This is a genomic window from Chryseobacterium sp. TQ-BC-N36 (assembly GCF_058382295.1).
Genome location: NZ_CM178175.1, coordinates 3,400,318 through 3,485,000, shown reverse-complemented (window position 1 = coordinate 3,485,000; position 84,683 = coordinate 3,400,318). Strand labels below are relative to the sequence as shown.

Sequence of the window (84,683 nt, the reverse complement as noted above, 5' to 3'; positions counted from 1 at the left end):
AGGGAATCCTGGTGGAGGTGGTGATTCCTATACCTGTATCTGTCCATGGGGAACCTTTACGCAACCCACTCCATGTCCGGAATTTTACTGTATAACAGGTTAGAAAAAGTAATGAATGTAACTGATAAAATAAGAACGGCTGCCTTTTTGAAGCAGCCGTTTTTCTTTTATTTCTTAATCAATCCCAATTCGATCAATCTCTCATGCAGGAATTCTCCGGCAGTAGTGTCTTCGTATAATTTTGGATTGTTTTCATCTACACAGTTTTCAAGTGCATTTAAAGACATGGCACTGATTGGATGCATAAAGAAGGGAATTGAATATCTCGATGTACTCCACAATTCTCTTGGCGGGTTTACCACTCGGTGGATGGTAGATTTCAATTTGTTATTGGTATGTCTTGAAAGCATATCTCCAACATTGATCATCAGCTCATCGGGTTCTGCAATAGCGTCAATCCACTCTCCTTTATGATTCTGAACCTGAAGACCTTTACCCTGTGCACCCATTAAAAGAGTAATAAGGTTGATATCTCCATGAGCAGCTGCTCTTACCGCATCATCCGGTTCCTCTGTAATTGGAGGATAATGAATGGGTCTTAAAATAGAGTTTCCTTCAGCAATTTTATCATCAAAATAAAATTCATCTAATCCAAGGTGTAGTGCTAAAGCTCTTAGAACATACTGCCCTGTTTTTTCAAGCATCTGGAAGGCTTCTTTACCTACTTCGTTGAACTTAGGAAGTTCTTCAACGATTACATTGTCGGGATACTCGGCTCTGTACTTTGAGTCATCAGACAGATACTGTCCGAAGTGCCAGAATTCTTTTAAGTCTCCTTTTTTGAAACCTTTTGCGGTTTCTTTACCGAATCCTACATACCCTCTCTGGCCGCCGATCCCAGGAATCTCATACTTTTGTTTGGTTTCCACTGGCTGGTCAAAAAAGTTTTTTACCTCTCCATACAAATCTTCTACTAGGTTGTCATCAAGAAAATGGCCTTTTAAGGCTACAAAACCAATTTCTTCATAAGCTTTTCCGATTTCATTTACAAATTTCTGTTTGCGTTCCGGGTTGTCCGAAAGGAAATCACGCAGGTCTACACTAGGTATTTTATCCATTTTTAGAAATTTACGAACAGCAAAATTACATTTTTTTTAAATTAAATGATTTTAAAATCATTATTTATAAGTTAAATTTGCTGTATGAAAAAATATTCTTCTAAGAGAAGTATCCAAATACTTGCACATCTTCTTCAGCAGTACGGAATTGCAGATATTGTGATTTCTCCGGGGTCAAGAAATGCTCCTTTGGCCATTCATTTTTCAGAGGTGGATAGTTTTAACTGTTACAGCATTGTAGACGAAAGAAGTGCTGCTTTTGTTGCAATGGGAATGGCAAAAAGTGAAAAAAAGCCGGTTGCGATTACCTGTACCAGCGGATCCGCTGTTGTTAATTATTATCCGGCGGTTACTGAAGCTTTTTATCAGAATATTCCACTGCTGATACTGACGGCAGACCGACCGACTGATTTCGTGGATATATTTGATGGGCAGACAATAAGGCAGAAGGATGTTTTTCATCAGCATTCCTATGGTGATTTCCAGCTTTTGGAAGACAGCAGGGAACATGCAGAGGATATTAATTTCGATACGATAAAAAAAGCCATCGAGCTTTGTTTTGAAAAGCAAGGTCCTGTACATATTAATATTCCATTGGAAGAACCTCTGTACGAACTTGTTTCAGAGCTTCCCACATTTCCCACTGTGGAAAAAACAATAAAACATAAAGACTATGAAATCCCATCCAATCTGATAGCAGAATGGCATACTTCCCAAAGAATCATGCTGCTGGTGGGAACGAGAGATTATAGCCCTGAGCTGGAAAATCAACTGACACAATTGGTAAAAAACCATTCTGTTGTGGTATTGAGTGAAGCCAACTCAAACCTGTATCATGAGAAGTTTTTCAGACACATAGACCGTTATATTTTCAATTTTACGGAAGAAGACTATAAAACATATGCTCCGGATCTGCTGATTACGGTAGGACAGAATGTGGTTTCCAAAAAAGTAAAGCAGTTTCTGAGAAGTGCCCGCCCGAAGCAGCACTGGCACCTGGATGAAGTATGGCAGCCGGATACTTATTTTTCGCTGACAGAAAAAATTGAAGTCAGACCTGAGGTTTTCTTTTCAAAACTGCTGAAATTTATCAATCTGGAGCCTAGACCCTATTTTAATCTTTGGGATGTTTTAAGGGATAAAAAAGATGCCAGACATGAACAGTTTTTAAATACGGTTGAGTTCTCTGATTTTTATTTTTTCAATAGAGCTTCACAGACCATTCCGGAGAATTATAATATTCATTTCAGTAACTCTTCAGGGATCAGATATGCACAGCTGTTTGATTTCGGAAAGAGAAAGATGTACTGTAACAGAGGAACCAGCGGAATTGATGGGTCAACCTCTACAGCGATGGGCTTTGCCATCAAAAATGAACATCCGACCTTACTGATAACGGGAGACCTGAGTTTCTTTTATGATATTAACGGACTTTGGAACCAATACATACCTCCATTTGTGAGAATCATGATCTTCAATAACGGAGAAGGAAATATCTTTAAAATCATTCCGGGGCCTGGAAATGCCAATCCCAATACACTGGATGAGTTTATTGCGACCAAGCACCGTAAAAATGCAGAATCACTGGCTAAGCATTTCGGATTCTCCTACATCAGGGTGGAAGATGAGCTTACGCTGGACAGAGTTTTAGAGAATTTCTTCAAACCTGATGCACAGCCCAAGATCCTTGAGGTAAATACTCACGGAAAAAACAGTGCGGATGTACTGAAGTCGTATTTTGAATTTATGAAATGATTTAAAGGTCAAGATATTCTTCGTTCCCTGGCAGATTGATTATTCTGTCGATGGGATATACAAACATATCATCAAAGTCATTCAATGCATTAATGATCTGGAAATGGGTAAATTGCTTTATATTCTGTAAAGTGATTTCCGTTTCTTTGATCTTTTTGTGTTTTAAAAGGTGTTGTCTCTGTACGCCGTTCAGGAGATAGGTAGAAGGCGTGAACCAGTCTTTTCCTTTTAAGAATAAAAGGTTGGAGAAAGAAGTATCAGTAATATGATTGTTTTTGACAATAATAATTTCTTCTGCCTTAGCTTTCATTTTCATTTTATCAAGTTCTTTACGGTCTTCGAACTTGAAAGAATAATCGAAGCTGTTGTTCTCTACCAGCTGGAAATCCTGAATTTCAGGGATCGCATAAGGAATCATCTGTGTTCTGATCTTTTTGTCAAGATCATAAGCAATTCTTAATTTGAAGAGGCCATCTTCATCATGCTGCAGATTTTTATAGATCTTGGCCAGATCAATAGAGTCTTCCTTCCCGAAATGAGAAAAAGTTTGGTTGACACGTTTCTGATGTAGATCCAATAGAAAAATCTCCTGATCTTCTACTTTAATGCTTTCAATGAATTGGGACATAGATTTTATTTTTCATTTCCTGATATTCGTCTTCTAATTTACTCATATGCGTTATACCGCCTCCGCTTTTGAAATAAAGTTGATCTCCCTCTTTTTCAATAAAGCGTATCATTACACAACTGTCAACATTCTGGCCGTCAAACCAGCCGCAAACTCCAGTGTAATATCCTCTTTCATATCCTTCTGCCTCCAGAATTATTTCCAGTGTTTTAGGCTTCGGAGCGCCTAAAATAGAGCCCGCAGGAAGCAGCTTTTGCATTATACTTCCTATCTTTCCGTTATACTCAGCCTTGATCATTCCTGAAATTTCGGAGCTCATTGCATACAGATCCTTTTGCTGGGTTTTGATAAAGTCAATTTGCTGGAAATGATCTACCTTTACATCATCTGCCACCATGCTCAGGTCATTCCGCAGCAGATCTACTACAGTGTAATGTTCTGCTTTTTCCTTTTTATCATTCTTAAGGATTTCTGCTGCATTTTCAATAGAAGCATCAATAGTACCTTTCATGGGATACGTCAAAATTTTACCCTCAATGATCTTTACAAAAGTTTCCGGAGAAAAAAATACAAAAAAATCTTTATAAAATACTTTATACTTCGCATTTGAGTGATAAAAAATTTCTTCTAGGCTTAAATTAGTCTCTATTTTGGTTTTTCGGGTATAATTTACCAAATAAGAGTTTCCTAAACGAATATTTTCCTGAACTTTATCAAATCCGACCTTAAAGCTTTCCTGTGTCTCCGGAAATGATTTCCAGACTACTTTTTTATTTAAATCGTGTGATGTTTTTAAATTTGAAAATGATTGAAAATCAACCAATAAGCCTGATTTTTCAATTTCATATTCCGGATAAATTTCAACGTTCTCTGAAAGAAAGTCTATCACGAAGAAATAGGGAACTTTCTGAAGGGAAAGCTCGTCCATTTCCATAAATTTTTGATGATTCACTGAAAACATTCTGCAAAAATACTTATTGATGTTTACTTTTGTATAAATTTTTTATGATGCAGAACAAATATCCTCAGAAACCGGGAATAGATTTTATATTGAAGCAGGCTTTTTTTTATTGGAATAAAACTCTGGTTTTTCAGTTGATGTTTTCAATTTTTTATTTTGGAATTTTCCTTACGGTAGTTTTTGCGGCCGATCTGAAATATAATATTATACAGCAATACATGGAGACCGGCAAATATATTAAAGATGGAATGGAAGCTTATGCATTGCAGTATACCAAAATGGCTTCAACACCTGATTTTCAAAAATTTTCTCTGATGATTGTGGGAACTATGATCTTTCTGTACCCTCTGAATATTGGGTTTTACCAGATTTTCAGAAAGATTGATCTTAAGGAAAAGCTGGAATTAGGAGATTTACTGGTTGGATACAATGGGCTTAATTTTTTTAAATACATCGGGTATTATATTTTTTGGTTCTTTGTGTATGTGAATACAGCTCAGACTATTATTCTTGGAATTCTTTGGGTGCTTGCCACTTTATTTGTCGCCCCTTTAATGTTTTTTGCCAATAAAAGGATTTTTGAAGCTATTTCACTTACTTTTAAAGCCCTCAGAATGTATTTCCTGGAAATACTGGTTTGTGCAATTGTTGCTCTGCTGTTTAAATATCTGGGGTTCATGCTGTTTTTCATTGGTGGACTTTTCACATTTCCTTTCTGGAACGCGATGATTTATTCACTTTATAAAACCGTTTTTTCTGAGAAAAACTAAAATTCATTTAGGTTTAATGTGTTTTTTTACTAAAAAAAACTAATTTTGGTAAAATCATTAAATATTTAAACTATGTCTGAATTTAACGAATTTGATCAGCAGGGCTCTGTTCCTAACAGAGATACGGGATCGATTATTTCTCATGCTTTTGAAATGTATAAAGGCGTTTTTGGTTACGGGATCGTGGCGATGATCATTTATCTGCTCGGCGGATCTCTTATTCAAATGCTTACCGGATTTGATTCTGCTGCGGTGGTTGAAGATATAAAATCTTCAGGAAATTTCAATTTATGGAGTACGCCGGGACTTCCTGTTTATATGGGAGCTTCCAGCCTTTTTAATATTTTATTGTCTCCTTTGTATGTAGGACTGATTTATATGGTGAACAAATACAACACCAAGAACCCGATAGAGTTTTCCGATCTTTTCATCGGTTACCGCCAGAATTTTGTCAATATATTGATTTACAGCCTTCTTTCATGGCTTATAACCTCTTTTTCTCTTGCACTTTGTATCCTTCCCATCATTTTTGTATACCCTTTTCTTTTAATAGGATATCCAATCCTTTTATTTGAAAATGCGTCGGCTACGGATGCTTTGTCAAAGTCTTTCAATATTGCAAAAGAGAATTATGGAACTTTCCTGTTAACAGGATTTTTAGGATTTCTGATTTCTATTGCCGGAGTTATTCTTTGTGGAATAGGTGTGATCCTTACAGCCCCATTTATTATGATTGTAATGTACTCAACGTATTGCGCTTTCCTGGGAAAACCAAGACAGATTATGTACAGTAAGTAAAAATATTAAATTCATGATGAATAAGGACAAACAAATAAGCAGTATTGCGATAAAGCAGGTATCGTTACTGGCCATCATTCTGGTATTGGCAGGACTGATCTGTTTTAACCTGGCATTGTTTATTCCCTCGGTTCTTGGTGCGATTACCATTTATGTAGTCTGCAGAAAGTATAATTTTTACCTGCAGGAAGAAAAAAAATGGAAACCGTCACTGGCTGCCTTCGCATTAATGTTTGCGAGTCTTATTGTCCTCATTCTTCCCATCTATTTTATTGCTGATCTGATTATCGATAAACTTGGGAATGCGCAGGCTTATATGGCTAAATTCAATGTTTTTCTGGATAAAATACATTCTTATATTTTTTCTAAAACAGGATTTGATATTCTGAGTAAAGAAAATATGACCAAACTGAAGGACTCCGTAGGAAAGGTTTCTACTTCCGCACTCAGTGGGACGTTTAATACTCTTACTGTAATAATGTCCATGTATTTTATTCTCTACTTTATGTTGGAAAAACCCCGGTTATTCGAAAGGATTTTAAGTAATTCAGCCCCCTTGAAAAGGGCGAACATTTCTTTGATCGGCGACAAAATGAGGAAGCTGATCATGGCCAATGCTATAGGAATTCCTGTAGTAGCAGTAGGACAGGGCATTGTTTCCCTGATAGGATATATAATCTTTGGCGCTCCGGGGCCGGTATTACTCTTTGCCCTGACAGCCGCATCTTCAGTAATCCCTGTTGTAGGAACGGCCATTGTCTATGTTCCGGTATGCATCTTTATGATTGCCGAAGGAAATACAGGCCCGGGACTTGGATTAGCAGCATACTGTGTGGTGGTGGTAGGTCTGACGGATAATCTTCTTCGTTTTACACTTTTAAACAAGCTGGAAAATATTCATCCGCTGAATACCGTTTTCGGGATTATTATGGGGATGAATCTATTTGGCTTTATGGGGCTTATTTTCGGGCCTATTCTGATCTCGTTGACCCTTCTTCTCATTCAGGTGTACAGAAATGAGTTTTCGGATGAGGATATGCCTCCGGACCTTGAATTACCCAATCAGAATGATCTTGGAGAAAAATTAATTTAATTATATAAAGGTGGAAGGAATAAATCCCGAAATATTAAAAGAAATATGTGTTGTCAAAATGCCTTTCGGTAAGTACGAAGGAACAGTTCTTGTAGATCTTCCGATCAGCTATCTGGAATGGTTCAACAGAAGCGGAATGCCCAAAGGAAAACTGGGAATGCAACTTTCAACAGTTTATGAGATCAAATTAAATGGTCTGATGGATCTTTTGACTCCTATAAGGGCTGCTGTGAGAAATGGATTATAAAATTTAAAGTATATCAGATTGGTATACAGATTCGGCGGCATCGAAGATGCCGCCGAATCTATTATCTGTGTTAAGCTTTCAAAGCCTCAATTTCATCTCTCAGTTTAGCCGCTTTAATAAAATCGAGATTTTTTGCCGCTGCTTCCATTTCTTTTTGCTTCTGGGCAATCATTTTCTCTATATCCTCACTGGCATAGCTGGCTTTTGTTTCGGCAACCTTTTGAAGGATTTCTTTTTGGGTATATTTCTCATCAGGGAAATCTTTACTTCTTCCGACAAGATTTTCAGATATTTTTTTATTCAAAGCTTTTGGCTGAAGGCCATTGTCTTCGTTGTATTTCATTTGTTTTGCCCTGCGGTATTCTGTTTCATCAAGAGTAGCCTGCATAGATTTAGTGATTTTATCTGCATACATGATGGCCTTTCCATTTACATTCCTTGCAGCACGCCCAACAGTTTGAATCATTGATCTTCTGCTTCTCAGCATTCCTTCTTTATCAGCATCCAGAATAGCAACCAAAGAAACTTCAGGTAAATCTAACCCCTCTCTTAAGAGGTTGACCCCGATAAGTACATCAAAAAGTCCTAAACGGAGGTCCTGCATGATCTGTATCCGTTCGAGGGTTTCAACGTCAGAGTGAATATACCTTGTCCGGATTCCAAATTTGGTGAAGTATTTGGTAAGCTCTTCTGCCATTTTCTTTGTTAATGTAGTTACCAGTACTCTTTCATCAGCATCAGCTCTTTTCTGAATCTCTTCCATCAGGTCATCAATCTGATTTAGAGTAGGTCTTACTTCAATAATAGGGTCAAGAAGCCCTGTCGGACGGATGATCTGTTCTATATAAGCGCCTCCGGTTTTTTCCAGTTCATAATCTGCAGGGGTTGCAGAAACGTAGATTACCTGGTTTTGCATGGCTTCGAATTCTTCAAACTTTAAAGGTCTGTTATCCATCGCAGCCGGAAGTCTGAATCCAAATTCCACCAGTGATTCTTTGCGGCTTCGGTCACCACCATACATAGCATGAACCTGTGGAACGGTTACGTGGCTTTCATCAATCACCATCAGGAAATCTTTAGGAAAATAATCTATTAGGCAGAAAGGTCTTGTTCCTGGCAGACGTCCATCCAGGTATCTCGAATAGTTTTCAATTCCGGAACAGTAGCCAAGCTCTTTAATCATCTCGAGATCCAGTTCAGTTCTTTCCTGAAGCCTTTTGGCTTCCAAAGGTTTTTCGATAGAATTAAAGAAGTCAACCTGCTTTACCATATCATCCTGAATCTCTCTGATAGCACCGTTCAAGGTTTCTTTGGAGGTCACGAAAAGATTGGCCGGGTAAATCTGGATCTGGTCAAAATTAGACTCCACATTTCCGGTAACGGGATCAAAGCTTTGAATCTTTTCAATTTCATCTCCAAAAAACTGAATTCTGATTGCATTGTCTGCATAGGCAGGAAAGACATCAATTACATCTCCTTTTACACGGAAGGTTCCTCTTTGGAATTCATTTAATGTTCGGGCATATAAGGCATTAACCAGTGAATGAAGAAGTGCTGTTCTCGTTACTTTCTCACCAATAGCTATTGAAATTAATGACTTATGAAACTCTGTAGGGTTTCCGATACCATAAATACAGGAAACAGATGCCACGATCAAAACATCCCTTCTTCCGGAAAGAAGACTCGCCGTAGCAGAAAGACGCAATTTTTCAACCTCTTCATTAATGCTCAGATCTTTTTCAATATACGTTCCGGTGGTAGCAATATATGCTTCAGGCTGGTAATAATCATAATAACTCACAAAGTATTCTACCGCATTTTCCGGAAAGAATTCTTTAAACTCCATGAAGAGCTGTGCTGCCAGTGTTTTGTTATGTGCCAGAACTAATGTCGGACGTTGTACATTTTGTATAACATTCGCAACAGTAAAGGTTTTTCCGGAACCTGTTACTCCCAGAAGCGTCTGATATTTCTCACCGATCTCTATTCCTTCAGTAAGTTTTTCAATAGCCTGAGGCTGGTCTCCGGTAGGTTTATATTCTGATTGAAGTTTAAAATCCATACAACAAAAATACAAAAGAAATCATAAGGCTGTATAATGTTTTGAAGGTGAATATTTTGACAATAAAATTTTAACAGATTACCCTTGTAGTTTTGATTTTTTAAGCTAAACAAAACAATTGAAAAAATAAAAGTGCTAATTATTAGCACTTTGTTGTTATGGACGTGTAAAGGTCATTGTTGCTGGAACCTTTAATACTGAAGCAATGGCTTTTCCATCCTTCATTGCAGGCTTCCAGTTGGTTTCATTACTTATTTCAGTGACTGCTTTTAGAAGTTCCCTGTTAAGGATTTCGTTTTCTCCCGAAGTCGTTACCTCTGTTGTTTTTCCCATTTCATTGATATGAATATAGGCGGTAGATGTTATAGGTCCGTTATAGCTTCCTAAATTACTTACATCCACATTTCTGCTTATTTTGATTTTTAAGTCTTTATCCCCACCAGGATATTGCGCAGGAGTTTCATTAGAAATCTGTTGAGTATTGAGAGCTGTATTTGTGTTTTTACCTTCATCTGTTCTTGGAACTACTGTATCCGAAACTTTTTTTAACTCCTCTTTTTTGAAATCCGGTATAGTGGATGCATGCCCTTCTTTTTTTGTTTTTTCATGATATGAAGGAGTAATTAAACTGGTTTGATATGGTCTTTGATCTCCAATTTGGGTTGGCATTTCTGTTGTTTTTTCAGAAAAAAGAAAATGATTGGGATTCTCAGCATATGTTCTTTCAGAGAATAAGGCTACTGCAGAAATTAAAGCAGTGATACCTGCTGTTTTTTTTAACAAACTAAATTTTGTTTTTTTTGTTTTCATCATAATAAATCTTTTTTTGGTGTTATTAAAATTAAATGAATGAGTCAAAGGTGGGTTTTGATGATTAAGAATTTCTTCAAGAATAAGATTCTGATATTCTCTGATGTCGTAATTGCTTTTCATAACAGCTTCATCTGCCAGAAATTCATGATTTGTGATTATAGCTTTGTTGTAGAGTAAAAGAATGGGGTTGAACCAACTGAAAATTCTTAAAATATTCAAAACCAGCATGTCTAAACTGTGTTTTTGTTCAATATGGGTCTTTTCGTGGATGAAAATTCTTGGATCTATAACGTTATTATTCATATAGCTTTCCCCCATATAAATTGTTTTCCAAAAACTGAAGGGTGAAAGATTTTCTTTTGTCAATAATATAGTATGGTTGTGGTAAACATGTTTCTTTCCGGATATTTTTTTGATTTTAAGAAAGGAAATAAGGCTTCTCAGCAACAGAAAAGATGCGATCAATATATAAATTCCCCACATCACATTCGTCAAGTTAAAACTTTCCTGCTCCTGCGGGGTGACAGCGAGTTGTTGTGCAGTTTTTTCAATAATCAATTGAGTTGTTTTCCCGCTGTGATGGGTTGGCAGCGTAATGGTAACAAACGGAATTGCATATGAAAGCAATAATGAGCTTAGCAAATACATCCGGTTAAATCTGAGTATTCTTTCTTTTTCCAAAAACAGATAATAAACAGTGATGAAAATAGAAGAGCACAGGATTATTTTTAAAACAATAGCAGTCATCTTTATTCTTTTATCTGTTCGTCAATAATGTCACGAAGCTCTTTCAGTTCCTTCTGGCTAAGTTTTGCATTGGAAGTAAAAAACGAGGCAAACTGTGTTACAGAACTGTTGAAAAAACGGTCAATCATGGAAGTCATTTCTTCCTTGAAATATTCCCCCTTCTCTACTTTTGGATAGTATTCGCGGGAATTTCCATACAGTTTATAGCCAACCAGTTCTTTATTCTGCATTCTTTTAAGCAATGTAGCAATAGTTGATGGTGCAGGTTTTGGTTCTGGTGAAGCTTCCAGAATATCCTTCATGAAAACGGTTTTCTTTTCCCAAAGAATTTCCATAAGGACTTTTTCAGAATCTGTCAGTTTAATTTCTTTCATTCTACAATTTTATAATTTGTTCTACAAATGTAGAATAAAAATTGATATACACAAACTTTATGGCATTATTTTTCCATTCATTTTTCTAACACCTAACCATAATGCTATGAAAATCAATCAATTTTATGTCCCGGCAATAAGCCTTTTTCTTATTTTATCTTCATGTAAGGAAAATCATGCAAATGCCCAGAAAACCGGAAATGATGGCAGTGTAGAGACAGAAAATCCTAATTCTGACTATAAGCCGGCATTTCAGGGACAGACAAGAATTAAGGCTGTAAAGACAACAACAGCATATAACGTAGAAGTCTTGAATAAAGATCTGGGAAGACCCTGGGGAATTATCAATTTACCTGACGGAAGGTTTCTCATTACTGACAAGAATGGGCATATGAATGTTGTGTCAACAGATGGAAAGCAGGTTTCAAAAATAGAAGGATTTCCAAAAGTAGATTCAAAAGGACAGGGAGGAATGCTGGACGTTGCCCTGGATCCGGATTTTAAAACCAATAATATAATTTACTTCAGTTTTTCAGAACCATTTGGAAAAGGAAACTTAACTTCTGTAGCAAAAGGAAAGCTGTCTGCGGATCTTAAAAATATTGCAGAGGTAAAAGTTATTTTCCGGGCGGAACCTTCATATGACGGAGATAAACATTACGGAAGCCGTCTTGCTTTTAATAAAGAAGGATATTTGTTTGTCAGTACAGGAGAAAGATCAGATAAAGTGACCCGTGTATACGCTCAGAAAACGGATAATTATCTTGGAAAAATTTTAAAGATCACTACAGAAGGCAAACCTGCACCAGGAAATCCTTTTATTGGAAAGCAGGGGTACAAACCGGAAATCTACGCATATGGGCTCAGAAATCCTCAGGGTATGGCTATAGATCCCAATGGAAACCTTTGGGATGTGGAAATGGGGCCAAGAGGAGGGGATGAGATCAATCTGATCCAGCCTGGGAAAAATTACGGTTGGGGAGATGTGACGTATGGAATAGAATATTCCGGAGATAAAGTAGGGCAGGGAATTACACAGAGAGAAGGAACTGAACAGCCTGTCTATTATTGGGATCCTGTAATTTCACCAAGTGGAATTACTTTTTATAGCGGAAATATTGATGAATGGAAAGGAAATCTGATTATTGGATGCTTAAGCGGAGAACATATCGACAGAATTGTGATGAAAGATAACAAGGTAGTAGGAGAAGAGCGTCTGCTTGAGGATCAGAAGGAACGTTTCCGTGATGTACTGAACGGGATGGATGGAAATTTGTATGCGGTAACGGACAGTGGTAAGCTTTACAAAATTTCAAAAAAATAAAATAAAAACTCCTGAAAATTCTCAGGAGTTTTTATTTTTTATTAAAATTTAAAGTTAAGTCTGGCAAAAACCTGTCTTCCGGCAAATCCCATCTGTACAGGATCAAAAATACCTCCGGATTCCGTATTTCCGTTAGTCACCTGTGCAGATGACTGTAAAGTTGGGTACCTGTTGAATAGATTTTTGCTTCCCAAAGTCAGATTAATATTTTTAGAAAATTCACACCCGAAAGACAGATCTGTTGTTACCTTTGGGTTATATACCTGCTCTGTGCCGTCATACCCAATTAGGGTTACTTTATCAAATCTGACCATTTGCAGATTCATATTGAATTTGTTGATCTTATAGTTAAGATTTAAATTAACTTTTGTTTTCGGAGCAGAAGCAAGAATAAATGCTTTTTCTCTTGCACTCAGGTAAGTATCTTCTTTCCCTGCCAGCTGTTCTGAGGTATTGACTTTTGTGATTTGCATATCATTATAGTTTCCGGCTAATGTAGCAGTCAGTTTTCCGGATCCTATATTTTCATTATAGCTTAAAATAAGATCGACTCCTTTTGTTTTGGTATCGATTGCATTGGAAAAGAATTGTACCTGGTCAATAAATGGATTCTCTTCTTGAACTTTTTCTGGTAAGTCTGCTTGTGCAAAATATCCGGTCAAAACGATTCTGTCTTTCACACGGATGTAATAACCATCTACGGTGGCTGTAAATTTTCCAGTATTGAAGGTAAACCCGGCACTACCGTTCACTGAGGTTTCCTGCTTCAGTTGAGGAATTCCCAGGCTGCTTGCGATGTTACTGTCATTAGAAGCGAGCTGAATAGTGACCAGTTTACCGCCCTGGAAGTTGGTAAATTGCTGACTGTAATATTTCTGTGCCAGAGAAGGTGCTCTGAATCCGGTAGATATGGAACCACGGAAAGCGAACTGTGGCGTGATCGCATATCTTGTCGCGAATTTTCCATTTAAGGTACTTCCAAAATCATTATAATTTTCAAATCTTCCGGCAACACTTATCATCCAGTTTTTAGTCACATCCAGTTCCGTATCTATGTAGGCTGCAAAATTATTTCTGCTTTTGCCAATATCGGTAGAGTATCCCGGGAAACCCTGAGAGCCACCTGGTCTTACATTGCCGCTTAAAGGATTGGTAACAAGTAAGCTTTCAGGAGTATCTGGTGTGGCAGGATTGCCGTTTTTATCGTATATGGTGTAAGACGCCTCTTCTCCCTTGATAATATCAAATTTTTCATATCTGAATTCTGATCCGAAAGCAATATTGAGTCCTTCCAGTACTTTGAACTGTTTTACAGCATTGAAACCTGTGGTATTCTGCAGTAATGAATGTCCTCCGGCATTAAAGCTTGTCGGTGATTTGACTCCCAGGGTTGCATTGATCGTATTATCAATCTGATAAGTAAATCTGTTGTTGCCAAAAGCATTATAGAAATCTAAATCCCACCCGGCAATCTTGAATTTTAAACCATTATCAAAGGTGAAATCTGAAATACTGGTATTTTCAACCGGGTTAAATCCTGTAGGGTAAACTTCAGGAATATTACCGTCTGCATCCGCTGTTCTGGTCCACGCATAGGCTTTGGTATTTCTGTGTGAAAAGCCCTGGCGGGAATAAAATTTTAGGCCATCAGATAATGGAAGCTCAATATTTCCGAAAAAGTATATGTTTTGGGCTTTCGCGTCTCCAAAACGCTGTCTTGGTGCTGGTGACGGATCATTGTAAATAGCAGGATTGGCATTTCGTATGGCGTAATCTTTGTTGATAAATTCTACCGTAAAGTTTCCAAATCCGCCTTTTGATCCTATTTTAGTTCCCAAATTTCCATTGAAATCAAAGGTGGTTCCGTCTATTTTGTGATCTGATACAACGTCATTATTACCTGGACTTTTGAAAAGATTCATACCTGTGAAAAGATTTCCTTCAAAACCATTATTTCTGTCATTCAAAATAACATTAATTACTCCTGCAATAGCATCAGAACCATATTGGGCGGACGCTCCGTCCCGAAGGACCTCTACTCTTTTTATCGCACCAATGGGTATGGTATTCATATCATATCCGGTATTTCCTCTTCCTTTGGTTCCGAAAAGGTTAATCAGTGAAGACTGATGATATCTTTTTCCATTAAGCAAAAGTAAGGTTTGATCTGGCCCTAGGCCTCTTAAAGTAGCCGGATCTACGGCATCAGCACCATCAGATCCTGACTGTTTATTGGAATTGAAAGAGGGTGCTGAAAACTGTAACAGCTGGTTGACTTCTACCTGCCCTGTAGACTGACTTACCTGTTTGATATCGATAATATCAATAGGTACCGGGGTGTTGACAACTGTTCTTTTTTTGTTCCGGCTACCGGTGATGGCGACTTCGTCTATCTTTGATTCTTTTAAGGTATCCTTTATTTGCTGGGCATACGAGAAAGCAGAGACTCCAAGGAAAATAATGCTGATGTATTTTATTTTCATATTGATGATTTTGAGTGATGATTCGATCAAAATTATCAATATTTATTCTTAAATCAATATTAAAATTTGATATTTAGTATAAAAATCTCATTATTGTAATGGTTTGTGTTAATTTCGGAAAAATAATAACATTTTTCTTTCATTTAATGAAAAATTTTAATGTTAAAAGCTTGTGATGATTCTCTTAATTCCTTCTTCTACAATTTCCTTTGAAGTTGAAAAGCAGATTCTGATATGTCCTTCCGCTCCCTTTCCGAACCATCTTTCTGATCCGGGAACAACAGCAACTTTTCCTTCTTTCAGTACGTGCTGGGCAAATTCATCGCTGGTCATTCCATTGTTAATTTTGGGAAATGCTACAAAAGTAGCTTCAGGCAGATTGGGGGTCAGAACTTCTGAACGGCTCAGTAGTTGATAAACAAGATCCCTGTTGCTCTGTAAATGTGCTAAAAACTCTCTGTACCAAGGCTTTGCTTTTTGTAATGCTACACTTGCAGCAATCTGGGATAAAGTAGAAACACCTTCTATTGTTGAATTGAAATGGGATCTTTCAGTAAAATCTTCGAGAATATCCTGATCATGACATAGTACAGCCCCAATTCTCAGGCCGGCAATTCCGAATGATTTCGAGAATCCATAGACTGTAAAACTTTTTTTCTTTGCCTTTTCTGAAACGGAAGAGTAAGTATGAAAACCTCTATGATCATAAATAATATCGCTCCAGATTTCATCACTCATGACCCAAAGATCATGATCAGAAGCAATCTCAGCTATTTTTATCAGTATTTCTTTAGCATAAACCTTTCCGAGAGGATTGTGCGGATTGCATATGCTGATAAGTCTGGTTTTGGAATTGATTAAAGAAACCATTTTTTCAAAATCAATGTCTCCTGTCTCTGTATCAACAGGGCAAAGCTTTACTTTTCCGCCGGCTGTTTCAACTGATTTTTTGAAGAGAAAATCTACAGGATCCAGAATAATAGCTTCATCTCCGGGATGAAGAACGTAGGAGGCTATCAGGAACATTCCCTGGGCCGCACTGTTTACAGCCAGTACATTTTCAGGAGAAAAGCTTCCCTGTTTTTCCTTATTAAAGTGGTCTGAAACACTTTTCTTAAATTCCGGAAGTCCGGAAAATGGTCCGTAGCTCAGGTAACCGTCTTTCAGGTAATCAATTATTCCCTGTTCTATTTCGGGGGCTGTCCTGAAGTCCGGATCAGCGGCGGTAAGAGGAATGATTCCATCTTCCAGGGTGGCCCATCTTCCATTGTAGGCCTTTCTTTTCAGAGCTTCAAAGTTGATATCGTTATTGGTAAACATATTTATTTATAGGATATAGGTAAAATATTCTGTGTTTGTAGGTTAATCGGGAGCAGGAACTGTTCCAATAGTGTTCTTCCGTTATTGATGTGAACCTCAATTTCAGGCTTTCTCTCTGCTTCATATTTTTTGAAGGCATGTTCCATATTGTTTTCTTCAACTAAATATTTAGTTAGTGTAAATGAATCTTTCAATGCTGAGGTGACTCCCTGGCTTGTAAATGGAATCAGTGGGTGTGCTGCATCACCGATGAATACAATGTTGTTTTTATAAAAACGATTCAGTTTTTCCAATTCATATACACGCCATAAATGTACATTTTTATAATCGGATTTCTGTATAATTGATGAAACCAACGGATGCCAGTTTTCAAAGACCTCGAGCATGTATTTCCTTAGGTTTTCTGCTGAACATTCATTGATCATGTACTTTTCGTTATCGAACTGGGAATACCAAAGAACGGTATCATCAGAGAGTTTTAGGATTCCGAAAGTCAGACCGCCTTCCTCATGGTGAAACTTTATAAAATCATTTTCTATAGAGTCTGCAATTTTTTTGTTCCGGATAATATTAACCACTTCACTTTCTCTTACAGCTTTCATGGTTTCATCTTTGAAAAGATTGTTTCTGATTCTGCTTCTGGACCCATCGGAAATAACGATAATATCAGCATCAATATCAGCTCCGTCAGAAAATTTCAGTTTTCCATCATGCTCTTCAAGACCTATAGTTTCTTCATATATGATCTTTTCCGGTGAAATATTTTGGGTCAGCAGGTCAATTAATGAATGTCTTGAAATAGCGAAAACATTCTCCAGATTCTTTTCTGCGAGGATTCTTCCCGTGTGGGAATATTGTATATATTTTTTAAGAAAATTTCCATGTTTAAGAAGAAGCTCAGGTTCAATGATCTGATTAAGATAATCCATTCCTTCCTGCGGAATGAGAAAGCCATGCCCTGCAAGATCTCTCTTTTTTCTTCTTTCATAAATATGGTAATCAATCTTATGTTTTTCTAAGTAATTCGCCATGCTTAAGCCGGAGATACCAGCGCCCACGACAGCAATTTTGTTCATTTTCGGAATAACGGATTTTTTCAGGTTGGTTTTTAAGTATTTTTATATCTGTTTCAGACACAAAATTAAAATTAAAAACATTCACTATTTCAAAAAAAACATCAATTTGATTTTGTTTTCTTGAAAATAAAATGAAAAACATAATATTATGATTTAATATAATAAAATATGATTGATTTATGTGTATTTTTTTTAATGGGTATTTTTAATATCTTATTGAAAATAAGCTAGTTAATCATGGTGTTTTTTGAAAAATAAACATGCTTTTTTTACCAGACAATATGTTGGGATTTCAATATAAAAAAACCGGAAAAATTCCGGTTTTATAATTAAGCTTTTTCAAGCTGAACGGTAAAATGTCTTAAGATTTCAGGTTCCCAGGTGATTTTATATCCTTTGGCTATTTCTTCACGTCTTTCATATACATTCTTTATAGCCGCAGCAATATAATCCATGTGGTTGTTGGTGTAGGTTCTTCTAGGAATTGCCAGACGTACCAGTTCTAACTTCGGATAGCGGTTTTCTCTTGTTTCAGGATCTCTGTCTGCCAATAATGTCCCAATTTCTACGGTTCTGATACCTGCTTCTTTATAAATTTCTAGGCCTAATGTCTGTGCCGGATATTCTTCACGGGAAACCTTTGGAAGAAAATTTAAAGAATCAATGAATACAGCGTGTCCTCCGATTGGTTTCTGAACAGGGATTCCGTATTCGATCAGCTTATTCCCGAGATATTCAACCTGGGAGATTCTGCTTTCAAGATAAGCAAACTCAGTCGCTTCGTCAAGCCCCACTGCTAATGCTGCCATATCTCTTCCTGCCATCCCTCCATAGGTAATAAATCCTTCATAAATAATAGTGAAGTTGGATGCCTTTCTGAACACTTCTTCATTGTTCAGAGCGATGAATCCTCCGATATTTACCAGGCCGTCTTTTTTGGAACTCATCGTCATTCCATCTCCATAAGAAAAGATTTCTTTGCAAATCTCTTTGATGCTTCTGTTTTCCTGCCCGGCTTCTCTTTTTTTGATAAAGTAAGCGTTCTCTGCAAATCTTGCAGAATCAAAGAATACAGGGATCCCGTATTGGTCAGAAAGTGCTCTTACTGCCTTCATGTTTTCCAGAGAAACCGGCTGTCCGCCCGAAGAGTTGCAGGTAATCGTAATCAGACAGAACGGAATGCTTTCCTTAGGATGACTTTTATAAACTTCTTCCAGTTTTTCAAGGTTGATATTTCCTTTGAAAGGGTGAAGGTCATTGATATCAAAAGCTTCATCAATCGTACAGTCAATGGCATGCGCCTTTCTGAATTCGATATGCCCCTTTGTGGTGTCAAAGTGTGAATTTCCGGGAATAACATCACCTTCTTTTACCAATACTGAGAAAAGGACATTTTCAGCTGCTCTTCCCTGGTGCGTTGGCAATAAATATTTGAATCCTGTAATTCTTTCAACAGTTTTCTGTAATTGTTCGAAAGAACGTGATCCTGCGTAGCTTTCATCTCCGGTCATTAAAGCTGCCCACTGCTTATCAGACATTGCTCCTGTTCCGGAATCGGTAAGCAGGTCAATATAAACCTGCGAAGATTTTAAATTGAATAAGTTATAATTAGCTTCTTTAAGCCACTGTTCTCTTTCTTCTCTTGTGGATTGGTAGATTTCCTCCACCATTTTAATGCGGAAAGGTTCCGCGTACGGTAATTTCATGAGTTAAAATATGTTTTAAATTGTTTGTAAAGAAAATGGGTTTGAAAATAATTTTTCAAATTCATCAATGTATAAGTAAGAAAGGGAAGATTATTCCGGAGCCTTAAATATATTTTCATCAGAATGGAATCCGGCTACACCACCGCTCACGGCAAACTTCATGGCAGAAGCTGCTGTCATTCCCACTACAGGCTTGATGTTTTTTTCTTCAGTAACAATTACCCAGCCCGAGATGGCGTACGAGTGGGGAAGATATACCGCAACGTAATTATGCTTGTCAACGTCCGACATTTCTTTCTGAGTTAAGAATCCGATTCTCCAGATTTCCGGATTTTCATTGGTTTTTACCCATACAGGATCGTTGAATTTTTTCTTGTCGCCTACAAATGAGGACATTACGTCTTTTGTAGGAGTATAAATATGCTTTACTCCAGGAGTTTTCTCCAGTAAGCTGTCCATCGTGTCGAAAAAAAATCTCCCGACTACGAATTTATTTCCTAAATACCCTAAAATAGCAGTAAACAGTATGATTGATACGAAAACAAGCCCCGGCACCTGCTTGGCAAGAGAAGGAATAAGATTGTCAATAGCGCTTACCACGTACCAGATGACAAAGATGGTAAGCCCGATAGGACCAATAATAACCAGTCCCTGAAAAAAATTCTTCAGAAAAAGGTTGGCGATATTTTCAAAGCTTGGCTTCTTCAATGGATATACTCTTTACTGTTTGTGTTAACCGTGGATGGTTTCTTTATTTCCGTAGGACTTAATAATATTAGCTTCATATTCCAGCCACTCTTCCCATCGCTGGTTCACTTTTTCCGGATTTCCAAGCTGTCTTGCAAACCCGATGAAGGTAGTATAGTGATTGGCTTCAGAAATCATAAGTTCTCTGTAGAAAACTTTAAGCTCTTCATCTTTGATATTTTCAGTAAGAACTTTGAATCTTTCACAGCTTCTGGCTTCAATCATTGCAGCAAACAGCATTTTGTCTACGATGAGGTCTTCTCTGCTTCCCTGAACAATGAATTTGGCAAGTTCATTCACATAATCATCTTTTCTGGCTCTTCCAAAAGTAAAACCTCTCTTTTTAATGATCTCATGAACCTGATTGAAATGATCAAGCTCTTCCTGTGCAATGGCAAGAAGTTCGGTGACAATCTCAGGATATTCAGGAAGCATCGTGATCAGCCCGATAGCATTAGTTGCTGCTTTCTGCTCGCACCAGGCATGATCTGTTAAAATTTCTCCAATGTTTCCTTCTGCAATATTTGCCCACCTTGGATCGGTAGGTAGTTTCAACTTAAACATGTTGTAAAATTTTTGTAAATTTAAACAAATTGGACATATGTAGTGCTTCTGATGTGACAGAATTTGTTTTCTATTGAATTTTGCACAATCAGAGCTATGTTTTTTGTAGCATTGTAAATATGAATTAATCATTTCCCTGCTATTTTACGGTAATAACAAAACTAATGACTCAATCACAATGATTAGACAATATTATTTGCTAATGCTCTTTTCATTACTTTTTATGGTGAAAGAACTGCCTGTGTATGGACAAAATGTAAAAGATTCTGTTGAAATATCTCTAAGGCCTTATGCGAGTCTTCGTGGTCATATGGCGGTATATGACCATAAAATGGAGCTTCAGGAAAATGCATCAAGAATTGGAATGGAACTGAATATCAAAAAGGGGACATTGGGATTTATTGCAGGAGGTGAAGTGCAGTTAAATATGTTTCGTGGAAGGACCTCATTTAATGTGGATGGTAGCCTTTCCAGTGGATTTGTTACGATGGAATCTTCACAATCGAGACAGGTTTTTGGTAATAGGCTTGGCTATCTGGGAATTGAGCTGGGGAAATATGGGACTCTTACCATTGGGAAGCAATGGAGTGTTTATCGGGATATCACTTCTTACACTGACCGGTTTAATGTTTTTGGTGCAAGAGCATCTGCTACGTTTGTTGGAGGTACTGATGGAGGAGAAACAGGAACGGGGCGTGCGGATCAGGCTCTTATTTACCGTAACCGCTTTGGAAATCTGTATATCGGAGGTCAAATCCAGGCCAGAGGGGGAAATAATGATCATTTTATTGATGGATTTGGGGCCTCTGTTCAATATGAGGTTGCAGATGATTTTTTTGCCGGAGCAGCCTATAACAGAGCTTTTCTGAGTGACCGCCTTATAGAGAATGGAAGAGCAATAGGTATTACCGGCCAGCCTACTTATTTTTCTTTGGGAACAAAGTATACTGGAAAAGTTTTTGATTGGAGTGTTCTTTTTGTTCTGCATAAAAACGGAGATTTTTCCCAGAGTTTTTATCAGAATCCAGGAATGGAAATATCCCAATCAATTATGGTATTCAATGCTAAAGGGCTGGAGGTTTTTGGAAAATATAAACTTGAAAAATTTTCTATTCTTGCAGGATATAATTTATATGTTCCTGATATAAAAAATACAGGAATAATTCCTGGGCAGTATCATCTGGATCCGGATTTTAAAAGGAATGATTGTATTGTTGGAGTTTCTTATCATCCCTTTAATTTTGTTCAGATTTATTCAGAACAAAGATTTTCCATGGGTAAAACATCATTGGGTGAAAGAGAAAAAAGTGTTTTTACTCTTGGGTTGAGAATTGATCTCTCCAAAACTTTCAGCAAAAAAATTGATCTTTAAAAGGTGCTGTTATTATCATTTATTATTCATTGGCTGTGTTTTTCCTGAAGTATTCTAAAAGACCCCATCCTGCTTCATCCACTTTTTTCAGTCCTGCTGAAATGATGAATGCTAAAATGATATTAATACCATAAACAATGATCATTAAAATCCACCAAGGTATGTTTTCTTTTAACGGGACTACCAGGAAATAAACCAATGAAGAACTTATCCCCTGTGCAAAATAAAAGAAAATGGCATTCTTCCCGATATAGGTAATGATATTTTCTTTTGTGATCTTCAGCCGGTTATACAGAACAAATAATGTCACCAGAGAGAATAATGTCCAGATGATATAAGGGATTTTTGGCGGGAATTTATTTTTATTGATTTTATAGAAAACGTCTTCTCCATAATACCAGAACATCCATGCAAGGGCAGCTCCAACAACTGTATACAATACCGGGATTACCCTGACCGGAATCTTTTTTCCGCGCATTCTGTTTCCTGTTAAAAATACGGCAAGATAAAATGCAACGTATCCCACCTGTCCCGTTGGATAATATTCCGGGAATATATTGAATAATAAGGTTAACGCAATGCAAAGTCCGATGAACCAATTGATGTGTTTTGGAAAAAATCTTAAGATTAATACTCCGAAAACAGTTAGAATAAAGTAAACTTTAAGGTACCAGAAGCTTCCCATTACTACCGGAAAAGTATCAGCATTGGTGTATTGATGAAGATACCAGTTTCCCAGATTTTCCCATTGAGGATATGCCGAAATGCTTGTGGTGGAATATTTGGAGCCAAATGTAGAGTAAAAATCCTGGAGCCATTCCATAGAAAAGAAACTCAATCCGAAAACTTTAAAGAAGTAATCTAAAAAGAACAGAAAAGTTACAAATATCATATAGGTAATCTGTAGCTTCAGGAGACGGTACAGTGTTTTTTCGATATTGGCTCCGGAAGTAATGCCGCTGAGTGCATAGAAAAGAGCTACATCGAAAACAAGGGAATAAACCCTTATGTCTGCAGGAATATAAAACTGTCCGGACCAGAAAGCGGTATGGATAAATATGATGGAGAGTGTAGCCAGTCCTTTGGCGAAATCAATATAGAGATCTCTGTTCATTATAGATTGCTTGGAAGTTCAAAAATACAAACAAATTGAATGTTTAAAACATAAAAGATTTTTTTGAAACAAAAAGGGGCGGAACATACTGTCCGCCTCCTTTCTTAAATATGCTAAAAATGAATGTTCTCGTTTATTGAAGATGTTTAAATTCTTCTGCAGAAATTTCTCCGGATTGAATTTTTCTCAGCTCATCAATGTATTGACTCATGTAAGCATCAATTTCAGGGTTTACTGTGTTTTTAGCCATCTTATATGTACCGTTTAAAACTCCCTGATAATAATAGAAGAAGTTGTAATCAAAATTGGATGCATTAAGATCGTACTGTCCTAAAAGAAATCCTAAACGTACGGCTGATCTCCTTTGTGCAGGAGTTCCATGGTGTCCGGGGCTGGTGGTTTGGTAATCGCCAATGCTCTGTGCAAATTCGTATGCAGCAGCAATTTCAGAGAAATTGGTTTTGTTGTATCCATTGGGTCTTCTCAGGTAGTAACCAGCAAAACCATCAGCTTCAAGCTCATTAGGTCTGGCAGTATTTTCGCTTACTGAAGGAAGACCAAAGATGTATTGCAGTTGATGTCCATACTCATGAGCAAGAATCATGGCGTTTACGATATCGCCTCCTTTTGATTTTGCGTCATAATAGATGGCGTATCCGTAGTAGATTTTTCCTGTAGAATAGGAAATAGCATTGTACGTTGAATTGAAATTGGACGGGTCGTTCACAAAACGCAGAGTGGGATTGCTTCTTCCCCATAAACTCGCAATTTTAGTCATCTGAGCGTTCATAAAATTGGTGTCAGTTGAGTTTTGCAGGCCTGTCACTAAAACAGAACTGGAGCTCCAGTTATTATCTACATAATAGCAGATTTTTTCCAGATCTCCGGGTTGGTCAATTTTTGCACTGAGTGCTTCCTGCTGAGGTTGAACATTGTTGCCCATTTGGTCATCACTACATGCTGTCAATGAAGTTACAGCGATGGCGCCTGCTAGTAAGCAGAGATTAAAGTTTCTTTTCATATATAAATTCAATTTGGTAAAACGAAGGTATGAAATTATCTCTTAATTGTGAGTACTTTATTGTAAAAAATTATTCAAAACATAGTGAATAGGATTTTAATTAAAAAAACATTGCTTTGATTGTAAGCTATTTAGAAATTTATATGTATATTTGCACCTCGAAATAACTAAAAATTTATAAACAATGTTTGCAATTGTAGAAATAGCAGGGCTTCAATACAAAGTTGAGCAAGACCAGAAGTTGTTTGTAAACCGTTTAAAAGGAGATAAAGGAGGAAAAGTTTCTTTCGATAAAGTTCTTCTTACTGTAAACGGTGCAATCACTGTAGGCGCCCCAGCTGTAAACGGAATCACTGTTGAAGCAGAGATCCTTGACCACGTTAAAGCTGATAAAGTAATCATTTTCAAAAAGAAAAGAAGAAAAGGTTACAAAGTGAAAAACGGTCACAGACAATCTTTAACTCAAATCGTAATCACTGGTATTACAGGTTTTGAAGGAGGAGCTAAAAAAGCTGCTGCTAAAAAAGAAACTGTGAAAGGTGAAGTTCTTTCTGACAACGCAACTGTTAACTTTAGTGAAGATCACGAGCTGAACTATCACTTAAAGAAAAACAACTTGTCTCAGTCTAAAGAGAACAGAGAAACTTTAATTACTCTAGGTAAAGCAGTTAAAGTTGAATTAGAAAAGAATGTTCTTACTCATGAAGAAGTAGATGCTGCTATCATTAAGAACATCGATCAATTTAAAGCACTTAATAAATAATCCAGTAATAAAATGGCACACAAGAAAGGAGTCGGTAGTTCCAAGAACGGTAGAGAGTCTCACTCTAAAAGATTAGGTGTGAAGATTTTCGGAGGACAAGAAGCTATTGCCGGAAATATTATTGTTAGACAAAGAGGTACTCAACACCACCCAGGTGATAACGTGGGAATCGGTAAAGATCACACTTTGTTTGCACTAGTAGATGGTAAAGTAGTTTTCAGAAAGAAAGCAAATAACAGATCTTTCGTATCTGTAGAGCCAAACGCATAATTGTTAAGCGTTTTATAAAATTAAAACCTCAGTAAAGAACTTACTGAGGTTTTTTTATGCACATAAATTAAAAGTGGCTATTTTTATGTATTCAGTTATTAGTGAAATATTTTTATATTTGTTAGCGGTCCATTTTGTATGTCAGTTACAATGACTCAGAGTGGACAGAATGAACCAACAATTAAAAACAAAATATCTATGAAAAATGTAAGAAAATTAACAAAGAAGAAATTAAAAGGAATTACAGGTGGAGTTGCTGCATATTGTCCTTCAATGTTTCAGTCGTGTGAAGAATGGTGCAGCTGGTCGCCATGGCAAAAATCACACTGTATATTGTCGCAGCCATGTACAGAATGTTTTGACTAGGATTTTATGGATAGTCTGCTTCATTAAGATAACAGTAGAGCTGAACCTGTAAATAGTGTTCAGCTTTTTTAAATATTAAAAAAAGTTAAATAATATCTCTTAGTTGTGAAATATTGATATATTTATCCGGCTTCAGATAAAAACAATTATGCGGAAGCCGAAAAGCAAAGAGAGTAGGCGGCAAATAAAACTAAATAATCATGAAAAATTTAAAAAAATTAACAAAAAAAGATCTGAAAAGTATTAACGGAGGTGAAGTATGGTGCCCAGCAAAACCTATTACATCATGTAGTGTATGGTGTGGACTTACAAAGGAGCAGAAAATGCGTTGTTTGCTTGACGTAGAGGGTTGTGAGTGCTTTTAATCCCGGCTTATAATAAAGTTAAATAAAGTTTCGGCGGCTTCAAAGAAGCCGCCGAAACTTTATTTATAATATATTTATTTTAGAATCCTACCTGGAAACCTGCTTTAACACCGAATTTTGAAATATCCGGTCTGTCAAGATAGTTTCCTCTCCAGTTGAAATCCACTCTGAAAATTCTAAGGTTTCCGATCCCTATATTTTCAATTCCGAATCCGTATTCATAATAAATATGCTCGCTAGGTGCAGAATATTTAAACCCTTCTACATTGATAGCTTTGGAATCATCACTTAAAGTTCCATAAGCTCCCCGGATAAAAGCAACTTCTCTAAGCTTCAGTTTTTTAATCAAAGGAATATAAGAAAGGATTTTACCATTAAAGTGGTGCTCCAGTTGAAGTGTTGTATAAGCATCCGTAACAAACTCATAATAATTAAGCTGAGAGAATGTATTCGGTACCAAACCATAAGAAAGATTGGCTGGAATGATATTCTGTAATGCCAAAGGAACAGTACTGAAGTTCTTTCCGGCTTCAAAATTAACAACTAATTTTCCCATACTTCCAATCAAAAAAGGCTTATAAAGCATGAATTGAAGTTTGTCGTAATTAAAGTCAGCATTGAATAATCCTTCAATACCTCTGGTGTATCTTAAAACAATGGTTGGTGCAAGGTTTCTGGCCTGATAGCGGTCAATTCCGGTCTGTGAAAACTTTGCACCGGGTTTTGCAATCAAACTGATGGTAACATGTGAATCGTTAACTGTTTTTCTTAGCTGGCCATCTTTATAATACATCAGATTGAATTTCTCCGGAATGGCAGACTTAATGCTCTGCATCACTCCATCTACTCTTATCTGAAAATTTTTCCAGGGCTCAATAGCTGCAAACACACTTGTTTTGTTTACAGAGCTTAAAGAAATGTTTTCTCCTCTCGCAAAAAAGGTACTGGTAGATGAAGATTGCGGGGTAACACCATCTCCGGATGTAAGCTGTCCTCCAAGCTGAACAATATCTCTGCTGGTTCCTGCCCCAATCATAAAACGGTTGAGCTTATTAAACATATATCGTGCCTCTACCCCATATTTAAACTGTTGGTCTTTGAAACCGTAGGCTGTATAAAACTGGGCTCTCCAGGTATCATTCAATCCGAAATAGGTTCTGGCTCCCAGCCTTATTCTGTCACCTTCTACCTCATTTCTTCCGTAAATTGAAAAAATAGGGCCAATGTCAATCCCTTTGAAGGCATTATAATAACGTGAACCAAGTGTTTCAAACAGTTTTACCATTCGGTTGAATTTCGGGGTCTGCTGAAGCTTATCCAACATGTTATAGACTCCCTGTTCTGCTTTAGATAAAGTGTCAGGTCTGGCTTTGGTCCAGTAAGCTTCATCTTTATTGGTGAAATTGTCTTCGTATTCTTCTTCGGTACGCTTGAATACTTTAGGATCAAGAGGTTTATTGAATTGATAATCAGAATAGTCTACAGATCTTTTGGCTATAATGCTCTTAGCTCCTTTCTTTTTTGAAAAAGGGCTCATTTCAAATTCCGTAACCAGTTTTTTAGGAAGGAATGTTGTTTCATCAGGGTTATCATATTCCAGCTGGGTATAGACGCTGTTGACGAAATTCACATTGATTTTCTGTGTAGACTTTAATGTTGCTCCTAAAACGGCATAAGTATCCGTGTCTATGTAAAGATTTCCCTGAAAAGCAAGAATGTCTTTTCTTTTAGGCTGATACCTTATCTGGAATGCCTTTTCTCCCAGGATCGTAATAGTATCCATAAGACTGTAGTCATAGGTATTGAAGCCATCTGTTCCAACAGGACTCTGGAATCCTATATCGAAATAATTCAGAGTATTGTCATAAATATTAATATCACGGTAGAGGTTCTTAGCGGAGACTGTAATCACCTGATTGTCCTGAAAACCTGAAGTTTTCTGAGCAACTAAAGTTCTTTTACTGTCTTTGTCGGGTCTGTTTTTCCCATAATTTTCATAAACGGCCTCATTCAGGAAAATAGGAAGTCCCAATCTTCCGCTTGCAGTAGAATCAGCGTAGTCGAAAATGAAATCCAATTTATTGAAAATCTTTTTCTTCATGAATGCACTGTCCAGATTGTTAAGATCAAACTGTGTTTTCTCGTATTCTTTGTAAGAATAGGTGTCGAATTTTTCCAGTCCGTTATTTCTTTTATGTGCCCAGACTTTCTGCATAATGGCATAAGCCGGATTTTCTTTTTTATTTTTGTATTTGGGTTTGCCACTTTGGAGTACAATCTCCTGAATATCACTTACTTTAGCCTGAGAAAGCTGCACGAAAATATTTTCAGCATTTTCAGGAGTAATATCAAGTGTTTCTGTGGTGTAATTTTTTCTGGAAAATTTTAACTGATGAATAATGCTGTCTGACTGAATAATGAAACTACCTGAAGTTGTCGTCAGGGTAGGAGTTTTGCTGTTGTTGACAAAAATATCAACTTTATTGAGTTCTTTGTTGTTTTTTTCATCAACCACCTTACCGCTGGCTTTGTTCTGAGCACATAAGGAACCGGTGAGAATCAGCAAAAAAAATAAAAGATAGTGTTTTTGGGAGTTATTGTTTAACATCATTCGTTTCTTCAGGCAATTAGCATAAACAAAAAGCATGCAGTTTATTAAAAAAATAAGTAAAAAAATAAAATATTTTTATTCTACCATATAAAACGACAAATGTAGCGAAAATTATATATGTGTTGACTAAAAATTGATGGAGAAATTTTAATGCTTAACTCATAATAATCAGGGAATTAATAACAACAAAAAGACTTGGCGTTTTGTATATTAAGTATCATTTTGCAGAAAACCCTTATAAATAAAAAAGACTTACATTTCTGTAAGCCTTTTTGCTCCTCCTGCTGGGCTCGAACCAGCGACCCTCTGATTAACAGTCAGATGCTCTAACCAACTGAGCTAAGGAGGAATGTCCTTTGTTTTAAGTGGTGCAAATATAGAAGGAATATTAATATCAGTCAAGTTTTTCTCCCTATTCATAAAGAATTTTAACTAAATGTATTGAATTTCAATAAGAAATATTTTGATTGTTTTTTGTTGCTTCTAAATATCTTTAAAGAAATATCGGAAAATGGATGATGATCTTTACAATAAAAGCTTTGTCAGTAGATGATTCCAGCTTAAATATTTTTAATACTTTCAAGTTTTTGAGCTGTTTGTGTTATATTTTTAAAAAGAGATTTTATATGTGATAGATTTCTGCTTTCTAAACATTCTAATAAAAGCTGGTTGTCTAGCGAGCCTCTCTTTAACCATGGATAATGATCATAATATGGCTGGAACTTTGATATACTGGCAGTTATTGGATTATTAGCAAGCAGATGAATGCAGGATGGTTAAAACTTAAAATCATGGAAATATTCATGCGAAATAATAAACAAAAATTCAAAAAAAGACCTGCGTTTCTGCAAGTCTTTCAGTTTAATATAATTTTAAAAATTTATTTCTTCAGATCTTTAAGGATTTCCTGGACAGCTCTTTCCAACTGAGGGTCATTATTCTGAAGTCGGTCCATAAAGGTGTTTTTGACATAAATATCAGGTTTTACGCCTGTTTTTTCCAGATTCTGGCCATCGAGTGTATAGGTCCCCCATGAAGGAAGTCTGTAAGAAGACCCATCTACCAGACTTTTGGCAGACGTGAAAATTATCCAGCGATAGGTATCCTGTCCAATAATTTTCCCTAATTTCAACGCTTTGAAACCGGCTGCTGTCATTTCAGCATCACTTAATGAGGCTTCATTGATCAACAGGACAATAGGTTTTCCAGAAGGAGCGAAGTTGGGTTGGGTTGTCATTTTCCCTTCACGGTATTTCCATTGTAAATAAGGTCTTTGAGAAAGAAAATTGAGTACTTTGTCATGAACATTTCCTCCGGTGTTATACCTCAGGTCAAGAATAACTGCATCTTTTCTGTTCTCCTGTTCTACCATATCCAGGAGGAAGCGGTCAAGCTCATCTGTAGACATATTTTTCATACAGGAGTAGGCAATGCGGTTGTTGCTGAGTCTGTCAACACGCTGGTGGTTATTAAAGATCCACTCATCGTAAAGCAGGCCTTTCAGTTCTGCATTTGAAATCGGATGTACTTTTGCTGTTATATTTTTACCATCCCGGTTGAAAGTAAGGATAAGCTCCTCCTGTTTTTTAGGACTTGCAAAATAGGATTCACGATTTTCATTAGGGTCAACTTTTTTTCCGTTGACTGCAATCAATTGGTCACCTGGCTTGATGTCAACACCAGTACGGTAAGCAGGAGACTTTCTTACAATACTTTCAACCACATAAGGCTGGTCTTTGTTGAAAATAATTCCTGTTTCATTCGTAAAGTAGCTCAGAAATACAGTCTCTTCTTTTCCGGTGGAAGAAAATCCTGTATGTGAAGAGTTGAGCTCCCCTAAAAGATCATTGAGTAAGATTCGCAGATCATTTCTGTTGTGTACATAAGGAAGATACTTGGCATATTGTTCTTTTTTAGCTTTCCAGTCGATGCCATGGAATTTTTCATCATAGAAGTTTTCCTCAACACCCGTCCATGCTTCTGCATACATCTGGGTAAATTCAGAAGAGAGATCTTTGTCAAAACTGTATTGGATATTGATTTTTTCTGGCTTTAATGTGGCTACGGTTGTTTTATAAATATTGCCTTCTATCAGGGCAAATAAGTTTTTCTCATTTTTAGTTAAATAATATGCCGCTTTATCAAAAACTTTTTCGGATTTGGCAGGTTCAAAATCAGTGAATACTTTTTTGAACAGCTGCCTTTTTCCATTATCCTGATTGGAATTAAATAAAAGAATCTCTTTTTTATCATCAGTAAAAACCGCCGGATCGTCCTGATATCCATATCGGTCGGTAACAAGCTCAATTCTGTCCAGGGTGTCTTCAGGGTTGACTTTCAGCTCCTTTATAACCGGTTCCTTTTCTTTTTCTTCCTTTTTCTCCTTCTCAGATTCTTTCTTCTCCTTTTTGTCCTTGCTGTCTTTGGCCGTATCGTCTGTTTTTGTTTCCTTCTTTTCTTCGGTAAAAAGGCTGTCGAATTTTTCAGATTTGAATGGTTCATCAAACCAGTCCAGAGCCATTCTGTAAATGTTGGACTTCTGCATCCCTAAAGGATAGGACGGATTGGTCCTGTCGCTGGCAAAATAAATATACTTGCCGTTTGGAGACCATACAGGATCCTCTTCTGAAACACCAGTATTGGTAAGGTTGAGAGTCTTTTCTTTTTTGATGTTATAGATGAAAATATCAAGTTCAAAGTTTCTTTTTGCTGAGAACAGGACATATTCATTGTTTGGCGAAAAAGAAGGTTTTGAGTTTTGGAAAGCCCAGATTTCATCTTTTACAATGGTTTTGGAAGTAAAATTTTTCAAATCCAGCAGTCTTACTTCATCCCGACCACTTAAATAAACCGCTTGTGAAAGGTCACTATTGAATGTGATACTGCGGTTGTTGCGCAGGTCCTGGGTTAATTGTCTGGACTGTCCTTTTCCATCCGCAGAAACTGTAAACCAATTCTGATATCCATTATAGGTTTGGCTGTAAAGCAGCGTCCGGTTATCTTTCAGCCATTTTACTTCCATAGCGCGTTCTTTTCCGTCGGTAACCTGCTGGGCGAATTTTCCTTCAATATCAGAAACGAATACAACACCACGGCTTATAAAAGCCATTTTTTTTCCATCAGGAGAAACGTCATAATACGAAATGTTGTTTTCTACATTGAAATTCTGTTCCTTTTCCAATGTTTTATTAGTGTTCAGGCTGATGTTCAGAAGCTTTATGTTTTTTGAAGCTACATCATAAGTGTACAGCTGATAGTCTTTTTCAAAAATAACTTTAGATCCGTTAGCTGCTACAAAAGGTTTTTTAATAGATGTATCGAATTGGGTTAAGGCTGTTTTCTTACCGTTTTCAATTTTATAAAGATTGTATTCTCCGTTATTTTCATCAGAAATAAAGTAAATAGTCCCATTTTTGTCTACACTTGGATTAAAGTCTTTTCCTTCGTAATTGGTATACTGCTTAAAAGAATTGCTTTTGGGGTCGTATCCTAAAATATCAGGATTGTTTTCTCCCTTATAGCGTTTACGCTGTACCTGATGAGCACTTTCTGAAGAACTTGTGAAAAGATATTCTCCGGCAGGGGTTTCAGCTAACCCATTGGTATTGTTGAAATAGTTCTTGAAAAGTTTCTGTGGAGTCTTTCCTTCAATCGTAGTTTTAAAACTGCCGAAATTATTATTTCTGTTGGAAGTAAAATAAATGGTTTTGCTATCCCATGCCCAATTTTCCATTTCGTCTCTTCCGGTGTGGAATGTCAATTGCTTGATTGTACCCCCTTCTGAAGGCATTACATAAACATCATAATTTCCGTATTGGTTAGAGCTGAATGCAAGCCATTTTCCATCAGGAGAAAGACGTGGATTGATCTCTTCTCCATCCAGAGCGGTAATCCTGGAGGCATTTCCTCCATTGGCATCTACTTTCCAGACATCGCCGTCATATGAGAAATAAGCTGTCTTGCCATCAGGGCTTAACGAAGGGCTTGATAAGAAATAGGATTTTTCCTGTGCCGAAATCCCGATTATAGAAAATGCTGTTAATAACGAAATAATAGTTTTCTTCATGGTACAATTGGATATTTATGCAATATGATATTATATATTGATTTGATTATTCTTTGTCGTTGTAGAAAAGTATTTACAGGATGAAAATTTTCTCAATCCATATTATTCTAAAGAAGAATAGTCGGATTATTGAGGAAATAGTTACAAGTAAATGCCTGATAAGGAGAATAATATTCAGTAAAACAGATAAATTGCAAATAACTGTCTTTTTTGAATTAAGTATGAGCCTAAAATAAAAACAAAAAAAGACTTACATTTCTGTAAGTCTTTTTGCTCCTCCTGCTGGGCTCGAACCAGCGACCCTCTGATTAACAGTCAGATGCTCTAACCAACTGAGCTAAGGAGGAATGTCCTTTGTTTTAAGTGGTGCAAATATAGGACGAATATTTATACCCTACAAATATTTTAAAAGAAATTTTCAAAAAAATTATAATTTCCCTGTAAATACCTTGAATATGTCACTTCCAAAGATCAGTAACATCAAGCCTAACAGGAAGATAACTCCGATCATCTGTGCGTTTTCCAAAACTTTCTGTGGAACTGGTTTCCCCACAATAATTTCATATAGTGTAAATAAAACGTGTCCGCCATCAAGTCCCGGAATCGGAATAAGGTTCAGGAATGCCAACCATACGGAGAACATAGCGGTAAAGCTCCAGAAAGCCACCCAATTGATCTTAAAGCTTCCGTCTGCATCTTTATCTAAAGGCATGTTCTTTACAATTGCAATAGGACCTCCCACATTCTTGTAACCCTGAACTTTAGAGTTGAACATGATTTTAAACTGTTTAACCTGAGTTGTTAATGCTTCAATCGTTCTTGTGAATCCTCTTGGAATAGCTTCTCCGAAAGAATATTTTTTATTCGTTACAATAGACTTAGCAATACTTTTTGTATCAATAGCAATACCCAGTTTTCCGTTTTTATCAACAGAAACTGCCGGTAATGTCTGTAATGCCCCATTTCTTTCAACATCAACAGAAACTGTTTTTCCTTTATTTTCACTTAAAAGAGCAGCTACCTCATCAAAGAATGCTGCTTTTTTACCGTTGATGCCTACTATTTTATCTCCTTTTGCCAATCCTGAAGCCTGGGAAGAAGGAGTCGCCAGTGAATCGATGACCATCGAAACTCTTGGTGTGATGTACAGTTTTGCTTCTCTTTGTTTAAGAACGTCAGCTACGCCATCAGCATTTACCGGGAAAGTCACTTCCTGGCCATTTCTTTCTACCGTAACATTGTTTCCTAAAAGAATATTGATGGAGGTGTTTTCAAGTCTTTCTGCAGGCTTACCGTCTACACTGATGATTTTGTCACCATTCTGGAAGCCCATTTTCTTTCCTGCAGCAGTTGCTTCAATACCATTGCTGAACTTTGTAATATCTGTATATGTCTCCCCATTGAAGAAAGACAGACAGCTGTAAATTAACCAGGCAAGGAAAAAGTTAACGGTAACTCCTCCCAACATAATAATAAGTCTCTGCCAGGCTGGTTTTGATCTGAATTCCCATGGTTCTGCCGGTTTTTTCATTTGGGCAGTATCCATACTTTCATCTACCATTCCGGCAATTTTCACATATCCTCCAAAAGGGAGCCATCCGATTCCGTATTTCGTTTGTTCAGGGTGTTTTCTCCAGTCGTTGTCCGGAAGTTTTGATATATCGATAGGAACCTCTTCCTTCTTTCCGTTCACTTCTATTACTTCAGAATCCGGCAGATTCTTTGATAAGAATTTATACTGCCATTTTCCGTTGATTTTCTTCATGGAGAATATGGAGAAATAAGGATCAAAAAACAGGAAAAACTTCTCTGCTCTGGTCTTGAACCATATTGCCGGTAAAAAATGCCCAAGCTCATGAAGAAGCACAAGTATAGAGATGCTCAGAATGAACTGAAAAAGTTTGATTGCTATTTCCATTAATAAATTTTAGATTTTAATTTGCAAAGGTAACAATTATCAAAACTATGCCAAATAAAAAAGCTCCCCGAAACGAGAAGCTTTGTCATATTTAAAGACGATTTGATTATAAATTGAAAGAAACTCCCAGACTGCCATTATTACCTACTTCTGCAAATACCCCAATTTTTTCGTTGAAGAAATAGCGTGCTCCGATGTGAGCACCAATTCCGAAGTCTTTCCCAAGGACCCCAAGATCTACTCCAGGGTAGATATCCCACTTTGAAGGCAGATTCAAAGCGTCCTGTAAATGAAAGTTCAGTCTCCCGAAAACAAAAACACGATTATCCTTATCGTTGTCTTTATAATTGTCAAAGTAGCCGTTAATACCGGCTCCTACTGAAACAAGTTTATTGAGTCCATAGTCATAAGTTCCCGTTATTCCGGTTCCATATCCCCAGGCACTCAGCCCCAGTTGTATTTTCTGATCTCCTTTTCCTGTCCAGGCCTGAGCATTAGCCATAGCGCCAAAAAAGAGGATCGTCACCATAAAAAACAATTTCTTCATAAATTTTAAATTTTTAAGGATATTAATAAAAAATATCTCTATCAAAAATGAAACCGAAAGAATGTAAGCCTTATAAAAATAGCCGACTTTAATAATTTATTAAGAAATTGGGTTTCTTTTTTGTGGGTAAAACTCCCTTTCGGTCGCTTAATTCTCTTTTTGTAATGATAAAAGCTGTATTTTTATACTTCAGATTTGCAATAATTAAAAAAAAATAAAAGATGAAAGTTGTAGGGCTTAATTTAGATATCATCTGGAAAAATAAAAGTGAAAATTTTGAACTCATAGAAAAAGAACTTCAGAATGTGGAGGCAGATCTGTTCCTTCTCCCTGAGATGTTTTCAACGGGATTCTGTATGGATGCTTCCGAAGTTTCAGACAGGAATGGGGAGTCGCTGGAATTTTTGAAAAAAATCTCCAGGGAGAAGAATGCGGCGTTCTGTGGAAGTGCTCCGGTAGAACAGAACGGAAATTTTTATAACAGAATGTATTTTGTAGAGCCTGATGGTGAAACTTCTTTTTACAATAAAAGACATTTATTCTCCTTTTCAGGAGAAGACAAAGTGTATACGCCAGGAAAAGAAAGGGTAATCGTTGAATATAAAGGAATACGTTTCCTGCTTCAGGTGTGCTATGATTTGCGTTTCCCAGTTTTTGCAAGAAACAATGATGATTATGACGCTGTTTTATATGTTGCCAACTGGCCTGAGAAAAGGGTAGGAGCATGGGAGCACCTGTTAAAAGCCAGAGCCATTGAAAATTTATCTTTTGTATTTGGTTTGAATAGAATCGGGACGGATGGAAATGATCTGTTTTATCAGGAAAGTTCTCACTGTTTCTTTGCTGATGGAAAAGAAATCTCAAATAAGCAGGGAAACCTCGTAACCGCGGAATTGAACAGGGACGAATTGAAAGATTTCAGATCGCATTTTCAGTTTCTGAATGACCGGGATCATTTTACGGTTCAATGGTAAAAAAAATAAGGGCTGAAATTTATAAATCTCAGCCCTGTTTTTTATTTAAGAATACTGTTGCAGAAGATTGGTTAATGTATTCACGTCATGAACACCACTTTCCTTCCATAGGAGTTCTCCTTTTTTGAAGATCGCAAGCGTAGGAACTCCGCGAACACCATATTGAGCAGCTAGTGCGGGATATTGGTCCACATCTACCTTTATGATTCTGGCGGCTTCGCCGATATTTTCCTTTACTGTATTTAATACCGAAGACTGTACTTTACAAGGCTGGCACCATGTAGCGAAAAAGTCAATAAGTACGGGCCTTTCGGAATCAATGATTTCCTGAAATTTTTGTGACATAGCTTAGTTTTTTATGATCTTAAGATGTTTTGGATTGGCATACAAAATCCGAAGTAGGGAATTTTTCTGTCTTTTTGATTCCATTAAAACCTCCTTCTATTTCAGTAAAATTTCTGATTCCGTGCGAGTTAAGGATGCTTGCAGCGATCATGCTTCTGTATCCGCCTGCACAGTGAAGAAAGAAGTGTTCGGAATCATCAATAGTTCGTGCCCAGTCACTGATGGTATCCAACGGTTTGTTGTATGCGTTGTCAATATGCTCTGCAGAATACTCAGTCAGTTTTCGCACATCAATTACAGTAGCATCTGTGGTGAACTGTTCTGCAAATTCAGATGGAGAAATTCTTCTAATCTCATCAGTTTCCTTTCCTGCATTTTTCCAGCTCTCAAATCCTCCTTTCAGATAGCCTACTACATGATCAAATCCTACTCTGCTGAGTCTTGTAATGACTTCCTCTTCAGTACCTTCATCGGTTACCAACAGCAGTGGATGTTTCACATCAACGATCAGAGTTCCTACCCAGGGGGCGAAATCTCCTTTTAATCCTATATTGATAGAGTTGGGGATAAAACCTTTATGGAAATCTGCAGCTCCTCTTGTATCTAAAATTAAAGCTCCTGTTTCTTCTGCCACCGCTTCGAAATCTTCCGGTGCAACAGGCTGCAGCCCTTTGTTCATAACTACATCAAGACTTTCATATCCTCCTTTGTTTAACGCGACATTCATTCCGAAATATTTAGGAGGAGCTGTTAAACCATCCAGAACTTCTCTGATGAAAGATGCTTTGTCTGGTTGATTAAGAGCGTAATTAGTCTTCTTTTGGTTACCTAAAATATCAACTGTTTCTTTCTGCATATTTTTTCCACAGGCAGAACCTGCCCCATGGGCCGGATAAACCGTGATACTGTCATTCAGTGGCATGATTTTGTTCTGCAGACTGTCATACAAAATACCCGCCAGGTCTTCCTGGGTAAGATTGGTTGCTTTCTGGGCAAGGTCCGGTCTTCCGACATCGCCTAAAAACAGAGTGTCACCTGTAAAGATTGCAGTTTCTACACCATTTTCATCTATTAAAAGATAAGTACTGCTCTCCATGGTATGTCCCGGAGTGTGCAGAACTTTTATTTTTACTTTTCCAATTTCAAAAATCTGATTGTCCTCTGCAATAATGGCCTCAAATTCAGGAGCCGCAGTAGGGCCATATACAATAGGGGCACCTGTTTTCTTACTTAAATCCAAATGTCCCGATACAAAATCAGCATGGAAGTGGGTTTCAAAAATATATTTTAAAGTGACATTGTCTTTTTCCAGACGATCCAGGTAAGGCTTTACTTCTCTTAAAGGATCAATAATGACTGCTTCATTTTCTGATACAATATAATAGGCACCCTGAGCCAGACAGCCCGTATATATTTGTTCAATTTTCATTGGGGTCTTTTTTTAATGAGTTAAAGATACGAAGTATTAGATGAATTCTAAATGAAATGTTAAATTCCATTGATAGTTTCTTTCAATACTTTGTTAAACATATGTTTAGTATATAGTAGTTTTCTCAGCAAAAAGAATGCCTTACATAGTGCTCATTTGAGAATACTGTTTTATATCATGTTCTTCCCATCGGACAAAATTTTTGAATATCGTGTTTACTCTAGCTTATAATATATTTTGTAAAGGATTTCATTGGTGTTTTCCGTAATGTTTTTATCTGTTTTGAATTGGAGATATTTATCTTTTTTAGCTTCTCCTTCATCATAACGGATCAGTCTGTTGTACCTGTCATAAAGGTAATCTTTAATTTTTCCGTTGTCTGCTAATCTAATGATTTCACCAAAATATTTTTTAGTGTCTTCTTGCATCGGCCACTCTTTTTCATGGGTTTTATAGAATTCTATCATTTTGTTTATAGCGTATACTTCAGACTCGATATTCATATCATTGAAGCCAGTCAGAAGTTCTTTTTTGTCTGCATTTTCTTCAAGCCATTTTATTTTTGCATACGCCGAAGCAATCACAGCATTGGTCATCATAGAATCTCTTTTGAGAACAGGAGCTAAGATGATATCCGGAGTATGGCTAATAGGAAGAGGTTTTTTAGTAGCTATATCCAATACACCAAAATAAGTCTCCGCTTTGGTTTTGAGTTCAGACAGCTGATCATTGGTCATTTCATCACTCGAACCTCTGATTTTAAAACCCCATCCTCCACATTCATAAATAGAAAGAAGTGATTTCTTGTCAGTATATTTTATGCCTTTGAAAAAATCACGTTCACCCATTGCGTGATCAAATATGGAATAGATATAATTTACTTTTACCTGATCATTGGATATGCTTCCAAACATAGGTTTTAAATCTACACTTTTATTAGAGTTTTGATTAAGAACAGTTTCATATACAGCAAATTCATCTCTCAAAAGCTGGTTGTCTACATATTTTTTAGGATAGATATATAAAGTGAGTACAGTTTTACTTTTTTTACTTTTTTGTTGTACATAGCTTACTACAATATGCTTATTCTGTAGATCATAAGATACTATTTCTTCTCTTTGAAAACCAGACCATAAGAGTGGGAAAATTACTGAGGTGGAAAGGTGTGTATAATCGCCTTTAATCTGTAAATTGATAGGTTCGTTTCTTTTCTGAGAAAGGAACAAGGTGGAGTAAAAAGCGAAGATAATGAGTAGAGTTTTTTTTAATGAAATCATGTATGGTATATATGTTGTTCTCAAGGCTAAATTAAATAATAAATTTAGAGAACTAAGAATATAATTTAATCAATAATATTATTTTATTTACTCAATTTTTTCCAAAAACTTTTATATTTATAAGTTAAAAAAACGATCGAATGGCAGACAAAGCACAATTTATTGAAGAATTAAACACTAGATATACTCCTAAAGGAGAACATATTATATTAGGAAAAGGAATGTTGGATGGAGAAGTGGTCCCGGAAGTAAACGTAACAATTCCTTTGAAAACAATCAACCGCCATGGTCTTATCGCAGGAGCTACAGGAACTGGTAAAACGAAAACATTACAGGTGTTTGCAGAACAGCTTTCTCACGCAGGAATTCCCTCTCTTGTTCTTGATATCAAAGGAGATTTCTCCGGGATTGCAGAGGCAGGGCAAATGAACCCCATTATTGAAGAAAGATATGCCAAAACACAGCTGCCCTACAACCCACAAGGCTTTCCTGTAGAATTGATGAGCATTTCCGGAGGAAAAGGTGTGAAATTAAGAGCCACTGTTACAGAATTTGGTCCTGTTTTATTAAGCAAAATTCTTGAGCTTAATGACACTCAGCAAAGCATTATGTCTATTGTCTTCAAATACTGTGATGATAAAGGACTTCCTTTGATTGACCTGAATGATTTGAAGAAGGTATTACAATATGTGACAGATAATGCGCAGGGAAAAGCTGAGCTTGCTGCCAATTACGGATCTATAGCACCGGCATCTCTTGGAACAATTTTAAGATCTATTGTTGCTCTGGAGCAGCAGGGAGCAGCAGATTTCTTTGGAGAATTAAGTTTTGATGTTCAGGATTTACTGGAAACGAGAGATGGAAAAGGGGTTGTCAATATTTTACGAGTATCAGATATTCAGAATAAACCACAGCTTTTCTCCACGTTCATGCTTTCGCTTTTTGCAGAAATTTACATGACCTTCCCGGAAGAAGGAGACAGTGGAAAACCGAAACTGGTATTATTCATTGATGAAGCGCACCTGATTTTTGATGAGGCATCCAAGGCGCTGCTTTCACAAATTGAAACCATGGTGAAACTGATCCGCTCCAAAGGGGTGGGAATCTATTTCATTACCCAGATTCCTGGAGATGTACCTGAAAATGTGCTTTCTCAATTGGGACTGAAAATACAGCATGCGCTGAGAGGTTTTACAGCAAAAGATAAAAAAGAGATTACAAAGGCTGTTGAAAATTATCCTACAACAGAATATTATAATGCTTCCAGCCTGATCCAGAATTTAGGAATTGGGGAAGCATTTGTGACTGCATTGGATGAAAAAGGGATTCCTACACCCTTAGTGCATACGTATCTGATCTCCCCGGAATCCAGAATGGATGTTCTGAGTGATGCGGAAATCTCTGACCTGACCTCCAGATCAGCATTGGTTGCCAAATACGAGCAGGCTGTTGACAGAGAATCTGCTTACGAAATGCTGACCAACAGAATGGAACAGGCAGCTCAAAACCCTGCGCCAACTCAAAAAGCAAAACCGGTGAAAGAAGAGCCCGGAATGTTTGAACAGGTACTGCAGAGTAAAGCAGGCCGTACTTTTACCAATACATTAATGAGAGAAGGGGCAAAAGCAATTCTCGGAATGTTTGGCCTGGGGGGCAGAAGAAGATAATTTTGAAGGATGACCTGCTATATTTTGCTATTTTTTTTGTTATTTTAGCAGGTTATCATTATAACATTAATAATAAAGCAGGGTTTATTGGGGAAACCATAGGCTTTCAATATAAACGACAAACAGCAGTTAACACACATTCAATGTATTCAATTATAGATATAGAAAGTAATGGTGCAGGTTATAGAAATGAATGCATTATAGATATCGCCATCTACAGATATGATGGTCAGAAAATCACTGACCAGTTTATATCTCTGGTAAATCCGGAAGGTGATATTACCCCTTTTGTCCAGAAGCTGACCAGTATTACCCCCAAAATGGTCAAAACTGCTCCGAAATTCCATGAAATTGCCAAAAGAGTTATCGAAATAACTCAAAATACAACATTGGTAGGCCATAACATCGACTTTGATTACAGGATGTTGCGTCAGTCATTCAAAAGGCTTGGTTATGATTTTAAAATCAATACTTTAGATACAATTCCATTAGCGAAAAAACTGATTCCTGATGAGGTAAGTTACTCATTGGGCAAACTGGTGAAGTCTCTTGGGATTCCTTTGACTAACCATCACAGAGCGGAAGGGGATGCCAGGGCCACGTTGGAACTTTTTAAACTTCTGGTTTCAAAAGATACTGAAAACGAGATTATTCAAAAGCAGCATGAAGAGTCCAATGCCAAGACTTATATCAATAAAATAAAAGAACTCACTCAGGATCTTCCTAATGGTAAGGGATTTGTGTACTTTCAGGATGAAGCAGGACGCATTATGTTTTCCGATTATGTTCAGGATATCAATAAGTTTTCTAAAAAAGTGTTCAATTCCAAATCAAAAAAATGGGAACAGATTCAGAAAGATGTTGAGCAGATTAATTTTGAGCTTACCGGAACGGATATCATTGCCAAACTGATTCTAAACTCCAAGAATATTAAAAAGAAAGAAGTTCTTCCTTTCGGTTTATATTTCAGAAACAATAAGTATGTTGTGGAGAAAAACAAACTTAACAAAACAGAGAAGCCTGTCTTAAAATTCAGATCATTTACCCAGGGAACAAAAGCCGTTCAGTTTATTGGTTCTCAGGAAGAGTTTAATGATTTTTCTATATTGAAGCAGAAAATAGAATTCAGAAAAAGAAATGAGCTTTGGCTGGGACCGGGAAGAAAGCTGGGTGAAAAATTATTTTTAATTGTTGAAAACGGGAAAGTGGTTTCTTTTGGTTTTTATGAGCTGTTTACACAGATTCAGACTCTGAGTAAGCTGGCTAAACTGAAAATTGATCTCCAGCTATCATCTGCTGATTTGAATAACGAATTGCAGCTGGCGCTGCTTCGCGGTGACTTTGAAACCTTGCCGCTGCCAAAATGATATAGCAATTAGCACTTTGCCACTTTCTTCAGAAGAAGTGCCTTTCAAATCATTTTTTTAGAATAAAAAAATAAATAGTATTTTTGCAAAAAATAAATACAAGCAATGCAAAATTTTAAACAAAATAAAACTGGAAAAAAGGGGGCTGTAAAGTTCTCTAAGGTTTGGAATATTTAAAAGACTTGTCTTGCATAAAAAATAATCAATGTGGCAGGCTCTTTTTCGAAGAATCTGCCTTTTTTTATGTTAAAATGAAATTATGAATTCAAAAGAATTATTAAAGATTGCCAATGAGTTTGGCACACCAGTGTATGTTTATGATGCTGAGTCCATCAAAGTTCAATACGAAAAACTTACCTCTTCTTTTTTAAAACATACAAAGTTCTTCTATGCAGCGAAGGCATTGACAAACATCAATATCCTTAAGTATGTCAAGAACCTGGGTGCTTCTTTGGATTGTGTATCTATTAATGAAGTTAAACTTGGATTAAAGGCAGGGTTTTCGAAAGAAAGGATATTGTTTACTCCAAATTGTGTTGACTTGGCTGAAATAGAGGAAGCAATGACTTTTGGAGTTCATATCAATATTGATAACATCTCTATTCTAGAGCAGTTTGGAAATAAATTCGGAAATTCTTATCCTATTTTTGTAAGAATCAACCCGCATATTTTTGCAGGAGGTAACTATAAAATTTCAACCGGCCATATAGACAGTAAGTTTGGGATCTCAATTCACCAGCTTCGTCACATTGAAAGAGTGATGAAGAGTACCAATCTTAATGTTGAAGGGCTTCATATGCATACAGGAAGCGAAATCAAAGATCCGGATGTGTTTCTGCAGGCCCTGGATATCATGCTGGAACTTTCCGAGCATTTCCCGAACCTGAAATACCTGGATATGGGAAGTGGTTTCAAAATCCCTTATCAGGATAGTGAAGAAGAAACTGATGTAAGAACATTGGGAAAAAAAGTAGAAAAAGTAATTTCTGAGTTCTCGAAGTCTACTGGAAAAAAATTCGAACTATGGTTTGAACCTGGGAAATTCTTAGTAGGAAAAAGCGGCTATTTATTGGTTAAAGCTAATGTAATCAAGCAGACTACAGCTACTGTATTTGTTGGGGTGAACTCAGGATTTAATCACCTGATCCGTCCAATGTTTTATGATTCTTACCATATGATTGAAAACCTGTCCAATCCAAAAGGAGCAGAAAGAATTTATACGGTAGTAGGAAATATCTGCGAAACAGACACATTCGCCTGGGACAGAAAACTGAATGAAGTAAGAGAAGGGGATATTCTTGCCTTCCATAATGCGGGAGCTTATGGTTTTGAAATGAGTTCAAACTTCAATTCAAGATTAAAGCCTGCTGAAGTGTTATTCCTAGATGGTAAAGCTCACCTGATCCGTAAAAGAGATGAATTTGAAGATCTGCTGAGAAATCAGATCGAAATCGTCATGTAAATCTGAAACGTATTATATAAACAGCCGCCTTTTTGGGTGGCTGTTTTGTTTTAAATTTCTTTTGTATTTAAAACCTGGGAAGTTTAAATGGGCAAAGAATTCAAAATTAAATTACAAGTTTTTAACATTGAAAGCGGGCCGGAGTTTCAACTTTATTAACTAAATTTGATAGTGATAGGGTTTTTTAAGCTATCACAACTCTATTTTCATCAAAGAACAACCACCAAAACATATTGATTATGGCCAAAAATATAGCAGAGCAGATTGTTGAAATGCTCGAAAATGCCAATGTGAAAAGAATTTATGCAGTAACCGGCGACAGTCTCAACCATCTGAATATTGCCGTTAAAAAGAGCAGTATCCAATGGATTCATGTACGTCATGAAGAGGTAGGAGCATATGCTGCCGCTGCAGAGGCAGAGTTGGATGGGCTGGCTGTATGCGCGGGAAGCTGTGGGCCGGGGCATGTTCATCTGATCAATGGAGTTTATGAGGCACATCGTTCGCATGTTCCAATGCTGGTAATTGCTTCTACAATTCCCAGTGACGAAATGGGAATGGATTACTTTCAGGAAACCAATACAATAAAATTGTTTGACGACTGCAGTTATTATAATCAAATGATTACAAGGCCGGAACAGGTACAGAGAACTGTTCAGACGGCTATTCAGCACGCTATTTCCAAAAAAGGAGTTGCTGTGATAGGTCTTCCGGGAGATGTGTCAGAGCTGGAAGCGGAAGAAGCAACAACTTCAGCACAGATCTTTAAGACCAATCCTGTCATAAGACCTTCGGATGGCGAGTTAAAAAGCTTGTCATCTCTTATAAACAGCAGTAAAAAAGTAACATTATATTGCGGAATCGGTGCGGCTGAAGCAAGTGAAGAGGTGATTACACTATCAAAGCTTCTGAAAGCACCTGTAGGATATTCGTTCCGTGGGAAAATGGCTATTCAGCCAAATAATCCAAATGAGGTAGGGCTGACAGGTCTGTTAGGGTTTCCTTCCGCCTATCATGCTATGCATGAAGCAGACCTGGTGATACTTTTGGGTACAGATTTTCCGTATCAGAAATTCATGCCTGTAAAAAATAAAATTGTACAGATTGATGAAAGTCCCGAAAGATTGGGAAGAAGAGCAAAACTGGAATTGGGACTTACCGGCGATGTCAAAGAAACCATAAAAGCATTACTTCCTCTGCTGGAAGAAAAAACAGATGTCCATTTCCTGAATGAGCAGCTTGCATTTTATGATAAAGTGAAAGAAAGTCAACTGGAATATGTAAAAGATTTTGGAAAAGAGAATGCAATCCAACCGGAATATGTGGCACATACACTGGACAGGCTGGCAAAAAATGATGCTATTTTCACTGTGGACACCGGAATGTGCTGTGTGTGGGGAGCCCGGTTTATTACCGGAACCGGACAGAGGAAAATGCTGGGGTCATTTAACCACGGGTCAATGGCCAATGCTATGCCGATGGCGATTGGAGCTGCTTTGGCCCATCCTGAAAAGCAGATTATAGCGATGTGTGGCGATGGTGGTTTTTCGATGCTATTAGGTGATATGGCAACTATTTTTCAGTACAAATTACCGATAAAACTGATTGTTTTCAACAACAGAACCCTGGGAATGGTAAAGCTGGAAATGGAAGTAGGAGGAATGCCGGATAATGAAACGGATATGATCAATCCTGACTTTGCAATGGTGGCTCATGCAATGGGCTATCCTGGTAAAAATGTGCACCTGCCGGAAGAGGTGGAAGGAGCGATCAAAGAATGCCTGGATCATAATGGACCTTATCTTCTGAATATTTTTACAAATCCCAACGCTCTGGCCCTTCCTCCGAAGATTGAATTTGACCAGATCATGGGAATGACCAAATCTATGGCACAACTGATGCTGGGGGGTAAAATGGATGAGGTTTTTGAAACGGTAAAAACCAATTACAAACATCTTAAAGGATTGCTGTAAAATTAAAAATTAAAAAATATTATGGGTTTTAGATCCCCTGTTTAAAACTTCATGCTTTGTGTGAAGTTTTTCTTTTTTATAAATAAGCTAAATATTTACCTTTGTTTATTATTAGTAAACAAAACTATGAGAGCTATATTTTTATTTTTAGCATTATGTGTAATGAATTTTTCATTCGCGCAGGATCAGGAAGAACGCGATGATTCTTTTATCAGAGAAAGCAATAAAAATGTTCTGAAAATAGACATTAAAGAACCTTTTATGCAGATTGCCGTGAAATGTAATGATTTCAAACCGGCAGCTTATGAAGGAGGTGTTGCTGCTTACAAAGATATTCTGAATAAATATATGTATGCCTATCTGAATTCTGATTTCTATGCCCTTACAGGTGACTTTACTTTTACGCTGGTGCTTGATGCCAAAGGAAAAGTAATTGATGTGAAAGGAATGCCTAAAGTGGCCAACAGCGAAGTTTTCTTTGACGACATGCAGTATGTAGTAAGAAGAATCAAAAAAAACTGGACTCCGGCTTCCTGTAACGGACAGCCTGTGGCTTCACAGATTAAGGTTAAAATGAACTTCTCTTCAATGTCAGCTGATATCGATTAAATAATTTAAACACAATAATGAAAAAAACTTTTTTTATCTTTTTTCTGGCTTTTGTATCTCTGCATAAAGCTCAGATACTTGATGAATATCCTGATAAACAGACCTTTTATGAAGGGGGAATGGTTAATTTTTACAAAGATGTTCACGAATTTCTGATCAATAGTAAATTAAAGGAATGTGATGATAAAGAAATTTACCAGCCTAGAATTATCATTACCGAAAGATCTGAAGTTAAATTTATTAAAGATCAGGATACTGCTAATATTGCAAGAAACAAATGTGCATATGATCTGTTCACGGGAAGTTCTTAGAAATCTTAAAAAATGGAAGCCGGCAGAAGCAAAAGGCTGGAAAATTGGAGCTATTACCGAATTTATTTTATACCCAAAAGATTTGATGAGCAATTATCAACCGGGTTATGACGCCAGCAAATTTGTAACGCATACCAAATACCCTAAAGGATCAAAAGCTTTTCATACATTGTTCCATGACAATTTTATGATGATTTTTGAAGATTATCAGCTTAACGGAAAGGTAAATCTGGAATTTTATATCAGTAAAAACGGACATATTATTAATCCCAGAATTTATCCTGAGGTTTATAACCAAAATTTCAATAATGATTTTATGAGAACTCTTACAAGGATGAAAAAGACATGGATACCAGCTTTCTATAAAGATATTCCTATTGTTGAGAGGATTTCATTTCCTGTACAGTTTTCAATAACATTTACTGAAAGATAATCCTGACATTCTGTCACAATATTTTGTATCTTTGCAGACTTATTTGTTCGTAATTGGATACTACGGACTCTAAATTGATTATCGTGCAGGAAAAATATATAGACGAAACAAAGCAGGGCGAAGCTTTTGCTATTGCCGAAAGACCGGAAAATTCTAAAAAACTGTTTTTGGAAAGTTATGGTTGTCAGATGAACTTCTCTGACTCTGAGATTGTTGCATCCATTCTTAATGAACAGGGATATAATACAACAATGAAAGTGGAAGAGGCTGACCTGATTCTATTAAATACATGTTCCATCCGTGAAAAAGCAGAGCAAACGGTAAGAATGCGTCTTTCCCAATTCAAAAATCTTAAAAAAGAGAAACCGAATATGACGGTGGGAGTTTTGGGATGTATGGCGGAAAGGCTGAAAACCAAATTCTTAGAGGAAGAGCAGTTGGTTGACCTTGTCGTAGGCCCGGATGCTTATAGAGATTTACCTAATCTTTTAAAAGAAACTGATGATGGAAGAGATGCAATCAACGTAATCCTGTCCAAAGAAGAAACTTATGCAGACATCAATCCTGTTCGTTTAGGAGGAAACGGCGTTACTGCTTTTGTTACCATTACAAGAGGCTGTGATAATATGTGCACGTTCTGTGTAGTCCCTTTTACCAGAGGAAGAGAAAGAAGCCGTGATCCACACTCTATTATTGAAGAATGTAAAGATCTTGCCAATAACGGATATAAAGAAATTACCCTTTTAGGACAAAACGTAGACTCTTACCTGTGGTATGGTGGAGGCCCTAAAAAAGATTTTGCCAAAGCGTCTGAAATGCAGAAAGCAACGGCAGTTAATTTTGCACAATTACTTGATCAGGTGGCCAAAGCTGTTCCTGAACTGAGAATCAGATTCTCCACTTCAAATCCTCAGGATATGAGTCTTGATGTATTCAGGATGATGGCAAAACACGAGAATATCTGCAAATATGTACACCTTCCTGTACAAAGCGGCAGCAACAATATGCTGGCAGCCATGAACAGACAGCATACCCGTGAGGAATATCTTGATCTGATCAGAAAAGCAAAAGAAATTGTTCCTGAAGTAGCCTTTTCTCAAGACATGATTGTCGGTTTCTGTAATGAAACAGAAGAAGACCATCAGGATACCTTAAGCCTGATGAGAGAAGTGGAATATGATTACGGTTATATGTTTGCTTACTCGGAAAGACCCGGAACTCCGGCTCATAAAAAAATGGAAGATAATATTCCTGCTGATGTGAAGCAGAGACGTCTTGCTGAGGTTATTGCTCTTCAGGGGGAACTTTCCAAACAAAGAATGAAATCCTATGTTGGAAGAGTTCATCAGATACTGATTGAAGGGACTTCAAAAAAGAATGAAAACCAATGGAAAGGAAGAAACTCTCAAAATGCCGTATGTGTCTTCGATAAACTGGAAGGACAGAAAATTGGTGACATGGTGAATGTTTTTGTGTATGACAATACACAAGGCACGCTTTTAGGGAGAACCACAGAATAAAATTAAGTTGTGATCAAGGCGGTTTATCTTTTGGCCCTGTTTTCCTTTGTTATGGTTTGCTGCCAGACAGAAAAGAAGGTGAAAAAATATCCGGCTACTGTAGGTGATATTGAGTTTGATAAAAAGCTGGATGATGCTGATTTTAAAAAATGTAGCTCAGAAAAATGGGGACATTTCAGCTTTCAGTATTACCAGGGCTCCAAGCAGTTTAGTTACCGGGGAGAAAAGATCGCGATCACTGAAAAACTTAAAAAAGAGAATATATATTCAGAAAAGTGTATCAACGGTTATATTACCGTAAGATTTTTAGTAAATTGTGAAGGAAAGGCAGGCTTGTTCAGAGTACAGCATATGACCATGGATCTGAAAGATTCTGAGCTGGATGCAGAGTTGGAGAACAGGCTGTTGCAATTTACAAAATCACTTAATGGCTGGATGCCTAAAGAGATAAAAGGTTTAAAAGTAGATTATTATCAGTATTTAACCTATAAAATTGAAAATGGAAAAGTTTCAGAGGTATTACCTTAGCTTTTTGCTACTTATAGTGTACACCAATACTATTGCACAGGTTAACTGTAATGCAGTAGAGGGGGAGAACTGCAAAAAAGCATGCGAGCTATACAACTGGGCTTCAGATTTACAAGGGTTTGCCGAATCCCAGGAAGGCTTTGATAAAGCGATTGACCTGTGCCCCGATTTCTCCCATGCTTATATGGAGAAAGCAGTTCCATATCTTAAGAACGGAGATTTTGTAACCTGGAAGATTTTAATTGACAAAGCAGTTGCTTTGGACCCTAAAATGTATCTTGGATACAGAGGATGGAGTAAGTTTCAGTTTTTAAGAGACTATAAGGGGGCTATTCAGGATTTAGAAGATTTAAAAAAATATGAATCCGGAGATCTGGGAAGGTCTCAGAACGGGGACTATAATCTGGATGTGGTAAGAGCCATGTCCTACAGTGCGTTAGGGCAGAAAGAAAAAGCCGCCGGGATTATAGAAATGCTTCTGGCTACCAGAGGCTATGTGAAGGGAATGTTTGATCATTACCAGCTGGGAGTTACTTATTTCGAGCTGGGAAGATATGACAGGGCCCTGGAAAATTTTGAAAAACAAAGCAAAGAATACGACTTTGCCGAGAATATATACTTTAAGAGTAAAGTTTCTAAGATCAGAAACAAAGATTATTTGGATTTAAAAAAGTTAGCCTTACAAACGTATGATGAAGGAAAGACGATGAAAGATGTCTATACTCATCATTTTAACAAAGTCTACAGACAACAGATTGAAGAACTGTAGAAGATTAACATTAAATCAATAATCAAAAATTTACTTATGAGCAACGAGCTACAAAACATAAAAAACCGTTTCGGAATTATCGGAAACTTTCCTGCACTCAATCGTGCCCTGGAGAAATCTATCCAGGTTGCCCCTACAGATATTTCTGTACTGGTGATTGGAGAAAGTGGGGTAGGAAAAGAATTTATTCCGAAAATCATTCATTCAGAATCCAGAAGAAAACATCAGCCTTATATTGTGGTAAACTGTGGTGCAATTCCGGAAGGAACCATAGATTCTGAGCTTTTCGGACACGAAAAAGGAGCTTTTACAGGAGCAACAGCTACAAGAAAAGGATATTTTGAAGTGGCAGACGGAGGAACCATCTTTCTGGATGAGGTGGGAGAGCTTCCCCTGCAGACCCAGGTACGTCTTTTAAGGGTTCTGGAAAGTGGTGAATTTATGAAAGTGGGTTCTTCACAGGTTCAGAAAACCAATGTTAGAATTGTGGCCGCTACCAACGTTAATATGATGAAGGCCATCCATGACGGAAGATTCCGTGAGGATTTGTATTATCGTCTGAATACTGTTCAGATTGATATGCCGCCTTTAAGAGAAAGGAAAGGGGATATCCATTTGTTATTCAGGAAGTTTGCAATAGATTTTGCGGAAAAATACAGAATGCCGGAGCTGGAGCTGGAGCAAAGTGCAGTTCACTATATAGAAAGCTATTCTTTTCCTGGAAATGTCCGTCAGCTAAGAAATTTAGTGGAACAGATGACCGTTGTGGAAAGAAACAGAAGTATCACAGCAGAAAAGCTTGCAGAATATATTCCCATGGAGACGCACCTTCCTATGGTCGTAAATAATCAGAATACTCCCAAACAGAATGATTTCGGAAGTGAAAGGGAAATCATGTATAAAATTCTGTTTGATATGAGAAATGATATTAATGATTTAAAATCATTAACTTCGGAACTGATCAAAAACAGAGGAACAGCAGATCTGAGCAACCATGAGAAAAACCTGATCAACAGGATTTATACTTCTTCTGATAACCAGTCACAGGTAAATTCAGGATCTTTACTGTATTTTGAAAATAATAATGATACACCGGCGGTTCAGACCCCGACAATCATTTCAACACCTGAAGACAGCTATGAAGATATTGAAGATATCGAGGTGGAAGAAAACAGACCAGAGTCTCTTTCTCTTCAGAATAATGAAAAAGATTTGATTATCAAAGCTTTAGAAAAACATAAGGGACGTAGGAATCGAGCTGCGGATGAATTAGGGATCTCACAAAGAACCTTATACAGAAAAATAAAACAATATAATCTGGAAGATTAGCACCACATAAATAATGAAAGTAAATTTAGTGCCTAAACCGATCAATTTTAAACTCGGAGAATATATTAATAAAGGTTTTGAACTTTTAAAGAAAGATTTCGGGAACATTTTTATAGCGTTCTTAATATGTTTTATCATGTCCATTATCCCTTTCTGCGGACTTTTAGCGATGGGTAATTTATATAAGTATCTTCAGAAGCTTAGTCAAAATCAGACAGCAAGTCCTGGAGATATCTTTGATTTTAAAGATTTTATGCCTTACTTTATGCTGCAGTTAATTATTTTTGGTGGAGTTTTAGCGCTTTACATTCCTTTTTTTGCTGTGCTGGGCCTATCAGGTGCGTTGTCAGAGGGTAATGAGCCCAATCCAATGGTGGTAACTTTTATGTTTCCTTACTTTTTCTTAATGATTGCGGCGATATATTACTTCGTATTGAAGGGGTTTTATATTGTTCCGTTAATTAGCCTTAAGGGAGTAAAAGAAATAAAAGAGGCCTGGAATATTTCAAAAATAATGAGCCAAGGAAATCTGCTTTCAATTTTTCTTTTCTCATTGATCGTAAGTATTCTGGCACAGGTTGGAATTCTTGCATGTGGAATTGGAATTTTTCTTACTTTACCATTTTTATATACAGCAAATTATTTTGCTTTTGAAGATGCTATTCAACAAATTGAGTATGATGAAATTACGGAAATCGGATCTAAAAATGAATTTTAAAGATAAACATATCAGTCTGAAACAATCATTGCTAACAGGAATGCTTTTTGCGTTGCTAGGTGTTTTACATTCATGCTACAGCTTTACGGGGTCATCTCTTACAGATGAAAAAACAGTTCAGATCAATGAATTTCCTAATAATGCACCGCTGGTAAACCCTGCCTTATCACAACAGTTCTCTACGGCAATACAAAACAGATTTCTTCAGAGAACAACATTGAAGGGGACAAAAGAAAACCCTGATATCCTGATTGAAGGTGAGATTACAGATTATTCCATTACCCCTACTACCATCAGCTCCAATACCCAGACAAACCCTTCGGGAGGAGTGGTTCAACAGGGACAGAATAAGCTGACCATTACCGTAAAGGTACATTATGAAAATAAAATTCATCCGGAATCAAGTTTTGACAGAACCTATTCCGATGAGGCAGCGTTCAACAGTGATGTATCACTCAGTCAGATCGAAGACCAACAGGTAAAGCTGGTGACAGACAGAATTATTAATAAGATATTTAACGACATTGTAGCGAATTGGTAAGATGAATCCGAGAGTTTTAGAATTAATAAAAAATCCGAAAAATATTCAATTGGAAGACCTGGGTCTTTTGAAAGAAGAGATTCACACTTTTCCTTATATTCAGAATATCAGGGCGCTCCATTTGTATGGGGTTCACCTGTATGAAAAAGAAAATTATCAGAAAGAGCTTTCGACAACAGCAGCCTATACTACCGATAAAAAGATTTTGTACCAGCTGATCAACGGAAAAATCAGGCAGGAATCCAAACCGGAAATCGCAGGTGAAAAAGCACTTTCTAAAACAAGTGAAAAACCTGCTCCATTAGCTCTTAAAACCAAATCTTTTCCAATTAAAAGAGAAGAGGAGGTTTCGTTGGAAAATTCATCAGATGAGCCGGACAATACTTGTACTTTACCCGTTTTACAGGAAGTTAAATATGTTTACATAAACGGAGAGCGAAACAGGATTTTATTTGAAGGTGAAGAAAATTTCCTTGATGAGCAGAATTCTGAGACTATAGATCTTGAATCTACCATTGAATCAGGAACTCTGGTAACTCAAAAGGCAGAGACAATAGTTGACGAGCCGGTTCAGCAGGAAGCAGAATCAATACAAACTGAAACAGAGGAAAAAGCAGGAGAAGAGTTTACACCGGAAATTATCATTCATGAAAATGAGATTTACTCAGGAACAGAAGAAGAGGTAGCTGAAGAAGAAAACACAAGCTTCCATGAGGTTGATCCTTTATTACCTGAGGTAAATATTCATGAAGAAATAGCGCAAGAGCCTATAAATATAGAAACAGCGGATAATGATATCTTACCTGCTGCTGAAAACGAAGATTCTGTGAAAGAAGTATCTGATGCAGAAGTAAGTTTCCATGGAACAGATTCTTTCATGCCGGATGTTAAAATCCAGGCAAACAATGAAGAGATTGGAGACAGGACTGAATTTTCCCAGCCTAATGTTAATAAGCATGAGGAAGAAATGAGACGGCTGATCGAACAGGTTGAGAAAAAAATGAAGGAGACTAAAACTGCTCCGGAAGAAACAGAGCCTGAAGTCGTGGAAGATCACGGAATCAGCTTTGCTGAAACACAAAGTTTTCATTTTTGGTCAACAAGCGAAGAGAAACCTGAGGAAACTAAAGAAGAATCAGAACAGAAAGAAATTGTTGAAGATCATTTGCCTGTAGAAGAGTCTAAAGCTGAAGCTGTAGAAGAAAAAGAGGCTCCTGAAGTTCAGTCTACCTGGAAGCCGATGAGCGTAGAGTCTAATTTACCGGATTCCTTAATCAGCAAGTCTGAAAAAGTATCAGCTCCTGAAATGAAAACTCAGGTAGTTGAAGCAGCTCCTGCTGCAGAATCTGAAGCGGCTGTTGAAGAGCCTCAGCTCTCTGAGGTTAATGAAAACTCCAAAGAAATAGCCCCAGAAGAAGTTCTGCAGCCCGCAGAAAACTCTGCACCGGTTGAATCAATTGAAGAAGAAGATAAGGAAGCTTTAAAAGAGGATGTTCCTGTAATGAATGTTTCTTTCTTCGGAACCGATATTTCTACACTTAAGGTTGAAGAAAAGCAGAAGGAAAATAAAGAAGAACCTGTGGAAAAAGGGCAGGAGGTTACTATGAAACATACAACTCAGTCATCTGCAGACAGTAATGTTCCTGGTTTTATTAATACATGGCAAAGCTGGCTTAAGATTGACAGAACAGGGGAAGTTGAAAAGGAAAAAGCTGTAATTAAAGAAAAGGCTATTGAAACTTTTATTGAAAACAATCCTAGGATCAGTCAGTTAAAAGAAGAAAGTACTTATGTGGTTAAAGAAAAAAATGATGATATCTCTCACTTGATGACAGAGACATTGGCTAATCTCTATTTTGAACAGAAATTGTATACCAAAGCGATAAAAGCATTTGAAATATTAATCAAAAAAAGTCCAGAGAAAAAAGAATATTTTGAATCTAAAATACAGGATATTAAGGACTTCAGAAGTAAAAGTTAAAAGAAGAAGGTACTGTTTCGCAGTACCTTCTTCTTTTTTATAAATTGGGAGGATCATTTTTGCTTCCTCTTAGCTTTTTCCAGGCCCTTCGTCCAAAGACAATAACAATAATTAATATGATTATTGCGAAAATTGCTGCCATAACCGGAGCTGCCATAGCCAGTACAGACATAAGGCCTGCTCCTGCTGTTTCGGTTGTTCCTACGACAGAATTTCCTAATCCTCCTGTAGTAGCTGTAGAAGCAGCCCTTATTCCGGCAAATCCGGAACTGATGGTTGCGGCTGTGCCCCCACCGGCAATTAAAGCCAATGCCCATTGTGGAAAAGTTCCAAGCTCTGTAAACTGGCTGGCAAATAATATAGATCCGGCAACCGTAGCCATTGGAATTGATACGGTATCCAGTAAATGATCAATGAAAGGAATATAATAAGCCAGAATCTCAACAACGGTAGCTATTCCTGTTGTAATAAGGGTAGGCAGACCCGCAAGCCATGCAAAATGCTCATTCATAGGAATCCAGTTGAAATAAGAGGCAAGGCTTACGATAAACATAGGGAGAAACACCCGGAAGCCGGTAGCTGCAGCCAGTCCAATGCCAATAAATGCACTGATGATATAAGAAAAGTAGGGAACATTATCTAACATATTAATTTTCAGATTTATTGTTTTCTCTAAATTACAAAAACTATATGATATTAAATGCTGCCGATTTCTAAGCCCGAGGTCCTGTGATGTAAGAGACAAACTTTACTGTTTTCGATTCTTAGTTTATTGCGGAATCAAAATAAAGTACCTGCACAATCCTCTGTGTTTATCTGTGTTATCCGCGGAAAAATAAAACATGCATGATTCACATAATCTGTGAAATGAAATCTTCCACAGAACTTTATCAATGTTAGTCAGGCTATTCTGATGAAAGCAGATTACTTTTTCTGCCCTTCACAAAGTTTGATGAACTGAGCTTCTACATCCTGAAATTTCGGTGGCATCTGTGGGGAAGCCCAGAATAGCATGGCTATTGTTTTATCTCCGAAAGCCTGCTTAAATAATTCCTTGTTAAGACGGTAACATTCTCTAAGCAGCCTTTTGATACGGTTTCTGTGAACTGCTCTTTTAAAATATCTTTTCGAAACAGAAACTCCAAATCTTGAGGTTTCCACAGAAATGCCAGGCTTGTCTTTCAGAATAATGACTCTCAGATTTCCACTGGTTCTCCATTTGCCTTTCTCAAAAAGCAAACTGATTTCCGTATTTTTTTTGAGCTTTTCCGCTCTGGGATATTTGGAATTCTGCATTAATCTTTTTTCACTAAATAATTGATCACTTCAGCAGCGGCATATAGCCCGAAAATGGCAGGAATAAAGCTGATGGTGCCATAGAACGATTTTTTGAAGTTGCTTCCGTCGGTCATTTTAAGACTTTCCTCCTTCTGAATCTCATTGGAGAATACACACCTGAATCCTTTATTGATTTTTTCTTTTTTCAGCCTTTTTCTTACCTGTTTTGCAAGAAAGCAGTTATGGGTTTTACTGATATCTCTTACCATTACCATGCTCGGATCGGTTTTCCCTCCGGCTCCCATTGAACTTACTATTTTAATCTTTCTTTTTCTGGCTGCTTTTATTAAACAGATCTTCGGCGTTACACTGTCAATACAGTCCAGTACATAATTGAATTTTCCTGAATCAAGTACTTCATCCATTCTTTCCGGATTCAGGAATTCGTTGATTTTCGTTAAATGAAGTTCCGGGTTGATATCAAGCAGTCTTTCTGCTACAACTTCTACTTTATGCTTTCCAACCGTGGAGTGCAGTGCGGGAAGCTGTCTGTTGATATTCGTAATATCTACTGTATCGCCATCCACAATAGTCATATTACCAACACCGGCTCTTGCCAGAAATTCTGCAGCAAAAGAACCTACGCCGCCTAAGCCAACTACTAGTACATTGGCATTAGTCAGTTTATCCAATCCATCTTCCTTTATCAAAAGTTCAGTTCTTTCCAGCCAGTATTTATCCATTTTTTATTGTGTGTAAGTTTTCTAAAATTTGTTCATTAAGATGTTCCAAAGAAATTTTCTTTATTTCTGAAGCCTTATGGTACAATTCTTCGATATTAAAATCTTCATTGTCAGTTTCTAAAAAGATTTTGTCTAATGGAGCTTTTTTCAAAATATCCTGCAAAGATAAATTATACAAAACAGCTTTTCCAAAACTCAGATAAAAATTATTGGCAAGAAGATCTTCAGCAATTTGATGCTTTTTATTAAAACCATGGATAATCATGGGCTGTTCGGTTTTCTTTTTTAAAGATATGACCTCATAAAATTTTCTTACACAATGAATAATCATAGGCTTTTTTATTTCATTGGCTATTCTGATCTGCCGTAAAAAAACTTCCTCCTGAATTTTCTGATCAATAGAAACCAAAGAATCCAAACCGCATTCACCGATGGCAAAACAATTTTGAAATATCATGTCTTTCATCCATGAAAATTGCTTTTCAATATCCGTAATATCAATATCATGGGGATGAATTCCTATAGAATAAGGATAATCTGGAGGAATTTGGTTAATTTCCAGATTATAAATTCCGTTTCTGATAAATTTCTTATGGTGGTGAAAATCAAAAAAATCCATATTCAAAAGTAAGTAATTTTCAGATTTAATCTAAAATTATTAAACGATCGTTTATAAATGTGTTAAAAATTTCTTAACTTTACTCAAAGTGCACTTCATGAAAAAAAAATTTACAGAAAAACAGATTCACATACTTGATATTGCAGAAGAACTGATTGCAAAAAAAGGATACGAAGGAACTTCTGTGAGGGATATCTGCTCCAAAGCAAATATCAATGTTGCTATGATTTCTTATTACTTCGGTTCTAAAGAGAAGATGATGTCATATCTCTACCAGTACAGGGTGCTGAAGACCAGAGAGAATTTTTCAGAATTTGCGGATACCATCAAAGATGGGAAACCGGAAATGCAGCTTCGGGAAATGATTAAATATATCGTTTCTCAACTTTTCAAGTATAACTATTTCCATGGTTTTGTGACACAGGAACTTCGCCACACAGAAAATCTGAAGGATGAATTGCTTGATTTCTATCAGTTATTTGTAAAAAAACTGGACGAAGTCATTAAAAAAGGAGTTGCTTCCGGGGTTTTTACTTTTACTCCCAAACCTGAAGATATCCTTACTATGATTATCGGATCCACTTTATTTGTCATCAGAAATAAAAACTTTTATGAGCTGTATGTTCCGAGTAAGAATGAGGAAACCTATACAAAAGAAGCAGAGAAAAAGGTGAGAATGAATCTTTTATTAAGTGTTTTTGCAATTTTGGGATACGCTGCAGACTAAAATTACGTTAAATATTCATAAAAAAAAATCTATTGACAAAAAAGTTATATTTTTGCAAATTAGTAAATCGGCTGTATAATCCGAAAACTGTTGAATTTTTTATATGAAAAAATATATTTTAGGTCTTTTTGCTGTAGCGGTAGTTACATCTTGTGTAAGCCAGCAGGAAAGAGCAATGAGGAGTGCTGATAAAGATTTTATCTTGAAGGCCGCTAATGAAAACTTTGCTAAGAAAAAGTGGAAAAATGCATTGGCTCTTTACGACAGACTTGCCAATCTTGTGGCAGGAACAGATGATTTCCCGAACGTAGGTTTCAACACAGCTTATGCCAACTATTATGACAAAAGTTATAAGCTGGCAGGTCATCAGTTTAAAAATTTCGCAGTAAGTTTTCCAAAAGATCCAAGAGCAGAAGAGGCAGCCTATATGTCTGCATTGTGCTATTATGAAGGTTCTATGGATTATAACCTGGATCAGTCAAGTACAGAATTGGCCATCAATGAACTTCAGGACTTCCTGAACAATTACCCGAATTCTGAAAGGTCTAAAAATATCAGCCAGCTAATCGATGAATTGTCTTACAAGCTTGAATTCAAAGCTTATGAAAACGGAAGACAGTACTTCAAAATGGGAGATTACAAAGCTGCCAATGTAGCTTTGGAAAATGTTTTGGAAGATTTTCCAAGTACTAAACTCCGTTCTAAAATCTATGATTATATCATGAAGTCACGTTACGAACTGGCAATGAAATCAGTATATAATCTTAAAGATGAGCGTATTGAAAGTGCGCTTACCTATACAAAACTGGTAGAAAAAGAACTTCCTAATACGGAATATTCCAAGACTGCAGCTGATATTAGAGAAAAACTGGAAAAGGAAAAACAGAACTTTGTCATTGTTAAAAAACAAACAGAAGCAAGAATGGCAGCCTTAACTGCAAGACAGAAGAAAGAGGCTGAAAAACTTGCTGATAAAGACAAAACCGACCAGCAGATTAAAGATCAGATCAGCAATGAAAAGAAAGCAATGCAGCTACAGAGGGACAGTGCAGCACTTAAGACCCCTCCTCCTGCAGCGACTTTCAAAATTCAAAGATAATTCGTAAATTTGCCATCTTAAAATAAAAATAATTTTCTCAAAATGAGTGTAAAAGATACAAAAGCAGAAGTAAATACAATTACTTACGATAAAGATAAGATTGAAGATAAAGTAGGTTCAATCTATGAAGCTATTGTTATCATGGGAAAGAGAGCAGAGCAGATCAATGCGGAGATCCGTACGGAGCTTCACAACAAATTGGATGAATTTGCCGTTCACAATTCTACATTAGAAGAGGTTTTCGAAAACAGAGAACAGATTGAGATCTCTAAACATTACGAAAAGCTTCCAAAGCCAACTTCAATTGCTATTGAAGAATGGTTAAACGAAGATATTTATTTCAGAAAAACAGAAGAGAGAAAATAATCATCTGTGTTTTAATAAATCAAGGTCATAAAGGAATTCTGTTCTTTTATGACCTTTGTTGTTTTAAAGCCTGATTGTGTGGGAAAAAATAAGTACTTTAGTATTTCAAAAATTAGAACTAAATGAGTGTTTCCGGTAAAAAGATACTTATCGCTGTTTCTGGGGGAATTGCTGCCTACAAAATTCATTTTCTCATCAGGGACTTTGTGAAAAAAGGAGCAGAAGTACAGGTTATTATGACTCCTGATGCTGAACATTTTGTAACCAAACTGAGCCTGTCTACTTTATCTAAAAAACCCGTGTATTCAGATTTTTATAGTGATAACGGAACATGGAACAGTCATGTGGAAATGGCGTTATGGGCAGATGTGATGATTGTTGCTCCCTGCACAGCGGGCACTTTATCGAAAATGACCCATGGAATGTGTGATAATCTGGTTATTGCAACCTATATGTCTGCGAAATGTCCGGTATTCATAGCTCCGGCAATGGATCTTGATATGTATGCACATCCTTCTACCAAAAAGAATCTGGAACTGGCAGAGAGTTTTGGACATTTTATTATTCCTGCAGAAAACGGTGAGCTGGCAAGCGGACTTATAGGGCAGGGAAGAATGGCAGAGCCGGCAACCATTTTTAATACGGTTGAAAAATATTTCAGCTCGGATACTCACCTGAAAAGCCTTGAGGGTAAAACTGTTTTAATTACAGCAGGCCCCACTTATGAAGCCATAGATCCGGTAAGGTTCATCGGAAACCATTCATCAGGCAAAATGGGATTTTCTCTGGCAGAAGAAGCTTCAAGAAGAGGCGCAAAAGTAATTCTGATCTCAGGACCAACATTTCAGACAATTAATGATCCAAATGTTCAGCTTTATCAGGTGACTTCAGCCAAAGAGATGCTGACCAAAGTATTTGAATTCTATGACAGAATAGATATTGGTATTGCCAGTGCAGCTGTAGCAGACTATGCTCCCAAAGATGTCGCTAAAGAAAAAATCAAAAAGAATGATGAAAACCTGACCATTGAATTGGTTAAAAATCCTGATATTCTTAAAACAATGGGAGAAAGAAAGACCCACCAGTTTTTGGTAGGATTTGCTCTGGAAACCCAAAATGAAGAAGAAAATGCAAAAGGAAAACTGGAAAAGAAAAATCTGGATATGATAGTTCTCAATTCTTTACGTGATGAAGGCGCCGGTTTTAAAAATAATACCAATAAAATCAAAATATTCACCAAATCGGAGAAAAAGGAATTCGATCTGAAATCAAAGGATGATGTAGCGAAAGATATTCTCAATTTTGTTGAGAATCAACTTTTAAAATAATTTTAATAAATTTCCGTTCTCAATTTTTAGTAGACAATGAAAAGAATTATAAGTTTATTTTTTCTGCTTTTTATATATACCCAAAGTTTTTCCCAGGAGTTGCTGGCAACAGTGCAGGTAAACTCCCAACAGTTGGGAGGAAGTAATCAGCAGGCCTATAAAGCGCTGGAAAAAAGCCTCAGGGATTTTATCAATAATACCAGCTGGACGGGTAAAAAACTTCAGAATTTTGAAAAAATAAAATGTGGTTTTTCCATTGTAATTGCAGAAAGAGATGTCAATAAGTTCAAAGGATCTATTGTTATTCAGGCTGTTCGCCCGGTTTTTAATACTTCTTATGAATCTCCTTTACTGAATCTTCAGGACCAGCGTTTTGCTTTTGAGTATATTGAAAATGAGAGTCTTATATTTAATGAAAGACAGTTCTCAGGAAAAAATCTTACTGATGTGATCAGTTTCTATATCTATCTTATTTTAGGAGTGGATGCAGATAGCTTCCAGTCTATGGGAGGATCTCAATGGTATGCAAAGGCACAGCAGATTGCCCAGAATTCTCAAAACAGAAACTATGAAGGCTGGAATACCATTAATGAGCCAAGAAGCCGTTCTATTTTGATTAACGAAATCATGAACCCTAACTGGAGTCAGTTAAGGTCTACAATCTATACCTATCACAGAGCAGGCCTGGATAATCTTTTTAATCAGGATCAGACGGCTGGGAAAAAAGTGATTTTTGATGCGCTGATGCAGCTCAAAATGTACGAAAACAGCTTCCAGCAGGCTTTTTTCTTTAACCTGTTTATGGACACCAAAAGTGATGAAATCTTTAATATTTTCAATTCCGGAAATAACGGAGGCCTGATTCTGAATGATCTTAAACAGACGATGATTATTCTCTCCCCGAAAAATATTGACAATAAGTGGAATAAATGGAAGGTGTAAAGCTGTGATCAATAAAATCACTTGGATTGTAAATCAAAAAACAATTATAAAATTGAAGAGAAAGCCTAAAAACATTTTCTCAATTCATTAAAAAAAAACTTATTTTTACAATTCAAATTCAAACTGGACCATAACCCGGATTACCAATGCTTTCGAGAATTTACATTAAAAATTTTGCCCTGATTGATACCCTTGAAGTATCACTGAAAAATGGTTTACAGGTTATTACCGGAGAAACCGGGGCGGGTAAATCTATTATTCTAGGTGCTCTGAGACTTATTTTAGGAGAAAGAGCAGATGTAAAATCTATCGCTAAAGCTGATGAAAAAAGCGTAGTGGAAACCGAATTTTCTCTCAACAATCAGTTTAAGAAATTCTTTATTGAAAATGACCTGGACTATGAGCATCAGACCATTATCCGAAGAGAGATCCTTCCTTCAGGGAAATCCCGTGCATTTATTAATGATGTGCCGGTGACGCTGGATATTCTCAGAGAACTTTCCTCACAGCTGATAGATATCCATTCCCAGTTTGAAACATCCAATCTCTTTACATCAGAATATCAGTTTAAAATTATTGACGGGCTGTCTGATAATAAAAAGATTATCGAAGAATATCAGCAGGAATTTTCTGACTTTCAAAACCTTAAACTTCAGCTGAAAAAGCTGAAAACCCAACTTTCAGAAACTAATAAAGAAAGCGATTATAAAGAATTCTTACTTAACGAACTGGAAGAACTGAAACTTGATGATGTTGATTATGAAGATATTCAGAATCAGCTTTCTGTTCAGGAAAATGCCGGGATGATCTCCGAAAATATAAGCCAGATCTTATCTAGGTTTCATCAGGAAGAAATAGGAATCCTGTCCTTCTTTAATGAGGCTACCAATAAGCTTTCCAGAATTTCCGGAGTTTCTGCCGGTTTTGCAGAGCTTGATGAAAGGCTTGAAACCTCTTTTGTAGAGCTTAAAGACATTATTTCCGAATTGGAACATCAGGCAGAAAAGGTTGAAATTAATCCTGAGAATCTAATATATCTTACGGATCTTAATAATAAAATAAATGCTTTATTCTTAAAGCACAACGTTTCAGATCTGAATGAGCTGATCGAGATCAGGAATCAACTGGCAGGAGATCAGAAAGGAGCTTCTGAGCTGGAGTCACAGATTGAAGAAACAGAGGAAAACATTTCCCAAAAAGAAAAAACACTTCAGGGTCTTGCTGCAAAACTTTCAAAGAACAGGCACAAAAATGTTCCTGTTTTTATCAAAAAAGCAGAAAGCCTTCTCAAGAAATTAGGGTTGGAAAAAGCAAAAGTGGATATAGAATTACAGGATGCTGATGAATTCAACCAGTTTGGAAAAGAAAATATCCAGCTGCTGTTTCAGGCCAATTCCGGCTTCCCTTTAAAACCGGTTCAGACTGCTATTTCCGGAGGAGAAAGATCAAGAGTAATGCTTGCAGTAAAAAAGATCATTGCAGAAAGCGATGAGCTGCCCACTTTGATTCTTGACGAAATCGATACCGGAGTTTCCGGGAAAGTAGCGGAAGAGATCGGAAACCTTATGCGTGAAATGTCTGAAGATATGCAGCTGATCGTTATTTCACACCTTGCACAGGTGGCTGCTAAAGGAAATGATAATTATAAGGTGGTGAAACAGGATATTTCCGGCAGAACTCAATCTACTATTATTCCTTTGAACAGCGAAGAAAAGCTGAATGAAATTGCCCAGCTGCTTTCCGGAAGTAAAATTACAGAAGCTGCTTTAGCCCAGGCAAAAGAACTTATCGGATAATTATAAAATTACACTTTTCCTTAAAAAAATGTAACATATTTTACATTATATTGACTAATGTAAAAAAACTAACATATGTTTCTAAAGTTCCTTAGGCTTGAAATCAAAAGCTTTTTTCGTGGTACATCTTTAGGGATTAATCTGACCATGAAAATTCTCCGTTTCATAGGAATTCTTTACTTTATTGGATGTCTTATAGGCGGAGCGTTTATTGCCTTTTTCTATGTGCAGGAAGAGATGCACCAAAACCCTTTGAAGATAGTATCAAAATTCATGATTGTTGGCTGGATTATAGATCTGGTAATTAAATATCTCTGGCAGGAAGTCCCCACACAGAATATTAAACCGTTTCTTACCATGAATATCAGAAAGAATACACTGGTCAATTATATGCTGGCTAAAACCTTCCTTTCCGCGTTCAGCTGGCTGACTTCCTTATTCTTTATCACATTTTCACTGATTGCGTTATTCAATGGATATGAGATTGTAGGAATACTGGTATGGCTTATTGGAGTGATTGCATTACTCTATCTGAACAATTTTATCAATATTTTCTTCAACGGGAAAGAGGCATTAGCCATTATCATAGGAGTTTGCTTTGTGATCATCGGAAGTCTGGGATATTATAAAATCATTCCGGTTCTGGCTTACTCAGAATCTGTTTTCTTCAGCTTCTATGAAAAACCTTACTTTGCACTGATCCCTGTTGTTCTGTTTGTTTTGTTGTGGTGGATTTGTTTCCGTTATCTTCGTCAGGAATTTTATCTGGATCAGGGGCTTGAAGCTAAGAAAACAGTGGGAAAAACAGAGAACATTGCTTTCCTGAATAAGTATGGCGTTATCGGAACATTTATCAATAATGATGTTAAAATGCTGAGACGTAATAAAGTGACCAAAGGTATTTTGCTGGGCAGCTTTATGTTTCTGTTCTATGGATTGCTGATGTTTACTTCTTCGCTGTATAAAACTCCGGCAATGATGATGTTTATGGGCCTATTTGTAACGGGAGGCTTCCAGTTTCTTTTTGGGCAAAGAGTTCCTGCTTTTGACAGTTCATATTATCCTTTGATGATGACGTTGAATGTTCCCTATAAAGAATATTTAAAGGCAAAATGGTGGCTGATGAATATTGTGACAGGAGTTTCAATAATTGCAGCGCTTTGCTATGCATACTTTGGCTGGGAGGTATATATTACATTTTTTGCGGCAGGATTATACAATATTGGAGTGAATTCTCAATTTACCTTATGGTCCGGAGCTTTCAACAAAACCCAGATTGATCTGAATTCTAAAGAGAAAAGACTGGGGCAGAAAGGAAGTTTTAATATGGTGGCTATACTCTTATTGATTCCAAAAATGCTTCTTCCCATGGGTGTATTTGCATTAGCAAAGTATTTCACAGGAATTACAGGAGGAGTGATAAGCATTGCCTTTATTGGAGTTATCGGATTTTTTATGAGAGAAAAGATTTTCGATATCATCGTGAAACATTATAAAAAAGAAAAATACAGCACACTTGATGCATTTAAAAATAAAGCTTAAGTCATGATCAACATACAAAATTTATCCAAAACATACGGAACAGCAACTGTTCTTAATATCGAACATCTTGAAATTCCAAATGGAGAGACATTTGGCCTTGTGGGAAATAACGGAGCCGGGAAAACAACGCTTTTCAGTCTGATGCTGGATTTGATTCAGGCTACTACAGGATTTGTAAGCATCGACGGAATCAAAGTCAATGAATCTGAAGCCTGGAAAAATAAAGTTTCAGCCTTTGTAGACGATACCTTTCTTATTGGTTACCTTACACCCGAAGAGTACTTTTACTTTATCGGAGAGTTGAGAGGTCAGAATAAAGCTTCTGTAGATGAGTTCCTGAAGCCTTTTCATGATTTTTTCAATGGTGAGATCCTTAAATCCGGGAAATACATTCGTGATCTTTCAAAAGGAAATCAGAAAAAAGTGGGAATTGTGGGGGCGATTATTGGAAATCCTGAGATTATTATTCTTGACGAGCCTTTTGCGAACCTTGATCCTTCTACACAGATTAAACTTAAAAATCTGATTAAGGAATTATCAAAACAGGATGGCGTTACATTCCTGATATCCAGCCATGATCTTTCGCACACAACAGAAGTCTGTAACAGAATTGTTGTAGTGAACAAAGGTCTTCTGGTAAAAGATATCCAGACCAATCCCGAGACCCTGAAAGATCTGGAGCAATATTTTGCAGATCAGGTTGCAATTTCGGATATTTAATACCACAAAAAAAGAGGTATGAATACGATTGAATCACAAAACGTCACAGATTATCCTAACAGCAATACCATTTTTATGGTCTGGAAACTTCGTGAGGATCCAAAGCTTAAAGATGTATTTCAGCAGTTATGTGCATTGGTACTTAATCTTAATAATTCGGTTTTTAACAGGTTTCCGGGCAGCAGGGCAAGCTGTGTAATGGGAATTGGTGCTGAAGCATGGAAGAAACTGCAGCTTCCAACCCCTCCGCCGAAGGAATTGGTTGACTTTGAAGAGATAAAAGGTATAAAGCATACTGCTGTTTCTACTCCCGGAGACCTTCACTTTCATTTACGGGCAGATAACAAAAGTCTGATTTTTGATATGGCTGTTGAAATATCCAAATTGCTGGGTTCTGTTGCAGAAAGCATTCTGGAGATTCACGGATTCAAATACTGGGATGCCCGCTCTATTCTTGGTTTTGTAGACGGAACGGAAAATCCGCATGGGGATGACCGTGATTATTTTGCAAAAATCGGAGATGAAGACCTTCAGTATAAAGGAGGGAGTTATCTTTTCGTTCAGAAATATCTTCATAATATGGATGCATGGAAAAGCCTTTCAACAGAAGATCAGGAAAAAGTAATCGGAAGATCTAAAGAAAATGATATTGAAATGTCTGATGATGTGAAACCGGCAAATTCTCATATTGCTTTGGCCAACATCGAAGGTGAAAATGGAGAGGAATTGAAAATCGTCAGAGATAATATGCCTTTCGGAAGTCCCTCTACCAATGATTTTGGAACCTATTTTATTTCCTATGCAAGCACATTTACGACAACCAGAAAGATGCTGACCAATATGTTTATAGGTGATCCACCGGGAAATTATGACAGAATTTTAGATTTCAGCACAGCGGTTACCGGAACGCTTTTCTTTGTTCCTACCAGAAACATGCTTGATGAATTCTCAGGATAAAGTGCAAAGCTGTCTAATTCAGACAGCTTTTTTAATAAAGTGGGCAGGTGAACTTTTTTGTTACAATCAATAAGGCAGAATCGTTAAAACGCAGAGAAGATGTATTTTACTTCTGTGCATTTTGAGGAAGCAAAGAAATTTCCGCCAAAGACGGCAATTAAGCATACGCTTCAGGGCAGATTTCATCTGGTAAACTTTACCTGTGTTAAAATTATACACCTTGAAAATGAATTTTTTGCGTTATTTATCATTCGAATTAAACTATTCTGAAAAGTTTTAAAATTTATAAATAAAATTTTTTATCAAAATTGTAACCTTTTTTTGTTTTCATTGTCTTTAGTATAGAAACAGTATAAGCATGAAACTTTTGTTCGGAAATAAAAAGAATGATTTGTTAAGCCTCCTGAAAAAACAGGATCCGGCTGCACAGAAGATTTTCTATGAACAGAATGTAAGGAAATTTCTGAGTGTAAGCAAAAGCTATGTAAGCGATTTGTATCAGGCGGAGGATTGTCTTATTAAAGCATTCTGTAAGATTTTTAAGCATATAGAAAGCTTCAGGGGAGAATCAAATCTGGAAAGCTGGGCAAGAAGAATTGTTGTCAATGAATGCCTGAATTTTATCAAAAGCCATAAAACGGTATTTTATCTGGATGAGATCAATCAATCGTTTCATGAAGACATTCAGGAATCCGAGGTTGATTGTGATTTTAATGCGCAGGAACTTTTGGATCAGCTTCCTGATGCCTACAGAATGGTTTTTAACCTGTATGTGCTGGAAGGATATTCTCATCAGGAAATTGCTGAGACTTTGCAGATTTCAGTTGCTGTCAGCAAAACACAGCTGTTCAGAGCAAAAGAAAAATTAAGAAAGATCTACTTTCAACAACAAAAAAAAGTGAAAAATGAAAACGTTTAAAGATCATATTGAATTTCAGATTAAAAAACAGATTGAGGAGAGAGAAATTGCTCCTTCAAGAGATCTGTGGTCTGAAATTGAGTTTCATCATAATAGTAATGATCGCTCCAAATCAAAGGTAAACTGGCTTTTAGTGGCAGCATGCTTAATGTTGACATTAAGCTTGGGAGCTGTTCTGTTTTTTCTTAATCAGCCTTCAGAAATTCAGCCTGTCGTTGCAGAGAAAACAGAAAAAAACACTATAGAAGAAATCAAAAAAGATCCGGTTCAGCATAATGTTCCACTGGTGGTAGAGAATAATAAAAAGGAGGTAAAGAAAACTCTTGCGCCAGATAAAGGAGAAGTGATTTCTCCAGTGGCAATAGGACATGATAATCTCATTCCCAAAGAAACTGTTCCTTTAAAGAAACTTGATATTACCCAGATTTCTAATCCTAAACTCATGGCAAAAGCCGATTCTTTAAAAACTCCGGTTAAAAAGAAGAAATATGTAGACCCATCCACGCTTCTTTTTTCAGTAGAACATAAAGATGTCATTGAAAAAACCAAGGATGGGAGTAATGTGGCTACTACTATTGATCTGAATGCCAGATAATTTATCCGAAAAAATAAAAAATTAATAATATGATCAAGAAATTAATCGTAATGGGATTGCTATGCTCTATTTCGGCATCGTTCCATGCACAAAAGAAACTGAATATTAATCTGTCTTCTAAAAAAGATACTGAGGTAAGCCCGATTGTTAAAGAAAAAGTGGAAGAATATGCCGCTAAAATCAATGCGATTATTCAGGAAGAAAAAAAACTGATGGAAGAAGAGCTTAAGGTTTTACAGGCCAGAAATCTGGATAAAGCTGAATTTGACAGAGAAAAGGCCCAGATAGCAGACCGTTATTCCGGGAAAATGGATAAAAGAATTGAAGAACTGGGATTTGATCTGGATGATGTGATTCAGAAGCAGGTAAGGTATTCCCTTTTGAACACTGATGTGACTTCGCAGGAAGAACTCAAGGAAAAGCTGTTAAAAAAATTCCGCCCAAGCAGGAGCTTTACAGGATATTTCTCTTACGGAATTATGACATTGACAAACAGTTCTCAGGATAACGAACTGGATAAAAACATCGGATATGCCAATAATCTGGAGTTTGGTCTGAAACTGAATTATCAGCTCAGCAGAACAAGTCCATGGGCAATTACTTCAGGATTGGGATTTTCATGGAGAACAGTCAGAACAGATAATAATATGTATTTTGCAAAAAATGCAGATCAGGGAGTTGCTTTGGCCCACGCTAATGAAAACCTGGATAAAAGCAAGCTGAGAACAGGATATATTATGGTCCCTCTTGGAATACAGTATAATTTCTCCAAGCTTAAAAATGCAGGAATGGATATTCAGTACCGTAGTTATTATACGGGATTTAAAATAGGGGCAAATTTGTATGGCGGCGTAAAAATGTCTACCAACAATATTGTAAAAGATAATGATGGGGAAAGAAGAGACCGGGGAAACTATCAGGTAAATCCTTTTGTATACGGAGCACAGTTTACTGTTTCCTATAACAGCTTCAGCCTGTTTGTAAAGAAAGATTTCAGCAACTTCTTTAAAGATGGTTATTTTAATAATGATAAAGCGCTGATATTCGGCTTAGCCATCGGATTAGATTAAATACACTTTGATTGCAAAACGCAAAACTCCGGGAAAGGATCCCGGAGTTTTGCATTGTATCAGTTATAAAATCATTATTTTAAACTTCCAACCATATCTTCAGGTTTTACCCATTCGTCAAACTGTTCAGCGGTTAATAATCCAAGATTGACGGCTTCTTCTTTTAATGTAGTACCATTTTTATGGGCTGTTTTGGCAATTTTTGCAGCATTTTCATATCCGATATGGGTATTTAAAGCTGTCACAAGCATTAGAGATTTGTCTACAAGCTCTTTAATTCTCTCATAATTCGGTTCAATACCTACAGCACAGTGCTCATTGAAAGAAAGACATGCATCAGCAATCAATTGGGCAGACTGTAAGAAATTGTACGCCATCACCGGTTTGAAAACATTCAGTTCATAATTCCCCTGAGTTCCGGCAAAAGAAATGGTAGTATCATTTCCTAAAACCTGAGCACAAACCATGGTCATTGCTTCGTTCTGAGTAGGGTTTACTTTTCCAGGCATAATGGATGAACCCGGTTCATTCTCAGGAATGTGAATCTCTCCGATTCCTGAACGCGGTCCAGAAGCCATTAGCCTGATATCCTGAGCGATTTTAAATAGAGACACAGCCAGCTGCTTTAATGCACCGTGGCTTTCCACAATGGCATCGTGAGCAGCAAGCGCTTCAAATTTATTTTCAGCCGTAATAAAAGGATGCTTTGTGAATTGAGCAATATATTCGGCCACCTTTACATCATATCCGTTAGGTGTATTTAAGCCGGTTCCTACCGCTGTTCCTCCCAATGCCAGCTCAGAAAGATGAGGTAATGTATTCTTTAAAGCTCTCAATCCGAATTCCAGCTGAGCTACATATCCGGAGAATTCCTGTCCAAGTGTAAGCGGTGTAGCATCCATCAGGTGAGTCCTTCCGATTTTGACAATATCTTTGAAAGCTTTCGATTTTTCAGCCAGCGTATTCTTTAATTTTTCCACTGCAGGAATGGTTGCTTCCACTACTTTTGTATAAGCAGCGATGTGCATGGCTGTAGGATAGGTATCATTGGAAGACTGGGATTTGTTGACATCATCATTCGGATGAATTTCAGACTTCTCACCCAATGTCCCTCCGTTATTCACATGAGCCCTGTTCGAAATGACTTCATTGACGTTCATATTCGACTGTGTTCCGGAGCCTGTCTGCCAGATCACCAATGGGAACTGGTCATTCAGTTTTCCTTCCAGTATTTCATCACACACTTTGGCGATCATATCTCTTTTTTCAGCAGGAAGTACTCCCAGATCGGTATTGGCATAAGCTGCTGCTTTTTTCAAATAAGCAAAAGCTTCAATGATTTCATGCGGCATTGAGCTTTCAGGTCCTATTTTAAAATTGTTTCTGGAACGTTCTGTCTGTGCACCCCAGAATTTATCTGCAGGTACCTGCACTTCTCCCATGGTGTCTTTTTCTATTCTGTAATTCATAGTGGTTGAAATTTGTATGATCTTTATTTTTAAGTCAAAAAAATGTTGACATTATTCATGTTTAATGAAATAAATAATGTTTTGGCTTTGGTTATTTAGCTTCTATAAAGGTACTTATAAACTCAGAAACCTACAATTTATAATCATTATAAATATCAATTTAAGTGACTGATTTTACTCATATTTTTTTAAGGAGACGTATTTTTGTACAAACAAAAATTGAATGGATTTTAGATATCAGGATCCGTATCCTATTCAGAAAGATGATACGGTGTACAAGAAGCTTACATCAGACTATGTAAAGGTTGAAAAACTGGGTGACAGAGAAATTTTAACAGTAGATCCTAAAGGGTTGGAATTACTGGCAGAAGAAGCAATGGCAGATGTTTCTTTCATGCTTCGTTCTTCTCACCTGGAAAGCCTTAGAAGAATCATTGATGATCCTGAAGCTACCGATAATGACAGATTCGTTGCGTACAACCTTTTGCAGAATGCTGCAGTAGCTGTTGAGGGAGCTCTTCCTTCGTGCCAGGATACCGGTACTGCTATTGTAATGGGAAAAAAAGGAGAAAATGTATATACAGGAGTAGATGATGGTGAATACCTAAGTAAAGGGATTTTCAATACCTATCAGAAAAGAAACTTAAGATATTCTCAGGTTGTTCCTTTGACGATGTTTGATGAGAAGAATTCAGGATCTAACCTTCCTGCACAGATTGATATCTATGCTAAAAAAGGAGATTATTACGAATTTTTATTCTTAACAAAAGGAGGAGGTTCTGCCAACAAAACATTCCTATATCAAAAAACGAAATCTTTATTGAACGAAAAATCTCTTGAGGAATTCATCAAAGATAAGATTTCAGATCTGGGAACAGCTGCCTGCCCGCCTTATCACTTAGCGTTGGTAATCGGAGGTACTTCAGCAGAAGCCAACCTTGCGGCTGTTAAAAAAGCATCAGCAAAATATTACGATAATCTTCCGACAGAAGGAAATGAGGCCGGACAGGCATTCAGAGATCTTGAATGGGAAGCTAAAGTTCAGAAAATCTGCCAGGAAAGTGCCATCGGAGCTCAGTTCGGAGGAAAATATCTAACGCATGACGTAAGAGTGATCAGACTTCCGAGACACGCTGCATCCTGCCCTGTAGGAATGGGAGTTTCCTGTTCTGCAGACAGAAATATCAAAGGTAAAATTACAAAAGATGGAATCTTCCTTGAGCAGCTGGAGCAGGACCCGAAAAGATTCTTACCAGATACGCCTCCACATCTGGAAGAAGCAGTGGAGATCAATCTGAATAAACCAATGCCGGAAATTCTTGCTGAACTTTCTAAGTATCCGATCAAAACAAGATTAAAACTGAACGGGACATTAATCGTAGCAAGAGATATCGCCCACGCAAAAATCAAAGAAATTATCGACAGCGGGAAACCAATGCCTGAATATTTTAAAAACCACCCGATCTATTATGCAGGACCTGCAAAAACTCCGGAAGGAATGGCTTCCGGAAGTTTCGGACCTACTACTGCGGGAAGAATGGATGTTTATGTAGATGAATTCCAGAGCCATGGCGGAAGTATGATCATGCTGGCAAAAGGAAACAGAAGTAAAGATGTTACCAATGCCTGCAACAAATACGGAGGTTTCTACCTTGGATCTATCGGAGGACCGGCTGCTATTCTTGCTAAAGACAATATCGTATCAGTAGATGTGGTTGACTTCCCTGAATTAGGGATGGAAGCAGTAAGAAAAATCGAAGTAAAAGACTTCCCAGCATTCATCATTACCGATGATAAAGGCAACGATTTCTTCGCAGATCTTGCCCATTAATTAGTTTAAAATTAAAATAAATAACAAAATAGAACGCTGATCTTTTGTGTAAAAAGGAAAAAAGTTCTATTTTTGCCTAAAATCTTTAAGAGAATGATAACGATTTTATCAGCATTTTGGCCGTTCTACCAGTTCCTATGGACTATTTTCTTCATTACTATGTTCTTAGTAGGGTTCTGGTGTATTTTTATGTTCTTCGGATTAGTAATCCCAATGTGGCTAACTGAAGGTTTGAAAGAGTATTTCGGAAAAGTAAAGCCTTTTGATCCTGAAGACATCAGAAGAAAGCTTATTACTGAGCAGGAAGGAGTAGAGGTGATCTATAACGAGCCTAAAGGAAACGGACCTTTCATTCACGATCACGGACATCATCATTAATTGATTGTCATTGCTTTTTCACCTGAATTCTGAAAAAGTAATATCAAAGCAAAACAACATATATAAACCGCTTAATTTTTTAAGCGGTTTTCTTATTTATTATTCCTCAGACGTTCAGGAGATATGCCAAACTTCTTTTTGAATGCCCTTGTAAAATTCTGCAGATATTCGTAACCGCATTCTATTGCGATTTCTTTGATCATTATTTCTTTATTGGTGATTAACTTTTTAGCTTTCAGCATCCTGAGTTCTGAGATATAATGAGCGATTGTTGTATGGTATCGGGCTTTGAATTCCTTTCTGATAATGTTTTGATTCATCCCAATATATTTTCCAATCTCTTCCGCTTTTATATTCCTGTGATAATTCTCATCAATGAATTTTCTGATCATTTCAGGAGTCTGTGGAACGGATTCCAATATATTTTTCTCATTGAACTGCTCAAATATCAAAATAAGAAGCTTGATGATTTTGGCTTCAATCAATAATTTCTGCATGATTCCCCGCTTGGTATTGCTCACAATTTCCATTACAATCATATGCATTTCAACCGTCATTTCAGGGGGCGTGTTTTTATGAAGGAATAGAAAACGATTGAGGACCATATTTTCAAGAATTTCAGCATTCTCACGATTAAGTTCCGGATTGATCAGGTTAGAAATATACTGATAACTCATCTGAATCTGAAGATATTTCAGGATTTCTATTTTTTCTGTCCAAAGTTCAGCCGTGCTTTCCTTTGGAGAATAATGCAAGATGTACTGGTTTTTTCTGAATAAAAACTTCGTTCCGCAATCAGGAGCCTCTAAACTGATATCATCACTCAGCAGGAAAATAAGATTAAAGCTTGATTTTCCCTCCAGTATATGAGATCTTAAAGATTGGTCAGGACACAGGTCTTCCTGCATAATGATTTTGATGTCTTCGGAGCTGAACAGCAGTCCACTTTTAAATGGTTTTTTCATACAGCATATTTTACAGCTATGATACAACTACTTAATGTAAAATCCCCTGTAGGATAATCAAAAGTTCGAAAATGATAACCTGGGATTAATAATCTGAGGTACTTTTGCGCAAAATTAAATTAAATTTAGAATAATTAAAAATAATATTTTGTATGTTTAGAGATTTACATTTTGCAATACAAAAAATCAGTAAGGGATTAGCGCTGCTCACCATCGCAGGAGGCTCTCTGTGTGCTCAGCAATGGGAGAATGTAGGAGGTGTTCAGAATGTATCTGCTGGGGGAAGTGGTTATAATAATCTTGTTATTGATAACTCGGGGAATTACTATCTGTCTTATTATGATGTTTCTGTAGCCAAGGGTTCTGTTCAGAAATTTAACGGAAGTTCCTGGTCTTATTTGGGTGGAACTGCCGGAGTAACTACTGGAATAGCCACTTACAATTCATTATCTGTAAGCCCGAACGGAAACAGTATTTATTATACCAATCAGCTGAGTTATCCTGGGTCCGGAATGGAAGTACGTCTGTTTACAGGATCTTTATGGTCTCAGCTTCCTAACGCTACAGATAGTGCTGTGAACTACCAGGCTTCTGCAGTATCTTCAGATAATATTATATTTACTTATGGATCTTATGGTTCCGGAACAGTAAAACGATATTTTGGAGGTGCCTGGGAGCAGGTTGGAAATTCAGGATTTTCAGGAGGTGCTGAATTTGCTGAAATGGTTATCGGAACCAATAACATGATCTATACATGTAATGTTTCCGGAGGTTTAAAGGTTTATCAGAACAGTACAGATGCAGGCCCATTACAAGATTGGAGTCTGGTAGGAGGAGGAGCTGTAGATGCTGCTTCATCAGGTGAGCAGTACAATGCTGATATCGCTTTGGACGGAACCAATACTATTTATGTAGCTTATGTTTCAAATTCAGGAGAAGGAAAAAAACTGAATGTTAAAAAATTTGACGGGAACTCCTGGATCCAGGTTGGAAATGCTAACTTTTCAGATGGGAAAGTTCAGCACATTGCTCTGGCGGTAACCGGATCTGGAACACCATATGTGGTAGCCAGCCGTTTCGAAAATGATAATTTCCTGAGAAATACCGTTTATAAGTTAGACGATTCACAAAACTGGATTCCTTTTGGGGGAGACTTTGTTTCAGATGGTGAAGCAAAATACAACGATCTGGCCATAGATAAGTCACAAAATTACCTGGTTCTGGCGTATTCCGATGATACAACAAAAGTTAAAAGAATTTCTCTGAACCTAAATCCACAAACATGCAGCAATACAGACCCCGGAACCAATACAGGTGATATAGGCTGTGTAAGTTTTATGTATCGCGGCCAGCAGGTTGCTTATACTACCGTAAGAGGAGCAGATGGAAAAATATGGCTTCAGCAGAACCTGGGAAGTACACAGGTTGCTTCATCAGCAGCTGATGCCAATTCATATGGAGATCTCTTCCAGTGGGGAAGATGGGATGATGGCCACCAGCTGAGAAACTCTCAGGTAGTACAGGCTCCATCACCGAATACTCCTGAAGGGACAGGCGCTACAGGAGGGGGGTATATTGCGGGCTCTCCGGCTTGGTGGGCTGGTTTTGCAAGCGGAGATACATGGACTGGTGTCTCTGTTGCTGATGTTAATGCATCGGTCGGAGCAGATCCTTGTAAAGCAATAGGTGCAGATTGGAAAATGCCCTCTCAGGCAGACTGGTCAGCTTTAGTAGGGGCTGAAGGTATCTCCAATCCGGCAACTGCTTATAACAGTAATCTTAAATTACCGGCAGGTGGATATAGAAGCTCAGGTAATGGTGACTTTACTTTTGTAGGACAAAGAGGATATTTCTGGAGCTCTGATACGTCAAGCTTAGGAGGAAAATATCTGTATATCGGATCAACAATTGCGAATCCGTCGGCTGGTGCCATGAGAGGACAGGGATCATCAGTAAGATGCATCAAACCTACATCTTCTTTGAGCACATCAGAAATTAAACTTAAAAATGATGTGGTGAGAATCTATCCTAACCCTACAAAAGGAATTCTTATGGTTAAATCTGATTCAGGGATTGACAAAGTAAATATTATCAATGCGGTAGGACAAAGAATGAATGTGCAATTTTCGGACAATCAGATCAACATGACTGAATTTGCTTCAGGATTATACATCGTAGAATTAAAATTAAAGAACGGACAGATCGTTTCTAAAAAGATTATAAAAGATTAATCCAATTGAATGGTAAGATATTCGCCCTATAAAAAATAGTTCATTACAATTACTTTTATTGGAAGGCTCATGAAAATTTCATGAGTCTTTTTTATTTATTTTCTTCTGAAAACGGCAATATTACCGGGAACTGAATAAAAATAGTCAATATGAACAAAAATTAATCCTATATTCGATAAAAAATAAGACATGAGAAAATTTTATTCCGTTGTTTTTCTGCTGATTACAATGGGTGTGTTTGGGCAGATTAATTATACGATTTCTCCCAATCCGTTCAATGAATCTGATGCTATTACGCTTACCGTTCCGGGAGATCAGATTGACGAATCTGCCTGGGGAGCTTCCAATAACGCCATTTATATCTGGAGCTGGTCGTTTGATACCAATTATCAGAACAGTCAGGATTGTCCTACCAATGGAAGCTGGAACAGTTCCAACGATTTGAATAAGCTGAATTATAATGCTGCAACAGACAGCTATTCACTTACTTTTACTCCAACTGCTTTCTTTGGGAGAACAGGAATCGGCAGGTTTGGGTTTTTATTAAAAGATAAAACAGGATCACATCAGACTTCTCCTGATATTTTTGTCAATGTGGGTACTTTAAGCTTAAGCCTTACCAATCCTCTGGCAAATAGCCTGACCTCTGTTCCGGTAGGGAATTCTATCAATATCACCGCGACAACCAACGTCAACGCAACATTTCAGTTGAAAGCCAACGGAACTGTTATCAATGCTGCAACAACGCCTTCACAATCTTATTCCTACAGTTATACCGTTACTCAGGATACCAATATGGAGCTGGTTGCCACACAGGGATCCAATTCTAAGGCTGCAACATTTATTTTACAAGTCCCGAGAAACGTAGTTTCTGAAGCAATACCCAACTGGATCAGACAGGGAATCAACTATCATCCGACAGATCAGACCAAAGTAGGACTGGCCTTATATGCTCCTGGTAAAAACTTTGTCCATGTCATCGGAAGCTTCAATAACTGGATGGTGAATGATACGTATTTAATGAAAAGAGATACAGCTAATCCTGATCTGTACTGGATTGAACTGATTGGTTTGACTCCTCAGCAGCTCTACACCTTCCAATACAGGACAAATGATCTGAGAAAAGTAGCAGACCCTTATTCACCACAAATTTTATCTTCTTATGATGATCAGTGGATTTCTGCTGCTACCTACCCGAACTTGCCTGCATTTCCTGCCGGACAGGGTTTTGAAGTTTCAACATTTAAAACAGGGCAGACTGCTTATAACTGGCAGGTTGCCAATTTTCAAAGACCCGCCAAAGAAAATCTGGTTGTCTATGAATTATTATTGAGAGACTTTACTCAGGAAAAGAACTGGCAGTCATTAATCAATAAAATTTCTTATTTAAAGAATTTAAAAATCAATGCGATAGAACTGCTTCCCATCATGGAATTTGACGGAAACCTTTCATGGGGATATAATACTTCTTTCCATTATGCATTGGACAAAGCTTATGGAACTCCTGAAAAATTCAAAGAATTTGTAGACCTCTGCCATCAGAACGGGATTGCGGTGATTCTCGATGTGGCATTCAACCACGCTACAGGACGTTCACCTTTAGTAAGGCTCTGGAACATAGATCCGGATGGTGATGGCTATGGCGATGTAGCCCCGGATAATCCTTACTTTAATCAGGTTCCAAAGCATTCATACAATGTATTCAATGATTTTAACCATACCAGTCCTTCAACGCAATATTACGTTGAAAGATGTCTTCAGCAATGGCTTACTGAATATCACATAGACGGATTCCGCTGGGATTTAACCAAAGGATTCACTCAAAGCTGCTCTGCAAATGATGAAGCCTGTACGAATGCTTATCAGCAGGACAGAGTGGATATTATGAAACACTATGCAGACAGACAATGGGCTATTGATCCAAATTCTTACATGATCTTTGAACATCTGGGAACAGATGCAGAAGAACAACAATGGGCTAACTACAGAATAGCAGAAGGAAAAGGTGTTATGCTTTGGAATAAACAGACAGACCCTTATAATCAGAATACGATGGGATATAAGGAGAACAGCAACTACGATCGTATGAATCACAGCCTTCACGGCTTTACGAATATGAGTGCTGTAGGCTATGGAGAAAGCCATGATGAGGAAAGACTGATGTTTAAAAATCTTGCCTACGGTGCAGTAAATGGAAGTTATGATGTTAAAAACCTGAATACAGCTCTTGACAGAATGAAAACTTTCGGTGCAACCTTCTTTACCATTCCGGGGCCTAAAATGATCTGGCAGTTTGGAGAATTAGGTTATGAATTCAGCATCAACAGATGTGCGGACGGCTCCATCAACAGTAGTTGCAGAACGGATGAAAAACCTGTTGCATTCACTTTAGGATATGATACCAATGTGAACAGAAAGGCTGTGTATGATACATGGGCTAAAATTATCGCGATCAGAAATGCTCATCAGATTTTCAAAACCAAAACTTACAGCATAGAATCCAATAATCTTGCAAATGATCCAAACGGACTGATCACCAGGATTTATTTATATGATACAGCTATTACCACAGGGATAAAAAATATAGTGGTATTGGCCAATTATGCTACTTCTGTACAAAATGTTATTCCTTATTTTCCTTACACGGGTCAATGGCAGAATCTGATGGATGACAGTATTTTGAATGTGGTTTCTATAATAACACCAATCACTCTGCAGCCGGGAGAGTTCAGAATCTTCGGTAATTATGCAGGTGCTTTATCAACAGCGGGTACCAATGCCGCTAACAAGCTATCTCTTCTGATTGCAGATAATCCGATTCGGAACGGGGCAGCTAAATTAATTTACAACCAAGCAAAAAACGGAGAGATTTCCATTTTTGATATGACTGGTAAAAGGTTGAGTTCATTCAAACTGGAAAAGGAAAATGGCATCCGCGAAGTGAAAATCAATTATCCGGCAGGAACCTATCTGGTACAGCTGAAATCAGACACAGGAATGGTAATTCAAAAGATGATTATTCTATAAAATAAATACAATACAGTAAAAAGGCAAATTTGCGGATCAGCAGATTTGTCTTTTTTTGTAAGTTCAAAAAAATAGTCTACTTTTGCGGTAGATTTATCAAGAAAGGTGGAGGGATTTGGCCCCGTGAAACCTTAGCAACCTGCACGGTTCCAGAAGTGTAAAGGTGCTAATTCCAACCCAAAGGGGGAGATAAGTGAGATCAATACTCTATATGAATTCCATTTCTTGAAGTCTTGTGTGTCTGCGGAAGAATCCGTTGGAGTAAATGATTAATTGGCAAAAAAATGAAAAAATTAAGTACAGCCGTATTGCTGCTTGGAGTAATTTTGGTGGCTGCTCAGGAGAGCGAGGAGAAAGGAAAACAGATTGAGGATATTGTCATCGTTGGAAACCGTAATGTCAAAAGAACAAAGCTGGAGACACCAGTTCCGGTAGATGTGATTAATATTGACAAAATCCAGAGAAGCGCTCCACAGATGACAGCTCAGGATCTTCTGAATTATGTGATTCCATCGTTTAATGCCGTGAGGCAGTCTGCTTCAGATGGTACAGAGCATATTGATCCCGTAACCCTGAGAGGCATGGGACCTGATCAGGTCTTGGTTTTGCTTAACGGAAAAAGAAGACATTCTACTTCTTTGGTAAACTACCAGAATACAGTAGGGAATGGATCTGTAGGAACAGACCTAAGTACTATTCCCGTGATTGCAATTGACAGAATAGAAGTTCTAAGAGATGGAGCTGCTGCACAATATGGATCTGATGCCATTGCAGGGGTGATCAATATTATTCTTAAGAAAAATGTCGGAGCTTCGGCAAGCCTTACTTACGGATTAAGCGGAAGAAACGATGGTGATACTTATCAGGCAGGAGCCAACTACGGAACTTCATTAGGAAAGAAAGACGGTTATATTAACCTTTCACTGCAGTTAAGCCACAGAGGAAAGACAACAAGAACACAAAATCATGACCTGGATATTTTTGAGAATAATTTTGCTTATGCATTTGCAGATGATCCCGATGCGGCCAGAGCTGCGGATGATGCAGAAATTCAAAAAAGAGGATTGACCCGCGACGATTTTAATTTTCAGATCGGGGATGCCCAGATCAGACAGGGGCAGTTATTTTTCAATTCGGAATATCCTTTCAACGATAACTTCAAACTGTATTCTTTCGGAGGTTTCAGCATCAAAGAAGGAAGAGGTTTTGGTTTCAGAAGGCTTCCGAGCGAAACATCTAATGTCGTTTCATCCATTTACCCGAATGGTTTTCAGCCCACACTGGCATCTCAGATCTATGATGTTTCTTATGCTGTGGGAGCAAAATATAATGCCAATGACTGGCTTTTTGATCTTAGCAATACCTTTGGAAGTAATACTTTCAATTATAATGTAAACAATACCAATAATGCTTCACTTGGGGCAAAATCACCCACACGTTTTTACGCCGGCGCGCACAGCTTTCTTCAAAATACGGTTAACCTCGATGTTTCCAAAAATATAAGCCGTTTCAACATCGCATTCGGAGGAGAATTCAGGTTTGAACAATACCAGATCAAAGCCGGTGATGAAGCTTCTTATTCCCAATATGACATCAATGGAAACATTGCCACTGAAGGAGCAACGGTGTTGGGTGCAGGTGGATCTCAATCCTTTATTGGGTTTTCTCCAAACAATGCATTGAAAAAAGACAGGCATTCTACAGCTGTATATGCAGATGTTTCTTATGATCTGGATAAAAAACTGAATATTGATGCTGCTGCGAGATTTGAAAATTATTCAGATTTCGGAAATACTCTGAATGGAAAACTGGCTGTACGATATGAGTTTATAAAAAATTATGCAGTAAGAGCAGCAGTGGGAACAGGATTTAGGGCTCCTTCCCTTCAACAGCAGTATTTTAATAACTCTTATGCGGATATTTCTACTTCCGGCGAGAAGATTGTTACAAAAGGAATTTTTAGTAATGACAGCAAAGCCGCTGAAATTCTTGGATTTGATAAACTTAAGCAGGAAACCTCTGTAAACGGAAGTGCCGGATTTACTTTAAACCCTGTAAAAGGACTGTTGATAACCGTAGATGGATATATCATTAAAGTAAAAGACAGAATCGTTATTACTGGAAATATAACAGATCCAAGATTGTCAGATCCAGCAGTAGTAGGACAGGGAAATGAGGTAGAAAGCGGAAGATTCTTTGCCAATGCTATTGATACCGAAACGAAAGGAGTAGATGTCGTAGTAACCTATGACTGGATTCTTGGCAATGGAAAATTAAATATCAATCTTGCCGGAAACTATACAGAAACGAAAATCACAGATTTCCATTTTCCGGAAAACCTGGGAACCCCTCAGAATGAATTTTTTGGACCGGATCAGATCAATATCATTGAAACACTGTCTCCCAAAACAAAAGCTTCATTAGGGCTAAATTATGGAATCGGGAAGTTTAATTTTCTCGTGAGAAATACCTATTTTGGTAAAGTAATAAGAGACGGCTATCCATTTGGAGGAGTGCAGGAATTCTCACCAAAGGTAGTTACAGATATCAGTGTTGGTTATAATATCACTAAGAGTATCAATTTTACGATAGGAGCCAATAATGTATTCGATGTTTTCCCGGATCGTCAGATTTATGAAAATTCATATTATGGAGTATTTAAATATGCGCCGGTTCAGATGGGAACGCTGGGGAATTATTTCTTCGGAAGACTTAATTTTAATTTTTAATCATTAAATGAGTACCACCTCACATCAGATAGGCTGGAAAACAGCCACAGCTATTGTTGTTTCCAATATGATCGGGACAGGGATTTTTACCACCCTGGGGTTTCAGCTATCCGATATTACCAATACCTACAGTATTTTCCTGCTATGGATCATTGGAGGAGTCCTTGCTCTGTTCGGGGCTTTTTGCTATGCTGAATTGGGCTCACATTTTAAAGGAAACGGAGGTGATTTTATCTATCTTAAAGAAACTTATCATCCGTTGTTTGGGTACCTTATAAGCTGGATTTCGCTGATCATAGGATTTTCTTCTCCTGTAGCTTTGGCAGCCTTGGCTATGTCAAAATATCTTTCTGTATTCGATTATTCTTTCGGAAACAGTTTTGCGATTGCTGCCATTTTTCTGGTTGCAGTTACATTATCATTCAGCCTGAAAACATCCAGCCGGTTTCATAACTTTTTCACTTTCATTAAAATAGCTTTTATTGTTATCCTGATTATTCTGGGAGTTGGGCTTGCAGATTCACCACAAATCGGCAACAGCCTGAATTTCAGTGACAGCTGGAAGAATGAGATTATGCTTCCGGCATTTGCTACATCGCTGGTATTTGTCACCTATTCCTATACAGGCTGGAACTCTGCATCTTATATTGCAGGAGAGATAAAAGAAGTTCAGAGAAACCTTCCAAAATCCTTGATTATAGGAACTGTTTTTGTGACGGTAAGCTATATTCTGGTGAATTATATTATGCTGAAACATGCTCCTGTAAGTCAATTGGCAGGAAAAGAAGATGTGATGGGAGAAGCGGCTGTCAACATGCTGGGACCTGCTTTTGGAAAGATCGTCAATATTTTTATTGCTCTGCAGCTTATTGCAACCATCAGTGGTTATCTGTGGGTAGGATCAAGATTAACACAGGCTTTTGCAAAACATACATCCATTTGGAAACCATTGTCAGTGGGCAATGCAAAGAGAATTCCGGTAAGAGCTATTTTCGCCCATGCCGTCATTGCAGCTATTATTATTCTAACCGGAAGTTTTAAAGAAATTTTTGTCTATACAGCCTTTATTTTACAGCTTTTTGCAAGCTTGGCTATTTCTACCGTATTCTTTCTGAAGAAAAAAGACAGAAAAATCTTTAAGTCGAATGCTTTCCACATTTTTCCGGCAGTTTTTCTGTTGTTCAGTATGTATATTCTTTATTTTACATTCATTCATAATCCTAAAGAAAGCCTGATCGGACTGGGAATTATCGCAGTAGGAATTATTTTATATCTGATTGACAGAAGACTTTCTAAAGGATCTCAGACTCAATCCTAATGATGCAGAAAGGGGAATTAACAAATTGGATATTCAGCCTTTTTGCCGTTTCATCTCCTTTCCCCCTAATGCTCAAAAATTTATGCTGATTCGGAATTTTAATTTTGAATTAATAATTCTTATCTTTGCACCCACAAAATTTCTACAATGTCTAAATCATTAATTCCAAAATTAGAAGCTATAAAACAAAGATATAATGAGGTGGCAGACCTTATTATACAGCCTGATGTCATTTCAGACCAAAAAAGATATTCTTCTTTGAACAAAGAATATAGTGATTTGGGGAAAATTGTAAGAGTTTACGATCAGTACAAAGGTGCTTTAGATAGTATAGCAGAATCTGAAGAAATCATCGCAGATGGTTCAGACAGAGATCTGGTAGATCTTGCTAAAGAAGAAAAGCTGGAAGCCCAGGCTAAAATCCCGGGACTGGAAGAAGAGCTGAAAGTATTGCTGATCCCTAAAGATCCTGCTGATGACAAAAACGTTATCGTAGAATTACGTGCGGGAACAGGTGGTGATGAAGCTGCTATTTTCGTGGAAGATATCTACAGAATGTATACCATGTATTTCAAGGCAAAAGGATGGAGACATGAAGTAACAGACTCTAATGAAGCGGCAAAAGGGTATAAGGAATTGATCATGAAGGTAGAAGGTGAGGGCGTTTATGGGATCATGAAGTTCGAATCCGGCGTTCACCGTGTACAGCGTGTCCCTGAAACGGAATCTCAGGGAAGAGTACATACTTCTGCAATTACGGTAGCGGTTTTACCGGAAGCTGAAGAAGTGGATGTAGAGATTAATCCTGCAGATATTGAAATGCAGACTTCACGTTCAGGTGGTGCCGGAGGGCAGAACGTAAACAAGGTTGAAACGAAAGTTCAGCTTACCCACAAGCCTTCAGGACTTGTAGTAGTGTGTCAGCAGGCTCGTTCTCAGCTGGCTAACCGCGAACTGGCAATGGAAATGCTTCGTGCTAAACTATATGACATCAAACTTCAGGAAGTTCAGGGAGATATTGCCGCTCAGAGAAAAACAATGGTATCTACAGGAGACCGTTCAGCAAAAATTAAAACATACAACTATCCGCAAGGTAGAGTGACAGACCACAGAATCAATAAGTCCATGTATAACCTTGATGCTTATATGAATGGAGATATTTCTGAAATGATTGATGCCGTAATCATGGCAGAAAATGCAGAAAAGATGAAGGGGGAAGAAGAAAATTACTAACAATCGAAATAAATAAAACACAGCCTCTGATTTTTCAGGGGCTGTGTTTTTTCAAATACTAAATACAATATAAACTATGAAAAACTACAGAATTATTTTAGTGTTGCTTCTTACTGTGATGGGACAGCTTCTCAGTGCTCAGACTGAGGTTAAGAAACCTAAAGAAGCGTTTGAACTGTTCTTCGGAACTTTCGTCAATAATGATGAAACAGCATTGAATAAGCTGAATGATTATTTAAAACCTACTGTAGAAGGGCAGAATGCATATCAGGTAGATTTTAAAGAAACTTCACAGGAAATGATAAACGGCAGTGTTGAGAATTTCCTTTCTGCTTTTCCTAAAGCGACTGCTTCAGCATGTAAAAAAGAAGCGGAAGACTATTTCATTGCCATGTTCGGGAATTTTAAGAATGGAAAATTGACCGTTAAAAATGTAAAAGTTGTTCCTAATGAATATCTCGAAGGGGAAAAAATTGCAGAAATAAGCTATACCGTAAGCTTTCAGGTACCGGCAAAGCTGACATCCGGACCTAAAGGAGATATGAAGAAAGTAAAGGCTGAAGATCTGA

Annotated in this window: 74 protein-coding genes, 2 tRNA genes and 1 riboswitch (2 of these 77 only partly in view); of the genes, 47 read left to right on the top strand and 29 right to left on the bottom strand. The window is 37.3% G+C overall.

Annotated features, from left to right (window positions below; genetic code table 11):
- A protein-coding gene (locus AC3FI7_RS15535) for a bacteriocin-like protein (RefSeq protein ID WP_142725218.1) crosses the window boundary here: on the top strand, window positions 1–103 show its 3' portion. It extends 170 nt beyond the left edge of the window; only the last 103 of its 273 coding nucleotides appear in the window; the start codon falls outside the window, past its left edge; it ends in the stop codon at window positions 101–103.
- A gap of 64 nt (window positions 104–167) precedes the next feature.
- On the opposite strand, the gene AC3FI7_RS15530 is transcribed toward AC3FI7_RS15535, so the two are convergent.
- Window positions 168–1,118 (bottom strand): isopenicillin N synthase family dioxygenase, encoded by a 951-nt coding sequence (locus tag AC3FI7_RS15530; protein WP_491460451.1) that lies wholly within the window; start codon window positions 1,116–1,118, stop codon window positions 168–170.
- Window positions 1,119–1,202: 84 nt separating this feature from the next.
- Between AC3FI7_RS15530 and menD the strand changes: the two genes are divergently transcribed.
- Window positions 1,203–2,873, top strand: coding sequence for a 2-succinyl-5-enolpyruvyl-6-hydroxy-3-cyclohexene-1-carboxylic-acid synthase (menD, locus tag AC3FI7_RS15525; RefSeq protein WP_142725216.1), 1,671 nt, complete (start codon window positions 1,203–1,205; stop codon window positions 2,871–2,873).
- Between the two features lies 1 nt (window position 2,874).
- On the opposite strand, the gene AC3FI7_RS15520 is transcribed toward menD, so the two are convergent.
- Together AC3FI7_RS15520 and AC3FI7_RS15515 are read right to left on the bottom strand one after the other, a co-directional pair.
- On the bottom strand, window positions 2,875–3,501 hold the full coding sequence (locus tag AC3FI7_RS15520) for an aminotransferase class IV (protein WP_142725215.1): 627 nt from the start codon (window positions 3,499–3,501) through the stop codon (window positions 2,875–2,877).
- Entirely contained in the window at window positions 3,485–4,462 is a 978-nt protein-coding gene (locus AC3FI7_RS15515) for an aminodeoxychorismate synthase component I (RefSeq protein WP_491460450.1), read from the bottom strand. The genes AC3FI7_RS15520 and AC3FI7_RS15515 overlap by 17 nt, the downstream gene beginning before the upstream one ends.
- Window positions 4,463–4,506: 44 nt before the next feature.
- Between AC3FI7_RS15515 and AC3FI7_RS15510 the strand changes: the two genes are divergently transcribed.
- The 4 genes from AC3FI7_RS15510 to AC3FI7_RS15495 all read left to right on the top strand — a co-directional run bounded on the left by AC3FI7_RS15510 (window position 4,507) and on the right by AC3FI7_RS15495 (window position 7,370).
- A complete protein-coding gene (locus AC3FI7_RS15510; RefSeq protein WP_228451284.1) occupies window positions 4,507–5,232 on the top strand; it encodes a hypothetical protein in 726 nt (241 codons plus the stop codon).
- Between the two features lie 72 nt (window positions 5,233–5,304).
- On the top strand, window positions 5,305–6,030 hold the full coding sequence (locus AC3FI7_RS15505) for a beta-carotene 15,15'-monooxygenase (protein WP_142725213.1): 726 nt from the start codon (window positions 5,305–5,307) through the stop codon (window positions 6,028–6,030).
- 13 nt (window positions 6,031–6,043) lie between these two features.
- A complete protein-coding gene (locus AC3FI7_RS15500) occupies window positions 6,044–7,123 on the top strand; it encodes an AI-2E family transporter (RefSeq protein ID WP_491460449.1) in 1,080 nt (359 codons plus the stop codon).
- Between the two features lie 19 nt (window positions 7,124–7,142).
- Window positions 7,143–7,370, top strand: coding sequence for a DUF3820 family protein (locus AC3FI7_RS15495; protein WP_142725222.1), 228 nt, complete (start codon window positions 7,143–7,145; stop codon window positions 7,368–7,370).
- A 70-nt stretch (window positions 7,371–7,440) separates the two neighbouring features.
- On the opposite strand, the gene uvrB is transcribed toward AC3FI7_RS15495, so the two are convergent.
- The 3 genes from uvrB to AC3FI7_RS15480 form a co-directional block, all read right to left on the bottom strand.
- Window positions 7,441–9,432 (bottom strand): excinuclease ABC subunit UvrB, encoded by a 1,992-nt coding sequence (uvrB, locus tag AC3FI7_RS15490; protein ID WP_142725211.1) that lies wholly within the window; start codon window positions 9,430–9,432, stop codon window positions 7,441–7,443.
- A 156-nt stretch (window positions 9,433–9,588) separates the two neighbouring features.
- The gene (locus AC3FI7_RS15485; protein WP_491460448.1) at window positions 9,589–10,992 is read right to left on the bottom strand and encodes a M56 family metallopeptidase; all 1,404 of its coding nucleotides are present in this window, start codon (window positions 10,990–10,992) and stop codon (window positions 9,589–9,591) included.
- Window positions 10,993–10,994: 2 nt separating this feature from the next.
- The gene (locus AC3FI7_RS15480; RefSeq protein ID WP_291902566.1) at window positions 10,995–11,366 is read right to left on the bottom strand and encodes a BlaI/MecI/CopY family transcriptional regulator; all 372 of its coding nucleotides are present in this window, start codon (window positions 11,364–11,366) and stop codon (window positions 10,995–10,997) included.
- Window positions 11,367–11,472: 106 nt separating this feature from the next.
- On the opposite strand from AC3FI7_RS15480, the gene AC3FI7_RS15475 reads away from it, so the two are divergent.
- The gene (locus AC3FI7_RS15475) at window positions 11,473–12,690 is read left to right on the top strand and encodes a PQQ-dependent sugar dehydrogenase (protein ID WP_491460447.1); all 1,218 of its coding nucleotides are present in this window, start codon (window positions 11,473–11,475) and stop codon (window positions 12,688–12,690) included.
- Between the two features lie 41 nt (window positions 12,691–12,731).
- On the opposite strand, the gene AC3FI7_RS15470 is transcribed toward AC3FI7_RS15475, so the two are convergent.
- From AC3FI7_RS15470 to AC3FI7_RS15445, 6 genes are all read right to left on the bottom strand, one after another.
- On the bottom strand, window positions 12,732–15,173 hold the full coding sequence (locus tag AC3FI7_RS15470) for a TonB-dependent receptor plug domain-containing protein (RefSeq protein ID WP_491460446.1): 2,442 nt from the start codon (window positions 15,171–15,173) through the stop codon (window positions 12,732–12,734).
- A 162-nt stretch (window positions 15,174–15,335) separates the two neighbouring features.
- Window positions 15,336–16,493 (bottom strand): pyridoxal phosphate-dependent aminotransferase, encoded by a 1,158-nt coding sequence (locus tag AC3FI7_RS15465; RefSeq protein ID WP_343660980.1) that lies wholly within the window; start codon window positions 16,491–16,493, stop codon window positions 15,336–15,338.
- A 2-nt stretch (window positions 16,494–16,495) separates the two neighbouring features.
- On the bottom strand, window positions 16,496–17,569 hold the full coding sequence (locus AC3FI7_RS15460) for an FAD-dependent monooxygenase (RefSeq protein WP_491460445.1): 1,074 nt from the start codon (window positions 17,567–17,569) through the stop codon (window positions 16,496–16,498).
- 329 nt (window positions 17,570–17,898) lie between these two features.
- Window positions 17,899–19,275 carry a tryptophanase TnaA gene (tnaA, locus tag AC3FI7_RS15455; RefSeq protein ID WP_142725206.1) on the bottom strand — a complete coding sequence of 459 codons (1,377 nt, stop codon included), beginning with the start codon at window positions 19,273–19,275 and terminating at the stop codon, window positions 17,899–17,901.
- Window positions 19,276–19,365: 90 nt separating this feature from the next.
- Window positions 19,366–19,983 carry a DUF502 domain-containing protein gene (locus AC3FI7_RS15450; protein ID WP_142725205.1) on the bottom strand — a complete coding sequence of 206 codons (618 nt, stop codon included), beginning with the start codon at window positions 19,981–19,983 and terminating at the stop codon, window positions 19,366–19,368.
- A 24-nt stretch (window positions 19,984–20,007) separates the two neighbouring features.
- Complete coding sequence (locus tag AC3FI7_RS15445) at window positions 20,008–20,586, bottom strand: MiaE family protein (RefSeq protein ID WP_142725204.1); 579 nt, start codon at window positions 20,584–20,586, stop codon at window positions 20,008–20,010.
- Between the two features lie 202 nt (window positions 20,587–20,788).
- Between AC3FI7_RS15445 and AC3FI7_RS15440 the strand changes: the two genes are divergently transcribed.
- Complete coding sequence (locus AC3FI7_RS15440) at window positions 20,789–21,958, top strand: porin (protein WP_491460444.1); 1,170 nt, start codon at window positions 20,789–20,791, stop codon at window positions 21,956–21,958.
- 22 nt (window positions 21,959–21,980) lie between these two features.
- Here AC3FI7_RS15440 and AC3FI7_RS15435 read toward each other — a convergent pair whose 3' ends face one another.
- Both AC3FI7_RS15435 and AC3FI7_RS15430 read right to left on the bottom strand, forming a co-directional pair.
- Window positions 21,981–23,072 (bottom strand): acyltransferase family protein, encoded by a 1,092-nt coding sequence (locus AC3FI7_RS15435; RefSeq protein ID WP_343660986.1) that lies wholly within the window; start codon window positions 23,070–23,072, stop codon window positions 21,981–21,983.
- A 133-nt stretch (window positions 23,073–23,205) separates the two neighbouring features.
- Window positions 23,206–24,093 carry a neutral zinc metallopeptidase gene (locus tag AC3FI7_RS15430; RefSeq protein WP_343660988.1) on the bottom strand — a complete coding sequence of 296 codons (888 nt, stop codon included), beginning with the start codon at window positions 24,091–24,093 and terminating at the stop codon, window positions 23,206–23,208.
- A gap of 184 nt (window positions 24,094–24,277) precedes the next feature.
- Between AC3FI7_RS15430 and rplU the strand changes: the two genes are divergently transcribed.
- The 4 genes from rplU to AC3FI7_RS15410 all read left to right on the top strand — a co-directional run bounded on the left by rplU (window position 24,278) and on the right by AC3FI7_RS15410 (window position 25,857).
- On the top strand, window positions 24,278–24,856 hold the full coding sequence (rplU, locus tag AC3FI7_RS15425; protein WP_343660990.1) for a 50S ribosomal protein L21: 579 nt from the start codon (window positions 24,278–24,280) through the stop codon (window positions 24,854–24,856).
- A 12-nt stretch (window positions 24,857–24,868) separates the two neighbouring features.
- Window positions 24,869–25,126, top strand: a complete 258-nt coding sequence (gene rpmA, locus AC3FI7_RS15420; RefSeq protein ID WP_002984034.1) for a 50S ribosomal protein L27 — start codon at window positions 24,869–24,871, stop codon at window positions 25,124–25,126.
- Between the two features lie 198 nt (window positions 25,127–25,324).
- Window positions 25,325–25,492, top strand: a complete 168-nt coding sequence (locus AC3FI7_RS15415; protein ID WP_172617098.1) for a hypothetical protein — start codon at window positions 25,325–25,327, stop codon at window positions 25,490–25,492.
- A 200-nt stretch (window positions 25,493–25,692) separates the two neighbouring features.
- The gene (locus tag AC3FI7_RS15410; protein ID WP_142725199.1) at window positions 25,693–25,857 is read left to right on the top strand and encodes a bacteriocin-like protein; all 165 of its coding nucleotides are present in this window, start codon (window positions 25,693–25,695) and stop codon (window positions 25,855–25,857) included.
- Between the two features lie 79 nt (window positions 25,858–25,936).
- Here the strand turns inward: AC3FI7_RS15410 and AC3FI7_RS15405 are convergent, their stop codons facing one another.
- The 6 genes from AC3FI7_RS15405 to AC3FI7_RS15380 form a co-directional block, all read right to left on the bottom strand.
- Window positions 25,937–28,468, bottom strand: coding sequence for a DUF5686 family protein (locus AC3FI7_RS15405; RefSeq protein WP_491460443.1), 2,532 nt, complete (start codon window positions 28,466–28,468; stop codon window positions 25,937–25,939).
- A 275-nt stretch (window positions 28,469–28,743) separates the two neighbouring features.
- A tRNA-Asn gene (locus AC3FI7_RS15400) sits at window positions 28,744–28,817 on the bottom strand.
- 531 nt (window positions 28,818–29,348) lie between these two features.
- Window positions 29,349–32,534, bottom strand: a complete 3,186-nt coding sequence (locus AC3FI7_RS15395) for a S41 family peptidase (protein WP_491460442.1) — start codon at window positions 32,532–32,534, stop codon at window positions 29,349–29,351.
- A gap of 273 nt (window positions 32,535–32,807) precedes the next feature.
- A tRNA-Asn gene (locus AC3FI7_RS15390) sits at window positions 32,808–32,881 on the bottom strand.
- 80 nt (window positions 32,882–32,961) lie between these two features.
- Window positions 32,962–34,452 (bottom strand): RIP metalloprotease RseP, encoded by a 1,491-nt coding sequence (gene rseP, locus AC3FI7_RS15385; protein WP_491460441.1) that lies wholly within the window; start codon window positions 34,450–34,452, stop codon window positions 32,962–32,964.
- Between the two features lie 106 nt (window positions 34,453–34,558).
- Window positions 34,559–34,999, bottom strand: coding sequence for a DUF6646 family protein (locus tag AC3FI7_RS15380; RefSeq protein WP_343660994.1), 441 nt, complete (start codon window positions 34,997–34,999; stop codon window positions 34,559–34,561).
- Window positions 35,000–35,220: 221 nt separating this feature from the next.
- Here AC3FI7_RS15380 and AC3FI7_RS15375 point away from each other — a divergent pair, with 221 nt between their 5' ends.
- Window positions 35,221–35,973, top strand: a complete 753-nt coding sequence (locus AC3FI7_RS15375; RefSeq protein ID WP_142725194.1) for a nitrilase family protein — start codon at window positions 35,221–35,223, stop codon at window positions 35,971–35,973.
- Between the two features lie 45 nt (window positions 35,974–36,018).
- On the opposite strand, the gene AC3FI7_RS15370 is transcribed toward AC3FI7_RS15375, so the two are convergent.
- The 3 genes from AC3FI7_RS15370 to AC3FI7_RS15360 all read right to left on the bottom strand — a co-directional run bounded on the left by AC3FI7_RS15370 (window position 36,019) and on the right by AC3FI7_RS15360 (window position 39,024).
- On the bottom strand, window positions 36,019–36,318 hold the full coding sequence (locus AC3FI7_RS15370; RefSeq protein WP_142725193.1) for a thioredoxin family protein: 300 nt from the start codon (window positions 36,316–36,318) through the stop codon (window positions 36,019–36,021).
- A gap of 19 nt (window positions 36,319–36,337) precedes the next feature.
- Window positions 36,338–37,747 carry an MBL fold metallo-hydrolase gene (locus tag AC3FI7_RS15365; protein WP_142725192.1) on the bottom strand — a complete coding sequence of 470 codons (1,410 nt, stop codon included), beginning with the start codon at window positions 37,745–37,747 and terminating at the stop codon, window positions 36,338–36,340.
- 215 nt (window positions 37,748–37,962) lie between these two features.
- Window positions 37,963–39,024, bottom strand: a complete 1,062-nt coding sequence (locus tag AC3FI7_RS15360) for a hypothetical protein (RefSeq protein ID WP_343660996.1) — start codon at window positions 39,022–39,024, stop codon at window positions 37,963–37,965.
- Between the two features lie 140 nt (window positions 39,025–39,164).
- Here AC3FI7_RS15360 and AC3FI7_RS15355 point away from each other — a divergent pair, with 140 nt between their 5' ends.
- From AC3FI7_RS15355 to AC3FI7_RS15290, 14 genes are all read left to right on the top strand, one after another.
- Complete coding sequence (locus AC3FI7_RS15355) at window positions 39,165–40,691, top strand: helicase HerA-like domain-containing protein (protein WP_343660998.1); 1,527 nt, start codon at window positions 39,165–39,167, stop codon at window positions 40,689–40,691.
- A 143-nt stretch (window positions 40,692–40,834) separates the two neighbouring features.
- Complete coding sequence (locus AC3FI7_RS15350; protein WP_343660999.1) at window positions 40,835–42,058, top strand: 3'-5' exonuclease; 1,224 nt, start codon at window positions 40,835–40,837, stop codon at window positions 42,056–42,058.
- 259 nt (window positions 42,059–42,317) lie between these two features.
- A complete protein-coding gene (lysA, locus tag AC3FI7_RS15345; RefSeq protein WP_172617097.1) occupies window positions 42,318–43,520 on the top strand; it encodes a diaminopimelate decarboxylase in 1,203 nt (400 codons plus the stop codon).
- A gap of 239 nt (window positions 43,521–43,759) precedes the next feature.
- Window positions 43,760–45,493, top strand: coding sequence for a thiamine pyrophosphate-dependent enzyme (locus AC3FI7_RS15340; protein ID WP_491460440.1), 1,734 nt, complete (start codon window positions 43,760–43,762; stop codon window positions 45,491–45,493).
- A 162-nt stretch (window positions 45,494–45,655) separates the two neighbouring features.
- On the top strand, window positions 45,656–46,102 hold the full coding sequence (locus tag AC3FI7_RS15335; RefSeq protein WP_142725187.1) for a hypothetical protein: 447 nt from the start codon (window positions 45,656–45,658) through the stop codon (window positions 46,100–46,102).
- Window positions 46,103–46,119: 17 nt separating this feature from the next.
- Window positions 46,120–46,413: a hypothetical protein gene (locus AC3FI7_RS15330; RefSeq protein WP_491460439.1), complete on the top strand. Its 294-nt coding sequence runs from the start codon at window positions 46,120–46,122 to the stop codon at window positions 46,411–46,413.
- Entirely contained in the window at window positions 46,388–46,846 is a 459-nt protein-coding gene (locus tag AC3FI7_RS15325; RefSeq protein WP_491460438.1) for an energy transducer TonB, read from the top strand. The genes AC3FI7_RS15330 and AC3FI7_RS15325 overlap by 26 nt, the downstream gene beginning before the upstream one ends.
- Before the next feature lie 83 nt (window positions 46,847–46,929).
- Window positions 46,930–48,366 (top strand): tRNA (N6-isopentenyl adenosine(37)-C2)-methylthiotransferase MiaB, encoded by a 1,437-nt coding sequence (gene miaB, locus AC3FI7_RS15320; RefSeq protein WP_291902658.1) that lies wholly within the window; start codon window positions 46,930–46,932, stop codon window positions 48,364–48,366.
- Window positions 48,367–48,444: 78 nt separating this feature from the next.
- The gene (locus tag AC3FI7_RS15315) at window positions 48,445–48,894 is read left to right on the top strand and encodes a hypothetical protein (protein WP_343661003.1); all 450 of its coding nucleotides are present in this window, start codon (window positions 48,445–48,447) and stop codon (window positions 48,892–48,894) included.
- Window positions 48,866–49,663 carry a tetratricopeptide repeat protein gene (locus tag AC3FI7_RS15310; RefSeq protein WP_343661005.1) on the top strand — a complete coding sequence of 266 codons (798 nt, stop codon included), beginning with the start codon at window positions 48,866–48,868 and terminating at the stop codon, window positions 49,661–49,663. Before AC3FI7_RS15315 ends, AC3FI7_RS15310 begins: the two co-directional genes overlap by 29 nt.
- A gap of 36 nt (window positions 49,664–49,699) precedes the next feature.
- Window positions 49,700–50,992: a sigma-54 interaction domain-containing protein gene (locus AC3FI7_RS15305; protein ID WP_142725182.1), complete on the top strand. Its 1,293-nt coding sequence runs from the start codon at window positions 49,700–49,702 to the stop codon at window positions 50,990–50,992.
- 13 nt (window positions 50,993–51,005) lie between these two features.
- Window positions 51,006–51,710, top strand: a complete 705-nt coding sequence (locus AC3FI7_RS15300) for a hypothetical protein (protein ID WP_343661006.1) — start codon at window positions 51,006–51,008, stop codon at window positions 51,708–51,710.
- Window positions 51,700–52,251, top strand: coding sequence for an LptE family protein (locus tag AC3FI7_RS15295; RefSeq protein ID WP_343661008.1), 552 nt, complete (start codon window positions 51,700–51,702; stop codon window positions 52,249–52,251). The genes AC3FI7_RS15300 and AC3FI7_RS15295 overlap by 11 nt, the downstream gene beginning before the upstream one ends.
- A 1-nt stretch (window position 52,252) precedes the next feature.
- Window positions 52,253–54,232 (top strand): DUF8458 domain-containing protein, encoded by a 1,980-nt coding sequence (locus AC3FI7_RS15290; RefSeq protein ID WP_343661009.1) that lies wholly within the window; start codon window positions 52,253–52,255, stop codon window positions 54,230–54,232.
- Between the two features lie 37 nt (window positions 54,233–54,269).
- Here the strand turns inward: AC3FI7_RS15290 and AC3FI7_RS15285 are convergent, their stop codons facing one another.
- The 4 genes from AC3FI7_RS15285 to AC3FI7_RS15270 form a co-directional block, all read right to left on the bottom strand.
- Window positions 54,270–54,878, bottom strand: a complete 609-nt coding sequence (locus AC3FI7_RS15285; RefSeq protein ID WP_343661011.1) for a DUF4126 domain-containing protein — start codon at window positions 54,876–54,878, stop codon at window positions 54,270–54,272.
- A gap of 278 nt (window positions 54,879–55,156) precedes the next feature.
- Window positions 55,157–55,528: a ribonuclease P protein component gene (gene rnpA, locus AC3FI7_RS15280; RefSeq protein ID WP_142725177.1), complete on the bottom strand. Its 372-nt coding sequence runs from the start codon at window positions 55,526–55,528 to the stop codon at window positions 55,157–55,159.
- Complete coding sequence (locus tag AC3FI7_RS15275) at window positions 55,528–56,253, bottom strand: tRNA threonylcarbamoyladenosine dehydratase (protein ID WP_343661013.1); 726 nt, start codon at window positions 56,251–56,253, stop codon at window positions 55,528–55,530. Before AC3FI7_RS15275 ends, rnpA begins: the two co-directional genes overlap by 1 nt.
- Window positions 56,246–56,872: a TatD family hydrolase gene (locus AC3FI7_RS15270; RefSeq protein WP_343661015.1), complete on the bottom strand. Its 627-nt coding sequence runs from the start codon at window positions 56,870–56,872 to the stop codon at window positions 56,246–56,248. Before AC3FI7_RS15270 ends, AC3FI7_RS15275 begins: the two co-directional genes overlap by 8 nt.
- 97 nt (window positions 56,873–56,969) lie before the next feature.
- Between AC3FI7_RS15270 and AC3FI7_RS15265 the strand changes: the two genes are divergently transcribed.
- From AC3FI7_RS15265 to AC3FI7_RS15210, 12 genes are all read left to right on the top strand, one after another.
- Window positions 56,970–57,599: a TetR/AcrR family transcriptional regulator gene (locus AC3FI7_RS15265; protein ID WP_142725174.1), complete on the top strand. Its 630-nt coding sequence runs from the start codon at window positions 56,970–56,972 to the stop codon at window positions 57,597–57,599.
- A 103-nt stretch (window positions 57,600–57,702) separates the two neighbouring features.
- Complete coding sequence (locus AC3FI7_RS15260) at window positions 57,703–58,698, top strand: outer membrane protein assembly factor BamD (protein WP_142725173.1); 996 nt, start codon at window positions 57,703–57,705, stop codon at window positions 58,696–58,698.
- A 42-nt stretch (window positions 58,699–58,740) separates the two neighbouring features.
- Window positions 58,741–59,064: a DNA-directed RNA polymerase subunit omega gene (locus tag AC3FI7_RS15255; protein ID WP_027378789.1), complete on the top strand. Its 324-nt coding sequence runs from the start codon at window positions 58,741–58,743 to the stop codon at window positions 59,062–59,064.
- A gap of 122 nt (window positions 59,065–59,186) precedes the next feature.
- A complete protein-coding gene (gene coaBC, locus AC3FI7_RS15250) occupies window positions 59,187–60,392 on the top strand; it encodes a bifunctional phosphopantothenoylcysteine decarboxylase/phosphopantothenate--cysteine ligase CoaBC (RefSeq protein WP_491460437.1) in 1,206 nt (401 codons plus the stop codon).
- A gap of 36 nt (window positions 60,393–60,428) precedes the next feature.
- The gene (gene porD, locus AC3FI7_RS15245) at window positions 60,429–61,334 is read left to right on the top strand and encodes a type IX secretion system protein PorD (RefSeq protein WP_142725171.1); all 906 of its coding nucleotides are present in this window, start codon (window positions 60,429–60,431) and stop codon (window positions 61,332–61,334) included.
- Window positions 61,335–61,480: 146 nt separating this feature from the next.
- The gene (locus AC3FI7_RS15240) at window positions 61,481–63,130 is read left to right on the top strand and encodes a DNA repair protein RecN (protein ID WP_491460436.1); all 1,650 of its coding nucleotides are present in this window, start codon (window positions 61,481–61,483) and stop codon (window positions 63,128–63,130) included.
- A gap of 75 nt (window positions 63,131–63,205) precedes the next feature.
- A complete protein-coding gene (locus tag AC3FI7_RS15235) occupies window positions 63,206–64,672 on the top strand; it encodes a DUF5687 family protein (RefSeq protein WP_491460435.1) in 1,467 nt (488 codons plus the stop codon).
- A gap of 3 nt (window positions 64,673–64,675) precedes the next feature.
- Complete coding sequence (locus AC3FI7_RS15230) at window positions 64,676–65,392, top strand: ABC transporter ATP-binding protein (RefSeq protein ID WP_343661020.1); 717 nt, start codon at window positions 64,676–64,678, stop codon at window positions 65,390–65,392.
- 18 nt (window positions 65,393–65,410) lie between these two features.
- Window positions 65,411–66,349: a Dyp-type peroxidase gene (locus AC3FI7_RS15225; RefSeq protein WP_491460434.1), complete on the top strand. Its 939-nt coding sequence runs from the start codon at window positions 65,411–65,413 to the stop codon at window positions 66,347–66,349.
- Between the two features lie 358 nt (window positions 66,350–66,707).
- A complete protein-coding gene (locus AC3FI7_RS15220; protein ID WP_142725166.1) occupies window positions 66,708–67,268 on the top strand; it encodes an RNA polymerase sigma factor in 561 nt (186 codons plus the stop codon).
- Window positions 67,255–67,863, top strand: a complete 609-nt coding sequence (locus AC3FI7_RS15215) for a hypothetical protein (protein WP_343661022.1) — start codon at window positions 67,255–67,257, stop codon at window positions 67,861–67,863. The genes AC3FI7_RS15220 and AC3FI7_RS15215 overlap by 14 nt, the downstream gene beginning before the upstream one ends.
- Before the next feature lie 29 nt (window positions 67,864–67,892).
- Window positions 67,893–68,933, top strand: a complete 1,041-nt coding sequence (locus tag AC3FI7_RS15210; protein WP_491460433.1) for a porin family protein — start codon at window positions 67,893–67,895, stop codon at window positions 68,931–68,933.
- A 74-nt stretch (window positions 68,934–69,007) separates the two neighbouring features.
- On the opposite strand, the gene fumC is transcribed toward AC3FI7_RS15210, so the two are convergent.
- Window positions 69,008–70,402, bottom strand: coding sequence for a class II fumarate hydratase (gene fumC / locus AC3FI7_RS15205; RefSeq protein ID WP_142725163.1), 1,395 nt, complete (start codon window positions 70,400–70,402; stop codon window positions 69,008–69,010).
- Window positions 70,403–70,625: 223 nt separating this feature from the next.
- Between fumC and AC3FI7_RS15200 the strand changes: the two genes are divergently transcribed.
- Window positions 70,626–72,233, top strand: coding sequence for a fumarate hydratase (locus AC3FI7_RS15200; protein WP_491460432.1), 1,608 nt, complete (start codon window positions 70,626–70,628; stop codon window positions 72,231–72,233).
- A gap of 93 nt (window positions 72,234–72,326) precedes the next feature.
- Window positions 72,327–72,611: a hypothetical protein gene (locus AC3FI7_RS15195; RefSeq protein ID WP_172617096.1), complete on the top strand. Its 285-nt coding sequence runs from the start codon at window positions 72,327–72,329 to the stop codon at window positions 72,609–72,611.
- A 92-nt stretch (window positions 72,612–72,703) separates the two neighbouring features.
- Here AC3FI7_RS15195 and AC3FI7_RS15190 read toward each other — a convergent pair whose 3' ends face one another.
- Window positions 72,704–73,576 carry a helix-turn-helix domain-containing protein gene (locus AC3FI7_RS15190; protein ID WP_491460431.1) on the bottom strand — a complete coding sequence of 291 codons (873 nt, stop codon included), beginning with the start codon at window positions 73,574–73,576 and terminating at the stop codon, window positions 72,704–72,706.
- A gap of 152 nt (window positions 73,577–73,728) precedes the next feature.
- Here AC3FI7_RS15190 and AC3FI7_RS15185 point away from each other — a divergent pair, with 152 nt between their 5' ends.
- The 6 genes from AC3FI7_RS15185 to AC3FI7_RS15160 form a co-directional block, all read left to right on the top strand.
- Window positions 73,729–75,807 carry a T9SS type A sorting domain-containing protein gene (locus AC3FI7_RS15185; protein WP_491460430.1) on the top strand — a complete coding sequence of 693 codons (2,079 nt, stop codon included), beginning with the start codon at window positions 73,729–73,731 and terminating at the stop codon, window positions 75,805–75,807.
- Between the two features lie 189 nt (window positions 75,808–75,996).
- Window positions 75,997–78,834 carry an alpha-amylase family glycosyl hydrolase gene (locus tag AC3FI7_RS15180; protein ID WP_491460429.1) on the top strand — a complete coding sequence of 946 codons (2,838 nt, stop codon included), beginning with the start codon at window positions 75,997–75,999 and terminating at the stop codon, window positions 78,832–78,834.
- A gap of 90 nt (window positions 78,835–78,924) precedes the next feature.
- Window positions 78,925–79,030: riboswitch (SAM riboswitch) on the top strand.
- 88 nt (window positions 79,031–79,118) lie between these two features.
- A complete protein-coding gene (locus tag AC3FI7_RS15175) occupies window positions 79,119–81,563 on the top strand; it encodes a TonB-dependent receptor plug domain-containing protein (protein WP_491460428.1) in 2,445 nt (814 codons plus the stop codon).
- A 7-nt stretch (window positions 81,564–81,570) separates the two neighbouring features.
- Window positions 81,571–82,881 carry an APC family permease gene (locus AC3FI7_RS15170; protein ID WP_491460427.1) on the top strand — a complete coding sequence of 437 codons (1,311 nt, stop codon included), beginning with the start codon at window positions 81,571–81,573 and terminating at the stop codon, window positions 82,879–82,881.
- A gap of 147 nt (window positions 82,882–83,028) precedes the next feature.
- Window positions 83,029–84,114: a peptide chain release factor 1 gene (gene prfA, locus AC3FI7_RS15165; protein ID WP_002983952.1), complete on the top strand. Its 1,086-nt coding sequence runs from the start codon at window positions 83,029–83,031 to the stop codon at window positions 84,112–84,114.
- Between the two features lie 76 nt (window positions 84,115–84,190).
- Window positions 84,191–84,683, top strand: partial view of a hypothetical protein gene (locus AC3FI7_RS15160; RefSeq protein ID WP_343661034.1) — the 5' portion only. Its footprint extends 185 nt past the window's final position; only the first 493 of its 678 coding nucleotides appear in the window; its start codon is at window positions 84,191–84,193; the stop codon falls past the right edge of the window.

What these genes read in the sequence shown, in the direction of transcription:
- AC3FI7_RS15530 (WP_491460451.1), bottom strand. Translation starts at nt 1,118, where the DNA reads ATGGATAAAATACCTAGTGTAGACCTGCGTGATTTCCTTTCGGACAAC.
- menD (WP_142725216.1), top strand. Translation starts at nt 1,203, where the DNA reads ATGAAAAAATATTCTTCTAAGAGAAGTATCCAAATACTTGCACATCTT.
- AC3FI7_RS15520 (WP_142725215.1), bottom strand. Translation starts at nt 3,501, where the DNA reads ATGTCCCAATTCATTGAAAGCATTAAAGTAGAAGATCAGGAGATTTTT.
- AC3FI7_RS15515 (WP_491460450.1), bottom strand. Translation starts at nt 4,462, where the DNA reads ATGTTTTCAGTGAATCATCAAAAATTTATGGAAATGGACGAGCTTTCC.
- AC3FI7_RS15510 (WP_228451284.1), top strand. Translation starts at nt 4,507, where the DNA reads ATGATGCAGAACAAATATCCTCAGAAACCGGGAATAGATTTTATATTG.
- AC3FI7_RS15505 (WP_142725213.1), top strand. Translation starts at nt 5,305, where the DNA reads ATGTCTGAATTTAACGAATTTGATCAGCAGGGCTCTGTTCCTAACAGA.
- AC3FI7_RS15500 (WP_491460449.1), top strand. Translation starts at nt 6,044, where the DNA reads ATGATGAATAAGGACAAACAAATAAGCAGTATTGCGATAAAGCAGGTA.
- uvrB (WP_142725211.1), bottom strand. Translation starts at nt 9,432, where the DNA reads ATGGATTTTAAACTTCAATCAGAATATAAACCTACCGGAGACCAGCCT.
- AC3FI7_RS15485 (WP_491460448.1), bottom strand. Translation starts at nt 10,992, where the DNA reads ATGACTGCTATTGTTTTAAAAATAATCCTGTGCTCTTCTATTTTCATC.
- AC3FI7_RS15480 (WP_291902566.1), bottom strand. Translation starts at nt 11,366, where the DNA reads ATGAAAGAAATTAAACTGACAGATTCTGAAAAAGTCCTTATGGAAATT.
- AC3FI7_RS15475 (WP_491460447.1), top strand. Translation starts at nt 11,473, where the DNA reads ATGAAAATCAATCAATTTTATGTCCCGGCAATAAGCCTTTTTCTTATT.
- AC3FI7_RS15470 (WP_491460446.1), bottom strand. Translation starts at nt 15,173, where the DNA reads ATGAAAATAAAATACATCAGCATTATTTTCCTTGGAGTCTCTGCTTTC.
- AC3FI7_RS15465 (WP_343660980.1), bottom strand. Translation starts at nt 16,493, where the DNA reads ATGTTTACCAATAACGATATCAACTTTGAAGCTCTGAAAAGAAAGGCC.
- AC3FI7_RS15460 (WP_491460445.1), bottom strand. Translation starts at nt 17,569, where the DNA reads ATGAACAAAATTGCTGTCGTGGGCGCTGGTATCTCCGGCTTAAGCATG.
- tnaA (WP_142725206.1), bottom strand. Translation starts at nt 19,275, where the DNA reads ATGAAATTACCGTACGCGGAACCTTTCCGCATTAAAATGGTGGAGGAA.
- AC3FI7_RS15445 (WP_142725204.1), bottom strand. Translation starts at nt 20,586, where the DNA reads ATGTTTAAGTTGAAACTACCTACCGATCCAAGGTGGGCAAATATTGCA.
- AC3FI7_RS15440 (WP_491460444.1), top strand. Translation starts at nt 20,789, where the DNA reads ATGCTCTTTTCATTACTTTTTATGGTGAAAGAACTGCCTGTGTATGGA.
- AC3FI7_RS15435 (WP_343660986.1), bottom strand. Translation starts at nt 23,072, where the DNA reads ATGAACAGAGATCTCTATATTGATTTCGCCAAAGGACTGGCTACACTC.
- AC3FI7_RS15430 (WP_343660988.1), bottom strand. Translation starts at nt 24,093, where the DNA reads ATGAAAAGAAACTTTAATCTCTGCTTACTAGCAGGCGCCATCGCTGTA.
- rplU (WP_343660990.1), top strand. Translation starts at nt 24,278, where the DNA reads ATGTTTGCAATTGTAGAAATAGCAGGGCTTCAATACAAAGTTGAGCAA.
- rpmA (WP_002984034.1), top strand. Translation starts at nt 24,869, where the DNA reads ATGGCACACAAGAAAGGAGTCGGTAGTTCCAAGAACGGTAGAGAGTCT.
- AC3FI7_RS15415 (WP_172617098.1), top strand. Translation starts at nt 25,325, where the DNA reads ATGAAAAATGTAAGAAAATTAACAAAGAAGAAATTAAAAGGAATTACA.
- AC3FI7_RS15410 (WP_142725199.1), top strand. Translation starts at nt 25,693, where the DNA reads ATGAAAAATTTAAAAAAATTAACAAAAAAAGATCTGAAAAGTATTAAC.
- AC3FI7_RS15405 (WP_491460443.1), bottom strand. Translation starts at nt 28,468, where the DNA reads ATGATGTTAAACAATAACTCCCAAAAACACTATCTTTTATTTTTTTTG.
- AC3FI7_RS15395 (WP_491460442.1), bottom strand. Translation starts at nt 32,534, where the DNA reads ATGAAGAAAACTATTATTTCGTTATTAACAGCATTTTCTATAATCGGG.
- rseP (WP_491460441.1), bottom strand. Translation starts at nt 34,452, where the DNA reads ATGGAAATAGCAATCAAACTTTTTCAGTTCATTCTGAGCATCTCTATA.
- AC3FI7_RS15380 (WP_343660994.1), bottom strand. Translation starts at nt 34,999, where the DNA reads ATGAAGAAATTGTTTTTTATGGTGACGATCCTCTTTTTTGGCGCTATG.
- AC3FI7_RS15375 (WP_142725194.1), top strand. Translation starts at nt 35,221, where the DNA reads ATGAAAGTTGTAGGGCTTAATTTAGATATCATCTGGAAAAATAAAAGT.
- AC3FI7_RS15370 (WP_142725193.1), bottom strand. Translation starts at nt 36,318, where the DNA reads ATGTCACAAAAATTTCAGGAAATCATTGATTCCGAAAGGCCCGTACTT.
- AC3FI7_RS15365 (WP_142725192.1), bottom strand. Translation starts at nt 37,747, where the DNA reads ATGAAAATTGAACAAATATATACGGGCTGTCTGGCTCAGGGTGCCTAT.
- AC3FI7_RS15360 (WP_343660996.1), bottom strand. Translation starts at nt 39,024, where the DNA reads ATGATTTCATTAAAAAAAACTCTACTCATTATCTTCGCTTTTTACTCC.
- AC3FI7_RS15355 (WP_343660998.1), top strand. Translation starts at nt 39,165, where the DNA reads ATGGCAGACAAAGCACAATTTATTGAAGAATTAAACACTAGATATACT.
- AC3FI7_RS15350 (WP_343660999.1), top strand. Translation starts at nt 40,835, where the DNA reads ATGTATTCAATTATAGATATAGAAAGTAATGGTGCAGGTTATAGAAAT.
- lysA (WP_172617097.1), top strand. Translation starts at nt 42,318, where the DNA reads ATGAATTCAAAAGAATTATTAAAGATTGCCAATGAGTTTGGCACACCA.
- AC3FI7_RS15340 (WP_491460440.1), top strand. Translation starts at nt 43,760, where the DNA reads ATGGCCAAAAATATAGCAGAGCAGATTGTTGAAATGCTCGAAAATGCC.
- AC3FI7_RS15335 (WP_142725187.1), top strand. Translation starts at nt 45,656, where the DNA reads ATGAATTTTTCATTCGCGCAGGATCAGGAAGAACGCGATGATTCTTTT.
- AC3FI7_RS15330 (WP_491460439.1), top strand. Translation starts at nt 46,120, where the DNA reads ATGAAAAAAACTTTTTTTATCTTTTTTCTGGCTTTTGTATCTCTGCAT.
- AC3FI7_RS15325 (WP_491460438.1), top strand. Translation starts at nt 46,388, where the DNA reads ATGATCTGTTCACGGGAAGTTCTTAGAAATCTTAAAAAATGGAAGCCG.
- AC3FI7_RS15310 (WP_343661005.1), top strand. Translation starts at nt 48,866, where the DNA reads ATGGAAAAGTTTCAGAGGTATTACCTTAGCTTTTTGCTACTTATAGTG.
- AC3FI7_RS15305 (WP_142725182.1), top strand. Translation starts at nt 49,700, where the DNA reads ATGAGCAACGAGCTACAAAACATAAAAAACCGTTTCGGAATTATCGGA.
- AC3FI7_RS15300 (WP_343661006.1), top strand. Translation starts at nt 51,006, where the DNA reads ATGAAAGTAAATTTAGTGCCTAAACCGATCAATTTTAAACTCGGAGAA.
- AC3FI7_RS15295 (WP_343661008.1), top strand. Translation starts at nt 51,700, where the DNA reads ATGAATTTTAAAGATAAACATATCAGTCTGAAACAATCATTGCTAACA.
- AC3FI7_RS15290 (WP_343661009.1), top strand. Translation starts at nt 52,253, where the DNA reads ATGAATCCGAGAGTTTTAGAATTAATAAAAAATCCGAAAAATATTCAA.
- AC3FI7_RS15285 (WP_343661011.1), bottom strand. Translation starts at nt 54,878, where the DNA reads ATGTTAGATAATGTTCCCTACTTTTCTTATATCATCAGTGCATTTATT.
- rnpA (WP_142725177.1), bottom strand. Translation starts at nt 55,528, where the DNA reads ATGCAGAATTCCAAATATCCCAGAGCGGAAAAGCTCAAAAAAAATACG.
- AC3FI7_RS15275 (WP_343661013.1), bottom strand. Translation starts at nt 56,253, where the DNA reads ATGGATAAATACTGGCTGGAAAGAACTGAACTTTTGATAAAGGAAGAT.
- AC3FI7_RS15270 (WP_343661015.1), bottom strand. Translation starts at nt 56,872, where the DNA reads ATGGATTTTTTTGATTTTCACCACCATAAGAAATTTATCAGAAACGGA.
- AC3FI7_RS15265 (WP_142725174.1), top strand. Translation starts at nt 56,970, where the DNA reads ATGAAAAAAAAATTTACAGAAAAACAGATTCACATACTTGATATTGCA.
- AC3FI7_RS15260 (WP_142725173.1), top strand. Translation starts at nt 57,703, where the DNA reads ATGAAAAAATATATTTTAGGTCTTTTTGCTGTAGCGGTAGTTACATCT.
- AC3FI7_RS15255 (WP_027378789.1), top strand. Translation starts at nt 58,741, where the DNA reads ATGAGTGTAAAAGATACAAAAGCAGAAGTAAATACAATTACTTACGAT.
- coaBC (WP_491460437.1), top strand. Translation starts at nt 59,187, where the DNA reads ATGAGTGTTTCCGGTAAAAAGATACTTATCGCTGTTTCTGGGGGAATT.
- porD (WP_142725171.1), top strand. Translation starts at nt 60,429, where the DNA reads ATGAAAAGAATTATAAGTTTATTTTTTCTGCTTTTTATATATACCCAA.
- AC3FI7_RS15240 (WP_491460436.1), top strand. Translation starts at nt 61,481, where the DNA reads ATGCTTTCGAGAATTTACATTAAAAATTTTGCCCTGATTGATACCCTT.
- AC3FI7_RS15235 (WP_491460435.1), top strand. Translation starts at nt 63,206, where the DNA reads ATGTTTCTAAAGTTCCTTAGGCTTGAAATCAAAAGCTTTTTTCGTGGT.
- AC3FI7_RS15230 (WP_343661020.1), top strand. Translation starts at nt 64,676, where the DNA reads ATGATCAACATACAAAATTTATCCAAAACATACGGAACAGCAACTGTT.
- AC3FI7_RS15225 (WP_491460434.1), top strand. Translation starts at nt 65,411, where the DNA reads ATGAATACGATTGAATCACAAAACGTCACAGATTATCCTAACAGCAAT.
- AC3FI7_RS15220 (WP_142725166.1), top strand. Translation starts at nt 66,708, where the DNA reads ATGAAACTTTTGTTCGGAAATAAAAAGAATGATTTGTTAAGCCTCCTG.
- AC3FI7_RS15215 (WP_343661022.1), top strand. Translation starts at nt 67,255, where the DNA reads ATGAAAACGTTTAAAGATCATATTGAATTTCAGATTAAAAAACAGATT.
- AC3FI7_RS15210 (WP_491460433.1), top strand. Translation starts at nt 67,893, where the DNA reads ATGATCAAGAAATTAATCGTAATGGGATTGCTATGCTCTATTTCGGCA.
- fumC (WP_142725163.1), bottom strand. Translation starts at nt 70,402, where the DNA reads ATGAATTACAGAATAGAAAAAGACACCATGGGAGAAGTGCAGGTACCT.
- AC3FI7_RS15200 (WP_491460432.1), top strand. Translation starts at nt 70,626, where the DNA reads ATGGATTTTAGATATCAGGATCCGTATCCTATTCAGAAAGATGATACG.
- AC3FI7_RS15195 (WP_172617096.1), top strand. Translation starts at nt 72,327, where the DNA reads ATGATAACGATTTTATCAGCATTTTGGCCGTTCTACCAGTTCCTATGG.
- AC3FI7_RS15190 (WP_491460431.1), bottom strand. Translation starts at nt 73,576, where the DNA reads ATGAAAAAACCATTTAAAAGTGGACTGCTGTTCAGCTCCGAAGACATC.
- AC3FI7_RS15185 (WP_491460430.1), top strand. Translation starts at nt 73,729, where the DNA reads ATGTTTAGAGATTTACATTTTGCAATACAAAAAATCAGTAAGGGATTA.
- AC3FI7_RS15180 (WP_491460429.1), top strand. Translation starts at nt 75,997, where the DNA reads ATGAGAAAATTTTATTCCGTTGTTTTTCTGCTGATTACAATGGGTGTG.
- AC3FI7_RS15175 (WP_491460428.1), top strand. Translation starts at nt 79,119, where the DNA reads ATGAAAAAATTAAGTACAGCCGTATTGCTGCTTGGAGTAATTTTGGTG.
- AC3FI7_RS15170 (WP_491460427.1), top strand. Translation starts at nt 81,571, where the DNA reads ATGAGTACCACCTCACATCAGATAGGCTGGAAAACAGCCACAGCTATT.
- prfA (WP_002983952.1), top strand. Translation starts at nt 83,029, where the DNA reads ATGTCTAAATCATTAATTCCAAAATTAGAAGCTATAAAACAAAGATAT.